A 115,343-nucleotide genomic window follows, 5' to 3' on the forward strand; every position below is an offset into this window, starting at 1 on the left:
GGTCTGCCGCCAGCGCCCCGCCTCCGCCCGCTTGAGCTGCGCGCGCGCCGCCAACGTGCTCCAGATCGCGACGACAAAGACGTTCAGGCATGCGCTCGCCAATGCCGCGCACCAACGCAGATCTACGGCCAAGCCTTCCGCAAAGCTCAACGTGCCGAATACGGCCGCAAATCCGACGGCAACCCAGCCAACCAGCGAGACGCCATGACGTCCGGCCGGCCGCTCATGCGATTCTTCGTTTTCGCGCCCTGCCCGATACGACATCAGGGATCCTTACTAATTCATTACAAAACCAGACGATCTGCTGCGTCGCCGAGAGCAACAGCAAAGATCTGCGAGCGCGCAATTTAGCGTGCCAGGAAATGAAACTCAAGGAGAGTTTGCCGACAGGAATGCCACGCGCATAAGCGTACGGGAAGTCTAACCGTTGTCGCTGTGCTGAAGGGTAACGCCTTCGTGATTCAACACGTACCTGAGCGGCGGCGTCTTGCCCGCGCAAGGAAATCTTGACAGCACGGCAACGGAGAGCTGGTTCATGGCTACGGAGAACAATCGGTTTCAATTAGAAACGTTATGATATAACATTCTCCATCTTCGGGCATTGCACGAGCGCTAGCTCGAAGGCATGGCACAGCAGCGGCAACCCAGCGCTGCGATGATCAGGGCCGCTTCAAAGCGCCCCACCCACCCCTTATCCGGTATCCACGCTGATCGTGTATTTCGCATACCTAACAATTAGCCAACAAGATGAGAAATCGTAATCCTGTCTCCCAGGCCACGCTGCTGTTGTTCGCCTTTGCAGGTCACGCATACGCGGCGTCCGGCGACAGCGCCCCCGGTTCTGCAAGCGCCAGCAGCATCGCGACGACGACGCCAGGCCAGGATGGCGCGGTGTCGATCGCGCTGACGAAGAGTGACGCGCTCGATGTCCAGGTCAACGCCCAGCGCCTGGACCGCGCGCGCAACGGACTGTTGCCCGAAACCGGCAGCAGCGTTTACCGGTTCAGTCAGGCCGATATCGACACCTTGCCTGCTGGCGCGGACACGCCGTTGAACCAGGTATTGCTGCAGGCACCCGGCGTCGCCAGTGACTCATTCGGCCAGTTGCACGTGCGCGGCGACCACGCGAACCTGCAGTACCGGATCAATGGAGTCATCATTCCCGAGCCCATCAGCGGGTTCGGACAGTCGCTGGACAGCCGGATCATCGATCAGATGAACTTCCTCACTGGCGCACTACCCGCCCAGTACGGTTACCGGACCGCGGGTATCGTCGATATCCGCACGAAGTCGGGCGACACCGGCAACGGCGGCTCTATCGATGTTTTCGGCGGCAGCCATCAGACCATCAAGACCAGCGGCGATGTGTTCGGCAACAAGGGGCCGTTCAGCTACTACTTCAGCGGTTCGCTTGGCGAGAACAATCTGGGGATAGAAAGTCCCACCTCAGCCGCAAGTCCGGTGCACGATCACACGCGCCAGGGCGATGCGTTTGGATTGATGTCCTACATCATCAATCCGCTGACGCGGATCAGCCTGATGTTCGGCACGACCAGCAATCAGTTCGAGATTCCCAACACGCCTGGTTTGCCGACCGCATTCACGCTCAACGGCAATACGAATTTCGATTCGAGCCAGCTCAACGAAACGCAGTCGGAGCTCAACCAGTTTGCCGTGGTCGCGCTGCAGGGGACAAACGGCGGAGCGCTCGACTATCAACTTGCGTTGTTCACCCGATACTCGCGTACCCAGTTCAATCCCGATCCGGTCGGGGATCTGATGTTCAATGGTGTGGCGTCGAAAGACTTCCACAGCGACCGGGCGAACGGCGTGCAATTCGACTCGACGTACCGGCTCAACGACAAGCATACGATTCGCGCCGGCATACTCTTCCAGCAGGAACACGCCGTATTCGACAACAACCTCACGGTGTTTCCGGTCGACGATGCGGGCAACCAGTCTTCCGACCAGCCCATCAGTATTCCGGACTCGAGCAGCAAGACGGGCTACCTGTATAGCGCCTACGTTCAGGACGAGTGGAAGGCGACTGACAAGCTGACCGTCAACTACGGTCTACGCTACGACAAGATGAATGAGTACGTCAGCGCGAACCAGCTCAGTCCGCGAATCGGGCTCGTCTACGCGCTGACGCCGTCGACCACCGTGCACGCCGGCTATGCGCGCTACTTCACCCCGCCTGCGTTCGAACTGGTCTCCAATGCGGACATTGCCCGTTTTGCCGGCACCACCGCGCAGACCTCCGGCCGCAACGATCCGGTGCAGCCCGAGCGTAGTCACTATTTCGACCTTGGCGTGACGCAGCGCTTGAGTTCGGCGGTCACCGTCGGGGTCGACGCTTACTACAAGAAATCGTCCAACCTGCTCGACGAAGGCCAGTTCGGTACCGCATTGATTTTCACGCCGTTCAACTATCAGTATGGCCGCGTGTACGGCGTCGAATTCACGGCGAACTACAAACAGGACAACCTTTCCGCCTACGTGAACGTTGCATTCAGCCGCGCTCAAGGCAAGAACATCGCCTCCGCGCAGTTCAATTTCAGTGCCGACAAACTGGCGTTCATCAGCAGCCAATACGTTTTCCTCGACCACGACCAGCGCGTCACCGCTTCGTTCGGTGGCGCCTACGCACTCGGCACGACGACCTTTACCTTCGATGGCATCGTCGGCAGCGGCCTGCGCAGCGGCTTCGCCAATACGGATCGCCTGCCGGTGTACACGCAGGTCAATCTCGGCGTCATCCATCATTTCAATTTCAACGATCCGTTTATCGGCAAATTTGACGCTCGGCTACTGCTCGTCAATGCATTCAATCGCGTGTACGAACTTCGGGACGGCTCCGGCATCGGCGTCGGGGCGCCGCAATACGGCCCCCACTTCGCCGTCTACGCCGGCCTGACCAAAAACTTCTGACGTATGACGGACTGGCGCTGAAATGAAAGACTGGACAGACTTGCTGAACGCAGTACAACTCGGTGGATGGGTCATCTATCCGCTCACGGTGCTGGCCATTGTGTCGATGACGATCGCGATCGACCGCGCCTATGTGTTTCTGCGCTTCACACGGGCGCCTCGAACGCACGCACATCCACGGCCGGCCACTACCGGACCCGATGATGGGTTGAAGCCGTTACCGGTGGAAAATGTATTCAGACGTCTCAGCGCCCCACTCGCGCAGCTGACACGCGCCCCCATCTGGTATCGCGAGGCGAAAACCGAGGCTATCGCCGCGGAGATCGAACGGGATATGAGCAGGGGCTTCTGGGTACTGGAGACCATCGTGACGGCAGCGCCCCTTCTCGGCCTGCTCGGCACGATCGTCGGCATGATGCATTCGTTCCAGTTGTTCGGCGGAAACGGTCTCGTCGATCCGGGCGGCGTCACAGGGGGCGTCGCCCAGTCGCTCGTTGCGACGGCCGTCGGTCTCGTGGTTGCGTTGTTCTCGCTATTCGCCTTCAACTATTTTTCGCGCAGGCTGGAAAGGTTGATGGACGAACTCGAGTCGTTCGCCAACGAACGTATCAGCGAGATCCGCCTCGCTTCGGAAACTCAGGGCGACGGACCGTGAAATTTCGCCGCTCCCGGGCCGCGAAGCGCGGCCGCATCGAAATCATCCCGATGATCGACGTGATGTTCTTTCTTCTGGCAACGTTTATGCTGGCCTCCCTCGCCATGCAGCGGCTCGACGCCGTGAAGGTGAACCTGCCGTCAGGGCGTGCGCAGCAACTGTCGGTAGATGGACCGCCGACCGTGAGCGTCGACCGCCACAACGCGATTTTCGTCAACCGCGAAGCGGTTCGCCCGGACCAGGTCGAAGCCGCCGTCCGGCGCACGCTGCGTCCGGATCACGACGTCGTGATTGCCGCGGATGACGGCAGCGGCCATGGTGTGGTCGTGCAGGCGATGCTGGCGGCCCGCCGTGCGGGCGCCGAACATTTCCTTATCGCAGTCCATCGTGAATAGACACTGGACACGCGTCGCCACAAGCGCCGACAACCGCACACCCAGGATCGCGAGCGCCGTCGTGGTGGCATGCGCAGTGTGGGGCACGGCGCTCGTTCTGCTGGGTCGCGGCCTGCACACAGGCCCGGCACGCCAACGCCCTGCTGAACCGCCGTTGGAGATGAAGTTCGTTGAAATAGCGGAACCTCGCCAACCGCGGCTTGCAACACGGGAGCCTGCGGCACCCGCGGTTCAGGAGCCGCGCAGGATGCCCGCGCAGCCGCACGCCACGGTCAAGGCTGGGCGCATTCAGACGCAACCCACCCGTCAGGCGGCCCCGGCAAAGCCCGAACCGACGCTGGTCAAGCCCAATAGCACGCCTGCCAACCTGGCCGCGCCCACTCAATCCGCAGCAACCGCTGAAACCGCGGCGGCCAACTCACCGCCGCCACTATCTGGGAATCCGGAGCGCAACACCGACGCGCAAAGGCCGTCCACGCCGACATCAGGCTATTCGACAGCACGCGCCATCGCACAACCGCTGCCGACAGTCCCCGACGATCTTCGCGAGCAGGCGTACCAGACCGTCGCGACCGCCAGGTTTGTGATTCATACCGACGGCTCCGCGGCCGTCGAACTCATCCGGCCAACGCAATATCCACGACTCAACCAGATACTCATCGAAACCCTGCGCGGCTGGCGGTTCGTCCCGGCCATGCAGGACGGGCACCCGGTCGAGAGCAGCCTGGAGATCCGCGTCCATTTCAACGTCAGCTAGCGAAGACATGGCAGCTTCGCGCTGACCGGGCCGAGGCCACGCCACGAAGGTTCGTAGTTTTCAGTCAGACGAATACGCACCACACTGCGAAAACTACGTGAGCTTCAATTGTCAGAGGATTTATTCGCTCCTAGAATTGACGCACGCCCTAGCGCTCGATTGCCCGCATCCGGCGCGAGCGCGAGCCAGTTCCGCTCAGGCCCAGGAGGCGCCTGCGGAGCAGGCAAAAAGGAACACGGCGTTCCAGCGGAAAACCATTCAATGAGCGAAACGGGCGAAGAGCAAACCGCTTTATTCACCTTCGGCGACACCCAACTCGATCACGAGGGCGCACGGTCAGCGCCCAACGTAGCACTGACTGCCGGGGGGCAGGGGTTGGCCGGCATCGGCCGCAGCCTGCTCGAAGCACCCGGCAGCGAGACGCGGCAAGCCCTGATGCGCGAAGTGATCCAGCACGCGGGGTTCGAATCGCTCTGTTATTGCCGCATCGTGCGGATCGGCGAATTCGTCAGCCGCGCCGCCTGGTTCGATACGTACTCGCCGCCCGGCTGGGCCGAGCGCTACGGGCGCGAGCAATTCTTCGCGATCGATCCGCGCGTGACCTACGCATGCCGTTTCGAGTGGCCGTTCGCGTGGGACATGGAGTCGATGTTTTCGACGCCGATGGCCGAGCGCTGCGAACCCTTCGCGCGCCGCTTCAGCACCGCCGCGAAGCAGGCGGGCCTGCATAGCGGCGTGAGTTTTGGTCTGGCCACCGGCAACGCGCTCGAGCACTGCATCATTACGCTGTCGAGCGCGCAAACGGGTCGCAGCTGGATTGCCGACACCACGCTCGGCGAAGCGTATGCGATCGGCGTGGGCCTGCATGCGTTCATCGAGGCACGCGCGCGCAATCTGATGCCGTCGCTGACGGCGGCCAGTCTGAACGACGTGCAGCGTTCGATCCTGCGTTTCGTGACCCAGGGTCTGAGCGATCGTGAGATGGCGGAATCCCTGTCGATGTCGGCGCACAACATCGGCTATCACTTGCGGCAACTGAAGAAAATCTATAACGCGCAGAACCGGGTACAACTCGCGTATATCGCGGGCTGCATCCTCGGCGACTGACGCTGTACGCTCGCGGCCCCTGTCACGCAGACGGCCGCACCACTACTTGGCTACGGGAAATCCGGCGGCACGATCCGCCGCGGCCGAGGTGTGTCCTGAACGACAACAGGGGAAGCGAGCGTATGACGTATGGAATGGACGTTTTAAACGAGCCCGCGGGCCTCGCGGTCTGCCGCATGACGATGGCCGGCTACGACAGCAAGCCGTCGCCGGCCACCGCAGCGCCGGCAAGCGAGGCGGCCGATGCAGCGCCAGCCGCCAATACACCGGACATCTGCTACTACGACGAAGCGGAGTTGCTGGGCACGATCCGCCGCGACGAACTGGGCGGCGAGACCCATATCGCCGCCGATCTCGGCGCCGCCCGCAACACCGACGAGCGGATGCGGCTCGTGCGCGGCATGCTGCGCCTCGTCGGCTTCAGCGAACTGGGCTATCTGACGGTGAAGCTCGACGCTCAGGGCAGCCCGGAACGGCTGTACTTCCCGCGCAGCTATCTGTCGGCGAGTCTCGCGCCGCGCTATTTCGAAGCCGGCTATCACCGGCACGATCCGCGCTTCGCCGCGGTGCTGGCGGGCAACACGCCGCACGTCTGGGATCTGCGGCGGCTCGTCGAAACGTGGCGCCGCGCGGGCTCACCGCCAGGCATGCGCGCCATGTTCGACGAAATGCGTGACGGCGGCACCCGCAGCGGCCTGATTTTCGGCCTGCCGATTCCCCATACGCGGCTGCGCTCGATCATCAGCTTCGCTGCGCCGAGCGAGCACGCCGGCTGGATCACCGACAGCGTCGTGGTGCAGTCGCTGACGCTGGGTTTGTCGATTCATCAGCGCTTTTCGGCGTATGTGCGGGCGATCAACCGGCGCGAATCGGCGGCCGAATTGTCGGAACTGCAGATGCGCATTCTCGGCTTTCTGGCGGCCGGCCTGTCCGACAAGGAAATCGCGTTGCGCATGCACACTACCGCGCACAACGTCGACTACCATCTGCGGCGTCTGCGCCAGAAGTGCGGCGTGACCAACCGCACACAGCTGGCGTTTCTCGCGGGGCAGTTGCCGACCTCGTGAAGGTTTGAAGTCGTGAAGCGGCATCGCGGCGGGCTGCGCTCCGCCCGGGTTCGCGGCTGCCTCGTGCGTGACGCGTCGCGCGTCACACCTCACGTGTCGTCGCCTGTCGCCCACTTCAGCAGTTCCGCCACCTCGCGGAAATGCGCGCGGTCGATGAAATGGCCAAGCGCCACCTGCTCGTATAAGGTTTCCGCCAACCCCGCATTCGCCACCGCCGGGCGCAGCAGTTCCTGCGCGATCGCGCGAATTCTCTGCGCGGCTTCGCCCTCGCCGCGCGCCACCACCATCGGCAGCGACGGTGCGCCGGTATAGCGCAGCGCCACCGCGACGCGCGCCGAATACACCACCGCCGACGCGCTGCCCACCACGTCCTGTAGCGAATTGAACTGCAACTCGCGCGCGAGTTGCGTGCGGCGCGAGCCCAGATGCGGATCGCCTTCGGTCTCGCGGTATTCGCGGCGGATTTCGTCGGTGCTCATCCTGAGCTGGCGCATGTGCTGCCAGCGTTGGTGGGCATAGTCGAACGCGGCGAGCGCCGCGTACACCACCGCGGCCCAGCCGAACAGCATCGCCAGCAATTTGCCGGCGACGCCGAGAATCTGCGCGGGCGCGGAAAAGCCGGCCTCGATCGCCGCGCCGAGCGAACCGCGAATCACCGTGTAGATGATCGCGGCAAGCGCCAGCGTCTTGACCGCCTGCTTCGCGAGGTCGATCAGATTGCGCAACGAGAACATCCGCGTGAGGCCTGCAGCCGGATTGAGCCGGTTCAGGTCGGGCCTGATCCGTTCCCACGCCACCAGGCCGCCGACTTGCGCGAGTGCGGCGACCGCCGCCGAAATCCCGGCCACCGCACTCACCGCGAGTATCAGCATTGCCAATGCGCGAATCGCCGCGCTCACCAGCGGCACGAGCAACGCGCCGGAATCGCGCGCGGCAATCAACTGCGCGGCGGCATCGAGCAGCGAGTGGAGCACCCGCAGGCCGATCGGCCCGCCGCCGATCAGGAGCGCCAGCAGCGCGATGAACTGCACGGCCGAGACGAGATCGGCACTTCTGGCAACTTCGCCCTTGCGGCGCGCTTCGCGCAGCTTGCGCGCGGTGGGCTGATGGGATTTTTCGGCCATGGAAGCGTGGCAGTCAGTTCATGCGCGCCGCTACAACGCCGCACGCAATAGCGCAAATAGTGGGCTATCCGGCGCGAGAAACGCCTGCAACGAGCCGTACACGAAGTATAGAAACAGCGCCATCATCAACAGCGCAAGCGAACTCTTGACCGGTTGCGACAGCATGAACACGTTCATCTGCGGCACCGCGCGGCCGATCAGCCCGATGCCGAGTTCCGCGAGCACCAGCACCAGAATCACCGGCGTGGCGAGCTTGACGGTCGCGCGCATCACCGAGTCGGTCGCGCGGATCGCGAACTGATCGAGCACGCGGTGCGCGTTCGGCGTCAGCGAGTCGACCGGCCACAGCCGGTACGATTCGAGGAACAGCGTCAGCATCAGATGCAAACCGCCGCCAGTGACGAACAGCGTGATCGCGAGGAAGTTCAGGAACGCACCGGTCGGACCGCCCTCGCCACCGGAGATCGGGTCGAAGAATGCCGCGTTGCCGGAGCCGGTCTGGAAATCGATCAGATGGCCGACGCTTTCGATCGCCCACAGCATCGCGCTGAACGTGAAACCGAGCAGCACGCCGATCAGCGCCTCCTTTGCGAGGATCAGCATCCACAGCAGCGGCGGAATCGCAGACAGTTCCGGCACGTCGACGACCGGCGACGCGAACAGCGCGATCACCACGATCAGGCCGTTGCGCACGAGTCCGGTGAGCACGCGTTCGCCGAATACCGGCACGATCAGCATCATCGGCAAGAGGCGCGGCATCACGAGCAGCAGCGGATGCAGCGCGGCCTGGATCGCGGCGAAACTGTTATCGCCCATCGTCCAGCAGGCTCTCCGCCGACACGCCATGCCGGCGCAGTGCCGCTTCGTCCGCTTCGTCGTCCTCGCGCGCCTGCTGCGCGAGCCGCGCGCTGCGGCCCGCATCGCTCGCGACACGCTCGAGCTTGTCGAGATTCGCTTGCGCGCGATTGAGCCGCGTCTGCAATTCCGCAAGCCGCCCCTCTTCCTGCCGATGCTGCTCGCCCGCGCGCTCTGCATCTTCATGAGCGAGACCGGCCGCGCGCATCCGCGACAGATCTTCGACTACCGTGTCCTGCAGCCCGCGCGGCGACATGCGCGCCTGACCGGCGTCGCTCGTCACACGCTGCGCGAGCGCATGACGCGCGGCGAGTTCACGCACCACGCGCGCGCGGGCGTCGGCGACCGATTGCGCCGTCTGTTCGGTCACGCGGTGCTGGCGCATCTTGTCGATCGCCGCCTTGCGATGGCGAACCTCGCGCAGACGGCGCAGCGCGTCGAGCGTGGACTTAATGGCGTCGGACGAGGTCATGGAGCGTCGCTAAGGTTTCGTTGAACGGCGCGAGCGCGTCGGCGCGCTGCGAGAAAAAAGCATCGAGCGGCGCCTTGGCGCGCAATGCGGCGTCCGCGAGCGAATCGGTGCCTTCGCGGTATTCGCCGATCTGCACCAGCAACTCGATGTCCTGATACTTCGACAGCAGCTCGCGAACTCGCGCCGCGGCACCCACATGCGATTCGCACGCGACTTGTGACATCACGCGCGACAGGCTCGCGAGCACGTCGATTGCCGGATAGCGGTTGGCGGTAGCGACCTTGCGCGACAGCACGATATGGCCGTCGAGAATCGAGCGGACTTCTTCGGCAATCGGATCGGTTTCCTCGTCGCCTTCCACCAACACCGTGTAGAACGCCGTGATCGAACCGCGTTCGCCCTGCCCGGCGCGTTCGAGCAATTGCGGTAGTACCGAGAAAGTGGATGGCGGAAAGCTGCGCCGCGTCGGCGGCTCGCCGGAGGCGAGGCCAACCTCTCGCTGCGCACGCGCAAAACGCGTCAGCGAATCGACCAGTAACAGCACGCGCTTGCCCTGATCGCGGAAATACTCGGCGATCGCGGTCGCGACATGCGCGGACTTCACGCGCTCCATCGCCGGACGATCCGACGTCGACGCGACGATCACGGCCTTACTGCGCGCCTCCGCCGACAGGCTGTGTTCGAGAAACTCGCGCACTTCCCGGCCGCGCTCGCCGACCAGAGCGATCACGATCACATCGCATTCGGTGCCGCGCGCGATCATGCCGAGCAGCGTGCTCTTGCCGACACCGGACGGCGCGAACACGCCGATGCGTTGACCGACGCCCACCGTCAGCAGCGAATCGATCGCGCGCACGCTGGTGGCGAGCGGCGTGTCGATGTTTTGCCTCAGTAGCGGATTGACCGGCTCGTTGTGCGCCGACACCAGCGTGCCGCCGGCGATCTCGCCGCGGCCGTCGAGCGGCGCACCGAGGCCGTTCAGCACGCGCCCGCGCAAACTCGCGCCGACCGCGAAGCGATGGCCGCGACCCGATGGGATCACTTCAGTCGAGGGCGACAGGCCGTCGGTCGCGCCGAGCGGCGTCAGCAAGGTGGTTTGGCGCGCGAAGCCGACCACTTCGGCAAGCATCGGCGCGGCGCCAGGCGTACGCAGTTCGCAGATTTCGCCGAGCCTGGCATGCACGCCGGATGCGTTCACCAGCAGGCCGACCGCACGGCTGACACGGCCGCGTATGCGCACCGGGTTGAATTGATCGAGGCCGTGCTCGAGTTCGGTGGCAAGCGCGTTGCGGTCGAGGCCCAGCTCATCGCCGAAACCGTCGAGCGCGAGTTTGCCCAACGCGTCGGTGAAACTATCGAGCGACGATGCGCTTTCACCGTCGGCGCTGCCTGCGGGATCGAACTGAGCGTCACTCATGCCGTGCGTTGCCGGATCGCGGCTCGCAAGGCGTCGATCTGTGCATCGAGACCGACATCGAGCGTGCCGGACGGCGTCTCGACGATGCACTGCTCTTCGCTCAAGCGGCTATCGGTGACGATGCGAATCGGCGGCGTTGCAGCAGGCGTGACCGACGCCATCCGCTCCGGCCACACATGCTGCAACGCCGCCGCTACTGCCTCGCGGCAGGCCGGCGCCACCCGTACCACCAGAAACGCCTCCTCACGCACCAGCGCATCGATACGCCGCAAAGCCGTTTCGTACAGCACGCGCGGATCGCTCTCGCCGACTATCGTGCGCACCGCCTTCACGACGATCCCGGCGATCGTCTCGCGCAAGCCGTCGAGCGTACGGGCCGCATCGAGCGCGGCGCCGCAGGCCTGCTGCGCATATTCGCGCTTGCCCTGCTCGACGCCTTGCGCATGACCCTCGCGCAGTTTGCGTTCGTAGCCCTGCTGAGCCTCGTCGAGGATTCGCTGACGTTCGGTCTGCGCGGTCGACAGCAACGACCCCGCATCGAGCAGCGCCGAATACTCGCTCTGCTTGAGCACTTTGCGCTCGGAGAGGATCTGCAGGTTTTCGCTGGTAATCAGAAAAGCCAGTCCCATTGTGCGAGCCTCTCAGGTATCAGGCATAGAAAGATCAGCTCGGCCAGATGCTGCCGATGCACCGCGCTCAGTCCATACGCCGGTTGCTCGCTGACGCCGCGCGCGAACTTCAGGCGCATCCGTTCGACGATCGCGTCGCCCTCCGGCGCGACGAAATCCAGCAGCAGACGCGCGCCACGCTGGCGGATCGCGTCGACCGCGGCGCGCGGCGTCTGGCGAAACGGTTCGAGACTCTCGCCGATCGCCTCGAACGGCGGCGCGCGGTCGAGCACGAAGGGCATTGCGTTGTAGCCGAACGCGTCGACGAGCGCCGTATGCGTGCGCCAGTTCGGCGCGTCCAGCAACCACGCACGATGCAGCATCAAACCGCAGTAGGCGGCCAGCGTCGTCAACGCGCTGCGTTCGATCAGCGCGATGCGCGCCACCAGACTGCCGAAGCCGAATGCATACCGTTCTCCAAGCCCGCTTTGCACCAGCAGATGCCGCGCGAGTACCGCACGGCCACGCACGCCGAAACTCGCGAAATCGCGGTAACGGGTGGGCCAATCCTGCGGCAGCCAGCTTGGATCGATATAACGGTCGGGCCGCAGATTGAACTCGACCGCAAGGCGATGCAGGCGCGCCGCGCGAACCGGGTCTTCGGCTCGCGATGCATCGCGGGCCCCGTCGTGCACCGGTTCGCGCACTGCATCGGTCTCCATCTCACTCGCCTCGCGTCGACGCGCCCGTCGCCAGCGACGAGCGCGCGCCGAGCGCATTGGCGATGCGCGAGCCGAACGCACCGCGTCGCGCGCCGATCAGCGCCACCACGCCGAGCGTAAGCAACAGCAGTAGCGACGCGAGCCACGCGAACGGCGTGCGCAGCATCAACAGGTTCGCCAGCGTGTCGCCGCCCAGGCCCGCCGCGTGTTGGCTCGCCGCGCCATCGGCTTGCAGGAACAACGACACGTTGTCGTACGAAAGCCCTTCGATGCTATGCGCGACGAGGTCTTTGACCATCGGCGCGGTCGCATGCAGATCGATGCCCGGCCGGTACTTGATGTACACCGCCGCCGACGACGGCTTGATCTTGTCCGACAGCGGATCGTTTTCCGGAATGACCACCTGCACGTGCGCGACCACCACGCCGTCGACGTCTTCGAGCGTGCGCGCGAGTTCCTGCTGAACGCCGTAGATATAGCGCACACGTTCTTCGGCTGGCGTCGCGACGAGCCCCTGCTGCTGGAACACCTGGCCGAGACTCGCGAGGTGCTGGCGCGGCAGGCCGTGCGCGCGCAACACCTTCAACGCGTCGCCCATCGAACCGCCGTCCACGTTCACTTGCCACGCCGCCGCGCCGTCGCGGCTCTCGACGTTTTCCTTCGACGCGCCGATGCCCGCATCGGCCAGCACCGAGACGACCTGGTTAGCATCCTTTTCGTCGAGGCCGGACACCAGTTCCTGCTCGCAGCCGGCCAGACACAGCAGCAACACGGCCGCGCCGAGCCATCCGACAATTCTCATCATCGCTTGTTCATCCTGTGCGCGTGGCGGGTGGCGTTTGTTCCGCGCGCCGCCGGCACGCGTTGAGCCCCGCGTCTAGCCTTTATCCGGCGTCAACACCGAGCGCGAGCAGTTGTTCGCCGCCTGCGCGGCCGACAGCGCGAACTGGCAGCCGTTGGCCGTCATCGACAGGTCCCAGTTGTATTCCATCATCCGCGCCATATCCATGCCCCAGTCGCCGGTGGGGCGCAGCGCCTCGTGGCGAATGTTGGCGAGGTCGCTGAAATGCCGCCCAAGGCCGTCGAGGTAATTCACCACGCCGCTATTCGACACCGGCGCCGATGCCGCGGCCGCTTCGACATTGCGCGCGCCGCCCATCTGCGCGGCGAATTCCTGGCCCTGTCCGGCGGGCGGTGGTCCGGCCTGCGGCTGCGCGGACGCGGTCCATTGCGCCTGCTGAGCCGACTCGGCGGCCGACTTCTGCACTACGGCTTCAGCGCCGACCGGCGCTATCACTGATCCAGTCATGATTCAGCTCCGTGCTTGAAAACTGCATTCCAGGTGATGCGGCTACTGCTGCTGTGATGTAAACGGCTGCTGCTCGCGAGGGCGGCTTCGTCACAGCGGGTCTGCGACCCGCGTGAACGAAGCGCCGCCGCAAACAGCCGCCGCTTAGCCCAACCGGCCCGCGCTCGAATTGGCGCCCCCTTCCGCCGAACTCATGTTGTTCAACACGCTGATGGTCTGAGCGTGCGCCTGCCCGACCATCCCGATCGATTGCATCTGCATCTGCTGTTCGAACAGTTTTTCTTCGAACGCCTGCATCTGCGACGTGTTGTCCGGTAAATTCGATGAAGGGTCCGTTCCTGTCTTGGTTGCGCCTACCGTCATGATCAACTCCTTTGACTAACGAAATGCCGCTCGCGCGGCGCCTTGCCCCTTGCACGCCTAACTGCGGCCTGCAAGACACACCTTGAATTCCCCTCCCGCCGCACGGCAAACTTGCACGGCGGGCCTGCAACTACGAACTCGGCATCGCGACGCCCGCCGCAGCCGGCGCCGCCCAAGGCGCGACCGCTGCCGACGCAGCATCCGACGCCACCGCCGGCGCAGCGCCGTGCGGTCCCAGCGCCACCACATAACGCGCGCCGTTGCGCTCGAACGTGACGCTGCCCGAATCGATCGACGCGATCATCAAGCCGCCCGGCAAAGTCGCGCCCTCGAAGAAATGCCGTCCGTCGCGCGTCACCACATAACGCGTGCCGCTGTCATCGCCATACACGCCGGCGATATCCACCGGCACCGCACCGCCGCTCGTCGCGATCACCGGACCGCCCGCGTTGTCGTCGTAGACGACCTTGTCGGTCACCTCGACCGCCGGCTTCGCATCGCGCTTGAAGTTCTGCACACGCTGCCACACCGCCCGCGTCGCGACGCCGCTGATCGTCACGCGGCCACGGCCCGTGTAGGCCACCTTCAACTGCGTGTCGCTCAGCGTCTGCTGCGCGGTCGCCAGCAATTCGTTGACGCTGTACACCTCACCGAGCGTCACGCCGTCGAAGCCGTTGACGATCGTCGCGACTCGCGCGCGGTCGTTAGCGTCGCGCACGTAACCGTCCACCACGATGCCGTTGCCCTGCCCCGGCTCGACCGTCAGCTCGGGAAACTGCCGCAACGCGCCTTCCACATCTCGCATCCGTTCAAAGCGGCTTTGATGCGACCACCAGAACGAACCGCGTGTCGCCACCGCCACATAGCTGCCCGCCGCGATCGCGAACGCGCTCCAGAGCGCCAGCAGCGCGAACATCAGACGGCGGCTGCCGAGCCCGCCGAGCCACGCCGGCAACACCACCGCGAGCCAGCGATGCGAGTCGCCGCCACGCTTTGCGCCGCTCGCACTTGCCGCGCCTGCCGGCACCGCCTGCACCCCCGCCAACCGCTCGATGCCGAACTTCACCTGCGCGACCGTGACCGTGTCGCCGGGCATCAACGCACGGCGCATCTGCGCGAGCGGCGTGCCGTTCAGCAGCACCGGCGCGCCGCCCTGGTTCTGGATCGACACCGCAATCGATCCGACATGCAGACACAGTTGCCGCGCGGCGATCTCACGATCCGGCAGGATCACTTCGCAATCGGCGCCGGTGCCGACCCAGTTCTCACCGAGTTTCAGCCACAGCGTGCGGCCCGACATCGGACCGTTCAAAAAACACAGTTGCCAGCCGGACGCGTCAGGGCCGCTGCTGACCATTGCTGTCTCCCGCACCAGGCGCGGCGGCGGGCTGCGTCGCCGGCGCGGCACTCGCGGCGGCGGCCGAACTCGCCGGAGCGGGCGGCGGCGCGATCGTCTGCGCACGCGCGGTCAGCGAATCGTTCGACGGCGGCACCACCACGTTCTGCATCAGATCCGACGTGACATTCTCGGCGCCGCCCGTCGACGCATATTCAGCCGACGGTGTGACCACACGCGGTGTGATCATGTAGAAGCGCTCCATGTGCTGCCCGTCCTTGTTGGTGTACTTGAACAGGTGACCGATCCACGGAATGTCGGAGAGCAGCGGAATGCCGGTCTTGTCGAAGCTCTGCGCATCGCTGTTGAAGCCCGCGATCAGGAGGCTTTTGCCTTCGTCGATCATGGCCTTGGTGACGATGTTCCGTTGCAGGATCACCGGCACATTCGACACCTGCTGGTTCGTCACCTCGCCGTCCTGAATGTCGAGCGACATCATCACGCGCTGGGTGCCGTCCTCGACGATCAGCGGCGTCACCTTCACGCTCTGTCCGGTCGTGATGCCGTACAGCGACGAATCCTGGAAGCCCTGCACCTGCACGTAGAACTCGGTGAGGTTTTCGAGCACGGCTTCGGTGTTGTCAAGCGTCAGCACTTTCGGTTTCGAATACAGCTTGGCGTCGCCGGTGCGGGCAAGCGCGTTGATCCGCGCGAGCAGATAGTCGCGCAGCGAACCGCCGATCGACGCGGTCAGCGCGAGGCCCACCGGCGTGGTGGTGCCGGTCTGGCCGGCTTCGGTCGTGCCGGCCGCGAAGGTGAGCGGCGGATTCGCGCCGTTGCCGAACTGGAAGTCGCCGTGACTCGTATGCAACCGCCAGTCGACCCCCAACTGATCGAGCGAATGCAAGCTGATATCCATGATCGTCAGATTGATTTCGACGATGCGCGGCTTCACGTCGAGCTGCTGGATCAGCGACGCGTAGCGCCCCATGTGATCGGGCGTGTCGCGAATCAGAACGGCGTTGATCGCCGGATCGGCTTCGATTTGCGGTAATTGGTCGGCGCCGCCGAACGCGTTCAGGTCGCCGCCCGGAGCCTGGCCGCCACCGTAACCGCCGTAACCGCCGCCATAGCCACCGCCGCCGAACGCGACGCCGTTACCGCCCATGCCGGCCAGCGGAATCTCGATGCGCGGCACGTTGATCGTGTCGCCCGAACTCAGCTTGACTTCGCGGGTCGGACCGCCGAGACGCATCGCGCCCGCGCTCGGCGCGTTATTGCTCGCGCCGCGCCGGTACAGTTTGCGCAGAATCGTCGCGACGCCGGGAATCGTCACCTCCTTGCCCGAGCGATTGATCACGAAGTCAGCGGCCCAGTTGTACTTGAGCCGGAACGCGCGGATATCCGCGTGATCGTTGCTCGCCGCGCCATTGCCGACCGAATCGATCGCCTGGCGAACCAGTTCCACATAACGGCGCGGCCCGGACACATAGGCCGTGCTGTCGCGGTCGCTGATCTGCAGCGGATAACGCTTGTCGGCGATCTGCATCGACTGCATTGCCTGGGCGAGATTCGACGCCGAACCGCGCGGAATCGGAAAGACCTGGGTTTGCGCGTCGGCCGCGCGTTCGATGTAGAGAAACGAGCCGTCGTAGTACCACGTCAACCCGTAGGTCGTGCACACGCTATTGAGCGTGCGCGCCGGCGTGTCGTTAAAGCGCCCGCTGATGCTGCCTTCCACCTTGCCGTCGATCACCGCCGTGGTGCCCTGCGAGGCGGCCAGTTCGCGCAGAAAATCGGCCAGCGGCCGACCGTTCGCGACGATTTCAAAACTACGGTTGCGCCACTGCAATTCCGCCGCGTGCGCGCGCGACAGCGGCACCATCACGCAGAGCGCGAACATCAGCAGCAGCGTGCCGCGCATGCGTATCAACAGAACTGGATAAATTATTTTTTTCAAGTGAGAGCCCTGTGGCGAGTTGATCACGACATCCCTGGCAAGACGACAAACACCCGCTCGAGCGCCTGGCGCGCGAAGATCAGCAATTCGCGGCCGGCCCAGCCCGCCAGCACGATCACCGTCACCATCACGACGATCATGCGCACCGACGTGCCGATACTCGAGTCCTGCACCTGGGTGACGGCCTGCGCGATCGCGACGAACAGCGCCGTGCCGGTCGCCACCAGCACCACCGGCAACGACAGCATCAGCACCAGCAGCAACGCCTGGCGCGTGATATCGAGAATCGCGGCTGCGGTCATGCGGTTTCTCCATGATTGGGGCCTAGGTTCGTCACATGCTTCATGCCGGGTTCATGCCGGGTTTTTCACCCAGCCGATCGTATGCAGCCGCACGTCCTCTTCGATCTCCTGATACGACAGCACCGGCACATCGGGCAGCACCGGTTCGAGCACGGACTTCACATAGAAGCGCACCGCCATCGGCACCAGCACGCCGACGCGCCGCTCACGCCCATCGCGCGCGGCGCTGCGCAGCGATTCCATCACCGCGCGAGTCTGTTCGCAGACGTTGTCCTTCACGTCGCGCGCGAGGCCGAGAAACACCCCCTGCGGCGTCTTCGTGATCGCCGCCTGCACGCGGTCCTGCAAGCTCTGCTCGAACAGCACGACATCGAGGCTGCGGCTCACGCCGCAATAGCGATCCGTAATCATCCGCTTGAGATCGACGCGCACCTGCTCGACCAGTGCGATGGTGTCGTCGGGTTCTTTCGGCGCCCACGTAATGAGGCTTTCGAAAATCACCCGCAGATTGCGGATCGGAATGTGTTCGAGCAACAGCCGCCGCAGCACTTCGGTAATCCGCTGCAACGGCACGATGCGCGTGAGTTCGGCGATCAGTTCCGGATGGTCGCGGCGCGCCAGATGCACCAGCGCCTGCGTTTCCTGAATCCCGATCAGCGCGGCAGGGTTCGCGCGCACGATCGCCTCCAGATGCTGCGCGAGCACCTGTTCATGCGTGAGATTCCCGCTGCTGGACGCCTGCGTTGCGCTGCCGCGCGTTTGCGACGCGTGAGCTGCAACCCACACCGGCTGAGTGAAAGGCCCGAACGGCTCACCGGCTTCGCGTTCGAGGTCGGCGGGCAGTGGCGAGGTGCCGTCCCACAACAGCAGCCCTGCTCGCAGATAGCCGGTCGACGCAATCACGTCCTGCAACAGAATCCGATAGCTGTGCTGCGCGAGCGCCGGATCGAAGCGCAGATTCATCCGCGGAAACACCGGGCCGAGATCGACGTCGACGCGCGCTTTCGCGTCGGAGAGCGCCGCCTGCAATTGCACGAGGTTCAGATGCGCGCGCAGATCGCGGGCGAACACCACCGCGAGCAGCGCCGTCATGCCGAGCGGATGCACCTGCGAGCCGCCCGCGCCGATGCCCGCTTCGCCGTCGGCTGGCGCGTCGGCGAGCGTGATCAGATTCAGTGCGGGCACGGTCTTGCGCCGCCGCATCAGGAACACGCCGCCCGCGATCATGCCGCCCGCCAGCAGCAGGAACGACCACTTCGGAAAACCCGTCACCGGCACGAAGGCCAGCATGATCACGCCGGCGATCAGAATCGCGCGCGGATGATTGGCGATCTGCGAGCCGATCTGCTCGCCCAGATGCCGCTCCTGCGCATCGCGCGACGCGACTCGCGTGGTCACCACACCTGCCGCGATCGACACCAGCAGCGACGGAATCTGCGACGCCATGCCGTCGCCGACGGTCAGCACCGCATAACGATGCAAGGCTTGCGACACGCTCATATCGTGCATCAGCGTGCCCACCGCGATGCCCGCCAGAATATTGATGAACGCGATGATGATGCCCGCGATCGCATCGCCCTTGACGAACTTCATCGCGCCGTCCATCGCGCCATGCAGTTGCGATTCCTGTTCGAGCAATTCGCGGCGCCGCTTCGCTTCGTCCGACGTGATAATGCCCGCGCGCAGATCGGCGTCGATACTCATCTGTTTGCCGGGCATTGCATCGAGCGAGAAACGCGCGCCCACTTCGGCGACCCGCTCGGAGCCTTTCGCGATCACGATGAACTGCACGATCGCGATCACCAGAAACACCACGCCGCCGACCACGAAGTTATTACCGACGATTAGACGCCCGAAGGTATCGATGACATGTCCCGCATTTGCCTGCAGCAGAATCAGCTTGCACGACGCGATGTTCAGCGCGAGCCGCAATAGCGTGGTGAACAGCAGCAGTGCGGGAAACGACGAAAAACTCACAGCGGACGGCAGATATGTCGACACCGTCAGGAGCAGAATGCTCAACGCCAGGTTCAACGAAATCAGGCCGTCGAGCACCACCGTCGGCAGCGGCAACACGAATAGCGCGACCACCGCCGCGACGAACAGCGCCAGCAGCAAGTCGTAGTTGCGCGCCAACGAGAAGCGGGCGCCGCTTTCGCGCCACCCACCGCCCAGCGTGCCGTTCCAGAGCTTGTTGACCGTATCGAAAGGCATGAACGTGTGTTCTTCGCACACGCGTGCGGCGTGTTGCGGAACAGCGCTCCATGGAAGCCAATAGTGCAGTCAGTTTAGAGAAACCCGGTCGTGGCGGCGCCTGGAAAACTCGTGGGAATCGGTGGTTTGAGCGAACTCATTTCACGCCGCACTACGGAACGTTGTAGTGTTCCGCGTCTGCGTTCGACATTACATTGGGGTCACACTCTGGACATGGAGGAGAGCTTGAAATCGAGCGAATGCGCCGAAGATAGCTACGTGATGCTGGACGGCAGGCAGCGCTGTATCGCCGACCTCGCCAGCAAGCCGTTGCCGGCGGCGCGCTCGGCAGTCGCCGACGAACTGAGCGGTGCACGCAGCCCGGCGCAACGGCGTCTCCTGATCGGCTCGATGCTCGGCGCGATCGGCTTCGACTGGCTGTGCTACTGGCGGCTTGCGCGAGTCGGCGATCTGATCACGCGCGCGCTGTATGTGCGTGAATACGCCGCGCCCGGCTGGCCCGACCGGTATGTGGCGCAGCGTTATATCGAAGTGGATCCGCGCATCGCCTTCGCCTGCCGCTACGAATGGCCGCTGGTGTGGGACCTCACGTCGCTCGCGCAAGCGCCTTACGGCAATTCCGTGCAAACCGCCGAACCGCGTCTGCGGCATCTGCTCGACGACGCGCACGAGGCCGGTTTGCGCAGCGGCATCACGTTCGGGCTCGCGAGCCCGTCGAGTCCACATCAGAGCGTGATCAATTTCAGTTGCGCCAATCTGTCGAAGCACTGGATCGGCGACCGCGTCATCGGCCAAGCATATGCGTTAGGCCTCGCGCTGCACGAATATCTGTTGAGCCATGCCGCCTCGCTCGACGACGCGCCGCCGCGCAACAAACCGATTTCGCAGGTGCAGCGCCGCATCCTGACCGCACTGACCCAGGGCATGAGCGACAGACAGATCGCCGACCAGTTGCAGATGTCGACGCATAACGTCGACTATCACTTGCGGCTTCTGAAGAAACGCTACGGCGCGCAGAACCGCGTGCATCTCGCGTATCTGGCCGGCCAGCACGACGCGCGATGAACGGTCCCGCGATGATGGGCGAAGCGCAGCCGTTCGATAGCGATGCCGCGCCGTTGTCCGCCTCTCTGCGCGCAAAGACGCCCCATGCTTCATCTGTCAGCGCGCTCGGCGACAGCACGCTGCTGCCGCGGCTCGCGCCCGAGGCCGCACGCGCGTTGCGGCGCGCCTATGCATGGCCGCGTCCGTTCGCACTCGAAGCCGGCGGCACTGGCTACGCATTGCGCTGGGATTTCAACACGCGGCTCGCACAAGGCGCGCCGCGCTGCTACCGCTTTCGTCTCGGCCCGGCGTCCGGCTGGCTGCTGCTAGAACCGCTCGCCGAGCGCGAGCTGATCGGCGACGCCGCCGATCCGGCTGTACCCGACGCGATTCGCTGCGCGCTGGTGGCGGATGCGTTAGCGCCGGTATGCGACGCGCTCGCGCGGTTGACACGGCACGACGCCGTGCTGCTCGCGCCCGAACACGGCGAAGCGCCCAGCGAAACGAACGGTATTGCCGAACTCCGTTTTTCGGTCAGCAAAGTTAGCCCAGTCAGCAAAGACGGTGGCGCCGACTGGCGCACGCACGGCGCGCTGCAATTCGACGACGCCCGTTTTCTCGCGCTCGCCTGCCCTGCCGATCCGCCGCTGCCCTCGCTCGGCGCGCAGGATTTCGACATGCTTACCGTGCCGCTGTCGTTTTGCATCGGGTCGACGCGCCTCACGCAACAGGAACTGGATGGCTTGTGGCAAGGCGACATCATCGCGATCGAGCGCTGGAAATCCGCGGGCACGGGCCTGACTTGCCACGCAAGAACGCGCGGTTCGCCGGGCATCACGCTGAACGCGCGCGTGCTGGGCGCCACCATCACCATTGAACAGATTCAGGGAAACGCCGTGACCTCGCCCACGCCAACACCGGATCAGTACGCGGCGCCGGCCGCCGACGACACCAACGCCGGCGCGCTGCCGCTCGACTCGCTCGAAGTCACGACCAGCTTCGAGCTCGAACGCCTCACGCTGACGCTCGCGCAGCTCAAGGCGTTGCGGCCGGGCTTCGTGCTCGAACTCGATCAGCCGCTGAACCAGGGCGTGATCCGCATCCTCGCGAACGGCACGCTGGTCGGACACGGGCATCTGATCGCGGTCGGCAACAAGCTCGGCGTGCGGGTCGCGGAGCTCGCGCCGGGAACCGCGCAAACGCCACCGCACGCGCACACGACGGACGAACGCCACGATGGGTAATCTGCCGAATCCCGTCGCGATGGTGGCGCTGCTTGCAGCGCTCGGCATCGCCCCGTTCGCGGCGTTGATGGTGACGAGCTACACCAAGCTCGTTGTCGTGTTCGGCCTGTTGCGCAGCGCGCTCGGTATCCAGCAGGTGCCGCCGAATATCGTGCTGAACGGCATCGCGCTGATTCTGTCGGTGTACATCATGGCGCCGGTCGGCATGGATATCGGCGACAACCTGAAGCAGCAGAATTTCTCGGTCGGCAGCCAGATGAACGTGCAGGACGTGCTGCAATTGTTCGACGCTGCCGCGCCGCCGATCAAGACGTTCATGATGCAGCACACGCAGGAGCGAGAACGCAGCTTCTTCGTGCGCTCGGCCACCAGCGTGTGGCCCGCGGCGCGCGCGAAGAATCTGCAACAGGACGACCTGCTGGTGCTGGTACCGAGCTTCACGCTGAGCGAGTTGATGAAGGCGTTCCAGATCGGCTTCGTGCTGTATCTGGTGTTCGTGGTGGTCGATCTGGTGGTAGCCAATGTATTGCTCGCGCTCGGCATGCAGATGATCGCGCCGACCACCATTTCCGTGCCGTTCAAGCTGCTGCTGTTCGTCACGCTCGACGGCTGGTCCGTGCTGATTCACGGCTTGATCCTGTCGTATCGCTGAGGCCGCGATGAGCACCGTGTGCGGGTTCAGGTCGATGGCGGTAATGGCGCTGCTGGCCGCGCTACCGCTCACCGCGGCCGCGCAGCAGAACGGCGCAACGTCGGCGAGCTTCGCCGAGCTCGCACAGACCTGCGCGCCGCACGTCGATACGCAGACGCTGGCGGCGGTGGTGCGCGTCGAGTCGAGTTTCAATCCGGATGCGATCGGCGTGGTCGGCGGCCATCTGAAGCGCCAGCCTCGCAACTACGACGAAGCGGTAGCGACCGCACATGCGCTCGCGGCGCGCGGCTTCGATTTCAGTCTCGGGCTCGGGCAGATCAACGTGCGCAACCTGGCGCGCTTCGGCGAAACCATCGAAACGATTTTCGAACCGTGCCGCAATCTGCGCGCGAGCGGTGTGATCCTGGCGCAGTGCTTCGCACGCTCGGCGGGACAGACGCGCGATGAGCAAGGCGCCCTGCGTGGCGCGTTTTCCTGCTACTACAGCGGCAATTTCTCGACCGGGTATCGGGAAGGTTACGTGGCCCGTGTGATTGCCGGCGCTTATACGAATGCGCGGCAAGCGGCACGCGAGCCGGACGCGGACGCACTCGCTCCACACGCAAGCCTCGCGGAGAAAGGCATGACGTCATCAAGCGCGCCGGTCCGGCAACAATGCCGGACGCCGGACGCCCGGCAATTCATCACGGTGCGTTGCGCCGATAATCCCAGCCGCTGGTGCACGCGCTGCCTGAGCGTGACGACGCTTGCCGCGCACTAAGTCCTCCCGGCGAGACAGGACCCGCGCCCACCACATCCATCAATTCAACCGCAAACGTCCCGCCAGATACGCGAGCTCAGCACGATTGCCGACGCCGTACGTTTTGCGCAGCAGCCGCAAGTGATAGTCGACGTTATGCACGCTCGTATGCAGCCGCAGCGCGATCTGCTTGTCTGACAGACCGGACGCGATACATAGCAGAATCTCCCGCTGCCTTTCCGACACCGCCGTCGCCTCAGACTGCTTCGCAAGCGTGCGCCGGTATCCGGCGGCGAGCTGATGAAGCGATAAGCCGAGCCCGAGCGTCTGGGCGAGGATGCTGCTGTCGATCCATCCCTGTTTCGGGTTCATCGACGTGAAACTGACGATCACCTGGAGATCGGTCGACGGAACCGGCAGGCCGAGCATGATGCCCGAGCGCATGCCGTCGGCGTCCATTTCCTGCAAAAAGCGATTCGCTCGCGGATCGCGTCCGCGGCTGCGGCACGCCTTGTTCAGTTGCGAAAGGTCCCACACGACCGGCGGCGTATGCACCCGGCCGATAGCGAGTCGCGGATCGACTTCGAAGTAGCGTTCGTGGAAATAGTTGCCGCGAAATTGCGCCGGCGCCAGACTCTCCACCATGAACGCGCGGGCCACCCGCTCCTGGACGACCTGCAGCGTCACATAGGCGACCGTATTGAAGCCGATGATACGCAGCAAACCCGCGAACAGCCGCATGCGTTCCGCCGGCGTGGCCGCAGACGCGAGTTCGCGGATCAGATGCGACTGCGCGCCCGAGCGGCGCGCGGCGGAATCGGCCGCGAGATCGCGGTCCTTGTGCCAGATCAGTTCTGGCGGGTCGGCGCCATCCGCGGCCGGAGGACTGCTCGGCGCATCAGGCGACGACACAGAAGGACCATTCATTTAGGTGCTCCAGTTGCGTGGCGGGCGATTGCTCGTTCCAGCATGTGGGCCGGCATGCAACACCCGCCGGGATCGCGCGGAAACGCATTATCTGAACATTTCCGCGATGAAATTAGAACTACGGATGTTCGCTGATACGGACGATTGAAACAGCACCGGCCCGGCGCCCGTCCAGCGCGTGGGGCGGCAGGGCGCCGGTCGAAACGCACAGGCCATGCGCTAGTGTTGCGGCAGCGGCACGTTCACCCTATCGCCCGGCACGATCAGATCCGGATCGCGCCCTTCACCCGGCTTGCGCGGGGTGAACGGGTTGCCGTCGAGCAGCGCCCAGTCGAACTGCGGGTTCGGCGGCTCGAGCTGCGCGAGCGTATCGCCGTTGTCGGCGGCGATGTCCCAGAGCGTATCGCCAGACTTGACCGTCACCACGCGCAGACTTGGCGTGGGCGTCGGCGTTGGAGTAGGCGTGGGTGTTGGCGTCGGCGCAGGGGTCGGGGTCGGACTCGGCGTTGTTCCGGACGGTCCGCTGCCCGGTTTTTTCTTCTTGTCGTCCGACGGCGTGGCCGCGCTCTGGTTCAGGAACAGCGGCGCGGCCGTACCGACCACGCTCGACAGCAACGAACCGATCCCCAACGCGAGCAGCACAGCAGGCTTTTTGCGGAACGTCGAATCCGATGCGGCGCGCGCCGGCAAGCTGGTATCCACATTCGTGAGCTGTACCGGCTTGCTGCGCGCGCTGCTGGTCGGCTTGCCGGCACTGCGCGTCTTTTCCAGCAGGCTGTCGGTCAGATCGCCCGGCCCCTTGCGCGACACGACGTAGGCGTCGCTCGCGAGAAACTTCCCGTTCGATCCGGCCACGGTCAGCGACTCGGCTGTCACTCTTTCACGGGGCAGGAATCCTCCATTGCCGTCGGCTTCATGCCAGTACAGCCCGCCGTCCGCCGAATATTTCGCATACCCGAGGATATCGCCGGTTTCCAGCTTCCCCGCGGTCGATGGGCGGAATACATAGATGTGGTCGCCGCCCCTTGCGACATAACGCGGATAGTTCGCGAGCGCCACATTGAACGCGCTGGTCGCGAGGTCGGTCGCGATCGTCAAAGGCGAACCGCCGTGACTGATGGTCGACACCGCGTCGGTGAGATAGCCGGCCACGAACAGGTTGGTGCTGAGCGGCGACAGCAGTTTAGCCGAGAGCGTCTTGATCCCGGAGGTCGGCTCGTGCGGCACACTGCCCGCCCGGGCGCTGGAGATGTCGAGCGAACCGTCGACGATCGAACTGCCGAACCCGATCGTGTTGAACAACGCGCCCCATTTGCCGAACCCGCCGAGTGTGGCGAACTTGTGCGCCGCGAGCGCCATGCTGCCGCCCCACGTCGCGATCGACACCGTCCGCACCGCGCCGCCGCGGCGCGTCGCCGGATGCAGGCGGCTCGCGTCGGTCGTGGCAATCCCGCTTTCCTGCTTGACGATGTCGAAGTAGTCGTCGAGCGCGGTATTGACGGTATCGCTCGTGACGCCGGTCTGCGCTTCGCTTTTCGCCTGCTGCACGATGCCGAGCAGCGTCGACGTATGCGCCCTGATCCGGCCGATGGTCTGTTCCGGCACCCCGCGCGCGCGCAGCCCCTTGCTCAGGAAGTTGAAGTGCGAGTTGATGATTTCGCAGGCGTCATCCAGCCGGCCGCCGCGGATTTCCTCCAGCACATGCTGCTGGAAATCCTTGCCGAGCTTGAAGGTGTTCATGAAGTAGCGCAGCCCGGACGCCGACGGGCCGAGCGGCTTGACCACGCCCAGGGCGCTGACCGTGTCGAAGGCGAACGCGGTCGCGCCGGCGAGGCCGAACAGCCCCGCGGTGCCCGCCGCGGTCTGCAGGTTCTGCACGGCCGAGCGGTGCGACGCCTGGAACCACGTCACCTTGCCGTTCTTCACCTTGAAGTAGCCCAGCGGCGGCCCCACGCCGTCGGGCGCGTACGCATACAGCCGTTCCTTGTTCGACACCTCGCCGTCCGCCACCATCTGCTTCGCCTGCGGCAAGCGGACTTCGCTGGTGCGGTCGAGCGGGCTTTGCAAACCCTTGCGGACCGAACCGGTCTGCTTCACGAAGCGCAGGCCCTTGAAATCCGTCGACAGGCTCAGATCGGCCGCGCGCGCCGACGATTGGACCCACGTCACCTTGCCGTCCTTACCGGCCTTGAAATAGCCGAGCGGCGCACCGGCGCCGTCGGGCGCATACGCGTAGAGGCGTTCCTTTTTCGGCACTTCGCCGTCCGCGCCCCATTGCTTCGTCTCCTGCAGCGTGATCTCGTTCGCCGGGTCGAGCGGCGCCTTCAGACCTTGTCTGAGCGATCCGTCCTGTTTGACGAAATGCAAGCGGTTGAAGTCATCGGTCAGACCAGAACCTTGCTTGCTAGCCGGCAGCTTGACCGGCGCACGCGGCTTCAACGATTCGGGCTTCGGAAAGAACGCCGCGGTCACCGGCGCATCGCGCCCCTGTCCCGCCGCGCCGCGGCGCAAGCGCTGCGCGGCGAGGACGGCCTGGGTGATCCGGCGCCGGAACACGCCCGCCTCGCCCTCGGGCAAGCCCGTCGCTTTTTTCCAGCCGAAACGCCCGGTCACGACGACCTGAGCCGGCGCCTCCCGATAGGCGGCCGGCAACACCGCGGGCTTGAACGCTTCGCCCTTGTACGGCGCGGCTTTTTCGCGCGCTGCGATCTGCGCCTTGATGTTGGCGATCACGACCTGCGCGGCGCGCTTGCGTTGCGCCACCGTCCCTTCGCCGTGCTCCTTCATCACCGCGAGAATCTTTTGCTCAAGGCCATGATTGTCCATCCGGTCTTTGAGCAGATCGACGCTGCGCCGGTAATGCCAGTCGCTCATCGAACCGTAGGCCGGCGCGGTCTCTTCGCCGTTTTTCAGTTCGTCGAGCGCGGCGGCCACATCGGTCAGGCGCTTGAACGGCGTCTGTTCGCCGTTGCTGTTAAAGCCCATCGCCGAATCGAGATCGAGGAAGAACGCCGCCGGTTCGCCGTCGCCCTGTGTCATCAAGCCGATGTTGCCGAAGGCGTCGCTGCTGTCCGGCATCCCGCCGCGGCCGCCCGCCACCGCCACGTTCTTCAACGCGATATGACCCGCCGCGGTCGCGAATACGCCGTTCGTCGCCGAGCGCCCGGGATCGCCGAGCACCGTTTTCGAGTTCGTGGTGGACACGTCGATCTCGGCATACGGCGTCATGATGCCGTAGTGCAAAACGCCGGTGGCGGGTTCCTTGAACGTGACGAGCCGCATGTCGGTCGCGCTGCCTTCGCCATACATCGCACGCATCAATTGACTGGTGGCGACTGCATTGCGCGAACGCGCTTCGCCGGTGTCGCCTGGGACACTCGCCTTCCACATCTGCTTGATGAGCCACAGGCTGTTGACTGGGCCGAATTTTTCCGTGGTGTCGCGCATCACGCTGCCGGGCCACAGGCCCGCCCGCTTAGTGCGCTCGTCGATGAGACCGTGTTGGTCAACCGCTTTCGTTATCGACGAAGGCTGGCTGACGCGGCCTTCCAGATTGGCGCGCGCCGCCGCCCTCGCAGACGGGGTCTGGTTAGCGCCGATTTTGGCTGTGCCGCTTCTGCGCGCGCCGCCTTTACCGGCGGCGCCGGCAACCGGCCACACCGGACGCCCGCCCACCACGCCGACGGCGCGCAAGCCGTTCTGGTGCACGGCGGCGAACCCTTCGGGCAGGCCTTGCTCGTCGATGTTGACCAGCTTGCAGGTGGTTTGGCCGGTGACTGGATCGCGCTGCGCGACGGCATACATGTCGACGCCCGCGGGTTTGATCTGCTCTCCCTGGGCGGTGGTGAAACGCACTTCGGTGCCGGTCGCATAGCCAAGATCCGACATCCGCGCGACCTGCACCGGCGCGCCGCGCCGGACCGAATCGAGATTCGCTTTGACGCGCGAGAGGAAGCGCTGCAACGTCGACGACGGCCCACTCGCGTCGGGCAGGCTGTTGGCATCGACATACACGTAGTTGGACGGCGCTTCGCTTTGCAGATGATCGAATACGCGCGTGATCTCGCCTTCGCCGAGGTGGACCGGCTCGGCGGCGGGCGTCGGTACAGCGTCGGCGGACGCGGTCTGCGCAGGTTGCGGCTCGTGTCCTCCGTTCGCGGCATTGCCGGCCGTGTCGGCGGCCGTGGTCGGGTTCAGCCCCTGCTCGCGCTGATAGACGTGGATCTCCGGCACGAACGCCTGCTCGGGTGCGTCAGGCAGATGCAGGTACAGACGCGTCGCCACCTGCGGATCGTTTGCCGGCACGACGATGCTCTCGTCGGCGGGGTACTGGAACAATGCGCCGGTGCCGCGCGTGCTGTTCTCGGTCATCGAGGCGATCACCGGCGCCTGCAGTTCGTAGGCGAGTTCGCTTGCCCACGAAAGGCCGCCTGAGGCGAGATAGCAGCCGGTCAGCAACACACCGTCGCCAGGCTTGTATGCGGGATCGTTCATCAATTCGCGCACGAACGTCTTCGGCGAGATCGTCCGGCCGCCTTCGGTCAGCGCGGTGGTGTTGTCTTCGGCGAAATTGCCGGGTTTCGAACCGTGCGACTCGGCGATGCTGAAACCGGACACTTTCAGATACTGCCGCGCCGCCTCGTGGCCGAGCAGATTGACGACCCGCGTGCCTGGCACCGGCCGCAATTCGAGCGCATTGAGCTTGATCGGCTGAGCGCCGCCCGGTGAGAACTTGCCGTTGACGTCGGGCTCGAACTCGAAGCGCGCGAGACGCCGCGCCGGATTGGGATCGGCACGGCGCCAGCCTTGGGCGTCGCCCTCGCCAAGCCGTCCGTAGACCGGCGCCTGAATCAGGTCGGAGAACTGCTGCAGCAGCGCCGCGTCACTGCCGCTGTGCGCGCCGTCCAGCGCGACCGGCGTGCCGGGCGTATAGCTGCGCTGGGTGAGCCCTTCGAGTGCGAATGTCAGGTCCAGCGCGCTCGCGGCCGAGCCGCTGTGCGGATTGACGATCGCGCCATCGCGCGTCGGCACGCCCCATACGTAGACGCTGGCCGGCGCGCGAGCGCTGGTCAGCGGTGCGTCGGCAGAGCCGCCCCACACTTGAGCGACCGGACGCGGCTCGACGCTGCTCCAGTCGACTGGATGATCGCCCTGATCCGCGGAAGCCGCCGAAGACTTTGCTGCCGGCGAAGCCTGCGAATCGCCGGCGGTCAACGCCCTCCGCGGTTCGCCGCGGGTGGCGGGCGCAGCCGGCTTCTCGCCGCTGAAGCGCAGAAAGCCGGCCTCGGGGTCGAGCGCATTCAGATTCAAGCCGGGATTGCGCAGATCGACACTTGAACCGTCGAGCGTCATGAATTCGGCCTTCACGTTGGTCAGGCCTGCAGCTTCGAACTGCGCGGCGGTGGCGTCGATCGCGGCACGCGGATTGGGTTGTTCGAGCAGGCCGCTCGGCAGCTTCAGCGTGACCGAGCCGCCAGGCTGCGTCACGCGCGCGACATCGCCCAGCACGCCGGGCCGCTGTGTCAATGCACCGACAAAACCCGAATCGAGCGCGACCGAGCGATACGTGCCGTCCGCAATCGGTGAAAAGTCGAAGGCGGGATTGTTGAGCGGCAAGTCGGCCACTTGCGGCGTGGGCGGCGGCCTGGTTTGCTGCTTGGTTTGCTGTTCTCTTTGCTGCTGTGTTTGCTGAGCCGAACCGGTGGCTTGCGATTCGGCGTCGACGGTACGAGACGAGGAGCGTGACGACGCATCGGCAGCCGTGTGCGCGCTAGCCGGCATGCTAGCGGGGTCGGCCCGGAACGCCTTCATCAAAAGCTTCGACGAGTCGACCTCGCCGGTCACCGGACTGCTGCCGCGTGCTGTGACGGTGCCGTCGGGTTTGACCAGCAGGATGTCCGGCGGCGCCCATACGGTGACCGGGCGCTGGTTCCGTTGCGCGAGCTGTTCGGCCAGACGCTGCGCGAATGTGCTGGCCGATTTGCCATGCGAGCGCGCCGCCGCGCGGGTCGGGTCCGCGCTCGTCGAACCCGAGTAGCACGAATAAAGCGTCACATCCTGACCGTCCGCGAGCAGCGGTGCGAGGCCCGCGGCGACGTCGTCCACCGTGACCGGCATGCCGTCCGGCCCCTGCATCTCGTTGCCCGATATGCCGTGGCCCAGCACCACGTGATGATCGGGCGGCGCCATCACCCCGCTGGCGCCGCGCGCATGCAATGGGTCGCTCGGCGGCACGAGGGAGGTGTCGACCGGACGCAGAAACTCCGGATGATCGCCGGCGGCAATACCGGTCACGTCGCGGTAACCGGCTTGCCAGATCGGTGCGTTGCCGTGCGGACGCGTCGTGAGGATGCCGGCGCCGTCCGGCATGACGGTGCGATCTGTGTAGTCGATGTTGGTGCGGTGGGTGACCGTACGTCCGCCGCCGTCGAAATAACCGTCGTCCGGCGGGCTCTGGCCGGCGTCCGCTTCGCCGCCGCCGTGGGTTCCGTTGCCGTCCGCCTGCGCGTTCTGCTGCCGCGCGGCCCATTCATCGCGCGTAAAGATGCGGGTGGGTTCGAGCACCGGAGAATCGGACGCGCCCGCGGGTCCGGGCGGCTGCCCGTTCGACGCCGGCGCCTCCCAGACGGCAGGCAATAGACGCGGCGTATGCAGCACACCGTCGTCGATCTGCATCGTCTGCGGTGCTTTCGCGCTGGCGTTGGCTTGCGCGTCGGCTGCGGCATTGCGCGCATCGGCCTGATTGCGCGCGTGCTGGTCCGCTTCGCGCTGCGTATCGGCATGGCCGCGCGCTGCGACAAAACCCACGCCCATCAAACCCGCCGACGATGCGAATTGCGCCCAGTCCTGGCCGCTCGCCGCGCCGTTCGAAGCCAGCAACTGGCGCCCCTGCAAAACCATCGTCCCGAGGTTGGTGGTCAACGCGGTCACGCCGACGCCGCGAAACGCCAGCGCCGCACCGTTGGCGGCGCGCAGCGAAGCGAGCCGCCCCAGCAGATCAACGACCCGCGACAAATGCAGCCGCTCGAACGGACTGAGCCGCGCACTCCAGCGCGCGAGCGCGGCGCTGTCGATCGTCAGGCCGACCGGCGCCTCGGTAGCATGCGAGACGCCTTTGATGAAGCTCAGAGAACGCGCGCGCGCCGCCGGCGAACCGGCGACGAAACGGCTCAACGCGCCCGGCTGGGCCTCGAACTCGCGCACCGCCCGCGCACCGTTATTGGCGGCGCTCGCTTCGGCGGCTTGCGCGGCGGTCGCGTCGTGCGCCACGTTCACAAAACCCGCGGCATCGGCGAATGCCTTGTCGGCCACGCCGGCGCGCGCCATCACCTTGGCGGTGCGGCCCGCCAGTCCGCCGACGCCCGCCATGCCGCCGAACACATTGGCGCCGAGGCTCAGCCAGTTGGCGCCATTGCGCCAGCCGTTATTGGTCGACAGCGCGCGCACCGACTGAATCGTCCCGACGGTCGCGCTCACCGCAAAGTACGCGTCGGCCAGATCCGACAGCACCACGAGCCACAGCGCCGCCGTTTCCGGTTGCACGAGCGTCGTCAGCAGGCCGGCGGCGACCGTGCCGGCAATCTCCAGATCGGTCTTCAGATGGTCCCAGTCGTACCAGTGATCGTCGGGCTTGTAGGTGGTCCAGTAGGACTCGCCGGTCAGCAGCGAGCCGTTGCCGCCGAGCACCCAGTGCGGCTGCGCCATCAGGAGGCCCTTGTCGAGCCCGGTATGCGATTGCCAGTCCGAATAGCCGTGACGCACAGTCGTATCGGCCGGACCGACTTCGATTTCGTTACCCTTCGCGTCGATGCCCTGCATCACCGCGGCCTGGAGCGCCGGGTTGCCCTTGCCTTCGCGGTTGTCCCACCATTGCATCGACAGCGACGTGAGCGCGATGGGCGCGAGTCCGCTCGGCTGGGTGACACCCTCGCCCTTCATCAGACTGTCGGCGATCTGGCCGAGCGTGGTCTTGCGGCCGTTGTGGTCGTACACCACCTCGTTCTGGTCGTATTCGGCGAACTGGCCGAGCGCGAGCGCCTGCTCGTCCTGCAGCGAGACGGGCGTATAAGCCGGACCCTTGCTGCTTTGCGCCGCGCCGACCATGTTGAGCACAGCGTCGTAGCTGGTCACGACCTGCATGCCGTCCTGCGCGCCGAGGCCGGCAACATGGCCGTCCGAGGTCACGACGGTGGTGATGTTCGGGCCGCTCAGCCACGGCGCGCCGGGCTGCAGCTTCAGCTCCGGATGAGCCTTGACGTCGATCGGCGTCACCGGTTTGCCGGCATCCTTGAAACCGGTCTCGCGGGCGATTTCCTTGCCGACCTTGCTGTTCGGATCGTCGTCGAGCATGTCCTGCGCAAGCTGCATCGAACCGTCTTTCTTGTCCTTGACGTCGCCGAGTCCAAAGCCCTGACCTCTGACAAGCGCGACTCTCCCCGTCGCGATCACGGTCTGGTTGTACTGCGACGAAGTATCGGCGGTGCCGAAGCCGCCCTTGCCGAGCGGCTTGCCCATCAGTCCCTCGATGCTTTTGCGCAACGCCGTCATCTGCGGATTGGCCGCGCCGCCGCCCGCCGCATAGATGCGCGACACCGCGTCGAGGTTGTTGGCCCTGGCGGTCCATTGCAGTACGCCGTCCTGCTTGCCGTCGCCGGCGAACTTCGCCTGGTAGAGCGCCGCGGCGAGGTCGGCGCTCGTCGACGCATGCATGAAGTCGGCGATCGTGTTCAGCTTGTCTTCCGGATCGTTCTTGCCGCGCACCAGCGAATCGATCTCCGTGAAGAGCTGCTGGGTCTGCGGATCTTGCACCGCGCCGTCGAGCAGTTGCGGATAAAACACCGTGCCGGCGTAGGCCGCCAGTTGTTTGCCTTCAGCGGCGAAGCGCGCCTTGGCGTCGTCGATGCCGTTGTGGCCGGCAATGCACGGGAGCAGCGCCCCCGCATCGACGGTCGACTGCAGCGCCTCGCTTTGCAGGCCGGTAATCGTCGCGTCGCCCATCACCTGGTCGTACAGCGGATCGCCCGGCTTCATGCCGCCGATCAGCCGGCTCAGTGCCTGGGCGGCAGCCGCATCGCCCGGACCCGCGCCGCCGTTCTGCTGCTGCGCATAGCGCGTCTGCTGAATCACCTGCTGCGCGCTGAGCGCGAGTTGCAACTGGTTGAACGCGTCATTGAGCGCCTTGCTTTCCGGCGAATCCTGGCCGGTGTTTTGCGCTGCCTGGATTTGCGGCGCCAGCACTTGGCCTTCGAGCGCGAACTGCGCTTTCCACATCGTGTCGAAGTAGTTCGGATCCGTTTGCCACGCGCTGTCGCCGGGCTGGCGGCCGGCGGCGGCATTCAGCCCGGCCGTCAGGTCATCGTGATAGGTCTGCAACGCTTTCGCGACGGCTTGCTGCAAAGCCGGGTTCTTCGAGTCTTTGGCAAGGTCGGCCTGTGCCTGCTGGACCTTCTGGTAATCGTCGTTCACCTTGCCGGCGGCGCTCGCCAACGCCTTGTCGTCCGGCTTCGGATCCTGCGTCATCGCCTGGGTGGCTGTGTTGAGCGCATCGGGCTGCAGCACGCCGAGCGCCGCCAGATCCTTCGACGCCGCCTGGATCGGATCCTTGTCCTTGTTGGTGGGGTCCTGGTAGTAGGCCGACAGGTATTTCGGCACGTCCGCGGTGAGCGCCGCTTGCGCGAGCGCGTAATCGTCCTTGGCCTGTCCGCCGAGGTAGGCGCGCGTCGCGACGAGCGCCGCCTTCATGCTCATGCCTTCGCTGAGCAGTTGCGACAGGTAGTCGGACGCCGAGGTCGAACCGGGCGCCGGATCGCCCTTCGCCGGTGGTGCGTCGGCGGCGGCGGCCACCGTGCCGCCCTGCACCGCATCGGTCGCGCCGGTGAGCGTACGGGCATCGAACAATTGCATTTTCGACAGCTCGTCCGACGCCTGCGCGATCGGGTCGATCGTATCGACCTTGGTGCCGGCCTGCAGCTTGGCGGCGTTGGCGGTGAGCCACTGCCGGCCGTCGGCCTGCGCTTTCTGCAGCAGCGCGGCCTGCGCCCAGGTGCTGTCGGTGATTGCCGGATTGTCCTTGCGCGCAGCCGTCAGCGCCTTGTCGAGGCTTGGCTGATCGACTGGCCCGTTGCCGAGCTGAGCGCTCAATGCCTGCTGCGCTTTCGCCAGTTGCTGCGCGTCCTGCGGCGCGGCCTGCACCGGCGCGGGCGTCGGCTTCAGTTCGGTGGGGCCTTCGAGCGTTTTCGCCAGTTCGCTGTTGGGGTCCTGGTCGATGATCGCCTGATAGGGCGCGAGCGACGCGCCGTCGATGCGCGCCAAGCCGAGCGTATCGAAGCGCGTTTGCCCGTACACCACGTCTGCCTGGCGTTCGCGGTCGATCTCGTTCTGTTGCGCGGTCAGCTGCGTTTTCAGCGCCTGCATCACCGGCTGCGCGGCGGCGCTCTTAGGGCCGCCGAGCGCATCGACGATCGTGCCGACCGGACCGTAGTAGTTGTCGCGATCCTTGATGGTCTGGGTGGTCGATGCGAAGTCGAGCGGCGCGCCGTTCTTGATCAGGCCGTCGAGCTTGCCTTGCAGATTCTGCTTGTACAACGCGACGGCGAGTTCCGGCGAGGCCTGTTTGACGCTAGCGAGCAGGTCGGCGATATCCGCGAGATTGCCGGGCGTGCCGACCTGCTGGATGTTGTGCTGCGTGACCGGCGAACCGAGCGTCGCGCTGAGCAGATCCTTGTACAGGAACGTGTTCCGATAGCCGGACAACGTGCTGCCTTCGGCCTTCAGCGTGTCGGTCGCGTTACCGCCCTGCGCGCCTTCGATGTCCTGCAAGGCGGCGGTTTGCAGCGCCTGGGTGCGGGCGTCGCCGGTCACTTCGGTGTACAGCGGATCGTCGGTCTTGAGACCCTGCAAACTTTGCGTCAGCGATTGAACGGCTTTCAGGTTTCCGGCCGGATCGCCGGAACCGCGCGCCGCCTGGGCGGCGTCGAGTATCTCGGTCGCTTTCAACTCGCTGCGCACATCGGCAACTGGCGACGCATCCGCGACGCCCTTCGCCGAATTCGCATCGGTCACCGCCTGTTCCGCCTGCCAGCGCCGGTCGATCTGCAGCAGATCGCCGCGCCAGTCGTTGCCGGTTTCACCGGCAGCCGCGTTCAGTTCGCTGGAGAGCGCCTGGTGGTAGACCTCTTCGTCCTGCGCGATCTGCTGTGCCGACGCATGGCTCGCCTTGTCCTTCTGCAAGGTCGCATAGGCGCTTTGCGCCTGCTGCGCGGTGGCGGGCAGATCGGCGGTCGGTTTGACGTCGACCGTCAGCGCCTTGAGCGCCGCCTGCTGCACCGCGTCCGTGAAAATTTTCAGATCCGCCAGTTGCTGTGCGGCAGTTTTCAGCGGATCGGCGCCGGCCTTGTGATTCGGATCGGCGACGATCTGGTCGCCCTTGATCGCCAGCGCCGCTTCGTCGAGCGCCGTTTCGTCCTCTTCGTTGCCGCCCAGTTGCACGCGCGCCGCGTTGACCGCCTCAGTCAGCGTCATGCCGCCGTCGAGGCCCTTCTGGATCGCCGCACGTGCGTTCGCTGCGGTAACCGGCGGGTTGCTGGTGCTGCTATCGATGACGAGCGGGCTGTCGCTGAGCGATTTGGCCGCGGCATCCAGCGTGGCACTGTCGAACTGGTGCGTAAGACCGATCTGGCTGGCCGCCTCGGTAATCGCATCGACCTTCGGGTCCTGCGCATTCTGTGCCTGCTGATGCGCGGCGTTGTACTGCGCCTGCAGCAGGATCACAGCACGCGCGAGCGCTTCGCGGCTCAGCTGCGCGTCGGCTTGCTCGGCCTTCCTGACGGCGTCCTGCAAAGCAGAAGCATCGCTGGGCGACTTGTCGCCCAACGCTTTTTGCACCGCCTGCTGGGCGGCGGACACGTCGTGAGCCGAAGGCGGGGGTGGTGGTGTCGGCGTTACGCTGCCTCCTCCATCCATTGCCATAAGCATCGTCGTTCTCCCAGTCGGGCGGCCCTGCCGCGTCATACCGGCGCCCACGCAGCAGCCAGCTGCCGGACGGGCGCCTTCAGGAGTCTCAGGCTAGGGGATACGTCAGACGGCGTCCATACAGGAGATTCGTAGTTCCGGCGCCGGAAGGCTGGTGGGCGCTGAAAACGGAACGTGAGGCGGCGCGTAGCGCAGCGGCTGGCGTGACGGGCGGCAGTTGGGGCGGCCGTGACGCTTTACGCAACTACGCGTTCGAATGCGCGGACAGGAAGCGGCACACCGCGCCGTGCATCGATTGCACACCGGGGCTCGATCCAAGCGCGCGCCAGCAGCCATGCACGAGTCCGGTGCCGATCCACCACTCGGCCTGGCCGCCTGCCGCGCTGATGCGCTCGGCGAAGACGCGCGCATCGTCGCGCAACGGATCGTGCTCGGCGCCGATTGCGAGCGTCGGCGGCAGACCGTCGAAGCGGTTTGCGTCGAGTGGGACGGTCCATGCCGGCCGCGGTATGGCGCAGGCGACGTCCGTTAGCTTGCCCCAGTAGAGATCGCGAAACGCGTGGACGTCGGCGAGCGTGAGCATCGGCGCGCGCGCTTCGCTCTCGCGCGCGGGCAGTTGTGGCTCGATGCCGAGCATCGGATAGATCAGTGCGAGCCCTTCTACGCCCTGAATACCGCAGTCGCGCAAGCGCATCGCGACGCTGGCGGCGAGATTGCCGCCGGCGCTATCGCCCGCGAGTTGCAGCGGGCCATCCTGATTCTGTAGCGATGCGAAAGGCAAACGGTGTTCAAGTGCGGCGAGCGTGACTTCCAGACAATCGTCGTGCGCGTCAGGCGCGCGGTGCTCAGGAGCGAGACGGTAATCGACCGCGATCACGTCGAGACCGGTATCCGCTGCGAGACGCGCGGTGACGAGCTGATGACTGTCCAACGATCCAACGACGAAGCCACCACCGTGGAAGTACAAAACGGTGCCGCTGCTGCGTGTGCTTGCCGTGTTCCCCGCGCTCCTCATATTCCGATAAACACGCAGCTTGATCGGATGCCCCGCGCGCGCTTTGAACACGGCGCCTTCGGTGCTCACATCCGGCGGCAACGGCGGCGTGAACGCTGCCGCATAGCTATCGTAAATCGCGCGCTGCTCATGTGGCGGCAATAGCGCGGTATTCGCCGGATAGATCGAAGCAGTCCGTTCGATGAACGCGGCGATGGCCGGCTCAAGCATGCCTGCCCTCGCCCTTCGGCGTTTTGACCGGCAAGCCGATCGCGCGGCCCGCGAAGCTGGCCGGGGGCAGCGAGGCATGCGCGTCGGCCAACGCCCGCACGCGCGCTTCGACGTCCGGGTCGAACGGCGCCGCACGCGGTCCGCTCGTATCCACATGCAGCAGCATCTGCTCGCCGGCGGCTACGGGTTCGGCGCCGTCGTCGGCGAACATTTCGAGGTACAGGTGCAAGCGCTTCGCATCGTGCGCGAGCACTCGCATGTCGACGCGGACCTGCGCGCCCTCCTTGATCTCGTGCAGATAGTTGATATGTGCTTCGAGCGTATAGATCGAGCGGCTGCGCGCTTTGCGCACGGCGTCGGGCAAGCCGATCTGATCGATCAGCAAGTCCGTGGCGAAGCTGAAGATCAGCATGTAGAACGCGTCGCGCAGGTGGCCGTTGTAGTCAACCCATTCGGCGCGCACTGTATCGCGGTAACTGGGCAACGTGAGGCTGGTCGGCATGTGCAATGGTTTCCTTCATCCGTGTAGGCTGCATCGGCCCGCGACGAGGTTCGGCCGATGCAGGGTGCGCTTCTTTGGCAACGCCTTACGCGTTACTCGTCCGGATGCAAACCGTGGCGCGCTTTGGCTTCGCTGATCGCCGTCAGCACGCTCGTGATGCAGTCGTCGCGATAACGCTCGAGTTGCTTGATCGAGCGCGGACCGACCTGTTCGGCGGTGCCGTCCACGACGCGATCGATCAGTTCATCGGTGAGCGTCGGCGCCACCAGTTTAGTCCATGGCAACGCCAATGCCGGGCCGAATTGCTGCATGAAGTGGCGCATACCGGCATCGCCGCCTGCCAGCGTGTACGTCAGGAACGTGCCCATGAACGACCAGCGGATGCCCGCGCCGAAGCGGATCGCGTCGTCGATTTCGCCGGTGCTCGCCACGCCTTCATTGACGAGATGCAAGGCCTCGCGCCACAACGCTTCGAGCAGACGGTCGGCGATAAAGCCGGGCACTTCCTTGCGCACCCGCAGCGGCCGCATCGAAAGCGAACGATAGATGTGCAGCGCGGCGTCGATCGTTTCCGGCGCGGTGCGCTCGCCGCCGAGCACTTCGACCAGCGGCAGCAGATACACCGGATTGAACGGATGCCCGACGATGCAGCGCTGCGGATTGACAGCGCGCGCGTAGAAATCGCTCGGCAACAACCCGGAGGTCGACGACGCAATGATGGCATCGGGCTTCGCCGCGCGGCTGATCTGCTCGTGCAACGCGAGCTTCAATTCTTCGCGTTCCGGCGCGCTCTCCTGAATGAAATCCGCCTGGGCGACACACGCTTCGATCGTGCTGACGAAATGCAGGCGCGCTTGCGAGGCACCCTTTGCAAGTCCCACACGTTCGAGCGCCGGCCACGCATTCGCGACGTTCTCGCGCAATTGCTTCTCCGCGCCGGGCGCCGGGTCCCAGGCGAGCACATCAAGACCATGCGCGAGCGCGCGCGCCACCCAGCCGCTGCCGATCACGCCCGCCCCGATCGCTGCGAATGTTTTGATATCGACGATTACTGCCATTGCTGACGATCCTTTGCCTTAGGGGTTTTCAAACTCAGGTTTTCAGATGCGAAACACGTTGGACATTGCCTCCACTCAGGCGTACTGTTCGGCCGCACGGCGTTCCAGCTGCCGCTCGCCACGTGCGGGCAAGCCGAGTTTCCTGCGCCCTTCCGCGGGTGTCAGTGCGCGTGCGCCGAGCCGCTCGATGATCTCGACCGCGCGCTGCACCAGCGTGCCGTTCGTCGCATGCACGCCTTTGTCTAGCCAGATGTTGTCTTCGAGGCCTACACGCACGTGGCCGCCGAGCAGCATCGCCTGCGCGACCATCGGCATCTGCATGCGGCCGATACCGAAGCCGGCCCACTGTGCGCCGGGCGGCAGGTTGTCGGCCATCGCCTTCATCGTCGTCGTGTCGGCGGGCGCGCCCCACGGAATGCCCAAGCAAATCTGAAACAGCGGCGGCGCATCGAGCAGTCCTTCCTTGAGAAGCTGCTTGGCGAACCACAGGTGTCCCGTGTCGAAGATTTCCAGCTCCGGCTTCACGCCGAGTTCCTGAATCCGCTTCGCGCCGGCGCGCAATTGCGCGGGTGTGGATACATAGATGTAGTCGCCGTCGCCGAAATTGAGCGTGCCGCAATCGAGCGTGCAGATTTCCGGCAGCAGTTCCTCGACATGTGCAAGCCGCGTCAAACCGCCCACCAGATCCGTGTTGGCGCCGAAGCGCATCGGCTCTTCGCCGGGACCGATCTCCAGGTCGCCGCCCATGCCGGCGGTGAGATTGATGATCACGTCGGTGCCCGACGAGCGGATCCGGTCGACCACTTCGCGGTACAAGTTCGGATCGCGGCTGCCGCGCCCGGTCTTCGGGTCGCGTACGTGGCAATGGGCGACCGTGGCGCCGGCTTTGGCCGCTTCAATCGCGGCTTCTGCGATCTGCTTCGGCGTGACGGGAATGGCCGGGTGCTTGCCGACCGTATCGCCTGCGCCGGTAACCGCGCAGGTCACGATGACTTCATGATTCATGCGTGCTAAATCCTGTGAATTGAAAATGCGCGTATCGAAGGTGGCGCGCCTCGGCGGCTCAGTTGCCTTCTCAGTGGCCATTAGTCGCTCAGAGACCGAGATACGCCTTCACGGCGGGCAGGCCGTCCTTGCCGTCATAGGTCTTCACACCGGCAAGCCATGCATCGAGCACTTGCGGGTTTTTCTTCAGATACGCTTTGGCGGCCTCGGCGGGTTTCTCCTTGTTCATCACCGACTGCATCACGACGTTTTCCAGTTGCGTCGTAAAGCGCAGATTGCTCACGAGCTTGCCCGCGTTCGGGCAACGCGTCAGAAAGTCGGGGGACGTCAGCGTATAAACGCGTGCTTCGCCGTCGTTCGGGCCGAACACGCCGTCGCTGCCGGTCAGATATTTCATGTCGATCTGGATGTTCATCGGATGCGGTTCCCAGCCGAGAAACACCACCCACTTCTTCTCGCGGATCGCGCGATCCACCGACACCAGCATGCCGGCTTCACTCGACTCGATCAGCTTGAAACCGCCGAGGCCGAACTGATTGTTGGCGATCATTTTCTGAATCGCCGCATTCGCGCTGCTGCCCGGCTCGATGCCATAGATCTTGCCGTCGAGTTCCGCGCGATGTTTGGCGATGTCGGCGAACGTCTTGAGCCCAGCATCGTATTCATAGGTCGGCACGGCGAAGGTCGCTTTGGCGCCGGTCAGGTTCGGCGGTTGCAGGACCTGAATGGATTTCGAGTCGACGAACGGCGCGATGGCCTTTTCCTGCACGGGCCACCAGTAGCCGAGCGACACGTCGAGTTGTTTGCTCTTCAGGCCCGCGAACGAGATCGGTACCGAAGCGACGGTGGTGACCGGCTGATAGCCGAGCCCTTCGAAGACCGTCGACGCGAGTGCCGTAGTCGACGTGATGTCGGTCCAGCCGATGTCGGCAAAATGCACGGCCCGGCAGGTAGCCGGATCTTGCGCGAACGCCGGCACGGCAGTGACGGCGGCGGCCACGCAAGCAAGGCGGGCAAGATGGGCAAGCAGGACTTTGACGCGTAACTTCATGACGTTCCCCCTTCGGACACGTTTTTGCAGCGTGTTTCGAATCAGGCCGCGGATAGGCGGCCCACCAGACATGCGTGATACGGCTCGAGGTGTTGAATGAATCCAGGAGTGAAGTAAAGGTAATGCCCCATATTTCCGCCGAAGCGTCCGCCAGCGACCCGTTCTTGCCCGCGTGCGACCATGAGGGAAAACCAGCATTGCGCGCGATGCAGCGCAGCATGGCCGCCGCGATGAATTTTGGCGTGCCTTGCCGGCCCGGGCGCGGCTTGTTACGCTCGCCGGAGACCCTGCGTCGGGACGCCCGGCGCCCGGATACCCTGCGTCCGGCAACCCCGCGTCCGGCCTGCGTTTTTCCTCTGTCGAGTTCCCTCACGATGCCCGAAGATATTTCGTTCCTGCTGCTGCCGGGCTTTTCGGCGCTCGGCTTCATGTCGGCGGTCGAGCCTTTGCGGGTCGCGAACCGTTTTCGCGGCGATCTCTACCGCTGGCACATTCTGAGCCTCGACGGCGCGCCTGTGGCGGCCAGCAACGGCATTTCGATGAACGCGGAAGCCGCGATCGGCGATGTCAAAGCGGCGCAGACGCTCTTCGTCGTGGCGGGGTTCGAGCCGCTCGCCTGCTATACGCGCGCGCTGGGCGATTGCCTCAAGCGCCTCGACCGCGCAGGCGCGACGTTAGGCGGCATCGATACGGGCAGCTTTATTCTCGCGGAAGCCGGCCTCTTTGGCGGCTCGGACAGTTTGACCGTGCATTGGGAAGCGCTGTCGGCATTCCGTGAGCGTTACCCAGCGTTGGACGCGAGCCAGGAACTGTTCGAAATCGGCGCGCGGCGCATCACCTGCGCGGGCGGCACCGCGTCGATCGACATGATGCTCGATCTGATCGGCCGCAAGCACGGCGCGGCGCTGGCCTCAGCGGTGTCGGAGCAGTTTGTCGTGAGCCGGATCCGGCAACGCTCGGATCATCAACGGATGGAGATTGCCGCGCGCTACGGCGTGCACAACCGCAAGCTGATTCAGGTGATCAGCGTGATGGAGCAGCATATGGAAGAGCCGCTCGCGCCGGATCGGCTCGCGCAGGAAATCGGTGTGACACGGCGGCAACTGGAGCGGCTGTTCTGCGCGTCGCTGAAGGACTCGCCGACGCATTTCTACCTCCAGTTGCGGCTTGGCCGTGCGCGCGAGCTGCTGCAACAGACCGATATGTCGATCACGTCGATTTGCGTCGCCTGCGGATTCGAGTCGCCATCGCATTTCTCGCGGACTTATCGTGCGCGGTTCGGGACGAGTCCGAGAAGCGACCGGCATGCGATGGGGGGTGGCACGCCGTCAGGTACTGCGGCGCACGCGCCGGCTCCCGCATTATCGGCAAGCTGATCCGAACGAATGCGCGGTTGCGATATCGCATAAACCCACTCACCGCAAGCCGCCCACACTACGCGCGTTGAAACTGGGCAACGTGCTGTTCATCGGGTTGAAGGTGGTTTCCGGTTTTGGGGGCGCGGTCAAGGCACCGTTGTTCGTATAGTTGTTGCGCACCGCGGGCGGCAAATAGAAGAACCGCCAACCGCCATAAGTCTTCTGGTTTTCGAAGTCCTCATAACGCAGCGGAAATCCCGCCAGCTTGATCGGTGCATCGGTAGAACTGCTATAGATGCCGAAGAAGCGATCGCCCTGTCGCATGAAGACCCAGTCGTTCTTCCCCGTGGCCGGATCCGGATAGGCGTGGCGCAGATGATGCAGATGCGTCGGGAAGCGCGTGTCGTCGAGCAGATCGTCGATCGAGGCGGGGAGCACCCGTCCTGCGCGGTAGTAACGAAGAATCGCCAGCCGGTACTGGTCGCCGACGAACAGCAGTTGTCTCTCCTGTTCGCGCTGGCGTTCCAACGACCACACGTCGAGCGCGCCCGCCAGCGCAATCGACATCAGCATCAATGCAATCAGGAGCGCCAGCAGAACAAGTCCGTCCTCGCGTGCGGTGACGGTGCGCCACCGCAGCCGCTGCCTTTGCCGTTGTCCGGCACGCCGCGCCGTGCGCCCACGCGAATGCATCGGCCAGGCCACCTCGTTCATTGCGCGGCTCCCGCCTGATCTTTGGCGCTCCCCTGCGGGCTGCTCGCCGGCGCGATGTCGTATACGCCCGTCTTGTTTTCGTCCGGCGACGCAATCGTCGCCCATTTGTCATCGCCGTTGACAGGGTCGACCGGAATCGCACGCAGATAGTGCTTCGTCACCAGTTCGTCGAGCGTGTCCGGATACTGGCCGTTATCGCCGTAGTACTTGTCGATGGCGTCGCGCATCACCGCGACGTTCTGCTGACGCACCTGTTCCTTGCCGCGGTCGATGCTGTGCATATAACGGGGCAAGGCGATCGTCAGCAGCAGTCCGATGATCGCCATCACGACGACCAGTTCGATCAACGTGAAGCCGCTAGCCTTGCGCGCGTGAACGGATTTCATGATGCACGTCACCACTGTTTGTACGGAATGCCGTTGATGCCGACACGATCGGTTTTCGACGTCACATCGAAAACATCCTTGCCGGCCCGGGAATTGTCGACAGACGCTTCACCGCCCTCGCCCGGGTTCGGCGGCTCGCCGAAGGCACGTACGTTCCACGTGTCTTCCGCCGCGATATCCGCGTCGCCCGTGAAAAACGGATCGCGCGGCACGCGGCGTAGAAACATCAGCAGCCCGCCTTTCGGGTCTTTTGCGTTCTTCACCCCGGTCACCATCACGGTGAGCGATGGTGGATAGCCGGAGGCATCGGCCTCCCTTTCGATCAGACCCGTATCGCTCGCTTCCTTGTAGGCGTCCAGTGCCGTGCGAATCTCACGCAGCGCCGCGCTCAGTTGCTGTTCTTTCTGACGCTGCACGATCAGCTCCGAGAACGGCATGATCGCGAGCGCGAGAATGCCCACGAGCGCCAGCGTAATGACCAGCTCGATCAGCGTGAAGCCACGCTGACCGGCGCGTGCCCGGACGCGCAAGCGGACCGCATCGAGCCGGACATTCATGGCTCAGTACCCGTTCTGAATCGGACGAAGCGGGTTGTCGCTCGGTATATCGCCTGGCGGCATCACGACGTTCGACTGCGGAAATGCGGACGGCGGAGCCGGTGCTTGAGCGGGTGCCGGCGCCGGCGCTTGAGCCTGAGCGGCCGCCGGCGCCGCATTCGCTTCGCCGGCCGGCGCGGCCTCGGCGCCGCTCTGCCCCGCCCCAGGCACCGGCACCGGGGCCGGCGGTGCAGCGGGCGCTGCGGGCACGGTAGCCTGCGGCGAGAACCGGCCGCCGTATGGCACGGGCGGCGGCGTCGTGCGCGGGGCGGGAGGCAACTGCCCAAACGCGCCGGTCGGCGGCGCGGTTGTGCCGGAGCCCGCGGCGCCGGCATGCGGTTCGCGCGGCGCGCCTGTCGTGCCGCCGCCGACGTTGCCCGGTGTCCGCACCGCCGGAGCCGGCAGCTGTGGAGCGCCTTCCGCTCCTACCGGATCGAGCCGCAGCTGGTCGGCGTGCACGTTGACGTCGGTGCCGGACCACAACTCCTGCGTGTCCGCATCGGCGGAAAGCTGCGGACGTATGATGTGCGGCGTAATCTGCAGCACGATTTCCGTCTTCAGGTGATCGCCGTTGTGGTCCGAGAACAGGCGTCCGAGCACGGGTAGTTGCCCGAGACCCGGCACCTTGTCGGCCGTCGTGCGGTCCTGATCCGAAATCAGGCCGCCGAGAATCTGACTCTCGCCGTCTCTTAGCCGCAGACTCGTCGAGGCGCTGCGCGTGCCGATCTGATAAGCGAGCGAAGTGAGACCCGTCTGCGAGTTGCTGCTGGAAATCGTCTTGGTGATGTTGCTGACTTCAAGGTTGAGCTTGATGCCGACATCGCCGTCACGATAGACCTGCGGTTCCACCTCCAGTTTGATGCCGACGTCGAGGTACTGGATCATTTGCGCGTACGATGGTCCGCTCGTGCTCGGTGTGCTCGAACTCGAAATCACCGGCACTTTATCGCCGATCAGTATCCGCGCCTTTTCCTTGTTACGCGCGCGGATGCGCGGGCTCGCCAGCAGGTTCGCGTCGGTATCGGTGAGCTTGAAGTTGGCCGTCGCCGACAGGCCGCTGACATTCAATGCGTTGACAGGCAGGTGGTGCAACGCGCCCCACGTATCCACGGTGGACGGCGTCGCCACCGAGAACGAATTCGGCCACGCGATGCCGAGGTCGGTCAGCCGGTCGTGGGACACTTCCATCACCTGCACTTCGAGCATGACTTCCGGCTCCGGCAGGTCCTGCGCTGCGATCATTTCCTCGGCAACCCGCACCGTGTCCGGCGTGCCACGAATCGTCACGGTGTTCGCACGCTCGTCGACGACCACTTCCTTGATCTTCAGCAGGCTCTTCAACAGCGACTGGACCTGCTTGGCGTCGACGTTCGACAACTGGAACGTGCGCACTTTCAGCTCCTGATATTCGAGCTGCTTGGCGGGGGTGGCCGGGTAGATGAAGAGCGTATTCGCGTTGAGCTGTTTCTTGTCGAGCTGGTTCTGCATCAGGATCATGTCGACCGTGTCCTGCAGCGACGCGTTCGTGACGAAAATCGTCGTCTTCAGGTCGGCGCGGACATCGCGATCGAAGATGACATTCAGGCCCGAGGTGCGCGACAACGCTTCGAAGACCATGCGCACATTCGCATCGCGAAACTGCAGCGTAATCGGCGTGCGCATGATCGAAGACGCGGCGACATTCTCTTCCTTCGCCGAGCGTTGCTGCCGGCGCTTATCTTCGATTTCCTTGAGCATCTGCAGCGCCATCGTGTTGGTCGGGTTCTGGGCGAGCACACGGTGTATGCGTTCCGCTGCCAGCGCGTACGAACCGCGCTGCATCATCCGGTCCGCTTCCTGCAGGGTCGCCAGATCGCGGCGATCCTGGTCGAGCGCGGCGCCGATCTTGCGTCCGCGTTCGCTGGTCGGATCGATCTGACTCGCCGCGTAGAGCTTCTGGACGGCCGCATCGAACTGATAGCTCTTGCGCAACTGGTCCGCTTCATCGAGCAGCGCATCGACCTGATGATTGCGATCGCGCAGATAGTTGATCTGCAGTTCGGCGTTGTTCGGCTCGCTCTGCCGGGTCGGCGGATTAACGCACCCGCCGAAGGCGAGCACGACCGCGATCGCCAGCGCCGAGCGCTTCCTTGTAGCCCAGGTGAAAGCGGGACGATCGTCGCGAGACAGTCTCTCGGGCGACAGGTGTATCGACGAGCCGCCGTCTCCGATGCGGCTTCCACCCCGGTTGTATGCGGCTTTCATTTATTTTCCTTCGCTTGCGTGGATAGCACCTGCCTCTCGTTCAGCGGCAGATAGGTCAGCACCACGTCGTTTTCCGAAATGGACTCGACGCGATACTGTCCATCGACGACCTCACCCGGCGAAACGATCAACAAGCGGTCGCCGCTACTGAGGAACACCTGCGGTTTCGCCGCTTTTGCATCCAGCTCGCCGAGGTAGGTAAAGGGCACGGGCGGCGCGGTGGGCGGCGCTACGGGCTCCGGAACGGGCGGCGCTTCCACGGGCGGCGGTGGCGGCGGCAACCATGACGACACCACAAACGGATTGTTCGCCGACTCCAGAGACAGCCGCGCACGCAGCGCGATGAGCCTGTCGCGCGGCGTCGGCGCCGCCTTGGCGGCCTTGCCCGGCTTAGCGCCACTTGCCGCGCTGGCCGTATTTGCCACATGCGCCGCGCCTTCACGATGCATGGAGACCGCCCGGGCGCGCACGTCATCGTGATGTGCGCCACTGGCCGCGGCGACCACCGCCGGCGTCTGCATCGCGGGCGCCAGCTCGCGAAAGCTCAACCCGGCGGCAACGACTCCGCAGAGGGTGAGCAACACACGCCTGACGAGATCGGGTTTCATGGCCGCGCTGCCCGATAGACGAGTTCGAAGCGCACGCGCGCATCGAGCACGTTGCCGTTCACGGCGGGACGCTCGACATGGATTTCGCGCAACGCCGCGTTCGGCACGTTGTTGAGCACGGATGCGAGAAAACGCCGGATCGAACCGTACTGATCCTTGACGGGCAAGAGCATCTGATAGCGGATGAAATGCGCGCTCGTATCGTTCGTCACGAGATACTCCGCCGAACCGAGCGTCAGATTGCTGTCTCGGGCCTGGGCCAGGATCGTCGCGATATCGTCGGCGCTCTGCGCGAACCCCGGAAACAGTTCGGGCAACGTATCAAGCGCGACCGTTTCCACCGCCGCGGACCGTTCGGCAGTTGCATGACGGGCCTTTGCAGTCTGCGCGAGCGTCGCCGGATCGCCCAGTTCACGCGTCTGTCCTTCCACGCGCGGAATCGCAACCGCGACTACCACGGCCGCGCCCAGCAACAGCGTGCCTAGCAGGCCGGGCAGCCCAAGGGAGCGCTGCAGTTCGAAGCGTAGGGTGAGCAGCCTGTCCTGCAACTGATCGCGGTTCATGATTTTCCCCAGATGGCGGTGATCTGGAAGCGCACCGGCGTGCCGGGCACGTTGGCCTCGATGACGTGATCGTTGAGCACTGCTTCACGCAGCAGCACGCTGGCCTGCAGATACCTGAGATACGCGATCATCGCGTCGAAGTTCTTCGCTTCCGCGGTGATGCGGATCTGGCTTTGCGCAGGGCTCTGATCGATGCCGATAAGTGCGACGTCGTGATCCGGATAGTCCTCGACGATCGACAGCAGGTCTTGCCACGGCACCGTCAATTCGCGCAGGACCGCGAGACTCTGGCTCTGCGCCAGTCTGGTGGCCGGCGTCTGCTGCACCGTGAGCGGGTGCGATTTTGCAAATAGCCGATGGCGTTGCGCTTCCTGTTCCGATTGCACGCGGTCGTTTTCGCCGTATGCGTGCCAGAGGCGTTCGCCGCTCACGAGCAGCAACAGGCTGGCGACGCACAACAGCACGACGCCCGCAGGTGCGGTAAGCGCGCGGTGCCGCCCAAAATCGATGTGAAGGCGGGGTATCATCGCGCGGCCTCCATGAGCCGATGCGCGACCGACGTATCCATCGCCGGTTGCGCGGGCCGCAGCGTCGCAAGGAAGCGCCCTTCGAACGGCGCCGGGTCGATCTCGACGCCGTACAGATGGATCCGGCAATCCTCGCGCTTGCCGCTGGTTCGGCTCGCGAGGCGTTCGAACGCCTGCTCGGCGCGCGCCGCGATTCGTTCTGAATCGCTTGCGTCGCCGGGAAAGAGGCGCTGCGCGTCATAGGCGACCCAGCGGTTGTCTTCGACCAGTACCGCCTGCAGCAACGTATCCGCGACGAACAACAGCATCGCCGCGTCGGCGCCTGCAGCGCCATCGACATGATTGAGCATTTCCGGAAGACCCAGCTTGATGCACCGGATGTCGGCGCACGCCGCCGCGCCCGCGTCATGGATGCCGTCATGCAGCGTGCGGGACATTGCACTGGCAAAGACCGCACGGCCGCCACGCTGCACCGAGAAACGTACCTGCACCGACCCGGCATCGATCCCGTACAGATCGGCGAAATGAGCCAGCACGACTTCTTCGATTTCCCGCGCGCGCAGCGTGCGAAAGTCGCCGCGCAAGATCGCGTGGCTTGCCCAGAAATCGTCCAGCACGATATGTGCGCTGCGCCTTGACGCGCCCTTCTGCCCGGCCGGTGCAGGGTCGGTGGTCAACGCGGTCTTCAGCGCGTCGAGTACGCCCGCTTCGGTGAAACACTGCTCGTCCGCTATGGCAATGCTCGCGGGTTCAGCAGGCGCGGAAGGTTTGCGCAGCAAACGCATCCAGCGAGGCGTCGTCGCGCCCACGACCAGCTCGCGTGTTCCGACGCCGATGGCAATCGAACTAATCGAACCGCCGATGGCTAGCGGACTATTCAACCATGGTGACACGGTTGATCTCCTCAAGTGTCGTTTCGCCCCGCATCACGAGCGCGACGGCGGCCGTGCGAAGCGTCTGCATGCCATACCGGAACGCCGCTGTCTTGATGTGCCCAAGCGGCGCGCGCTCCGACAGAAGTTGCCGCAGCTCGTCGTTCATCCGCAGCGCTTCCGCAATCGCGCGCCGGCCGCGATATCCGCTGCCGCGGCACGCCGCACAACCTGTGCCGCGGCGAAAGCGGTAGCTGCCCGCGGTATCCGGATCGATGCCCGAACGGGCCAGCGTGTCCGCGTCGACCGTGTCGTCCACCACGCAGTCCGCGCAGCACTGCCGCAAGAGGCGCTGCGCGATCACGCCGTTCAATGCGGACACGAAGCTGTACGGATCGACGTCCATATTCGTGAAGCGGCCGATCACGTCGAACACGTTGTTCGCGTGCACCGTCGTGAACACCTGATGGCCGGTCAACGCCGCCTGCACGGCAATCTGTGCCGTCTCCGGATCGCGGATTTCGCCGACCATGATCTTGTCGGGATCGTGCCGCAAGATCGAGCGCAGTCCGCGCGCGAACGTGAGACCTTTCGCTTCGTTGACCGGAATCTGCAGGATGTCGCCGAGTTGATATTCGACCGGGTCCTCGATGGTGACGATCTTTTCGAGGCCGTCGTTGATCTCGGTGAGAATGGCATACAACGTCGTTGTTTTACCGCTGCCCGTTGGCCCCGTCACCAGAAGCATCCCATAGGGCATGGACGCGACCGAGCGCATGAAGCGCGTATCGTCTTGCTGAAAACCGAGCGCCTCGAGCGTCAGCCCGCCTGCGGCCTGCGAAAGCTGGTAGCGGTCGAGGATCCGCAGCACCGCGTCCTCGCCGAACTGGTTCGGCATGATCGAGACGCGGAAGTCGATCTCGCGGCCCGCGTACACCGCCTTGAAGCGGCCGTCCTGCGGCACGCGGCGCTCCGCGATGTCGAGTTCGGAAATGACCTTCACGCGCGACAACACCTGGTCCGCGACGTCGCGGCCTTCGGCACGGCCGACCACAGTCAGCACGCCGTCCACCCGGCACTTGATCATCAGACCGTTCGCGCGGCATTCGAGGTGGATGTCGCTCGCCATCATCTTCAGCGCGTCGTAGATGGTGGAGTTGAGCAGGCGCACCACCGCGCTGTCGTCGCTACTGATGCCTTGCAAGGTCAGCGCGAGCGAGGACGGGTCGGCGGCATGCTGAACCTGATCGTCGAAGGCGAGCGAATCCATGGCCCGCACGTCTTTCTCGCGCACGGCGAGCCACGCGGTAAGATCGCCGACGCTGGCCAGCGCCCAGCTATACGGCACGGTCGGCCGCGAGCGCATGCGGTGTTCGACGCTGCCGCGCGTGCGGACATCGAGCGGATCGGCGATCACGAACAGCAGCGCGCCGTCTTCATCCGGTTGACGAAAACACACGCACAAGCGGGTGGTCGCCTCGACGAACGGAACCACATCGAAATCCGCTTCGAGCCGGTTCAACTCCTGCATGCCGATCGATTTCATGCGGAACTGCTCGGCAAGCTGCACGACCATCTCGTCGGCGCCGAGCGCCGCCTGCGTCATCAATTCCTCCAGCGCGCGAATGCCGGAACCGTGCCGCTCGCCGAGCGCGCGCAGCGCGTCGCGCAGCTCAACGCTGGGGCTTTCCGATGTCGCGCTGATCGTGTCCATGCGTATTCCCCAAGGCCGGCCTACTGGATGCTCGACGCAATTTCGAAGATCGGCATGTACATCAGCACGACAATGCCGCCGATCACTACGCCAATGAAAATCATCATCGCGGGTTCGATCAAACGCGAAATCAGATCGATCGTGCGCGACACCTGCGCCTCCTGAAACGCGGCGATCCTGTCGAGAACAGGACCCAGTCCGCCGGTCTTTTCCGCGACGGTCAGCAGACGATAGGTAATCGCGTTGGCGAGGCCGGTTTGCTGGAACGCGTCGGACATCTTTGCGCCGTTGCGCACCTGCTGCATGGCGGCGGCGACGGCCACCTGGTCGGCCCGGCTCACCAGGCCGCGGGCGAGATCGAAGGCGCGCACGGCGGGGATCCCGCCGTCGACCAGCATGGCGGTCGTGCGGAAGAACTGCGACTGACGAAACACGCGGAAGTGCTGGCCGATTCCAGGCAGCGCGAGCATGCGATCGGCGATCCAGTTGCGCGCCGCTGCCCGGCGCAGAGCAAGAACGGTCGTCACCGCCAGCACGGCGAGGCTGGCGGTGAGTTCCGCCCCATGGGCATGCACCATGCCGCCCCAGGCCATCAGCAGTTGCGATAGCAAGGGCAGCTCACGTCCGCTGTGTTCGAGCAGGGTGGCAAAGCGCGGCACGACGAAACCCAGCAGGAACAGCACGACGGCTGCGCCCACGAGCAGCAGAACGGATGGGTAGATCGCGGCCGACACCACCCGGCCGCGCAGTTCGTGAAGCAATGCGCTATTGCGTGAGTAGCGGGTCAGGCTATCGGCAAGGCCGCCAGTTTGTTCGCTGGCTTTCACGCACGCCACCAGCACCGGAGGAAACACATGGCTCGCGTGTTCGAGCGCCGCGGACAGCGACTGCCCTTCTTCGAGTTGCCGCAGCAGGTCGCGATACACCACGGCCGACGCTTCGCGGCGCTCGTTGCCGCCGAGCGTGCGCAACGCGTCGACGACGCCGACGCCGGCCTCGAGCAACGCGGCAAGCTCGCGCGCGAACAGTTCGACATTAAATCGCGAACCTGGCATCGCGGACCAGCCCGCGCGGCGGCGCGCCCCTCGCGCATCGGCCCGTACCGACACCACACGCAGGCCCCGCGAACGCGCGAGCGCGGTTGCAGCCGCGGACGAATCGCAATCGACGCGAAGCGTCTGCACTGAACCGCTGGTATCGAAGACGCGCAGCAGGTACTTCACGACGATTCTCCTTGCTGACAGCACACTACCAGGCGCACCCAGGCACGCTACCAGGACGCGATGGTCGCGTTCTCGCCGGTGCCGCCGCCCTGACCACTTTTACCGAGCGAGTACAGGTCGTAATCGCCATGCTCACCCGGCGAGCGATACTGGTACGGGCGATCCCACGGATCCGGCGGCACCGCCTTCTGCAGATACGGGCCGCTCCAGTGCGTTGCGTCCTGCGGTTTGACCATGAGCGCCTGGAGACCTTCCTCGGTCGTCGGATACGTGCCCATGTCGAGCCGGTATTGATCGAGCGCCTTGCTCAACGAGTCGATTTGAGCGCGCGCGATCTTGACGTTCGACTTGCCGACCTGATCGAAATAGCGCGGTGCGACGAGACCGGCGAGCAAACCGATGATGACCATGACCACGAGCAGCTCGAGCAGCGTGAAACCGCCGTTGCGTCGCAGCGCCTGTTGAACGCGTGCACGGCACCTCGCGCTCACGCGCACAGCAGGCCCGATCGAGAACAATTCGTTGCGCACGTTTCTCCCCTTCTATCGACTCACCGCTCCGATGCCGCCGAAGCCGTTTCATTCATTCTTGTTCAGGTCGATATCGGCAAGAAGTAGGGAGACCCGTCCAAAGGGATGGGGAAAGACCCTCCAGTTCCGGTGTCGCTCAGAGGAAGCCGTTGAGGTCGTCTGAGTGACTCGGCAGCACGAGCACGCCCATGTCGAGCGCGATGCGCACGAGACCGGTGACATTCTTGACGCCAAGCTTGCGCATCAGACTCGCGCGGTGTTTCTCGACGGTTTTCGGGCTGAGTTTCAGATACTCGCCGACCTGGCGATTGGTGTGGCCTTCCGCGACGAGCCGCAACACGGTACGTTCCCGGCTGGTCAACGTGTTCCAGACCTGCGTGGGTTGCGGAACGCCAGGCAGCAACTCGGGCGACGCGCCGCGGTGTCGGTGAGCGTCGAAAGCCGGGTTGCATTTGCCCTGCATCACAAGACGCATTTCGTTGACGAGTTCTTCGAACGATGCATCCTTGATCACGTAGCCATCCGCGCCTGCCGCCAGCGACGCGCGCACGTGCTCGTCGCTGCAGTGAATCGTGAGCGCAATGATGCGTATCTGCGGCGTTTGCCGTTTGATCACGGCGATGGCCTCGATGCCGTTCATGCACGGCATCGAGAGATCCATCAGTATCAGATCGGGCCGTAGCGTACCGGCGAGGCAGCAGGCCTCGAGTCCATCCGTCGCCTCGCCGGCAACCGTGTAATCGGGCAGGGAGGACACCATCGTGCAGAGGCCGCCGCGCAGAAGATGCTGGTCTTCCGCAATCAATACCCGATACTTCTTCTCCACTTTGTTCGCTCCCGGCCGGAACCCGCGCGACTAGTTCGAGGCGATGACTTCGTGGTAGGCGCTCAACAGTTCAGCCGGCGTCGCGAGACCGTCGATACGCAGCCATGGCTTGCCGGGCGCGGCGCGGAAAAAGGCCACCGCCGTGTGATTCATCTTGTCGCCGCGATAGACGTTGAATGCGCGTTGGGCGGCGATGCTCGCCTCGACCGTGCCGGTGTAGTGCTGCCATTCGGGGCCCGCATCGAACCGGGCGGCGTACGCCCTCAGGCGTGCCGGCGTGTCCTGTTCGGGGTCGATCGAGATCGACACCAGATGGACCTTGTCGCGATCGGCACCCAGCTTGCCCTGCAATTCCTCGAAGGTCTGGCTGACCATCGGGCAAATCGTCGTGCACGTCGTGTAGATGAACGTCAGGATGACCGGGCGGCCGTCGTTCAACTCATCGACCAGAGAGACCGCCTTGCCGTCGTCACGAACCAAGGTGACGGCAGGCAGCGTGTATTCGACCGTCGAGCGCATCGTGCCCGCCGTCATGTCGTGGTGGTGCATGTGCATCGCGGCGGCGGCCTCTTTCGCCGGTGCCTGCTTCATGTCCGTCATGGTGTCGTGAGGTTGCGCCTTCACTGCTGCACTATCGGCCATGCCTTCGGCGGTTGCCACTGTTGCGCCGAGGCTGGTCAGCCCGGTGCCGGCCAGCACGAATGCGCCTATCATCCATGTGCGGTTGATCTTCATCGCGGTCTCCAGATACGGAACAAGGAACGAGGCGCGTCGCCCAATGCGTAGCCGCACGCGCTCCGCCCTGTCTGTTCAGTCTCATGAATCCGCTCTCGCGCGTCATTGGATAAAGCCCCCCAAAGCGCGGTAGGGGATGCCTACCAGAGGAAAAGCCCGCCACTTGCCGCGCGGGGTGTCCCCCCCTTTGCGTTCGGATATGCCCCGTTGGCAGATATGTATGCTGAGGCCTACAATCCGTTAGCAGCTTAAGGTCTCCTTAAGCGAACTCGCTGGGAGACCCCATGGATGCAAGCCAACCCGAGGGACGACAGCTGAAGTTGCGCGACCTCGTCGAGGCGATGCGCAAGCTGGGGATCGCGTCCCGGCTCCACGAACCGCAAGCGGGCAGCGTCACCGACGCACGCGGCGCGGCGCTCGCGATCCTGTCGCCGGATGGCTTGTTCCTGTCCGCAAACCGCAGCGCGGCAGCGCTGCTGGGTTATGCCAGCGGCGAGCTGGTCGGCCGCCGGCTGCTGGATATGGCGCCCGAGAGCGATCGCGCTTCGCTCGCCGCTCATCTGTCCGCGGAGCCCGCTCGCGAGTTTCATTCGTTCAGTACGATGCTGGCCGGCCGCACCGGCCGCCCGGCCCGGCTCATGCTGCATCAACAGCTGATCGCAGCGGATCAGGACGAGGACCGCGCGTGCCTGACGCTCTTCGAAGAACCGCTTGCGCCCGACGCGCCGCTTACGGACGATGCCGAGTCATCCGAGGCAGGGGCACGCAATCGGCTGAAGTATCTGATGATCGGTCAGCACCGTGAGCGTCAACGCCTCGCCGCCGACCTGCACGACGGCCTGGGCCAGGCGCTGACGCTGATCAAGCTGATGGTCGAGGACGCCCGCATGCGTCTGCGCCGCGGACAAGCCGAAGACGCCGCGCAGAAGCTGGACGCCACCGTATTGCAGATACGCGAGACCATCGGCGAAATGCGGCAGATTTGCGGCGAGCTGCGCCCGCTTACCCTCGAACGGCTGGGCCTGCCCGCGGCACTGAGCACACTGTGCCGGGGCGTGGAGCGCGGCGCGGGGCACCTCGTGGTGAGCTTTCACTGCGACGTCGACGACCGGGATGTGCCGGAGCATCTGAAAGCGGACATCTTCAGAGTCGCGCAGGAAGCGCTGAACAATGCCGTCAAGCATGCCGCCGCGAGCGCAATCCGGCTCGCGCTGCAGCGGATCGAGACGGGTCTGTTGCTGACGATTCAGGATAACGGAACCGGCTACGACACGCGTCCGCTCTCTTCGGAAGAAGTGAGTTCAACCGGTCTCGGCCTGACCGGGATGCAACACCGGGTCGAATCGCAGGGCGGTTTTCTCTCGGTTCACTCCTCCGACAACAACGGAACGCTCGTGTCGGCGAGCTGGACACTCTGACGCGCAGCGCCGCGCCTCACCTTGCCGCCGATCCGCTCACCCGGGACACCGGCAATTCCGCGTTACCGCCCGCTTCAGTCGATGGGTCGGTGTGTGCCGCCGGCAAGTGCACTAGCGTATCGTCAGTACCGCGCTCGGCGCATTTGGTCGCGAGAGACGTCAACAGGCCCATGCTGATGGCGACCAGCACGAGCTCCGTCAAATTCTCGATGGCGAGCTTGTGCATGACGCTGGCGCGATACTTCTCGATCGTCTTCGGGCTGAGGTTCAGATACTGGCCGACCTGCCGGTTGGTGCGCCCTTCGGCAATCAGCTTCAGCACGCTGCGCTCGCGCGCCGTCAGGATGTCCCAGGCCTTCTTCGGCGCCACGGCTTCGTGCCCGGTAATGAACGAGTCGACCATGTAGCCGTAGACGTCGGCGCTCAGATGCTTTTTCCCCTGCATCACCGCGCGCATCGCAACGATCAGTTCATCGAACGAAACATCTTTCAGCACATAGCCGTCGACGCCCGCGCGAAGCGCTTCTCGCACGTACTCTTCGTTCTGGTGGACGGTGAGCGCGACGATATGCACGTGCGGCGAGCGGCGCTTGATCGCCGCGCTGGCGTCAATGCCGTTCATGCCGCGCATCGACAGATCCATCAGGATCAGATCGGGGTTGAGCGTCATCGCGAGATGGCAGGCTTCCTTGCCGTCCCTCGCCTCGCCGACCACGTCGTAATCGCCTTGCGCCGAAAGCATGGAACACAATCCGCTGCGCAGCAGATCGTGATCTTCGACAACCAGTACGCGATATTTGATATTCACGATCGCCACTCCTCGTGCGACATGGCCGGTTGAGTACTCAACCGGAAGGCTGCCATTTGGCGGGCCAATATTCTTCTTTCAATTATTTCTTTCTAATGCTTTTCATATTTATTTCTTTAACCTGACATATTCATGTGACAATACTGCTTTAGTCCCCGTGCTGCCTTATTTCGCAAGGTTCGGGCCACCGGCCTGCGGCCCGCATCCAGCGTTGTTGTGCGTCGCAAAAGGTAAAATCAATTAGCAATTTCAGCCCAAAACGTTTCAAAAATGATCATTCCCGGGCTGAATCTGACATTGGTAATAATACGAATGGAGTATGCTTCGCGCGTAAATCGGCCAATAATTAACAGCGCCTGCTATTGACCATCGTTTACACCGGAATTATTTTCTTCCTTTGAAGCGGCTTGCGAACGCCGCATGATCCTGACGTCGTAACGATCCATTACAGACGTAACGTTTCTGCACACAGGGTGAAAGCCCCCCAGGCGGCGCTTTGAAAAGGAGGAGAGTGCCCCATTGCTGACGTCCTTTTACGCGAACCACAATGGCAACGCGGAGGGATTTCGAACATGTGCAGGCGCCCTTCTTTCCTGTCGATGAACACGCTACGAGCCGTCTCGATCGTGCTCGGCGTGACCTCGGCTGGCGTCGTGCATGCGGACATATTCGGCACAGTCGACAGCAAGGGCGCGATCGTCCTGACCAACGCGCCCGGCAAGGTGGGATTGAAGCTCATCGTGGCGGGAGAGCCGCCGGCCGAACCCGACGCGAAACGAACCCACGCCGCGTTCAGCGCCACTATCGATATCGCGCGTTTCGCCGATGTGATCGACGAAGCAAGCCGTACGTTTCACGTTCAGCCCGAACTGCTGCGAGCCGTAATCGACGTCGAGTCCCGCTTCAACCCGAACGCGGTATCGGACAAAGGAGCGCAGGGACTCATGCAGTTGATGCCCGCAACGGCGCGGCGCTTTTCCGACGGCAACATGTTCAATCCGCGCGACAACGTACTGGCGGGCGCGCGCTATCTGCGCTTTCTGCTCGACCTTTTCAAGGAAGACATGGAGCTCGCGCTGGCCGCGTACAACGCAGGAGAGAATGCGGTGATTCGAGCCGGCTACCGTATCCCGTCCCTGCCCGAGACACGCCAATATGTGCCGCGCGTACTCGCCCGCTATCGGCGGCTGCTGACGGCCAGCGGCTAGGTCCTGGTGAGCGAGAGAGTAAGTTAGCGAGTGAGTGAGCCGAGCGGCAAGCGCCGCACGACGCTCTCTATAACTTGCCGTAGCTATGCAGCCCCGACAGGAACATGTTCACGCCGAGGAACGCAAAGGTCGTCACCAGCAGGCCGGTCAGCGCCCACCAGGCCGCCACCGCGCCACGCAGGCCCTTCATCAGGCGCATATGCAGCCACGCCGCGTAGTTCAGCCAGACGATCAGCGCCCACGTTTCCTTCGGGTCCCAGCTCCAGTAGCCGCCCCATGCTTCGGCGGCCCACAGCGCGCCGAGAATCGTCGCGATCGTGAAGAACGCGAAGCCGACGGCGATCGACTTGTACATCACGTCGTCAAGCACGTCGAGCGCCGGCAGGCGATCGGCCAGCACGCCGCGCTCTTTCATCAGATACGCGACGCCGACCATCGCCGACAGCGCGAAACTGCCGTAGCCGATGAAGTTCGCCGGCACGTGGATCTTCATCCACCAGCTTTGCAGCGCCGGCACCAGCGGCTGGATCTGCTGCGCGTCGCGCGCGACCGAGTACCACATCAGGAAGCCGACGGCCGCGCTGATCACCAGCAGCACGAATGCGCCGAGCGCGCGGGTGTTGTAGTGCTGCTCGTAGTACAGGTAGAACAGCGCGGTGATCAGGCTGAACAGCACGAACACTTCATACAGGTTCGAGATCGGAATATGACCGACGTCCGCGCCGATCAGGTACGACTCGTACCAGCGCACCATCAGCCCGACAAAGCCCATCAGCACCGCGGCCCAGGTCATCTTCGAGCCGATTGCGGCGCCGGTCGGCGAGCGCGACAGCAGGCCAATCCAGTAGAACACCGTGGCGAATACGAAGAGCGCGCTCATCCACAGAATCGCGGACTGGCTCGACAGGAAATACTTCAGGAAGAACGCGTTATCCGCGCGCGTCAGATCGCCCTGATAGATCTGGATCGCAAACAGCGACAGCGCCGCGATACCCACCATCAGCGGGCGCACCGGCTTCCAGCGCCAGCCGAGCACGACGAACACCGGCACCGCGCACACCAGCACCAGTTTGTCGTAGTAGTTCATGAACGGGTGATAGCGCGACAGCGCGAACCCCGCGCCCGCGACCATCGCGAGGGCGAACAGCCAGTCGGTCATGCCGAGGCGCTTCAGGAACGGCCGCTCGTCGAACTGCGCCGATGCCTGAGCCGCGGTCATCGCGGCGCCCTTTTGAGGCACGGCCGCTGGGTCCGGCTCACCGGCATCAAGAGACAATCGTGTCAGATTCATGGTCTTCACCGTTGCGCAGAGATTCGCTCCGACGCTTCATTCGCGCCACGCAAACCCGCCGGCCGGCCTCGCGTCTGAATCGCTGCGCCTGCGAGCGCAGCGATACGTAAAGCAAGTTGGCTCATTGATTGGCCTGAGGGCTGGCCGGCGCCTGCGGGTCGGCTGAGGGGCTGGCCGGCGCTTGCGGGTCGGCCTGGAGGCTGGCCGGCGCCTGCGGGTCAGCTGGCGGGCTGGCCGATGCCTCGAGCTCCGGCGGAAACGCCTCCACGAAGGCCGCGACGGCGCGCATATCCTCCTCCGACATATTGGCGCAGACCGCCTTCATGATTGCACCGCGGGGCCTATCTTCGGTGCGCTGGAACACCGTGAGCTGCTTCACGATGTAGTCCGCGTGCTGCCCAGCCAGACCAGGAAACTTGTCCTTCCCCTCACCGTGCTGGCCGTGACAGGAAACGCATGCCGCGACGCCCTTGTCCGGCAGGCCCGATGCAAAAATCGCTTTCCCCCGGTGAATGAGCGCCGTGTCGCCGGGTTCACCCAGAACCGCGTGCTGACTTGAAAAATACGTCGCAAGCTCGTCGATCTGCGCCTCGCTCAAGTGGGTAAAGCCCCACATGAATCGTTTGGCGTTCGGGTCGGATCGGGCATGATTCTTGAAGTCCGTCAATTGATCGACAAGGTATTCCCGTCGTTGCCCCGCCAGCTTGGGAAAGGTCGGCGATACCGACACGCCGTTCGCGCCATGACAGTTCGAGCAAACTTGCAGAGCAATTGTCTTTCCGGAGACAGCCGGATTATCGACTGCCCGGGACCGTTCCAGGTCGTGACAACCCGACCCGACAAGCAACATCCCAAGAGAGATGAACTGCGTCAATTTGTTCATGTAACGAACCTCCAAACTGCTCTTACCGCCCTTTAAGGCCGCGCAACAAAGCGCAGCGCAATCAGTGCGTAGTTCAACGCCCCCCGTTTTCGCCGGTACTGCATGAACGCGGGGCACCTTTCCTTTATTCCAGGCAAACGCGACAAGTTTTAGTCGGAAACGCTGGCGTGGATGTCACCAATACGCCGCCCACAGATAGACAAACAGCGTGTCGTTGTCTCTTGCATTGCGTCCATTACCGTCGTAGTTGTTTGAGGCGCCAAGGAATTTGGTGAAATGCGTGTACTGCACGCCGACGCGGATGTTTTGCACTGGAATCCAGAATATTTCAGGCATCCACCCCTGCGTGTTAGGAGAGAAATTCGCACTGCCTGAGTAAGCCGCGCTGTCGGGGCTGCCCGTCGTATTGAAGAAGGACAGGCTGACACCGTACTTGGACTGATAAACGTACGATGCCTTGAGCCGCAGCGTGTTCAGATTCCCCGCAGTGCTATCGCCCAAAACGAAATTGTTGGGGTCATGAATATTCTCTCGAACATAGCGCGCCTGTGCGGTGATCGTGTGCGGTTCCAGCAGGTACTCGTACTGCGCATCCAAGCCATAATCGCGAAAGCGGGTCACGCCTTGGCCGAATATGGGGAAAGCATTTGGGTCGTTGGGGTAGACGTCAACACTCAACCCGAAGGCGCCCAACATCACGCTATGTGGCCCCCAGTCGCGAGTCAGGGCGATGCGTGCATAGGGGTTGTAGCCGCGCAGATAGGTCTGCGGGTGAGCCGTGTCGCCTGGTTTGTTGCCATGGCTCAGGAATGACCAGATGCCGTCGGCAGTGCTGTACGCCGTCAATTCAGCGTAGACAGTCTTGTTCCAGTACAGATAGCCACCCATGCCCACGACCTGCTGGGCCAGTCCTCCCTCGATGAGCGGCAGGTTCTGGATGCGCGCAACCGGGCTGATCGTCGAGGAAATGTACGGATAGCTCCAGGCAGGTGCACTGTTCCAGACGTCCTGCACGGTCGGATTGTTGTGGAGGGTCAGGCCGAGAATGAAGTCGTCGGAGTCCCCCATGATCCTGTCCACGAAACGGAAGTCGGTGTTGTCCGATGCCCAATGCCCCTGCCACTTGCCGTCGGCGTCCTGGTGATCGTAGTTCGCGTAGGTGAACTGGGTAAATCCGCCGATCTTGTCGGTTATTTTCCCCGCAAGGAAAATACTGGCCGCGTCGAATATCGGCAGGCCATTTTTGGGATTGATGGGCGTCCCGCTGGAGTCGAGGTTGCTCCTTGTCTTGCTCAAATCGGCACTTCCCATCACGGCAATCGGAATCGTGCGTTCGCCGAGGGTATAGCCGTTCAGCTTGAACATTCGCCCATAGGGTGTCAGTTCAGGAAATTGGCCGCCGGCGTGACACGCTACGCAGCTTTGCCCCGTCTGGCGCGCGAATACGGGCAATGCGTGCGCGGTGGAAGTCAGCAACAGACAAAGCGCCGCGAGTGCGGCTACCGAGCCGCGGCGAAGCAGACGATAAAGCGCCTGGTTATCGATACTAGCCTTTGACATGGCTGTCTCCCCTGCGCCGTCTCCCGGCTGCCTAACACCACGAGTGGTAAAGACCTGGAACTACATCAATGGCAGTTCACATTGCTCACTGCACGCCACACTTTCATTGTGCAAACGCGTGATGAAGTCCGACAGGGGTCAACGTCCTACTCTTTGGGTAGGAGGGCGCTCCAGTCCATCGCGTTCGATTGCCGCCCGCGGTTCTCAGGAAACTACGGCACTACCCACGGACCGTCGGCGACGAGCCGCATGCTGTCAGGCTCCGCAAACCGGACGATATAGCCGCCCTTGGACGCGAAGTGCTGCCCCGGCGCCAGCGTCAGGCGCGGATAGTAGCCAGTCAGGATGCGGCGTTCAAGCATGTCCTGGATACGCTCGATCAGATATTCCCTGCCGAATGCATCGACCATATGGCTGAGCGTCTCAGCAAGCAGGCCGCACGCGAGATAGGTGTCCGCCTGGACCTGTGGGGCGACCATCGGAATTTTGCGGATCGAGAACCAGCCGAACGCATAGTCGACACGGACACGCCGACCGTCCGGCAAGTCGAACGGATACGCAAGGCGCGTGACGCCGCGCCAGCTCGCTGACAATGGCGCGTTATCCAGCCCGCCCAGCAGCCCCGACATGAACACCGTGTCCGATGGTGGCAGTGAACGGCCGAGCGCCGCGATGTCGGGCGGACGCAGCCACAGCACGAGCACGTCCTTACGCGAAATGCCATGCATGGCGCGCGCGACGCTGGCGTCTCGTGCAAGAACGCGGTTCGCCACCGCAATGCCGTGCCCCTTCAATGCGGCGGCAAGCGCCTGTGCACCCTGCTCGCCGTTGTCGCCCGTGCGGTAGACCTGCCAGACTCTTGGCATCGCTTGCGGCGGCTTGCTGCCGGCTTCATCGAGAATCCGCCCGGCAAGCAGATCCGCCTCCAGCAGCACGCCCTTCGAGAAATAGACGGAGTAGAAATCGTGGTCGGTTTCGACCGGCACTTCCACATTGGGAAAGAGACAGGGCACGGCCTCCTGCTCGCAGAACTCGTGGACCGGGGTCCAGTTCTTGCCCCCGAGTCCCGACAGCACCGCAAGCACCGGCTGCTCCGCCAGATAGCGCCTCAACTGTTCATGCCAGGTCGCCGGCGGGCCGCTCAGCTCCCACACATGCAGCTCCCAGCGTCGATTGACCATGAACATCATTTTGCGCGACGAGCGCAGTGGCGGCGTCGCGCCAAGCGGAAACACGTTCTTGTCATCGAAGTACTGCTTGAGCACATCGAGCATGCCGCGCCGTTTCACCGGGTCCGCATCGGGTGTAATGATCGTCGCGAAATGCAGCACCGTGTCCGTGACACCCGCCGGCGCGCGTCGATCGAGACGCTTCAGATAGCCGATCAGCGCTGCCATGTCGGTGTCGTTCAGCGTGTACTGCGGCATCAGATTGCTGAGCGGCTTGCCTTCCGAGTCGACCCCGTCGCGTATCGCCCTTGCGATCGTCGCGTCGGTGTAGGGCTCGCGATTGGTGCGCATGCCTGGAATGTAGGGTATGTCGAGATCGTCGGGGCTGTCCGCGCGAGGATGGACCAGATACCGGCCGGTGATCGGCGGGATGCTGGTCGTTCCCTCTCTGGAGCCGAGACCGCTGCGCCGATGGCAATTCATACAGGCCGCTGCGGCGCCGCGCAGGTTCACGCCGCCGTCGTGCATCGCTTCGAGCGGTTCGCCCGAACCCAGCACACCTTTCTGGAAGATCGCTTCCCCCGTGCTCGCTGTCGTGACCGGCGGCGCTGCGGGAGCACAGTTCGCCTTGCCCACCTGTACCATCAGCACGGCGAGCAACACGCATTGAACGAGCGTGCGCGCCGCGCGCGGCCGCGCCCGCGCGATGGCTTCCCGGCTGCCCCAAGCGCAGTCCATGGCTACGGCGTCGGCCGGGTCATCGCGCGAAGCACCGGCGGCGAGGCGCTGGCGTCGACCGACACCGAATTGCGGTGGCCCTGCGAGGCGGGCCTCGTGAACATCGCATCGTCCAGCGGCGGATTGAGCGATAACTTGTCGATCGTCAGCTTGTCTCTCTTGCCGGAAGCCGCGGCGCCGCTTTCGATCGTGAACGGTATCTGCAAACCATCCACGTTCTTGTAGTCGCTGTACTTCACTTCCACTGTGACCGGCCCGTGAGCGCCCCGCGCCTGGCGGTCATACTTCACATCCAGAAAGCTTTGCGCGTCGACCCACACATGACGGGTGACACCGGAAGGCAGCTTCACGCCAAGGCGGTAGGCATCGTGTCCGTCGACCTTATCGGTACCGTCGAGCGTGACATCGACACCCTTCGCCTGATGGTCGATCAGCAAGCCGTCGATGACCTGCTCGTCATGCGCGGACTTCAACTCGTCCATCGTGTACGGCCGAAAATCTCCGTTGCCCATCACGCTCGGGCTCAGCTTCCAGCCCTGCCGGCCGTCGAATACCCGGATCGCCTTCTGGTTGAGCACGGTGATCTCGAAACGTGTCTTGTTCGGGCGCTTCAGCGCGAGCATGAACGGCAGATCCTGCGCCGGGGCGTTCGCACTATCCACGTGCCCGACCCAGACCATCGTCTGAATCTTCCGCCATGCGTCGAGGCCGCCCCTCGCGGCGACGTTCTTCTCGACGATCTGGTCCGCGCTCAGATCGTGCTCCGCCGGTATCTGCTCGCTCGCGTACACCGCCACCGTCAGGCAGCCGACGAGCATCCACAATACGATTCTTGTCATGGCCGTGAACCTCGCACGGATGTTCGGCTAGTGGCTCGGCACCTTGGCCATAGCCAGTTGCGGTTTCGCAAACAGGGTGTCGTCCGTTGGCGGATTCACCTTGACATGCTCGATCGTCAACTTGTGCGGCTGTTTGCCGCCGGTGACAACGGTCTCCAGCGTGTGCGGCACGACGAGCCCACTTTCTTTCCGGTAATCGCGATAGAAGATGGCGACGTCGTGCATCTTGCCGTCGAGCTTGCGCGGTTCGCCGTCGATCTTAAGTTCCAGAAAGCTGCTTGCGTCGATCCAGATGCGGCGTGACACATGGTCTTTTGTCGTCAGCTTCAGGACGTACGCGCGATGCCCTTCCACCTGTTCCATGCCCAGCGCCTCGACCCGCGAGCCCTTGCTCGCATAGTCGATCAGCGGCCCGTCCAGTTCAGCCGACGTCGCAGCCGATTTGGCCTCCGCAGGCGTATAGGGCTCGACTTCATCGCGTCCGAGGAAAGGCCTGACTTTCCAGCCCTGCGCGCCGTCGTAGACCTGATAGGCCGCCTTCTCGTTGAAGCGAACCTCGAATCGACTCTTGTGCGGCCGCTTCAACGTCATCGTGAACGGCAGCTTGGTGTTCTTCGTGCCGCCGGCCTCGATCTGCCCCGTCATCGTCATTGCATTGACCGCGTGCCACGCCTGAAGCCCGCCGCGTGCCGCCACGTTCCGCTCGACGATCTGCGCCGCACTCAGATGACTCGCCGCCGCGGCCTGAGCCGTTCCTGCGGTCGAGGCCGCGAACGCAACCGGGCCGGATGCCAGAACACCCGCCACAGAGGCTGCGGAGAGCGCCATCAAAAGAAACCGGGTCATGAGTCACCTCCCCTATTTATGTAGCAGATCGCTGTTCCGCGATCATTCGACAATCAGTCCGTCGATATGGAGCGAGCCGACGAATACGTCGACGCGGTCCCCCGCCTTGATCGGATTGCCCTTGTTGGAAAACACCATCCAGTATTCCTGACCGACTTCCAGTGGACCGGTCTGGCGCAGTTGGCCGATCTTGTCCATCACCGGAATCTCGAGCAACGCATGGCTCGCTTGCCCGTACAGATAGGCAGTCGCGGTCTTCTCGCCGAGCAGATGCGCCGCCACCGGATCGGTCACGCGGTAGCTGAAGCGAATCAGATTGCCCGACGCCGTGCGGCGCACGCTCAGGTTGTCGATGCCCTTCATCAGCCCGTAGTAGTTCTTCGCGTGCTGCGACATGCTCACGGGCAAATACGGCGAGTGCCTGGGCGTGGACGCCGCCGGTGCGCCCGGCTGGGCCGCGATCGCCTGAACCACGGTCGCGGCCAGACAGACGCTGCTCGCGAACAGCACCGCCGGCGGCATCGAGAGGGATCGAAGTTTCATTGCAGCATCCCCCTCAGCGTAAGAGCGCCGGCAGCGCTTGCGCCGGATTCAGCGGCGGCGTTCCGGGTAGTTGCGGCACCCCGCCGGGCAGCTGCGGCGCTCCGCCGGGCAGGATCCCGCCAAGGTTCGGCGCCAGTCCTGGCAACAGGCCGAACAGACCGCCCGATTGGCTCCCCAATGCGAGCGGATAGATCGGAGCTCCGCCGAACACCGGCAACTCAACCGCACCGATGTCGTATCCGAAGCCTTGCGGCCGCGACGTGCCGAAGATGTCATGATCCGGCGCACCGGCTGACGTACCGTGATCGATTGCCGGCGATCCGGCCTTGATCGAGTAGTTGCCCAGCAGTACGTTGCTGCCCGACTTGCGCGCTTCGTTGAACAGCGACAGCGGACCGTACGACATGTTGATCCACTGATTGCCTTCATCCGGCGTCGCCGACGGCATCAGGGTGAACAGCGGATTCGGAAGAACCGTATCCGAAATGCCCGGGGGCACCGCGATGCCGATCCCGCCCGCTTCCGGCGGCACACGCGAACCATTGCAGTACTGGCGCACCACCGCCGGATTCAACCCGCTGTTGTGCGCCCCCGGGTAGTCGCCGGCATCGGTCAGAATCGAGTACTGCGGGCTCATCGACATACCGGCCTGACGGTTGCTGGCCGAGGTGTCGCCAAACGCGCCGATATCCCAGTAGACCGCATTCGGATCGCAATAGCCCGTCGCCTTGCCGGCCTGATTCAAGGACGGATTCAACGCGACCGCGTTCTGCAGGCCCGCTATGTTCGGATTCGGCCCTCCCACCGTGATATAGAACGTGCGGTTCTGCCAGAACAGATTGTTGGTCAGCACCGGGTTCGAGAACGTCGTGCAGTTGGGCTGACCTGTCGGGCACACCACTCCCGGGTTGGTGAACGCGGCAATGAAGTTCGACGTATGGCGCGCGGTCTCCAGCCCAGCCGGTTGGTATTGCGACGTCGTGATCGGGTTGCAGGTCGTTTCCGCTCCCACCGTCGTGCAGTTCGGCGGCCCGACATTGGCCTGCGTGGCGGCAGACGTGTTGAAGAGCACGCCCGCCGACGCCGTGGCGTCGTTGGAGACAACCGTGTTGTTGACGAAGTTCACCCGCACCGCATCCTGCAGCGAGACGCCGCCTCCCGCCCACCCGGCCACGTTGTCCGCGATGATGTTGTTGATCACGCTAACCTGATACCACGCGTCCCGGTTGCTGGGGCTGCGCTGCACATCGGTGCCGTTGACGTTCTGCAGCCGCAGGCCACCGCCCTTGCCGCTTTCCGCCGTATTGCCGACGATCAGGTTGCCGTCGATCTGGAGGCCAGGGCCCACGCCATCCGAAAGCTGAGGCGCACAATCGATGTCCGTGGTCTGGTTCTCGCAGAAGGTGCCGTCAGGAGGCACGCCCTGGGCGATCACACCGCCCCCATAGGTGGGCAGCGTCGGGTTGTTGCTCTGGTTGAACAGCACCCAGTTGTGCGAGATGTCGCCGTTATAGCTGAAGCCGAAGTGCGCGATACCGCCGCCGTCGCCACTGCTTATGTTGCCGCAGACCCAGTTGTAGTTGAAGTGATAGTAGTCGGCACCTGTGCAGAAGGTCACACCGCCCGCGGACGAAGGCGTGGTCGAGTTGATTTCGTCGCCGTACGAAGCGTTCGACGTGACCGCGTTGTTGTGCACGTTCACATACGCGTTGAACTCGAACGGCTGCTGAGTCACGCCATCCGCGCCAATGGTCCCGTCAGGCGTTTCGACCTGGCCCACCGTGATACCGCCCGTGAGCGTCCCTGCGTTGGCGAAGACACGGTTGTTCGAGACCTCCGTGTAATGGTTCCAGCCGTGCAGGAAGATCCCGCCGCCGCCCTGCGAGCTGTTGGTGAAGGTCATACCGTCGATCCGCGACGGATTGCACAGGAAGTTGCTCGGGTACGTCGTGCAATCCGCGGGGCTGTTCGTGAGCGGCGCGCAGATGCCGTTCGCGGTGCAGTTCGGATCGGCTTGCAGCACGCCGCCCACCAGCACGTCCTTCACGCCTTTGCCGAGAACGGTGATGGCCGCACCTTCATACGCGCCCATCAGCGTCGGTTCGATCAGCAGTTCGGCCAGATTGCCGTTGAGGTTGAAGTCCCAACCGGAGATCGGTTCGAACGGGATCCCGTCGACCTGGCGCTGCATCGCCGTCGAACAGGAATACGTGCCGGTCGGATCGTACGGATTGCTCGCCGAGATCAGGCCGCCGTTCAATGCGTCGCCGAAGAGACAGCCAACCTGCCTGCGCCACGGGTCCATCTTGCCCGACGGATGCGTGTTCGCGTTGACGGTCACTGACGTCGCGCCGACACCTTGCAGCCGGACCGGCTTCCACATGAGCAGCATTTCGTTATAGACACCTGGGCCGACGACGATCATGTCGCCCGGGGTGGCGTTGTCGATCGCGGTCTGGATCGCGTTGTTCGTGGCGTTCTCGCCGTTCACGTAGGTCGGCGCCTTGCCGCCGACCGTGACGGTGACCGTATCGATCGAGCGCTTGCCGTTGGCGGCCGTGATGACGAGTTCACCGCACTTCGCAGGCGACGCGTTGCTTTGCTGGAGCGGGCAGTTCATCTGCGGCCCGATCAACGGAACCGGCGCCTGCGGCAGCACCGTAATCTGCTTATCGGTCCATGAAGTCACCACTGCCGGCACGCCGCCGATCGTGACCGATGACCTGTCATCCCTTTCACCGAAGCCATAGTGGCGCGTGATGAACTTCTCGTTGAACGGCGCCTTGGTCGCGCTCGGTCCCGTGTACGCGTGGTTCGGCACCTGCTGGTTGCCCTGAGCCTTGATCGTCAGCGTGTGGCCGAGGCCGAACTGGCTGATCCACGGTCCCGCGCCGCCGCCGCTCGAGTCGCCGGTGACGCTGGCGATCGCAGGCGTGGCATCCGGGTACGCGCAGTCAGGCTGGTCGTAGCCTTCCGCGAAGGCCGAGACCGGCACCACTGGCGTATCCATATACTGGGTCTGCCCTGGCATGAACGGAATCTCGTAACAGAACTGGCTGTACGCCGGGTTGAACAGGGGATCGCGAATCGTCTGGCCAGGATGCGCCGGGTCGGGCATATCCGGGTCGTTCATGCAGGCGACCATCATCGTCGGCGCATAGCCGGTCGGGTTCGGCGGGTTGACTTGCCAGGTCGAATAGTTCAACCCGTTGAAGATGCCCCACTGATCCGAATACGTGCGAGCGACTTCGTTGCCGGAAAAATCCTTCATCGAGATCGGTACGTTCGGTACCGCGAACTTTTCGCCGAATTGCGGCGAATACGGATCGAACTCCGAAGAGAAGTCATCCAGCATGAAGCCGGTGTAGTGCGCGGCCACGTGCGTCGAACTGAAGATCCAGAACTTCGTCAGCACTGTCGCCTGGTTCGTCAGGTTCACTTCCTTGCGGTCGCACAGGTGCCGCGAGGCGCCCGCGAACGGCGCGACTTCCTGCACTTCCGGGAAAATGCTCATGTAGTCGGGCACGATGCGCAGCGCACCGACGCAAGGCCAGGAGGTTTCGACGCTGCCCGTGTCGCCCTCACCCCGGGAGTACGTGGTGGATCCGAGATTCGTGGTCGGATTCTGCGCATTGTTCCGGTTGTAGGTGGCGTTCATCGCAGCCTGGTCGGGCAGGATGAAGATGGCGCCAATGCCGCCGAACTGCTGTGTCACAGGCGCGATGTAGTTGTCGCCGATCAGGATGTTCTTGTCCTCCTCCTTCACCAGTTCGTAGCCCGGCGGCACGATCACTTCGACCACATACTTGCCGGCAGGCAGCATCTTCGTGCCATCGCCTGAAGGATTCGCCACGCAAACCGTGCAGTTTGTCGCGGTCGGCTTGCCGGTAGTCGGATCCCTGCCCGTCACGCTGGGGAATTTGTACATACCGTCGTACGGCGCCGGCTGCAGCTGGTTGAACGCGTGCATGCCGTCGTAGCACTTGAACTGCGAATGCGCCGGCAACGCACGATGGTGCGGGTCGAGCCACTGGGTAGTGTCCTTCAGCGTGAAGAAGAACGGGTCGTTTGTCTCCTGTCCCGGACAGTTCATGTTCGGGACACCGTCCGAGCGGAAGCCCTGTGCCCAGTCATCCCAGCTGGCGGTCTTGGTCGTGTCCACCAGCTTCAGGCTGGTGGTGCCGTCCTTCGCGGTGCCCTCCTGATACAGATTCACCGTGACGTTCGGCACGTTAGGCGTCCACTTCGTGTGGATCAACAGCGAAGGATCGTCGAACGGCCGCGTCGATGCATAGATGACTTCGCCCCGGATGCCGCCGTTTTCATTCGCGCCGAACGGCGCCTTGCCGAACTCGATAAAAGAGCTCTGCCCCGAGAAGCCCTGCCAACCCATCGTGGTCACCCACGGCGGATCGACTCTGCCGGTCGACGGGTTCGTGCCCGAGCGGTCCTTGCAGTCCGCATCGTTGCAATACACCGCGCCCGGCACGCGCAGGTTCGTCGGCAGATGCGCCGTCGCCGATTCCAGCGTGTTGGCGTAGTTGGCGGCAATGGTCGACGTGCCCCCGCCAGGCGTGCCGTCGGGTGGACCGCCCGCGTCATAGACGACGTGGACGCCCGTCTGCTTGAACCGCGTCTCGTCGGTGTCGACGACGTACCAGTTGAACAACGGGAACACTTCGTTGAACGTCGCGTAGCCGTTCAGGTCGGTGATGTTGAAATTCGAATAGCTGCCGTCGCGGAAGCGGATATTGGTTGAAAGCAGCCCGAGCGGTGGGGAACTCGACGTCGAGACGCCGGAGCCGGTCGTGTCCAGGAAGGTCCGGGTGTAGAGATTCGTGTGCCACTGGAGCACCGAAAGATCCCCGACATCCACGGTCTGGCCGTTCGCCAGCTTGACCGCCGTCGCGAGCCCATCGACGATCTGATCGTTCCATTGATCGAAGATCGTGATTCTGAACGTGCCAGGGGGCAGGCCGCTAAAGCTGAACCTTCCATCGGCATCGCACTTGGTGAACGCAATATCCTCGCTGTCCGGATCGCCGACGCTGACGTAGCACTGGGTGAAACCCAGCGAGGTGCGCGAGCCACTGCCGTAGAGGTTCTCGTTCGGCGGACGGCTGTAGTGCAGGTTCGTTACCCTGCCCTTGATCCCGTTGTTGCACGTCGCAGCTGCGGCACCTGTGCAGAGGAGCGGCAGGCGGGCATTGATGATTTTCGGATTGGCAAAGCCGATCGAGACGTGAAAGCCCGCCGGTCCGAACTCCTGGAAGTATGCCGGGCCGCCGATCTTGACGAACGCGTCGTGGCCCTTCTGTCCGTCCAGCGTGTTCGTCTGCAGCCATTCCTCGCCTCTGCCGATTCTGTCGGCTGCCGGCGTCGCGACGATGCCGTACCGGCCGGGCATCAGGTTGGCAATGATGGCCTGGCCGACGAGCGGCGACAGCGTCTTGCCATCCGACTCGTATTTCGGGCAGGTCGGGATCATGCCGACCATGCCATCACTGCTGATGAGCTGTCCGGTGACCGGGTCGAATGTATCGGCCTGCCGTGATATCGGGCACGCATCGAGCCCCGTCACGGGATCCTTGGTCCCCTGCAACGAATTGGACAGCGGCATGTTGAACATGTCGTAACTCATCTGTCCGGTCGGGTCGCCGGTTTGCCCCGCGTCGTCCCAGAGCTTGATTTCGAACCCGCCGAGTCCCGGCTCGCGGGCTGTACCGAGCACGTCGGTTCCGCCGCTGACGTCCACCTCTCCATTGAGCGGGGCGTCGTCCTCGAAGACGAACACCGAGACCTTCGCTGTCGGGACCGGCGTTTCTGTTACCAGCACTTTGACGTCGGGCCTGCTGGCCTGTCCGGCCGGGACCGGCGGGATCGGCGCGCCGCCCATGGTGTGGCCGCACTTGCCCGTGCCCGGCGCAAAATCCGCGCCGCCGGGACCCGACTTGCAGTCCTTGGCGATATCGAACTGTCTCGTCGGCCCAGTGGGGTTCTTCGGATCGATGGGCACCGGATTGCCCCCGCCATTCCCGAAGGTGTTGCCCGCATCGCCCGGCAAGACCGAAATGTAGTAGTGCTTCGTCGGATCGAGCGCCACATACTTCGGCTCGACCGGCGTCTGTTGCGCAGCAGTCGTGCGGCACACGCCGTTGCCGATGTCGCACACGGCCGGCAGGTGAGAATTGGTCGCCGGGTCGTACACCGTCTGCCCCGACTCGCACGCGACTTTGCCGACACAGCCTGCTGCCACCACCGGCATGTAGCTGGTGTGGAAGTTTGCGCCGAGACTCGGAACCGGCAGCGGCGGGCACGTAGACGGCCGCGTTTTCGCGGTGGTCTGGCAGGCAGGATCGATCTGGAAGGTACGGTCTTCCTCGATGATCCAGCGGTAGTCGGTCAACTGAACCGGCGTCTTGCCCGGCAACGTGCTCGGCGCGTCCAGCACCTTGACGTTGATTCCGCTGCCGCCCTTGAACGTCACCGTCACGGTCGCGGCAGCACTCGACGTGGTCTGCGAATTCACTGCCGTGTAATGGAACGTCACATTAGCCGTCGCGTTGCCGACCGGCGGCGCCGTCGGTACGGCAGTGAACGACCCGTCCGGATTCAGCGTGACGCTGCCGCCGGTGACACCACCCGAAAGCGCCGCGGTAAGAGGCAACCCCTTCGGATCGGTGGCATAGGCCAGCACGCCCGGGGCGCCGACTTGCAGCAGCGACGCGATGTTGCTCGTGTAACTGCCGTTGTGGGCCACCGGCGGGCCGGACAGACAGCCGTTGGCGGCGCTGCACGCCGACAGCGTGACCGTCGCGGATATCGCAGGATTGCCGTTCGCCTGATACACAAAGCTGTCAGCCGTCGTGGTGGCATTCGGCACATAGACGAACGTGCCGTCCGGGTTCAGCGTGAGCGCGCCGCCCGTGGTCGGGGTCTTGACCTCAACGCCATACACGTTGACATCCTTGGCTTTCACGCCCTTGGCAGGGTCCGACACGGTCAACGTGGTGCCCTTGACAAAGAAGTAGCTAGCGCCATTGGCAACCGCATTCTGATTGGCCAGCGACGCCGTCGGCAGCGCGCCGCTATTGACGCTGATGTAGCCCTGCATGCCGCCGTCGCGCTGATTGTTGGTGGACAGACTCAGTTCGCGGTCGAACACCGGGAGCGCCAATGCGCCTGTCGCCGGTGCGTTCAACAACACGTCCTGCGTTTTGCCCGCCGCCAGAAACACTTCCGACTGAATCCGCGCATTGCCGGGCAACACATTGCCGTCCTCTGCAATCAGCGAGAAACCGGAAACAGCAGGCGTGCCGGTTTGCGCGCCCACCACCGACGGAACGTGCATCCGCAGACCCGCGTTCACGAAGCGCACCAGCACCTGGCCCGTAGCCGCAGGCGCGGCGGCGGCAAATGACGAGGCCTTGGCGTTCGTGCGGTCGAAGGCGACACCGTTGATCAGGTAGTAGCGCGGATCGTAGTTCACCGTCGGCGGATAGCAGGTGCCGAACGACGTCGACTTCGAATTGCCGCAGCCGCCGGGCTGACCCGACCACGCCAGGGTTTCGCTGAAGCCCGTCGTCGCCACCGCCGCTGCGACAGCCGTGTTTTGCACGGGATCGATTTCGCTCAGCACGAGCGGCACGTCCGCGTCATAGCAGATATTCGGATAGGCCTGATAGGTCTGCGACGCCACCGGGCAGCTCACGTTGCCGCCGACCGGAGTCTTGACCACCAGTACGCCGTACAACCCCATCGGCCCCTGGATCGACGGATGCGTTCCCGACTCGATCAGATAGGTGCCGGGGCTGAGATTGTTCCAGGTCAGCTTCGTTGTGTTGCCTTTCGGCACCTCGGTCGCAAACGACTGGACGCGGTCTGCTTGCTTGGGCGGCGTAAACCACGCCGAACTGGCGGCGAGTGGGGCAGCAATCGGCCAGGTCGTCGCGGTTTGCGTCGGATGCGGCGGACTCACCGTTCTCACCGGAGCCTCACCCAGGCCCCCGCCAAGCTGACCCACGATCACGAGCGAGGTCGGCACGGCGCCGGGCAAGCTATTGGTGAGATTGATCGTCAGCGATCCTGTCGGCACGGTGATCACCACCGGCGACCAGTTCGCTCCGGCGCCCGGATTCGCCGCCGCACAGGTAGCCGGTGCCACCGCAGCCGGCGTACAAGTGTAGCCCCACATCGGCACAGCCTGCCCGTCGGGCAACGCAGCGGTCGTCGCTTTCGCCGTCAGATTGACGACCTGAGCGAAAGATACGCTACTGGCCGTCAGCAGAATGCACGCCGTGACCCCTGCCTTGAACACGTCGAAGAGGGTCGCCTTAAACTGGGTGGATCTCATCGCGCTTCTCCCCGCCTCTAATTGGATTCGTCAATCAGGAAAACCTGTGGATCGACGAGCATCATCATCATCATTCCGCCAGGGAAGATGTTGTTCGTGGTGATCTCGCGCTCGTTATGCGAGTGCCACATGAAAGCAAAGCCTGCTTCGCTTGACGGCGGATTCACGACCGTCCCGCTCGGCGGCGTCGTTCCCGTGGGCGCCGTGGCGCGTATCGTCGCGTCCGGTCCGAGGTAAGGACTGCCGCCATACCAGAAGCCGTTCGTCAGGACATGCGAGTCAGGCAGCGTGACCGGCCCGCCACTGCCGACGTTGCCGAACGGATGCGCTTCGAGCGCCTTGTTGTGATCGGCGCACCACTCGTAGTAGTTCGGCGCGTGCGGGTCTGCCGTGTAGTAGCCGTTCGCGTCCGGGATGCAGACGACCGGCTTGCCGAAGTAAGCAGCAAATTTCGGATCGGTCTCGGTGTACAGGCTCCCTGGCTTATGCGCGTAGACGTCCCAGTTCAGACCCTTGCCCGTCCAGTAGAAAATCCCGTCCATCGCGAGGCCCGGCGTCGTGGTCGTCGTGAACAGCAAGGGGCCGGCCACCTTGGTCGCGTCCGTCTTGCTCAGCAACATGTTTCCATCCCGCGCCAGCACCCGCACGTGATTGCCGTGCTCGTGGAACGGATGCTGCCAGCGGCCGGTACCGACGATGCGCAACAGCACCAGTTCACCCGGATGCATATGCGGATTGCCGTTGTAGGGCTGGTGCGGATACTGCACCGCGTAGTTCGGATCCATGTCATCAGGCATCGAGCGGCCGTTGACCATGAAATAGGCTGGGTGATACGGCTCCGTCGCGACATCCATGCAGCCGGTTGGCTGCGTGCAAGCGTTCGCAGCCTGCTGTTCCGCCTGCGTATGAATGCTCGGATCCATTTCGGAGAACTGGAACAGATACTCGCGGTCGTAACAGGCCGCGCTGTGGTTGTAGGCCGCGGCGGCGTTGCGGAAGTCCGGCTGACCATCCGGCAGCGTCGCTGCGACCGCGCGGCAGCCTGTCGGCACGGCCACCGCGCCGGGCGCCGAGGTCGGCAAAACGATGATCGCGCCGTACAGGCCCATTTCGACCTGCAGATCGCCCTGCGTGCCGCTGTAGTACGCATGCGTGCCGGGCGTCGCCGCGACGAAGCTATACGTGACCGTGCTGCCGTGGGCGGCTTCGCGCGTCAGCACGCCAGGCACGCCGGTGAGCCCGGTCGTCGGACAGCTTCCATCGGGGTTCAGTGCCGCGGCGCAGACCTGGAATCCGGGAAACAGGATCGACGTGTTGCCCGCCGCGGCCGGCAGGTTATTGGTGAGCGTCACAGTGATGACGTCGCCCTGTTTGACGATCAGTGTCGGACCGGGAATCTGCATGCTCGGACAGGTCGCGCCCGCGATCGTGGACGGCGAAAAGCCGGCCGGCGCGAGGCGGCATCCATAGCCCCAAGAGTAAATGCTCGCACCGTCGGGTTGGGTGATGCGGCTTGCCTCGGCGCTCAGATCGAAGTGCGTCCCTGTGATGCCCGGCGCCGCCGCTTGCGCGTGCATGCAGACGAGCGCGGCGAGCGTCGCGGCGCCGAATCGCGCAAGCCGTCCAAGCTGCGCGAGCGCCGCGCGCCATGTGTGGTGAGTAATGTGGGCCACGGCTCTTCTCCTAGGTGCAGGACTTCGTGGTCGGATCCACCGCATGGCAGATATGGACCTCGGTCATCAAGCCGCCAAAATTCTCCTGGTCATTCGCCAGGTGATCCAGATTCGGCGTGTACAGGTAATAGATCGCGCCCGGCTGATACTTCGTCGTGTCGCTGGCGTCGAGGATCACGTCGATCGATTCGCCGCCGGCCAACGTGATCGAGTTCGTGTTGTAGGTCAGGTCGTTGCCGGACAGGTCGCGCAGCAAGCGGGCGTTGATACCGACCACGTGCATCGGAATGCCAAGCGACGCCAGCGTCTGGTACTCGGTGACATCGAGGTCCGAGATGCGCAGCAGCGCCCTGCCGCCGGCCGGAATGTTGATCAGCGTCGGCAGCGGTTGCGAAAAGCGTGGCACGCTGTCCGACGCCGGTGTCGACAGTGGGTTCGGATTCACAGTGTCCGGATAGCTGCGTCCGTTCAACATGAAGAGCTTGTCCCTCATGTCGGTGAACGGCTCCGGATTGAACGTCATGCCTATGAAGTGAAAGTTCGGATCGAAGCCGTGTATCTGAACCGGGTACTCGACGTCGTAGGCGGTCGAGCCGTCGCCGTCGTTGTATGCATAGAGCGTCGGTGTGCCGCTCATGTTGTTCGCGTGGAGCACGCTGTTGTGCGGCGGCAGCGGCGCCGTACACAGAATGTCGTTGCCGCACGCCGTGCGCAGATCCTGTTGCTGCGCGACCAGCGAGTCGTATAGCGACGCGCCGCCGGGCACGCGGTTCTGGCGCGGCCGCACGTAGATCTGGCCGACCATGCCCATCTGCAGGTGCTCCGGCGGCGTGATGTGGCAGTGCCAGAAGTAGGTGCCCGCATCCGGCGCGAGGTAGTAGTACGTGAAGCTCGCGCCGATGTTGATCGCCACCGACGCGTCCGGCACGCCGTCATAGAACGACGATGCGTTCGGGTAGCCGTGGAAGTGCACCGTGTGCTTCTCGAACAGGTCGGGGCGCATGATCATCCCGACGTTCGTCAGCGTGAGGAAAAACTCGTCGTCCTCGTCGATCGCCATCATCGGCGCCGGCTCATTGCCGTTCATCACGCCGATATCCATGATCGGCCGTGGATCGACGTGACCGGTCAACTGACCTGGAGGCACGGATTCCGGATCGGGGACGAGGCCGACCGCGCCGTTGTAGGTCGGGTCCGTTCTCGGGTCGCCGACGGTGTTGAACACCGAGGCGAACTGTGTGCCGGGAAGCCCTGCCTGGATGTCGGCGAGCCCGGACAACGGACCGAAAGCGAACAGGTAGGTCTGCACGCCGTTAGCCATCGTCGCGTAGCCGTCGCCACCCGAGATCTGCTGGCACTTGATCGCACCATTGATGACGCCGGTCGACACGGAAGTCTGTCCGGTGTAGGACGGCCCGGTGTAGGCGGGCTCCCCTGCGCCGGGCGGCAGCGCCGTCGGGTGCGCCGGCGTGGTCGGCGGGCATTGAACCCGGAACGATTGCGCGAATGAAGGAATGGCGAACAACAGTAGCAGCAGTGCTGCAACACTGCCGAGGAATGTGCGGGTACTGAACATATGACCTCCAACCCAGGGGTCAGCCAGCGCGATACGCGCTGAACGTCATGCTCTACTGCGATCGCGGGCTGGTTACGTCTCTACATCAGCCCGTATCTGGATTCTGAATAAGAGCGACGTAGTCAGGGATGGGTCACCCCCCTACACTTGCGGTAGGGCAAACCCAGCGGCGGTACCCAGATTGGTTTTGCCGGAGACAGCGATCGAACGCCTGGTGCAGTGCAGCGTTCCACATTGCCTGCATGGCGGGTTTTTACCCATGCCGTTCGGCGGGAATCCCCACTTCCCTTCATGTCCATCGAGGCAAAAATGTGGAAACAGTGCCCGGCCGTCGGACACTGGAAAGCGCCAGGGTTACAACGGATTGAGGACACGATGAGGTCCGCACCGTCGCCCCGCCGCTCCTGACATTTCCGGCCTCCCCATTGAATTGCTGAAGGATCACATCATGAACAAGCTGATTGTCACCATTCTCGCGAGTTGCGTAACGCTCGCCACCGCGGGCGCCTTCGCTGCCGATAGTGCGTCCAATGATTCGATGTCAAAAGACGCAATGAGTCAGGAGACCACGGCAACGGAGCACGATGCGGCGAGCGCCGACAGCATGGCCAAAGACGGGATGAAAGAAGAGGCGATGAAGGAAGACGCGATGAAGGAAGACGCGATGAGCCATGACAGCATGGCTAAAGACGAAACCAGGAACGACGAGGTGAAGCAGTAAGGATGCGCGCATCGATCATGTCGCGTACGCCAGGCAGACGCAGTTGCTAAGGCTGACGAGCCGCGGGTCAAACGGACAACCCCAACTCATCATCGTGCCGTGGACACGCGTCGCGTGTCCACGGCATCGCTGCCGGCCTCAGCCTAGCAGGCTATCGGGAGCGACGTACACGTAGTTCAGATCCCTTGCGACCGCTTCGTAGGTCACCTGCCCTTCGCACACGTTCAAACCGGCTTTCAGATGCGCATCATCCTTGAGCGCGCGTTTCCAGCCCTTGTCCGCAAGCGAGATCGCGTGACGAATCGTGGCATTGTTCAGCGCGAAAGTAGAGGTTCTGGGCACTGCGCCAGGCATGTTCGCCACGCAATAGTGGACGACGCCGTCGACCAGATAGGTCGGCTTGGCATGCGTTGTCGGATGCGAAGTTTCGAAGCAGCCGCCCTGATCGATCGCCACGTCGACAACAACCGTGCCCGCCTTCATCCCCGCAATCATGTTCCGCGTGACGAGCTTGGGCGCCGCCGCCCCCGGTATCAGCACGCCGCCGATCACGAGGTCGGCGTCGAGCACGGACTCTTCGATGCTCTGGCTATTGGAGTAGAGGGTCGTGATGCGGTTGCCGAAAACCAGATCCAGTTGACGCAGGCGATCCACGTTGGTGTCGAGGCACGTGACCTTCGCGCCCATTCCCACCGCGATCTGCAGGGCATTGGTTCCGACGACGCCCGCGCCGATGATCACCACATGCGCCGGCGCAACGCCCGGCACGCCGCCGAGCAACAAGCCGATGCCGCCCTTCGATTTTTCCAGGTGCGCCGCTCCGGCCTGGATCGACATGCGGCCCGCCACTTCGCTCATGGGCGCGAGCAGCGGCAGCCCGCCGCCCGGACCGGTGATCGTCTCGTAGGCGATGCAGACCGCGCCGGACTTCACCAATGCGGCGGTCTGCACAGGATCGGGCGCGAGATGCAGGTACGTGTAGAGGATCTGTCCCGCGCGCAACATCGCGCACTCGGCAGGCTGCGGCTCCTTGACCTTGACGATCATGCCGGCCTGCGCAAAGATTTCCGCCGCAGTACTACACAACGTTGCTCCGGCCGCCGCGTAGGCCTCGTCGGATAAACCGATCTCGGCGCCCGCTCCGCACTGCACCATCACCTGATGACCACGGCTGGTCAATTCGCGCACGCTCGCCGGCGTCAAACCCACGCGATATTCGTGGTTCTTGATTTCCTTCGGTACGCCGATCAACATTTGTCACCTCCATATAGTTTGTTGTTATCGCACCGCGGCCGGCTTCATGCTTTGCTTCGCTCTTCGACGCACAGCGCCGGCTTCACTGCGCAAGTCTCCGCGAGCGGTAGTTGGCCGCCCACGAGAAGTCGTTTTTCACCAGCATACTCTGCTAATTGGCCGGAACGAGATTGGTAATCGCCATATCGCTGAATGTCGCCTTGCCGCCCTCGGCGAAAACCGAAACCCGGTTATCGTTAGCGGCCGGAAAGACGAGATCCGTGATGACGGTACGGCCGTGGTCGGCGAATACTTCCACGGAATTCCTGTCGACCACCAGGGTGAGATGCAACTGCCCGTTCACGAGCGGCAGGTTGACGACGTGCTGCTTGCTGAAGGCATTCGAGAAGCCGGTTTCGCCTGACTTCGAACGGTCGAGTGTCAAGGTCTGGCTGGCAGTGTCGTAGAAGACCCGCGTGCCGACATCGCCATTCGCCGAACCTCGCACGATGAGTCCGGCACGCTGGGCCGAATGCGGGCTGATCGTCACGTCGATGTTCTGCACAGTGCCTTGGGTCAGCGGGGCGAGTTCCTCCACACGCGAGGACACACTGAGTTCTCTTATGCGCGTGGCCGACCCTTTGCTGACAAGCGACGCGTATTGCTCCACCGGTTCGAATGTCAACCGCGGCATGCCGTCGACGGTCTTCAGCGCGAGCACGCGCGGAAGCGCCGTTGCGCCCTTCCAGGGCGTGGTCGGTATGCGTTCGGCGTAGTCCCAGTTGCTCATCCAGCCGATCGTGACAGCCTTGCCGCCGGGCGCATTGGCGAACGTTCCGGCCGCATAGTAATCGGCGCCGTGATCGAGCCACTGGTATCGCGCGGGATCCGAACCTGCCGGCGCCACATTCTCCGGCGTGAACGTCCTGCCGTCGAAGTTGCCGACGAAATACATCGCGCCGGACCCGCCCGCAATCGACCACGGATTGACGTTGACGATCATCACCCACTTCTGCTTGTGACTGTCTCCATCGAGAGGCAACGGGAACAGATCGGGCATCTCCCAAAGTGTCCCTTGATGAGGAACGCCGGGAAGACTGAAGTCGCTAAGGAAGTCCCAGTCGATGAGATTGTTCGAGCGGTACATCTTGACCACGTGAGCATCGGCTACAACCGTGGTCATCAGCCAGTACCCACCCGGCGCATACCACGATACCTTAGGATCGCGAAAGTTTTGCGATTCCGGGTTGAGCGTCAGCACCGGATTGTGCGCGTATTTGCGCCACGTCTGGCCGTCGTCCGTGCTGTAGGCGAGCGATTGCGCCTGAGTGCCTGGTTGATGTCCGGAACCGGCCTTATATACGCTGGTGTAGAGCGCGATCAGCGGCGACGAATTCGCCGGGCCCAATCCGGACGTGTTGTGTGCATCCACGACGATGGAACCGGAGAAGATCTCCTCGGTTTCATTGACATGCATGGCGACCGGCTGCTCGCTCCAGTGAAGAAGATCGCGGCTGGTGGCATGTCCCCACGACATGTTGCCCCATGAATTTCCATCCGGATTGTATTGATAGAACAGGTGATAGAGACCCTTGTAGAAGACGAGTCCATTGGGGTCGTTCATCCAGTTGCGTTGCGGCGTGTAGTGCAGCGCCGATCGCCATTGCGAGGTGCCTGCATCGTCTACGCCCAGCGGTGCGGATGGCGCCGCGTTCGCTGTGGCAGAAACGCTCAGCAGTGCAAACAGCCACGCCGTCAAGATGCGCGGTTTGGAAATGAAGGGACGTTGCGGGTCGTACATGGATTGCCTTTTTCCTACCTGCGCTCGCGCGTGAACGGGAATACCGCCACGCCTCGCGAGCGCAGTCAATGAATACTCATCGGGTCGACGAACGATCAGGCGGAGAGCCTGAGAATGACCGTACCCCTGCGTCTGCTGCCCACAGTCAAGCCACGGCGCGAAGTCTCACGCATGGCGCGATTGACGGTATTCACGTGCAAGCCGAGGAAGTCCGCCAGCATCCGTTGCGGAGGCAGGGTATCGCCGGGCTTGAGGTGGCCGGATCCCACTGCGGCTTCAATCGCCTCCACCACCGCGCGATACGCGGGACCGTTGTACAAAGACAAATCTGGAATCCAGGCTTTCATCGCTGCGTTCTCGTTACTGGCGTTTGCCGTTCGGGCACGGCCACGATCGGGCGCTCGTCCAGTGCCGTGCCATGGGCGAACGGGCGACCGGCCGGAGCGGGCAACGAACAGACTTGCCACCCGCCCGGCCTTCGTCAGACTGCTTGACTACACGGGATCCTATTGAGCGCTGTTCCCGCCTGAGTTGCCCGGGCTGGCGTCGGCGTTAGCCGGGATGTCGCCGTAGCCGCCCAGACCGCCCTTGCCGTAGCTGCGGTCGAGCTCGGTCGAATCGCCGTGAATATTGAGCTTCACGGTCGGCGACAAGGTGCCGCCACGGCGCGGACCCACCGCGTCGATGAACGATTCGACGAGGCCGCCCGGCATCACATAATGCGAGTACGACTGGAATGCCCGCGGATTCTGATTCGGGTCCAGTGCGTAAGGCGCACCGATCGGCTGATCGAGATCGGTCGGATTGCCGAGCACCAGGCCGCTGCCCTTGTTCAGCGGCAGGAAGTCGCTGCGAATGCCGTTGCCGACGAAACCGTACACGCCGTCAGGACCGGTGACGCCGGCCGCATAGGTCGGCCGGTGACTGATCGTGAACAGGTAGTACTTGCCGTCCTTGATGTAGATCTGCGGCCGCTCGGTCTGATCGTTGACGCAGTTGGCTGACAGCAGCGGCGGCAGGAACTTCCACTGCGTGAGCTGCTTGTTCGTGGCCACCGCAAGACCGACGTTCGCCTTCTGATAGGTCGCGCCGGAATCCATCACCGCATTGAGGTCTTCCTTGTACGGATCGTTGGCCGCATAACCCAGGTCGGCATCGGTACAGGTGCGGGCGCCACGCGGGCCAGCCGTGTTGCCTTCGAACACCATGAACGTCTTGCCCGGATTCGCCGGGTCGACGAACACGAACGGATCGCGGAACGAGTAGTACACGTTCTGATCGCGCGACTGGTACAGCTTGCCGTCCGGTTGGAGCAGCGCATCGTGCTGGTCGAATCCGTCGAACCACACATGCTTGTCGTCGGCGTGAATATGCCCGTCCGTGCGTGTGATGATCGCGATCGGCGGCGTGATGTCCTGGCCGCCCTCAGCCGTGCGGTTGAACGACAGCGCGGTGTAGTAGAGGCTGACATTGTTGCCGTTCAGCATCCGCGCGGAGCCCGACCATTCAGCGTTCTGCGTCATCGGCGCGGTGCCGAAGACTTTCACGCTCGCGCCGTCCGGGAACAGGTGCCCACCGTAGGTCCAGCCACCGTTCGCCGGACGCAGCGCGGCCGGAATCCCTGCCCGCCGGTAGAAGAAGCCGATGCGAGCATGCACGTGACGGTCGTCGAACGAGTAGCCCGCGTGCGGATCGGCCGTCAGCGAGAAGATGACTTCCCAGCCCTTGAAGCTCAGGTTATTCGCCTTGACGTCGGAAAGCGGCCACGTATCCCACACCCAGACGTTCGAGTTGATCAGCGGGAAGTCCGACGGAATGTCCGGCATGGTCAGCGATGCCGGCAGCGAATTCTTGTCCGCAGCCGTCGCGGTGTGCGATTGCGCCTTGATCTGGCGGACGTCTGCACGCGTCCAGCGCATCGTGAAACTGCTTTCGGGGTCGTAAGCCTGCTGCGAGTGCGGGGTCGGCGCCGGGAACCCAGTAGCCGTTTGAGCCAGTGCGGGCACCGCCGTGACGGCAAGCAGGGAACCGGAAACCAGGCCGGCGCGCAAGCGGGTGCGGGCTGACGCCGCAGGTGAGAGTCGTCGAGATGTCATTTTGGCCGCGTCCTAATGAGTGGGAGAGAACGTGTAATATTTCGCAATATTCACAACAAAACCGGTTTGGATGCTAAGCCAAACCGGTTTGGAAGTCAAACGTTTGCGCGATGCTGTACCATGCGGTGTGTTTTGTCATGAAACGGTGTGCCAAGCCTTGCTGGCAGCCGGAAACGGGGGATTCACGAGGGTGCAACGGTGAAAGTGAATTTAAAAACGCTATCCAGCTCGCTCGGTCTTTCGCGAACGACCGTTAGCCGGGCGCTAAACGGTTACGACGATGTCAGCGAAGCGACCCGCGAACGGGTCAGAAAAGCCGCCGAAGAGCTGGGCTACCACGCGGACCCGACGGCGCGCCGCCTCGCGACCGGCCGTGCGGAGGCCGTCGGCATCATCTATCCGTTCGGGGCGGGCGATCTGGGCGACCCCCGGTTTGGCGAAGTCGTCGCGGGCATGACGGAAGGTCTTGGAGCGAAGGGGCTCGACCTCTTCATCGTCTCGGCGCGACCGAATGCGGAGCTCGAGACGTACCAGCGCCTTGTCGATGGCAAGCTGGTGGACGGCCTGATCGTGGCGCGTACACTGATGGACGATCCACGTATCCGCTTTCTTCAGGAGCAGAATTTCCCGTTTATCGCGTACGGCCGCACCAACAGCCCCGTGCCGTACGGATGGTTCGACTTCGACAATGAAGCGGGCGCCCGTGCGGCGGCTCAACGCCTGATTGATTTCGGGCACCGCAGAATCGCCATGGTGAGCGCGCCGCAGACGATCAGCTTTGCGGCGCAACGGCGCGCGGGGTTTCTGAGCGCATTGCGCGCGGCGAATATCGAGCCGGAGGCATCGCTGATAGTCGAGTGCTCGTTTGACAGGACGGGAGGCTACGAAGCGACACGCGCATTGCTGAACCGCGCCGATCCGCCGTCAGCCGTGCTGATCGACAACAACATTGCGGGCACGGGCGCGTTTCGCGCCATCGCCGACAGCGGCAAAAAGATCGGCACGGACATCTCGTTGATTGTCTACGACGGCGTGCCGGCCGATGTTGCGTTCCCGTACACGGTGACCTCCGTCGTGCAGCCTACCGGGCATGCGTCGGGCAAGACCATCGCCGAGCTGATCGTGGGCGCCATCGCCGACAGGGCGCATTGCGAGCACCGGTTAGCGCAACCCTCTATCGAGCCAGGCGACACAGACGGCCCGCCCCGCTGACAGCGCTCAAAGGTTCTCTTTCGCGACCAGTTGCAACGGCGTTTCAATGAAGCGCGACAACTCGCTCTGCTTTTTCCCTTCGGCGATGGCCTTGAGCGCCACGTCAATGCCGAACACGGCCTGCCTGTCGGCGAACTGGTTCATGGTCGCGAGCACCCGGCCGTCGGCGAGCAGCGGTTTGATAGCGTCGCTATTGTTGTAGCCGGTGACGTACACACCGCCGGCTCGCCCTTCGTCGCGCACCGCCTCGACCGCTCCCATCGCCATATTGTCGTTGCCGCACAATAGCGCGCGGATCCGCGGATGGTCGCTCAACATCCTGGCCGCAGCCGCTTTGCCTTTTTCGTATTCCCAGTCACCGGATCGGATAGCGACGATCTTCATGCGTGCCGCGTTCATCGCATCTTTGCAGCCTGCCGTGCGTTGCTGCGCATTGCGGTCGGCGGAAATGCCTTCGATGATCCCGACTTCGTCGCCCGCTTTAAGTCTGCGCGCCAGATAGTTACCCACCTCCATCGCGCCCTTCCGGTTGTTCGGACCCACGAACGGTACGGAGATGCCCGCGGCATCCTGGGCGGCTTCATCGAGTGAGTTGTCGATGGTGACCATGATGATGCCCGCTTTGATTCCCTTCGCGATGACAGGCGTCAGCGCTTTCGAATCAGTCGGTGCGATAACGATCGCGTTCATCCTGGCGTCAATCATTTCATCGACGATACGGATCTGGGCGGACGTATCGGTTTCCGCTGCCGTTCCCCGAACCGTCAGATCGAACTGCGAAGCGAAGTGCTTCTGGTAGTTCTGCGCGGCGCTCGCCATGGCCACCGCGTACGGGTCAGCGAGAGACTTCAACACGAGTGCGACCATCGGCTTGCCGCCCTGCATCGCATCGGCACGTCCCGCGCCTGTCAGGCCGGCCGCTGCAAGCGCGCCGGCAACGAGCACGCGGCGGCGCATCCTCTGTGTCATTGGCTTTTTCCCCTCCTGGCCCTGGCTGACGGACAGTCGCCGCGCCTTCACATAAAAACTCGTTGTTATTGTACTGACTCGACTGAAGGAGCCATGCGCTACCGCATTCAGATCGAACCCGTCAGCGCCGACAAACCGGAGGCGATCTCATCGAACAACGGCCTGCTGCCCACGTCCTCGCTCATGCAATCCACCTTCAGCTTCTCGAGCTTCGCCACGATGCCCTGCTGTTCCTCCCGCAGATCGCATCGATCGATCAGTTCCTCGAGCAGACAACCAAACGCCCGAACTTCGAGCCGCTGAAGCGCAGGCCCAAGCGCGTGGTCATCAGGCGCATAGAAAGCCGCCGCGCCGAAATCGCCCAGCAATGCACGGCCTCGCCCGCAATGCAGAATATTGTGGGCGTACAGGTCGCCATGCATGACGCCTTGCTGATGCAAATGGCACGCTGCCGAAGCGATGCCATGTGCAATGCGCAACGCAGAAGTCAGATCGAAGCGGGTGTCCGTACCGTAGACGTCGCGCGTGCACGATGCGAGGCTCGGCGGCCCGGCGAGGTTTCTGAATTGCGGATCGATCAGTTCCATCACAAGCCCGTGCGCGCCCGTCGGATGGTCCTTCACTTTGCCCATCACTGGAATCAGATTCGGATGATCGCCCGCACGGATGCAAGCCGCCATCTCGCAGTCTGGCAAACCATCGCTGGTCACCGAGCCTTTGAACAACTTGACTGCAACGGGTTGGCACGCGTTCCCAGTAGTCCGAATTAACTCCGCGCGGTAAATGACGCCGGAAGCACCCTCGCCCAACTGATCCTCGAGTTTCAATGTGTCCCAGCGAATCTCGGCGATCGGCGTGTCGGTCAGCGCTGCGGTCTCCAGCATTTCGCTAAACGGGTTGCCGGCATACGCAAGCCAGGAAAGCCGCGGCAGACGCAACAACCACGCGGGCAGCCCGCTTAGCTGGTTGGCCGCGAGACGCAGGAGTTCGAGCCGCGAGCAGGCGGCCAACGTCTCGGGTAACGTCTGCAAGCGATTACCGGCGAGCATCAGCTTCTGTAGCTGTGTACAGTTGCCGATTTCGGCAGGCAGCGCTTCAATCTCGTTGTCGGTCAGGATCAGCCAACGCAGTTGAGCGGGAAGCGATCTGCCCGACACCTCGCGTATGCGATTTGCCTTGAAGCCGATCATGCTCAATTGCGGGCATTGCCCCAGAACCTCCGGCAGTTCGGTGAACTGGTTGTCAGAGGCGAAGATGATGCGCAGCTTGCTCAGCCGCGGCAAATCCGCGGGCAGCGTCGAGAGCGCATTGCCGGACAGGTCGAGGATTTCCAGCGTGTCGGACAGATCGAAAATCTCGCGTGGAAATTCGCTCAGTCCGCAAGCCAGTTTAAGTCGCCGGGTCCCCGCCAGTTGTCCGGCCCGCAGTTGTTCAAGTGTGTTCGTCACAATCGTAGAGAAGATATCCGGGTTGCCGGTGAGCGTCGTGCCCAAGGTATCGATTCTAATCTGCGGCACGCACAGCCATGGATTGACGGGTATCGCATCCACCCGATCACGCACTGAAGACGGACGCGAGGAATTGAATAGCAAGATCCGAAGCGCCTTCAGACAATCTGTGGTTTAAATTATCGAATATCGGCACTATTTCATCGCGAGTTCACGAACCCGCGTTGGCGGCCCGCCATCTGCGCCGCCAATTAGCTCAGGAGTTAAGCAAAATGACCTACGCGTACAAGGTGATGGACTCTCCCGTCGGCAAGCTGAAGCTCGTTGCACACGGCGACCGGTTGACCGCGATTCTGTGGGAGAACGACAAACCGAACCGGGTGCGTCTGCATGCGATGGTCGAAGCGAATGATCGGCCGATCCTCGTCGAAACCGAGCGGCAGCTGAATGAATATTTCTCCGGCACGCGAAGCCGGTTCGACCTGGCACTCGATTTTGAAGGAACCGGCTTCCAGAAGAAGGTTTGGGAGGCGTTGTTGACGATTCCGTTCGGCGAAACGCGCAGCTATAAGGAGATCGCGGTACAGATCGGCGACGTCAAAGCCGTGCGGGCGGTAGGTGCGGCGAACGGCAAGAATCCACTCTCGATCGTCGCGCCCTGTCATCGCGTGATCGGCGCTTCCGGAGATCTGACGGGCTTCGCCGGTGGATTGGCGAACAAACAATTTCTCCTGTCGCTCGAATCCGGACAGACTTCGCTGGAAATGCATGCTGCCGTTGAAAACGAGGAGGCGCCGGCGCAACCTGCAAGGCAATCGCTACGCTCGGAGACGCAGCCTTCGCTGTTCGGCAGCGGCGGGTAGGCGACGCGTTTGTGGCTAAGGAACGCATGTGTAAGGCATAGTGGACAATGGGCGCATTCGCCGGCCTCGGCATGGGCCTGAACGGTGTGTTCACCGCGTTCGCCGCGCCGGTGCTGTCGCCGCTCGGCGCGCGGCGGCTTTTATACTGGAACTTTCCTTACCCATCGAGAGGAGCTTGCCGCAATGTCTGCTTATGAAGCCAAAGTGCCGCGGGTACTGTTGACGAACGACGACGGTATCGACGCGCCCGGCCTCGCCGTGCTCGAAGCCGTCGCCGCCGAGCTCGCACACGAAGTCTGGGTGGTCGCGCCCGAGCATGATCAGAGCGGCACGTCGCATTCGATCAGCCTGCATTCGCCGCTGCGGGTCAGCCGCCAGGGCGAGCGGCGATTCGGCGTCGTGGGCACGCCCGGCGATTGCGTCGTGATGGGCGTGCGTCATCTGATGCGCGACGCGCCACCGACGCTCGTTCTCTCCGGTGTCAATCGCGGTGGTAATCTCGGCGTGGAGACGATGTTCTCCGGCACGGTGGGTGCGGCAATGACGGGCCTGTTACTGGGCCTGCCGTCGTTCGCCTTGAGCCAGACTTTCAGCGATCGCGACAAAGTGCGCTGGGACACCGCACGTGCGCTCGCACCGGATGTGATCCGTCAGTTGCTCGCGATCGGACATGAAGTTCCGACCTGCCTGAACATCAATTTCCCCGATGTCGACGCGGCGGCTGCCGGCCCGCTCACGCCGACGAAGCAAGGCGTCGGACTCGTCGAAGATATCGAGGTGCTGCCGCAGGTCGATCCGCGTGGCATGGCCTACCATTGGTTGCGTTTCCAACGAGGCGCGCGCACGAACGACCCCGATAGCGAAACGGCTGTGGTGGCCTCGGGCCGCGTCTCGGTGACGCCGCTTTCCTTCGATCGCACGGATGAGCGCACTTTCGCGAAGCTCGCTGCGTCGCTGTTGTGATGGTCGGGTCGAATGCATTCGGCCGGGTTCGCGCCAAAAAATCACCTATGCTTGCTACGAAGCACGATTGCCTGTGATGCGTGATTGCATCGCGATCTGCTTTCACGGCTGGCGGCGAAAGTTGGCGATATGCCGTCCGCTTACGACAAACCGAATTGAACTCGATCCACGGTGGAGTGTGACATGGCGATACTGATTCTGGGATTGTTGATCTTTCTTGGCGTGCATTCGGTGCGCATCTTCGCCGAAGACTGGCGTAGCGCGCAGATCGCACGTATCGGCGAGAAACGCTGGAAGGCAATCTACTCAATCGTTTCTGGCATCGGGCTCGTGGTGATCATCTGGGGCTACGGATTGGCGCGCGCGCATCCCGTGTCAGTGTGGACGCCGCCGACCTGGGCGCGGCACGTTGCAATACCGTTGGTCGCCGTCGCCTTCATCCTGTTCCCTGCTGCGCATGTCCCGAACAACCACTTCAAGACGCTGCTCGGTCATCCGATGGTTCTGAGTGTGCTTCTGTGGGCCTTCGCACATTTGCTGGCAACCGGCACGCTGTCGGCAGTGGTGCTGTTCGGCGCGTTCCTGCTCTGGGCGATCGTCGATTTCCTCTCCGCGCGGCGACGCGACCTGCTAGCGGGGACGACGTATCCGCCGGCAAACGTGGCAGGCGATGGCATCGTTATCGTCTCCGGACTTGTTGTATGGGCGTTGTTTGCGTTCCTGCTTCACGGGTGGTTGTTCGGCGTGCGGCCGATGGGGTAGGCAACGCCACGCTCCCCATGCTCCTTCAGGGCGGATCCGGCAGGGTCATCGTCAGCGCAACGATCTCAGCCTATGTATGGGCGCCGCAGGCGCATGCCGGGGCATGATAGCGGCCGTTGTTTTCGACTACTCCGCCCTGGCCATACATGTTGTGCAGCCGGGCCCAATCGACCAGCGAGTGAAACGGGCCGTTCTCGTTGCGGCCCTTCGGCATGACGTCCAGCAGCCCGTAAATTCCAAGGAACTGCTCGCCGCCGCGGCCGAATGTCGAATAGGTCAGGAATATCTCGCCGGCCGCATTCCTGAAGAAGACGCTGTCGCCGGAGAGATCCTGCAGTCCCGCAGCCCAGTCCGGTGCCAGCTGAAAGTTATAGAGCGCTCTGCCTGAAGCGACCTGCTCGGCTGTGAAGGAAACATTGAAATCGTAGTTGAAGTCACTGCACGAGGAAGACACCCACCGGAAGCGCCATCCCATACGCTCGCGCACTGCCTCTATTTCAGCGATTGGCGCCCGCGCCACGGCGACATAGCTCACGTCATTGTTCTCGAGGTGCGGCAGCAGCGGATCGATGTGGTCCACCTCAAGCGAACACCCGACGCACTGGTGCTCGACGCCGGGGCCCATCATGAAGTGCTTGACGAAGAGCTGGCTGCGTCCGTCGAACAGGTCCGAAAGCGTAACCTGTCCATCGGGTCCATCGAATACGTACTCCTTTTCAATTTTCATCCAGGGCAGTTCGCGCCGCTCGGCGGCCAGCGCGTCCCTGCGATGCGTCAGTTCCTTTTCCTTGGCGAGGAATGCGACCCGCGCCTTCATCCATTCATCAGGCGACACAACACTGTGCGTTTCCATGTTCCAATCCTTTGCAAAGTAAGCGCGGGTTAGGACCAGCCGCGCAGAAACTCATGCGTTCGCGGCCTGTTTCGCCGGGAACGGATCCCGCCATGCGTCGATTTCGCTGAGTTGATCGTGCCAGCGCCGAACCTCCGGGAATTCTTCCACGGGCATCGCCGCCCGTTTCGCGTAGGGAAGGGTCACAGCGACGGAAAAGTCGGCGATCGTGAGGTCATCGCCGACCAGCCACTTGCGGCCCTGGAGGTGCTGATTGAGCACGCCGGCAAACTTTCGAAACATGCCCTGCGCCTCCGCTACCGCTGACGGGTCGGGGTCGCCGAGTCCGATCTGCGGTTTGATAAGGTATTCGAAGTAAAGCGACCCACCGTATCGATAAAAATGCTGGCTATTCCAGCTGAGCCAACGCACGACATCAGTCTGGCGCGCGTCCCCTGGCCAAAGACTGGAACCCGAGCGCTGCGCCAAATGGCAGATGATGGCGTCGGCCTCCCAGATGCTCTTGTCGCCATCCACCAGGCATGGCACCTTGCCGTTGGGGTTGATCGCCAGATAGGCGGGCGCGTTTTGTTCGCCCTTCTTCAGATCGACAAAGGCATACTCCACCGGCACGCCGAGATATTTGGCGACAGCGCATGCTTTCCGGGGAGCGAGGGTTTCAGCGTAATAAAGCTTCATCATCGACCTCGACATGAGTTGCATCTGACTTGAAGATCACGTCTTGCGGCGTGAAAGTTTGGACCGCGAGCGGTATTGCCGGGACGCGCTCTTATGCGGTTGCGTCACCGGTCCCGCTCACTTCGGCAAGGAACGCTTCGAGCCTGTCGAACGCGCCGTTCCAGCCGACGTAGTGGCTGTCGCGCGCGACCTCGTCGAAGAACCGGGCATGAGTGAAATTGAATTCGGTCCCTTCCACGACAGGACGCAGCCTGATCGTCACGAGGGATCTGCGCTCGGGCATGGTGACCCACTCCCAGGTGAAGACGAGCTTCCGGTCCACTTCCACTTCCTTGTACTCCCCGCGGCAATCGTGCGTTTCGCCGTCAAGCGTCTGAAACACGACGCGAAAGCGCCCGCCGACGCGCGGGTCGGCTTCGGCGCTGAGCACCGGCCCATCGTCAGGCCCCCACCACCGCGCCATCAGTTCGGGCTGGGTCCACGCTGCGTAGATCTTCGCCGGCGACGCCTTGATGCGCCGGATAATGGTCAAGCTCGGTTGCTCCTTGATCATTCCTTGTCCTCCTCCACAAAGTCGGTGAGCCGATCGAGGCTGGCGGACCAGAACCGCTCGTAGCGCTTCAGCCAGGCCATCGCTTCTTCCATTGGGCCTGCGATCAATTCCACTGAAACGGTTCGTCCACGCTTGGTGCGCGACACCAGACCCGCGTCGCTCAGCACGTCGAGGTGCTTCATGACCGCAGGGAGTTTGAGCGGCAGCGGACGAGCGATCTCCGTGATCGACAAGCCGGGCTCTTGCTCCAGACGCGCGAGAATCGCCCTACGTGTGGGGTCCACAAGGGCGGAAAAAGTACGATCGAGCTGATTGACAGGAGACTTCACCATATGGTGAACTATAGACGATGATCGCGCGCTGTCAAGGCGTTCGCGAATCAAGTGAAGCCACTGCTTCGCCAGCGTCCGGATGGACAGGTGAGCAGGTTGTCGCGGCCCTCCCCCCGTTCTGGCGGTGACGTGAGGTTCTGATGCCTCCGGAGCGGCGGTGCGTGAACGGAAACGTCTCGCACAACGCTGAGATCGATCTGCCGACAGTTTCTTGGTTTTGAAGTGACCGCATGATGCAAAAAACCGCCATGTCGGCGGTGAGTCGCCAAACTTACGTTTGCAAAAAGGATGAGTGGTGGCGATCGCTTGACCGACATGTTCAGTCAGTCCATGGATCTCGCCATCCGTGATGGCAAGCGGGATGACACGACAAGCGTCGGGTCAGTCGCAAAACGGGTAGCCAGGCGTTCAAGCTCTGTTTAATCAGAGTCGTTAGAATGCCGAAGCATTTGTCAGCGAATCAGGTAACGGGAACCGCGATCATTGGATCGCGGCTAACGCCCCTGACCAGGAACTAGCTGGATTTCCGGCCTCGAAACGTGAAACCCGGCAGCGTCCGTGCGTCAGGACTCCATGCGAGGTGGACGCCCTGTTCAACGGCGGCTTTGAACTGGAGTTCGTTCGTCCACATCGGAATACGCGTTCGATAGAATTCTGCCCACTGGAATTCGGCGAACGGTTCGGGCGTTTTCAGATAGCCGCCGGCATCCCGGACAAATGCCGCCAAGCTCCGGTAGGGGTCGTCCGTTAGCCCTGAGACCTCTTCCGGGATAGCAGATAGTGCCCGCAGGATGCCGCGCTCATCGTAAGGATGAACCCACTGCTTCGCGATGACCGTGTCCCAGAACTTGTTGCCTGGAAGGTCCGACAGGTCTTGCGCCACCGAGGCGAACGCCTTCGTGATCCCTCCATCCCACAGTGCACGAGCCAGATGGTGTTGATCGATGACGTAGTGGCGGTCATTTTTGCCAATCACCGTTGGAATAGGCGCGCCTTTCAGGAACGCTTTCAAAGCCTTTTCATTCATCGCCAGAAGGTGTTTTCTTTTCGCGTCGACCTCGATCATGCCGACCGTCGCTTGCAACGGCCGCAACTGTTCGATATTCACACTCATTGTCTTAGCCATCGCTCAGCCTCCCTGTGTTTCGGGGCATTCTACTGCCATGTTTCCCCCACCGCGACGAAAACAGGAGTCGGTACAGATCAGCACTCACGTCGCTAGCGCGATTTGCCCCGGGCACTCTTTCTGGCGCTCCCGGCGCGAGGCGCATCTTTACTGGCCAAGGCGCCGCCGCCGTTCATCTGCTCCATCCACGACAAGGCGTCGACGTACGACAGGAACTGCTGGAGATAACCTGGCGACAGCTCGCGCATCAGCGAGAGCGATCGGTGCACGAGGCTACTCGAGTTGAGCGGCCCCGCATTCCCAGGCACTTGCTCCAGCGACTGCCGCACCTGCCTCTCCGCCCTGACCTTGGACGAGAGTTCTCTGAAGTAATCGAGCATCTCCAGTTCCGGGTAGGAGGCGGACCGGGGCACGGCCAGGACAACGTTACCCGCTGCGGACCCGCCGCCATCCGCCGGCGCATGGCTGGCGATGTAATCGATCAGTCCGGCAAGCGCTCCGCGAGCGGGCACGCCTCGCGATGCCGCGCTACCGGCATCGCGAGTCTTGAATGCGGCGCGCTCGAGATCGTCGGCATAGGCCTCGATCAGTTTGGACAGCCTGGCATCCAGGATACGTCGCGCCTCGCCGCTGTGGCCGGCCGCCCGCCGGTCCAGCGCCTCGATGAAATGAAAGCGGATGGGATCCAGGCGATCGGCGCCCTGCTCGCGCCATGCGTCGAGCTTCGCTTGGGCGCCGCTTGTCACCGCCGTGCCGCCACTACTCACGGGGCTTCACCGTCGTGGTCGACGGCCTCGGGACAGGTGCTATTTCCACTCGCCGGTTCCTGGCCCGTCCCTCGTCGTTGGCATTCGAGCTGACGGGCTGCCCGGAGCCGAACGCGGCCGCAAACACCGAGGAGGCGGGGACGCCTGCATCGATCAACGCACGGGTCACGGTCAACGCGCGCTGGGCCGACAGCTCCCAGTTGTCGGCAAAGCGATGGTTGCCGTCCCGCACTTGCCGGTCGTCGGTAAAGCCGCTCACCATCAGGATTTCGTCGCGGGCCTTGAGATAGTTGGACAGAGGGCCGGCCAGGCTCTTCAGTAGTTCCCGGCCTTCGGGCTGCAATTGATCGGAGTTCAGCGCGAACAACACGCTGCCGTTGATGCCGATGCGCCCGTTGACCAGCGTCACCCGGCCCGCTGCCAGCGGCCCTGCCAGCGCCTGCTCCAAGGTCTTGCGGCGCTGCGTTTCCATCTGCCGCTGCTTGACCTCTTGCGCAAGCCTTGTCGAGAGTTCCAGCTGCACGCCGATGACGCCCACCAGGATCAGCATGAAGGCGCCCAGCAGCACCGACATCAGGTCGCCGAAGACGGGCCATATCGGCGCAGTCGTTTCCGCGCCACCGTCGATTTCCTCGCTCATGCCGCTTCGGCTCCGACGGACGCCCGCTGGCCGGCGAGCTGTTGCAGGTCTTCGACGATCTGCTTCTGCGACATCATGCTCAGGTCGATGACTTCCCTGGCCTGCGCCACATAATAGGCAAGTTGTTCGTCACTGCGCGCGAGGGACTTGTCCAGCGCGGCTTCGATACGCTGCAGGTGGGCCACCAGCTTGTCGTTCGACTCGCCGAACAACTGGACGGCCACGCCAAATGCTTCACCCAGGCTCGCCACCTCGACCGCGCTGCCGGTGACCTGGGCGGCAACGGCGCCCAGCTTCCCGGTCTCGAGCTCGACCTTGTCGGTGAACTGCGTGCCGACCCGATCCAGAAGATCCGCCGATGTCGCAACCAGCGCGTCAACGGCTGAGCGCTGCTCAGTGGAGGCATGGTTCACGGCATCGAGCAGGGTTTCCAGCGTTGCCAGCAGGCGGCTGCGCTCCTCCAGCATCGCGGTGTCGCGGACCATGCTGTCGGAGAGCTTCTGGCGCAGTTCGGCGACGACTTCGGCCGCGGCCCTGGGGGCCTCCGACGCGGCTTGCACGAGCCGGGAGATCTCGCCGATCGTGTTGCTGGCGTGCGCCTGCGTCTGGGCCGATATATCGCGTGCGGTTTGCGCCAGCGTGTCGCAGATTTCCTGCTGGCGGCTTGCGGTACGCGTGCCCGCCTGCTCCCACTCCTTACTCAACGTAGCGGCCATCGAACCGAGCGTCTCGGTCCAGGCCGCCAGCCGTTGCTGGTCGCGCGAAGCCAATTCCGCCTGCAAGGCCGTATGCGACTGGTCCACGGTGCGTAGCAGCGACGCCGAGTGCTGCTCGAAGGTCGCTGCAGCGGTCGCCAAGGCTTGCTGGTTGTGGCTTGCCAGCTTCTCGCCGAGGTGTTCTTGCCGCGTCAACGCCTGGTTCCACGCCTCCGACACACTGCCTGCCGTGGCTTCCAGGCGCACGGAGACGCCGTCCAGCAGGCCGGCCGAGCGTTGCTCGAAGGTTTCGGTGAATCGATCCAGCGAGGTGCGCAGGTCCTGGACAAGCGCCTCGCCCGATCGCTGGTGCCCCGCCAGTGCCTGGTTCCAGATATCCGCGACGGTCGTCGTCGTCGCCTCGAAACCATTCGACAGGCCGTCCAGGTGCCGCTGCACGGCGTGCGTGACGGTGTCGTACAACGAGGCCGTCTCGCGCGCGAGACCCGCCATCGTGGCCTCCACGACCGGCTGCAGCGCCGCGCCGGCGACGCGGGCACTTTCGGCGACGCTCTCCTTCAACGAATGCTCCACCGAGGAAGCGAGGCGGGTGTAAGCGGCCTCTGTCTTGCCGTGGAAGGCGTCCTGGCTGGCGATCTGCCGCTCGTTCAAGGCCAGGCTCTGTTGTTCGATAGCCGCCATCATCGTCTGCAGCCGGTCGACCAGCGTGGGCATCACGTCGGCCTGCCGCTGCAGAAGCTTGAAGCGTTCCTCGCGCTGATGGGTCTGCGAATAGATGCGCAATGTCGTCGCGATCTTCACATCGAGCATCTGCGCTGCCTGGATCCGCTCGCGCCGGCACAACGCGGAAAGCAGCCCGAGCATGGCGGAGGTGGCCACGCCCGCAATCGAGGTGCCGAACGCAAATCCCAGCCCCTTGATCGGTGCGGCCAGCGAATCCCGGATAGCCTGCAAGTCCGTCGCGCTTTCCAGCGCCATGCCGGTGCCCCGCAAGGTCGCCACCATGCCGAGCAGCGTGCCCAGCATGCCCAGCAACACCAGCAAGCCAACTAGATACGGCGTCAACGCCGGGCCGGCCAAGGCCACGCGCTCACCCTCGATGCGCAGGCGCACCGCATTGCGCAGGCTGGGATGCAATTGGTCGAGCCAGGTGCCCAGGCTGGACGGTGGTTCGGACAGGCCCGTGACGGCCCGCGCCAAGGCGGAAGTGGCCTGGCTGTAGCGTCGCAGCTCGAGCGCGCCCGCCAGGTAGCAGGCGCCAACCAACAGGGTGACGGCCAGCGCCAACGGGTTCGAACCGACGTAGCCGGCGCCGATCCAGCACACGGCGGCCAGACCAACAACAAAAACAACAAGATTCAAAAGATATCTGGACATAGTGTCCCAGTTAGCTGGTGCGAAGGGCCGCGAGCAACCCTTCGACCGGTTGAAAACGAACTTCCAATTCGGCGAGCAACACGCTCTGCATATCCTTGCGGAACACATCCAGCCATGCATTGGGCGTGACCGCGGCGGCGGCCCCTGAGGCTTGAGCGTCGGCCAGCGTCTCCTGCCCGGCCTGGCGCAAACGCTCGAAGTGCCCGCCGAGCAACCCGGGCACGGCGCCCAGCAGACTCTGCTCGCGCGCGCTCAGCGCGCGCTCCATGACGGCATCCACCGCCGCGAGCCGGGCCAGGCCGGGCGTCCTGGTCGCCAGCGTGCCCCGCAGGCGGCCGCGCAGGCTGCCGATGCCCGTCTCCATCGCCTGCTGCATGGATAGATAGCGCTGACGAAAAACCGCGTAATCGACGGCTGCATCCACAGGGGCTTCCTGCAGGGGCGCTTGCGCGGACCCGCGCCGCCTCGCGTTGGCGAACGCGCTATCGCCGACGATGGCATTCGCCAACGAGGTGCGCACACGGGCGCACTCGTTCTCTTCAGCGTGGCCGTTGGCTCGCGCGCCGGAGGCTGCGGCAGGCGGATTGCCGTTCAGCGCCGCGGACAGCGCGATCGCGTCGGTCCAGCCAAGCCATTGGCTCAGCCGGTCCGAGAGCGATTGTCTGGATTCGGGAACATCGATGTCCGTCAGGCGCGCAAGTAAGCGTATGAGCGTCGGGCCGCTGAAAGCTGTGCGCTGTGGGGCTTGCACCATACCACCAGAATCAAAAAAGTCAGCAGTTTACACGCCGGCGGGCCGCGACTGCCGACTCTTGGTGAGTGGGACGGGTGAGCGCGGAATTTCAGCGTGGCCGATAAGACCGGTTGTGTCACCCTGTCCGGTCTTTCCAATGCCGCTGCCGGGCTGAGGAAATACGCATTCACACCGTACATCTTCGGCAACCATTCGTCGCCCGCGGGGCGGGCGGCAACGCACCCGTGACACCTCGACACTAAAAATCCTTGAATATATCTGCATTATCAGATAATGTTGTATCAGAAATATGGCCGGCAATGAACCACGCCGTCCACCCAGCCTAGGTCAGAGGTTCTGCGCGTGCTGCCGTGCAGATTCCCTGCGGGATGGGCTTATTTTTTTGCTTGATTATCTGACTTATCAGATAAATTCGGCTGCCGGCGAGTGGGCAGCCGACCTCTGGATCAACTTACAGGACGCAAGATGAACCCGTCGACACAACCCGGCGCCCCAGCGCCTCTGACCGGTGCCAGGTTCGCACTTGGCACGCTCGCCGTGGCGCTCGCCACTTTCATGAACGTGCTGGATTCGTCCATCGCCAACGTGGCGATTCCGACGATATCGGGCAATCTCGGCGTATCGGTCGACGAAGGCACGTGGGTAATCACGCTGTTCGCCGCGGCCAACGCCGTGTCGATCCCGCTGACCGGCTGGCTCACGCAGCGTGTTGGGCAAGTGAAGCTTTTCGTCTGGGCGATCCTGCTGTTCGTCTTTTCGTCCTGGCTGTGCGGCATGGCCCCCACCCTGCCGGTGATGCTTGCCGCCCGCATCTTGCAGGGCGCGGTGGCCGGCCCGCTCGTGCCACTGTCGCAAGCGCTGCTGCTCGGCTCGTTCCCGAAGGAGAAGAGTTCGAGCGCGCTGTCGCTGTGGGCGATGACGGCAACAGTCGGGCCGATCGCGGGGCCGGCGTTAGGCGGTTGGATTACCGACAGCTACAGCTGGTCGTGGATCTTCTACATCAACATTCCGGTGGGGCTGTTCGCCGCCGGGACGATCTGGGCGATCTACCGCGAGCGCGAAACGCCCGCCCGCAAATTGCCGATCGACAAGGTCGGCCTGATCTCGCTGATCGCGTGGGTCGCGTCGCTGCAGATCATGCTCGACAAGGGCAAGGACCTCGACTGGTTCAATTCCCCGGTGATCTGGGCGTTGAGCGTGTTCGCGCTGATCAGCTTCGTGTTCTTCCTGATCTGGGAGCTGACCGAGGAAAAGCCGATCATCGACCTGCGGCTCTTTGCCGGACGCAATTTCCTGGGCGGCACAGTGGCGATTTCGGTGGCGTATGCGGTGTTCTTTGCGAATCTGGTGATCCTGCCGCAGTGGATTCAGGGATTTCTCGGTTACCGCTCGGTCGACGCGGGGCTCGTGACGGCGCCGCTCGGTATCTTCGCGGTGATCCTCGCGCCGGTGATGGGGAAGATCATGCCGAAGTCGGATATGCGGGTGCTCGCGACGCTGGCCTTCCTCGGCTTTGCCGGCGTGTTCTTCATGCGCTCTCACTACAACACGGGCGTTGATCCGTTCACGCTAGTGCTGCCTACGCTGCTGCAAGGTATTCCCACCGCCCTCTTCTTCACACCGCTCACTGCGATCATCCTGTCGGGGCTGTCACCCGACAAGATTCCCGCAGCCGCCGGCCTGTCCAACTTCGTGCGGGTGTTCGCCGGCGCGGTCGGGACATCGCTGATGAGCACGGGCTGGGACAACCGGACGATCCTGCATCACGCCCAACTGGTCGAACAGACGAGCGTGAACAACCCGAATTTCGTCGACGCCATCGCCTCACTGCAGACGACGCTCAACGCCGCCACGCCAAAAGCGCTGGCGTTTTTCGAAGCGTCGCTGAACCAGCAGGCCACGATGCTCGGCCTGAACGACATCTTCTGGCTGTCGGCGGTGATCTTCATCGTGATCATTCCGCTGATCTGGGTGACGAAGCCCGGCAAGGGCGCGAGCGCGGGCGCAGCAGGCGCCGGCGGCCACTGATTGGTGGACGGGAAAGCAACCCGCCGCGAAGAGCGGGATCCAAAAATCCTCTTGACACTATCTGACTATGCAGCTATTGTCATTATCAACAAACAGGGGAGCGCCATGGACCACTACACGAACGAAAGTTTCATGCTTACGGACAGCGTCGGCCTCACGCTGACCCTGGCGCGCAACATGATTACGGCGGAGATGGACGCGGCCCTCAAGGACCTCGACATCAGCAGCCAGCAGATGGGCATTGTGCTGTCACTCAGTCGCGGCGTCGCGGCAACACCGTTCGAACTGTCGAAGTTGCTCGGCGTCGATTCGGGACTCATGACGCGCATGCTGGACAAGCTGGAAACGAAGGGTTTGCTGGAGCGTTCGCGTAGCGTCGACGATCGCCGCGTGGTCAATCTGACGCTGACGGAAAAGGGTGAAGCACTTGCAACCCGGATTCCGGAAATCGCACCGCAAGTGCTGAACGCGCGCCTGAAGAAGTTCACCAGTGCCGAGTTCGAAGAGCTGCGTCGCCTGCTTCACAAGTTCATCGGCGAATGAGCCGGGTTAAGCAGGTCCGCTTTTTTTGCCCAATTAACTGATAGGTCAGAAAATGAATAAACAGTCTTCTCAAACCGGTGGCGCCTCCCGTGTGACGAAACTGGGCGTATCCGTGATCTTCGCTGCCGTGCTCTCCGCTTGTGCCAACTACGCCGGCATCCACAGCGACAAGCAGATGGCCGAGCCGAAGCAGTTCGAAACCACACAAAGCCTGCCGGCCGAAAGCGGTCACTGGCCGGCTGCGGACTGGGCCGACCAGTTCGGCGACGCGCAGCTGAAGGCACTGCTCGCCGAAGCCCTCAAGGGTAGCCCGACGCTCGCGCAGGCCCGCGCCCGGGTCGCCCAGGCGCAGGCGTTCAGCGAAACCGCGAAGGCCAGCACGCTGCCGCGCGTCGACGCGAACTACTCGCTCACGCGCCAGCAGTACAGCGGCAACGCGCTCGTGCCGCCGCCCTACGCCGGCTCCTGGCAGACCGAGAACAAGGGGCTGTTGAGCGCTTCCTACGACCTCGACCTGTGGGGCAAGAACCGGGAAGCGCTGAAGGCGGCCCTGTCGCAGGTGCAGGCAAGCCAGGCTGACGCCGAAGTCGTCAAGCTCACGCTGAATACGTCGATTGCACGCACCTACAACCAGTTCGCCCGTCTGTATGCCCTGCGCGACATCGCGCAGCAGGAGGTTACGCGCCGCGAACAGATCGACCGCATCACGGCGGGTCGCATCGCGACCGGACTCGATACCGAAGTGGAGCGTAAAACCGCGCAGGCCAATCTCGCCACGAGCCATGCCAATCTCGCGGCGCTCGACGGCAGCATTCTGACCACGCGTTATCAGCTGGCCGCGTTGCTCGGGGCAGGTCCGGATCGCGGTCTGACGATCGCGCGCCCGGCGCTCGGTATCGGCGACGAAGTACGTCTGCCGGACAACCTGCCGGCGGATCTGGTGAGCCGCCGCCCGGATATCGTCGCGGCCCGCTGGCGCGTCGACGCGCTCACGCACGAGGTAAAGGAAGCCAAGGCCGAGTTCTACCCGGACATCAACCTGAGCGTGGCCATGGGTCTCGACGCGTTCGGCTTCGGCCGGTTCCTCACCGCCGCGAGCCGCACGGGTTCGGCAGGCGCCGCGATCCATCTGCCGATCTTCGATGGCGGTGAATTGCGCGCGCAACTGAAAGGCCGTTACGCCGAATTCGACTATGCGGTGGCCGGTTACAACCAGACGCTGATTACCGCGCTGACCGACGTTGCTACGCAGCTTGCGCAGATCCGTTCGAGCGATGCACAACTCGCCGATGCACAGGCCGCGCAAGACGCCGCTCGCAGCGCCGACCAACTGGCGATCACGCAATACAAGGCCGGCCTGACCAACCAGCTGACCGTGCTCAATGCCGACATGAATGCGTTGAACGCCGATCAGGCCGTTGCCGATCTGAAGATGAACCGCCGCGACCAGCAGATCGCACTCGCTTCCGCACTCGGCGGCGGTTATGTCGATACATCGAAAGATGAAACCCGTCGCGCGGACGCTGCCGCGCAATCCAGCCCCGTGGTCGCCGCGCGTTGATACGGCACACGTTCGCACACCCGTCAGGAGAACTGAAATGAGCGATACCGACACGTCCGACCGCAAGACGGCGGACACCGATGCAGTCATCGAGAACACCAGCAGCGCACCGGCCGCACCCGCGGACAACGCGCCAAAAGCGACCCCGCCACGCAAGCGCAAGCTGCTGCTCTCGCTCCTCGGCATAGCCGTAGCGGCAGCGGGCGCGGCGTACAGCGCGTACTACATCACATACGGCCGTTATTACCAGTCGACTGACGACGCCTACGTCAGCGGCAATCTCGTCCAATTGACACCGCAGGTCACCGGCACCGTGGTGGCGGTCAACGCGGACGACACGCAGATCGTCAAGCAAGGCGACCCGGTCGTCACGCTCGACGGCGCCGATGCGAAAGTCGCGTTGATGAACGCCGAGGCGACGCTTGGCCAGACCGTGCGACAAGTCAGCGGCCTTTACGTGAACAACAATTTCTATGCGGCAACGGTGGCCCAACGCGCGGCGGACCTCGCTCGCGCCAACGACGATCTGCACCGGCGTGAGGCCGTCGCCGGCACGGGTGCGGTGTCTGCCGAAGACATTGCTCACGCCCGCGATGCGGTGAACGTCGCCCAGGCCGCGCTCGACGCTGCCCGCCAGCAGGCTGAAGCCAATCACGCACTGACCGACCGCACGACGATCGAACAGCATCCGAATGTGCAGGCCGCTGCGTCGAAGGTCCGCGATGCCTACCTGAACTACGCACGCAACACGTTGCCGGCACCCGTCACCGGTTATGTCGCTCGCCGCTCGGTGCAGGTCGGGCAGCGCGTCGCGCCGGGTACGCCGCTGATGGCGATCGTGCCGCTCGACGGTGTGTGGGTCGATGCGAACTTCAAGGAAGGGCAACTCAGGCATATGCGCATCGGTCAGCCTGTCGTACTGACGGCCGATGTGTACGGCTCCGGCGTCAAATACCACGGCCGGGTAGTGGGTTTCTCAGCGGGCACGGGCAGCGCCTTTGCCGTGTTGCCGGCGCAGAACGCCACGGGCAACTGGATCAAGATCGTCCAGCGTCTGCCGGTACGTATCCAACTCGATCAGCATGAACTCGAAGCGCATCCGTTGCGTATCGGCCTGTCCATGCAAGTCGACACCGATACCCGCGACGATTCCGGCACGCAACTCGGCGCCGCGGTCACGACGGCCTATCACACCGATGTATTTGCGCAGTACGGTGCGCAGGCCGACGCAGAGATCGCGAAGATCATTACCCAGAACGAGGTGGCGTCGCACACGGTTGCCGCAGCGCCGTCAGCGAAGAACGTTGCGACGCGCGCTCAGGCGCGCAACGCGGGTTGACCGCCGGCCAATCAAGCCTCCCGCTACCCGCCACGCCTCGCAAGACGGACGGGTAGCAGGAGCGCAAGTCGGCTCGGCTGAGCGTCTTTTTACTGATCAGGGTTATCGTCCCAGCGTCTCTGACTCTTGTGGTAACTGCTCCAGTTGTTGCCACCTTTGCAGACCAGCTGCGAGCCCTGAGCCTGGCACGAGGCCTCGTAGCCCGGCGAATAGAGCCACTCACCGACCCAGTGCCAATTGACGTGCGAGTCACCTTGCGGTGTATACGGCACAAAGTTGGCAGCGTCGTCCGTGCTGCCGGAGCCGGTGTAGCGGGCCACGGTCGGATACGGAAACACCGGGCGAGTACGTGTGGTCTGACCGCTCGTGTCCACGATCGACGCCACCACCTTGCCGGGCTTCGTGCCGCTCTCGGTCCACGCCATCACCGGCGTCAGGATGTCGAAAACGTTCGGCCCGTTTCCGCCACCGCAGTGCGCGACTCCGGGGAACAGGTAAAGCCTGGCAAACTGTTCGAACCGCTCGTGACCCATGAGCTTTCTCATCTCGTGGTAATACTCAAGCGTCGACTGTGGCGAGATGTGTTGATCCTCCAGGCCGTGCCACAAGATCAGCTTGCCGCCGTGACTGGCGAATTGACGCAGGTCGGGATCGGTTGCCGCGAGATAGTTTGAAGTCTGCACCGTCTTCACGAAGGAATCGATCGTGAACTTCAGGTCGGTAATCGTGGCGGCAGGGTTGGAGCCGTTGAAGTAGTCGAGGTAGCGCAGGAATGGCAAAACGAAGCCGATAGTTCCGCTCGGCCCGGCGTCCGTATCCGGCACGAACAAATTCCAATTCAGCTCTGAACCCCATTCACGCGAGATGGGCTGCTCGAGGTGAGCCCCGTTCGCATCGGTCGCCCCATCGTGTATCTGGCGCACGACAGTTGCCTCCGCCTGCGAGAGACAGGTCGACGCGGCTTGTCCTTTCGCACAAAGCATCGTCATTGGATCGAAGTGGCAGGATTGCGGATCGTCGATCACCCCGTCGGCGACGCCATCGATGTTGTCGCACGCCTTCAATACAGCCGCGTGGATCAGCGGCAGCTTGCTCGCCAGCAGGATGTACTTGCCGGTCGTCGGATCGACGTTCACCGCCGCGGGCCAGGCGTGATGAAACGTATTCTGCACAAGGAGGTCGTTGGCAGGGGCACCCGCAACGATGCCGTCAAAGTCCTCCGGGTAGCGCTGGGCCTCCATCAACGCCTCACGGCCGCCATCGGAACAACCGTCGAAATACGAATACTTCGCCGGCCGGGCGTAAAACTTGTTGATGATCGCCTTGGCCACCTGCGAAGTTGCGTGCTCAGCACGATAGGCGAAATCGATCTTTGCGTTGGGGTCGAGCGCCCATGATCCGTCGTAACCTCCTTCGTGACCCATGTCGGTCGCGGCCACGGCGATCTGTCCGTTGGTGACGGGCACACACGTTGTCGCCATCGGCGCACTGATGGAGAGGTTGCCGCAGAGGCCGCCACAACCGGTCTGCAGATAGCGTTGCGTCCAGCCCTGAGTCGGCAGGCGCAACTCGAACAGCGAGGCGCCGGGACCGATACTGCCCTTCACGTCGCAAACGGGCGTGGGCAGTGTGGTATTCCCCACGCTCGTCCCCGCAGGGAGCAGCGTCGCGGATGTAATGGTGACTGTGCCGTCGGTCACCCCGCTCAAGTCCAGGCTCGCTACGGCCGAGCAGTCCATGGCGGGCATGACCGCCGGGAGGTTTGCCATCCCTGTGGCAGCGCTTGCGCCCAACGGCCAGGCAATCATCACAAGCAGAGCGGCAGCTCCGGCGAGCGCGGTCAACAATCGGCCGGCGGCGCCCCGCTGAAGGAACCTCATATTTCCCAAGACTCGAGTCGCTATCAGCAAACCTCGTGTCACCCATCCTGCGTTCCAGAGTACAGGCATCTTTGTCTCCTGTCGTTATCGTCGATTTGCCGCGGGGCTGGCGCTATCAGTGGCCATTGGCAGCGGCGATTGCATGAAGCACACCGGAAGAAGCGGCCTCGATGTGCGCGTACCAATATATGCGGCGAGCGGACGCGGAAGAAGGAGCGAAAGTGTCGACTGGAGGAAGATGAGAACGGGCAATCCAGATCTCTCAAGATGCCCAAACCGAAAACGAACGAAAATCCGAATTCTTCTGCAATCCGAAATCTCTGGAAAATCAACGAGGTAGACATGCCAGCGGGACGGCGGTCATCGTCCCAACGACGCAAGCTCGGCTGAGCTATCTCAGTCGCCGCTTGTCCGGGCGATAAGAAAAACAGATTGGATTAGTCATCTTTCGCAATAGATGACCGTCCGAGACATTAGCTATTCTAAGCGTGCAATCACTGACGACCGCGACGTGCTGCGTCTTGAGGGGCCGTTGCGGCCCGGTGGCGCAGCTCGCCGGCGCCGTCAACGCAGTGCGCCGCGGCGACTCTCGTGTCACGATCCGGCAATCGCACAGGACGCCGCAGCCTACATCGTCTCGACCGTCACAATATCTATGTCCAGCAACGGGCCGCTTCTGAAAGACCCGCCGCTTCAAAATGCAATTATTTTTCAATGCGGCGACTTCCTTCAGGTTCTCATAAGCTAAATCAATCTAGATTTCGCGCGCAGCCGCCGATGGCCGCTTCACCGTACCTGTGGACTAGCGCCCAATAAGCCACCCGTCTTCAGCCATCCGTGATACGCCGGTAGCGGATCCCGCCCCGACCACCCACGCGCCCACTAGAAATGAACAGCAACGCTTCCCCTTCGCAATCCGATGTGTGGTCCGATTGGCTCCTGCATACCCGGCACGCCGATGATCCAGAGCAAGAACGAGCCCTCCATGCCGAACTCGAACAACACGCCGATCGTGTCCTCGACGGCGCGCGGCTTGCCTCAGGTATGACGCTCGCGGACATCGGCTCCGGCGATGGCCTGATTGCCTTGCGCGCCATCAACCGCATCGGTCCATCGCTGCGCGTGGTCATGGCGGACATTTCGGAACCCCTGCTTCGTCACGCTGAAGCGCTCGCGGTTCAACGTGACGTCCGGGATCAGTGCACCTTCGTTCAATGCTCCGCCGACGCACTCAAAGGCATTGACGATGCCTCAGTCGATGCCGTCACGACTCGGGCTGTACTCGCTTATGTACCCGACAAGATTGCCGCTTTGCGGGAATTCCACCGGATTCTGCGGCCGGGTGGCCGAATCTCGATTGCTGAACCTATTCTTCGCGACGATGCATTCGAGGCGAGCTCTTTAAAGACCTTCGTCGACGCGCTCCCCCCGGAATCGGACGAACCGTTCTTTCGCCTTCTGCATCGCTGGAAAGTGGCGCAATTTCCCGATACAGAGGAAAAGATTTCCGCGAGTCCACTGACCAACTATAGTGAACGCGATCTGGTCCGCTTCGCGCTCGATACAGGATTCGCGGACATTCACATGGAATTCCACATCGACGTACGCCCCTCTGCGGTCACCTCCTGGGAGGTGCTGCTTGGCACTTCGCCCCACCCTTGGGCTCCGTCGCTCGGGGTCATTCTCGCCGAGCAGTTCACGGTGGAAGAACGACAATTCTTCGAACAGGTTTTCCGCGCGCATGTCGAGGGTCGCCAGTTGGTCACGGCTGAGCGCACCGCTTACCTTACCGCAACGAAAACCATGCGGTGAAGCCAGCGGCACCTTCGGCCGCGATCGTCCTGCGAAGTACGAGGGCGCGCCGAACGGTGTGTGATCCCGGTACGCCTATCGGTTGTTCGCCCACTCGCGCACCGCCTGTGCGAACAACCTTAGCGCGGTGGGCGGGTGGCGGTTAGCAGGGTAATAAAGGCACAAGCCAGGAAAAGAAGGACTCCACTCGGGAAGCAAGTGGACCAGCCGACCCGACGCCAGATGCTCTGCCACCTCGTCTTGCGGGACCCATGCGATGCCGATTCCAGCGAGGGCAGCCTCGATCATGAGATTGAGGTTGCCGAGGGTCATCGGTCCGGCCACATCTATGTTGGCGCTCTTGCCGCGGTGTTCGAGATCCCAACGATAAAGGGTCCCGCTCTCGAACCTGAAGCGAATGCAACGATGCTGCGCAAGGTCGTGCGGCGCCTTTGGCGGCTCGTGACACGAGAGATATTCTCGTGACGCGACCGCGGCGAAACGCATGTCAGCTCCAAACCGGACCGCGATCATATCGCGCGGTACGTCGTCAAAGACGCGTATGCCAGCGTCGAAGCCGTCGGCCACGATATCGACCAGCCGCGTGTCCACGACGAATTCGACGTGGATATCCGGATAAGCGGCCAGAAAGTCTGGAAGAACATGGCGGACGAGCGGTCTTGCTGAGGCCTCTGAAGCACTGATCCGGATCGAGCCCGATGGCCGGTCGTGCGCTGACGCCGCCTGATTCACCGCCTCTTCGAGGTCCGCGATTGCCGGCCTCACTCGCCGAAGGAACTGCTCGCCCGCCTCAGTCAGCGCGACGGATCGCGTTGTGCGGTTAAACAGCCGCACCTCCAGCCGCGCCTCCAGACCCCGCATCGAATGGCTCAGCGCCGACGGCGAAACCCCCAGCGTGCGAGCAGCCGCCCGGAAGCTTCGCTGGTCAGCGATAGCGATAAAAGCAGTCAATTCAGATAGGCCGACACGCAACATAGTTGAATTTATCTCAATACCTCGTAGAAGTTTAGCCGGATTGTTGAGCGACGCACAACAGCCTAAGCTCTACAGCATTGAGCATCGACTGGTGCGTATCGGGCGCTACCAGCGGCAGGTGCCACGCGCGTGCGGATTCCAGTTAAAGGCGGTTTTTTTACCGCTTGATAACGGCAACGATCCGCCTGGGACATTTCGAAAGGAGAAAGGGTATGCAAAAGCGCAAACTTGGAAACAGTGGTCTTGAGGTGTCGGCGATTGGCCTGGGTTGTATGGGCTTGAGCTACGGCTATGGCCCGGCCACTGAAAAGTCTGAAGGAATCAAACTGATTCGGACTGCTTTCGAGCGGGGCGTCACGTTCTTCGACTCCGCCGAGGCCTATGGCCCGTTTCTTAACGAGGAGCTGGTCGGCGAGGCCGTGGCGCCATTTCGCGACCAGGTGGTGATCGCCACCAAGTTCGGCTTCAAGGACGGCGACGTGACCCAGGGCCTCGACAGCCGGCCCGAGCGCATCCGTGCCGTAGCCGAAGCATCGCTGAGGCGCCTGAAGACCGATCGCATCGACCTGTTTTATCAGCATCGTGTCGATCCGAATGTGCCGGTCGAGGAAGTGGCCGGCACCGTCAAGGACCTGATCCAGGAGGGCAAGGTCAAGCACTTCGGCATGTCGGAGGCTGGCGCTCAGTCGATCCGTCGCGCCCACGCCGTGCAGCCGGTAGCGGCGCTGCAGAGCGAGTATTCGCTGTGGTGGCGCGAGCCGGAGGAGACGGTGCTGCCGACTCTGGAGGAACTGGGCATCGGCTTCGTGCCGTTCAGTCCGCTAGGCAAGGGCTTTTTGACTGGAGCCATCACCGAGAACACCACGTTCGACAAAACCGACTTCCGCAACATCGTGCCACGCTTCTCCGAGGAAAACCGCAAGGCCAACGCGGGCCTCGTCGAAGTGCTTGGCAAGATCGCCGACGGCCGGGGCACCACGCGGGCGCAGATCGCGATCGGCTGGCTGCTTGCGCAGAAACCGTGGATCGTGCCGATTCCGGGTACCACCAAGTTGCATCGGCTGGAAGAGAACGTCGGTGCGGCTACTGTCGAACTGTCGGCTGAGGATTTGTCCGCCATCGAAGCTGCACTGCGGCAGATCAAAGTGGTAGGCGATCGCTACCCGGCTCATCTTCAGCAGCGCGTCGATCGCTAATTTCCCTGTTTTACCCGTCGCAGCAATCCGCCGGTGTCTGCCTATCCCAGCACCGGCGGGCTGCTTTGCGCACTATTTCCAGTTCCGCCTCCTATGGCCAACGAGGCAACTGCTAATCTGAGCGGCGGCATCGGTCATGTATTGACGACTTCAGAGGCGAGCGCATGTCTTCCGTGTTGGTGTTCAAGCTCATCCTTCTATCACTGATCGCGGTCATCGGGTTAGAGTTGCTCGCCCAGCGTCTGCGCCTGCCTCCAGCCGCCGCGTTGCTCGTCGGCGGAGCGGCAATGGCGTTTGTGCCCGGCCTGCCCCGTGTCGAGTCGCACCGGATTCTGAAACTAGACGCCACTCCCCCCCACCGTCTTGACGCTCTTCCACTGCCCCTGCTGGACCTGAAACAGCGTGTAGGGCGGCTTGATCAGGTCGCCATACGGATCAAACGTGATCTTGCCCGTCACGCCCGTCACGCTGACCTTCGCAAGACTATCGACAATCTTGGCGCGATCGAGTGAATCGGCACCGTGAATCGCCTTGATCATTGCGAGCGCCGCATCATACGCAAACGGCGCATACAGTTCGACATCCTGGTTAAAGCGCGCCTTGTAACGCTTGCCGAACTCCTGCGCGGCAGGCAGTTTATCCAGCGCGGGACCCGGCTCCAGATCCTGCGTACCGTCTCCCGCCGTGCCGGAAATCTGCAGGAAAGCATTGCTCTTCAATGCGCCCGCGCCGAACAACAGTGCCGGCATGCCGAGCGAGCGCATCTGCTTGACGAGCATCGCGCCCTGTTCATCCAGACCGCCAAAGAAAATCAGATCGACGTTCTTGCTTTTGAGCGTCGTCAGAATGGCGCGAAAATCGACCGCTTTATCATTGGTGAATTCGCGATCCACGATGTTGCCGTTCGCTTCCTTGGCGCCTTTTTCGAACGCATCCGCGAGTCCTTGCCCGAATGCCGTACGATCGTCGATGATGCCGATGCGCTTCGCCTTCATCTGCTCGACCACGAAATGTCCCGCGACGACGCCGCCGATACCGTCATGCCCCATCGTGCGAAACACGTTCTTGTAGCCCTGCTTGGTCAGTTGCGGATTGGTCGAACCCGGCGTAATCATCGCGACGTTCGCCTGATGGTAGACCGTCGAGGCCGGAATGCTGCACCCCGAGTTGTAGTGGCCGATCACGCCGACAACGCCGTCATCGACCAGTTTCTGCGCGACCTGAATCGCCACGCGAGGATCCGCCTGGTCATCCTGAACGTCAAGCACGAACTTGACCGGCTTGCCGCCGACCGTGGGATGCCTGGCATTCTCTTCATCGAGCGCCAGTTGCGCGCCATACTGCAAATCTTTGCCGACGCGAGCAACCGGGCCGGTCAACGGTCCAACAAATCCAATCTTGACGACTTCAGGATCGGCGGCCCACGAGAACGGCGTGTGCGTGCCGAGTGCGAAGACGGCCAGACTCAAAAGCCAATGGCGGCGATTCATGATGCGCTCCTTGCGAGATGTCAACGTCGCGCGTTGTGTTGATCGACCGGTCCGATGCGCGACGCGTCGAAACCGTCCTGCGATGCCTGCGGTAAAACGTGACCTTGTGCTGCTACGCCCCCCAGCAAAATCTAAAAACGCGTGGCCGCGTACGGCGCGAGATCGAGCGGCGGCGCGCGCCGCGCGATCAGGTCGGCGACGATACGCCCGCTCACTCCGGCTAACGTCAATCCAAGATGCTGGTGGCCGAATGCGTAAATCACGCGTTCGCTTGCGCGCGAACGTCCGAGCACCGGCACGCCGTCCGGCAAGGTCGGGCGAAAGCCGAGCCAACTGTTATCGGGCGTATCGAGCGCGGGCAATGCGCGCTTCGACGAGAACGTCAGCAGGTCGAGCAACGAGCGATTACGCGTCTCGCTGAAGCCGCCGAGTTCGACCGTCCCCGCGACACGAATACCGTCGCTCATCGGCGTCATGTAAAAGCCACGCTCGGCCCAGCCGACCGGCCGTGAAATCAGTTGCTGCGCACCCGGATAGCGCACGTGATAACCGCGCTCGGTGTCGAGCGGCACCGCATCGCCGCATTGTTTGGCGAACTGCGCGGAACGCGCGCCGGTCGCGATCACGACGTGGCTGAAACGTCGCGCGACACCGTCTACCGTCAGGCTCGCGCCATCGGCAGACGGCTGCACTGCGCTGACGGATGAACGCTCCAGCTGCAGCCCTTGCGCCGCGAGCCGTTCATAAAGCGCCTGCAAAAAGGCATGCGGATCGGAAAAATGCCAACTATCGCGGAACAGCACACCGCGCTCGAAAATGGGCGCCAGCGACGGTTCGAGCGCGCGAATGTCATTGCCGGCAAGCACGTCGAACGCGACGCCGAGTTTCTGGCGCAGATCGAGTGCGGCACGCGCGGCGTCGAACGAAGCGGCATTCGAATACAGATAAAGACACTCGCGCGGCCGTACGAAACGCGCCAGCTCCGCATCCGCCAGCAGCGGCGCGTAACCGTCCTGCGCATGGGCGAGCAGCGCGGCGAGTGCATAGGCGCTCGCTTCGTAACGGCGCGGCAGCGAACTGATCATGAAGCGCATGAGCCACGGCGCCAGATGCGGCAGATACTGCCAGCGCAACCGGAACGGACTGTCGCTCGACAACAGGAAGCGCGGCAAATCGCGGAACACGGACGGGTTGTTCACCGGAATGCACGCGTAGTGCGCGAACGTCCCGGCATTGCCGAACGACGCGCCCTGCCCCACGCCGGACGGATCGAACAGCGTGACGCGATGACCGTCGCGCATCAGCGACGCGGCGCTCGCGAGGCCGATGAATCCCGCTCCGACGATAGCGATGTCCGGCATTACTTCCGCCCTTCCAGCGTTTGTGCGCCGATCCGCGCGAGATATCCGGTGGCGGGGCCGCCGAGTTGCCGGCTGGCCTCGGGTGCGGCGGGCTGTAGAAAGCGCATCGAAAAACTCCTGCTGAGGGATCCTGGGCGCTGCCCGGCAGCGCTTCGAAGGACGCGCCACCGGACAAACTCTGACATCTAGAATCACACAATATTTTTTTGTGTGCAATTAAAACGCGCCTTGTGTGGTCCTGGCACTTTCCCTGGATGGGCATGGGTGCAGTCCTTGCGGTGTGTCGCGGCTTTGCCGCCATCTGCCAGGAACCCCGCCGGCTGAGGCTTGCAGTCAGGCTTGTGTGGTATAGAATCGGCACACATCCGCAAAACTGCGGACAAAGACGATTTTGTATGGAGACATCTGACTTATGGCTTCTGGCAAGGACGCGGCGCAACGCGCCAACGGTGCGCCGGCGCGGGCGAAGCGCTCCACGTATGTCGAGGTGTCCAGTTCGATCGAGAACGAGATTCGCAGCGGCGTTTACCCGCCCGGCAGCCGTCTGCCGCCACAGCGGCAACTCGCGACGGAGCTGGGCATCAACGTATCGACGGTCTCGCGCGCGTACAAGGAATTGCAGTTGCGCGGGCTGGTCATCGGCAGCAAACGGCGCGGCTCGCTCGTCACGGGCGGCGCAATGCCGAGCGTCGAGCCCGCGCATGCGGCGAGCAACGCGGCGATCGATTTGACCGTCAACCGGCCGGCCACCGGCGAATTTCTCACCTGCCTCGCGCGCACGCTCGCGGACTTGCCGCAGGATCCGCGCTTCCCGCAACTGCAGGAATACCAGCCGCCACAGGGGCCATCATGGGCGCGCGCCGCCGGCGCTCGCTGGATCGCCGCGCCGGGCTTTGCGCCGGCGGCCGATCACGTGGTCGTGACAAGCGGTGCGCAGCACGGTTTGTATGCGGTGCTGAACAGCCTGATCGGCACGGACGGCGTGATCCTCGCCGATCGACTCACCTACTACGGGCTGAAAGCACTCGCGCCGGTTTTCCAGTTCGAAATCGTCGGCATTCCGAGCGACCGCGACGGTCTGCTGACCGACGAGGTCGAAGCCGCATGCCGGCGTATGCCGGTGAAAGCCATCTTCACGGTGCCGAATCTGCAGAACCCGACTGTCACGACGATGAGTCTCGAGCGCCGCATGGCGCTCGTCGACATTGCGCGCCGGCATGGCGTGGCGATCATCGAGGACGACGTCTATGGGCCGCTGGTGTCGCAGCGTTTGCCGACGATCGCAAGCCTTTGTCCGGAACTGACGTTTCATATCGGCGCCACCTCGAAGATCCTCGCGCCCGGGTTGCGGCTCGGCTATCTGCTCAGTCCGCCGGACAGTTCCGCGCTCTGCGCGGAGGCCGTGCGCACCACCGCATGGATGCCCGCGCCGATGTCCATGCTGATCGCGTCGATCTGGATCGAGGACGGCACCGCGCGCCACATCATGGACGCGCAGCTTGCCGAAATTCGCGCGCGCCAGGATCTCGCGCGGGAGCTGCTGCCGCAGGAGTTGCTGCAGACCGATCCGGCGTGCATGTTCGTGTGGCTCAAGTTGCCGCCGCCCTGGCGTGCGGATGATTTCGCCGCGAACGCAAAGGCACGCGGCGTGGTGGTGATGCCATCGTCGGCGTTTGCCGTCGACCGGTCCGAAATCGAGCACGGTGTGCGGATCAATCTCGCGTGCGCGACGAGCCGCGATCAACTGGTGAGCGCGCTACGGCTCTTGACGGGGACACTCAAAGACCGCCCGCGAGCGCTGTTCGGGACGATCTGATCCCGGCGACCCGCTAAACCGATATGGCGAAGGGCAACTACATGCCGCCGTTCTCGACGGTGCGGCCTTCCGCACGCCAGCGAAGCATGCCGCCGGCGAGGTTGGCGACGGCCTCGAATCCTGCCTGCCGCAGGATCGCAGTGGCTTGCGCTGAACGTCCGCCGGCCCGGCAGACCGTCACGATCGGGCGCTCCCGCGCAAGCTCGCTGGCCCGCCCGGCCAGCTCGCCAAGTGAAATGAGCCGGGCTTCAGGAATGCGCCCGAGCGGCCCATCGAACTCAGCGGGCTCGCGCACGTCGACGATCTGGACCGAACCGGGATTTTCCTCGAGCCATTGCGGATCGATTTCCCAGATGCCCGCAAAGGTGTACGTCAGCGGCGCCCAATCGGGTTCGGCCATTTGCGTGGGATCGCTCACGGCGACACCGCACTTCAGGTTCGCCGGCACGGCTACGTCGATCTGTCTGGGATGCGGCAAGCGCAGATTCGTCATATAGACGGCGAAATCGTCTTCGCAGAGTTCACCGCCCAGACGCGGATTGAAGTGCCGCTCCTCGCCCGCACTCGTGACGGTCAGACCGCGATAATCGTGGGCCGGATAAAGCAGGCATGTGTCGGGCAGCGTGAAAATCTGCTCGTGGACCGCCCGGAACATCGCGCGCGCGTCGCCGTGCTGAAAATCCGTCCGGCCCGTTCCGCGAATCAACAGACAATCGCCGGTAAACGCCATGCTCTCGTCGTCGAGTACGAGGCTGATGCATCCATTCGTATGACCAGGCGTTGCGCGCACGGTCAGGTACCGTGCGCCGAATCCGCACCTGTCGCCGTGGCTCAGATAGCGGTCCGCGCCCTCTGCGCCGCTCGCGGCCGATATCGCAATCTGGCTGCCCGTGCGGCGCTTGTGCATCCACGCACCGGTCACGTGATCGGCGTGGACGTGGGTGTCGATGGTGTAAAGCAGGCGCAATCGAAGCTCGTCGATCAGTGCCGTATCCCGGCGTGCCTGCTCGAATACCGGATCGATCAGCACGGTTTCTCCCGTTGTGCTATCGGCGAGAAGATACGTGTAGGTGGAAGATTGCTGGTCGAATAATTGCCGGAAAATCAGCACAATTGCACTCCGTCGCCCGCGCCTGCGAGCCCTTTGACGGCGGCGGCAGAACCGGTGCCGCCAAACCGCCCTGCAAGCAGCAGGATTACCAGGATTCGCGGCGCGTGCCGGCCCGAATCAATCGCCCGGCACTCGCCGCCCCGTTCAGCCAGGCCGCTACTGTGGTTGTTGCACGTACCGCAGATACGGCTTCAAGGTTTTGAAACCCTGTGGATATTTCTTCTTTGCGTCATCGTCCGAAACGGATGTCGGAATGATGACGTCTTCGCCCGGTTTCCAGTTTACCGGCGTCGCCACCGTGTGTTTCGCGTTGAGCTGCAGCGAATCGAGCAAACGCAGCACCTCGTCGAAATTGCGGCCCGCGCTCATCGGATACACGAGCATCGCCTTGACCTTCTTGTCGGGTCCGATGAGGAACACGGAGCGCACCGTCGCGTTGTCCACCGCGGTGCGCGCGCCGCCGCTCGCGTTCGGGTGAATCATGTCATAGAGCTTCGCGACATTCAGATCCGCGTCGCCGATCAACGGGTAGTTGATTGCGTGTCCCTGCGTTTCTTCGATGTCCTTCAGCCATTTCTGGTGATCGCTGACGGGATCCACGCTCAGTCCGATAATTTTGGTGTTGCGCTTGTCGAACTCCGGCTTGAGCCCCGCCATGTATCCCAACTCAGTGGTGCAAACGGGCGTGAAGTCCTTTGGATGCGAGAACAGGATCGCCCACTGGTCGCCGATCCATTCGTGAAAACGGATCGTCCCCTCGGTAGTTTCGGCGGTGAAATCGGGAGCGTCTTCTCCTAATCGAATCGACATATTCATCCTCCATGTGACGGGTGCGCCGAGGTACCACCGCCGCTGTCAGAGCGACGGCGCCTGGCTGCCTGGGTTGTAGTCAGATCATTGGTTTGATTCACGATCGACCGCCGGCTGGTCGGACTGTTCATCAGGCAGTCCGCGGGAGAATCATTCGCGAACGCAGCGGATTCAGAGCCCCGTTCCAATCGCCGTGATGCGGGAGGTCGCGTTTATAGCGTAGAACAAAAAAAGACGTTCACTGCGGTTATCCTGCAATGCAGGGCGAACCCGCCAGCCGTTGCGGCGACGGGATACTCGCAGCGGGGCCGATATTACCGAATCAGCGTCAGATCTTCCGTCCTTACATCGCAGACCAGCATGTAACCGGGGGCATGAGTGATGCATATCGGCGGCCGCGCTTTCACCGCCGCTGCCTGAGGTGTGACTCCGCAGCCCCAGAATACGGGGATCTCACCCGCGCGGATTTCAGTCGGCTCGCCCTCATCGGGCACGTCCACATTCGCGATCCCGATCAGCGCCGGATCGCCCATATGGACCGGCGCACCATGCGCGCCCGGCAGCGGCCGGCAAACCTCATAGGCGATTGCCGCCTCGGCCGGCGTATACGGCCGCATCGACACGACCATCGGTCCGCGAAAAGCGCCCACGGATTTCGTCTGAATAGAGGTGCGGTACATCGGAACGACCTTGCCTTCGTCCACGTGCCGCACGCGCAAACCTGCCGATTCCAGAGCGTGCTCGA

92 protein-coding genes (2 of these 92 cut by a window edge) are annotated in these 115,343 nt (G+C 63.5%); 25 read left to right on the top strand and 67 right to left on the bottom strand.

What is annotated here, in order from left to right; all coding sequences use genetic code 11:
- Window positions 1-264, bottom strand: the 5' portion of a protein-coding gene (locus WN982_RS35675; protein WP_341316693.1) for a protease modulator HflK. The gene continues 1,650 nt to the left of window position 1, outside the view; the window shows 264 of its 1,914 coding nt (coding positions 1-264); its start codon is at window positions 262-264; the stop codon falls past the left edge of the window.
- 483 nt (window positions 265-747) lie between these two features.
- On the opposite strand from WN982_RS35675, the gene WN982_RS35680 reads away from it, so the two are divergent.
- From WN982_RS35680 to WN982_RS35705, 6 genes are all read left to right on the top strand, one after another.
- Window positions 748-2,931, top strand: coding sequence for a TonB-dependent receptor (locus WN982_RS35680; RefSeq protein WP_341316694.1), 2,184 nt, complete (start codon window positions 748-750; stop codon window positions 2,929-2,931).
- A 22-nt stretch (window positions 2,932-2,953) separates the two neighbouring features.
- Window positions 2,954-3,586, top strand: coding sequence for a MotA/TolQ/ExbB proton channel family protein (locus WN982_RS35685; protein ID WP_341316695.1), 633 nt, complete (start codon window positions 2,954-2,956; stop codon window positions 3,584-3,586).
- Window positions 3,583-3,981: a biopolymer transporter ExbD gene (locus WN982_RS35690; protein WP_341316696.1), complete on the top strand. Its 399-nt coding sequence runs from the start codon at window positions 3,583-3,585 to the stop codon at window positions 3,979-3,981. The genes WN982_RS35685 and WN982_RS35690 overlap by 4 nt, the downstream gene beginning before the upstream one ends.
- A 247-nt stretch (window positions 3,982-4,228) precedes the next feature.
- The gene (locus WN982_RS35695; protein WP_341316697.1) at window positions 4,229-4,738 is read left to right on the top strand and encodes an energy transducer TonB; all 510 of its coding nucleotides are present in this window, start codon (window positions 4,229-4,231) and stop codon (window positions 4,736-4,738) included.
- A gap of 261 nt (window positions 4,739-4,999) precedes the next feature.
- Window positions 5,000-5,845, top strand: coding sequence for an autoinducer binding domain-containing protein (locus tag WN982_RS35700; RefSeq protein ID WP_341316698.1), 846 nt, complete (start codon window positions 5,000-5,002; stop codon window positions 5,843-5,845).
- A 134-nt stretch (window positions 5,846-5,979) separates the two neighbouring features.
- Window positions 5,980-6,912 carry an autoinducer binding domain-containing protein gene (locus WN982_RS35705; protein ID WP_341316699.1) on the top strand — a complete coding sequence of 311 codons (933 nt, stop codon included), beginning with the start codon at window positions 5,980-5,982 and terminating at the stop codon, window positions 6,910-6,912.
- A gap of 89 nt (window positions 6,913-7,001) precedes the next feature.
- Here the strand turns inward: WN982_RS35705 and WN982_RS35710 are convergent, their stop codons facing one another.
- The 13 genes from WN982_RS35710 to sctV form a co-directional block, all read right to left on the bottom strand.
- Complete coding sequence (locus WN982_RS35710; RefSeq protein ID WP_341316700.1) at window positions 7,002-8,036, bottom strand: EscU/YscU/HrcU family type III secretion system export apparatus switch protein; 1,035 nt, start codon at window positions 8,034-8,036, stop codon at window positions 7,002-7,004.
- 30 nt (window positions 8,037-8,066) lie between these two features.
- Window positions 8,067-8,852, bottom strand: coding sequence for a type III secretion system export apparatus subunit SctT (gene sctT / locus WN982_RS35715; RefSeq protein WP_341316701.1), 786 nt, complete (start codon window positions 8,850-8,852; stop codon window positions 8,067-8,069).
- Window positions 8,842-9,363, bottom strand: a complete 522-nt coding sequence (locus WN982_RS35720; protein ID WP_341316702.1) for a hypothetical protein — start codon at window positions 9,361-9,363, stop codon at window positions 8,842-8,844. The genes sctT and WN982_RS35720 overlap by 11 nt, the downstream gene beginning before the upstream one ends.
- Window positions 9,341-10,780: a FliI/YscN family ATPase gene (locus WN982_RS35725; protein WP_341316703.1), complete on the bottom strand. Its 1,440-nt coding sequence runs from the start codon at window positions 10,778-10,780 to the stop codon at window positions 9,341-9,343. The genes WN982_RS35720 and WN982_RS35725 overlap by 23 nt, the downstream gene beginning before the upstream one ends.
- Window positions 10,777-11,409 carry a type III secretion system stator protein SctL gene (gene sctL, locus WN982_RS35730; RefSeq protein ID WP_341316704.1) on the bottom strand — a complete coding sequence of 211 codons (633 nt, stop codon included), beginning with the start codon at window positions 11,407-11,409 and terminating at the stop codon, window positions 10,777-10,779. Before sctL ends, WN982_RS35725 begins: the two co-directional genes overlap by 4 nt.
- On the bottom strand, window positions 11,391-12,110 hold the full coding sequence (locus WN982_RS35735; protein WP_341316705.1) for a SctK family type III secretion system sorting platform protein: 720 nt from the start codon (window positions 12,108-12,110) through the stop codon (window positions 11,391-11,393). The genes sctL and WN982_RS35735 overlap by 19 nt, the downstream gene beginning before the upstream one ends.
- A 1-nt stretch (window position 12,111) precedes the next feature.
- Window positions 12,112-12,915, bottom strand: coding sequence for a type III secretion inner membrane ring lipoprotein SctJ (sctJ, locus tag WN982_RS35740; RefSeq protein WP_341316706.1), 804 nt, complete (start codon window positions 12,913-12,915; stop codon window positions 12,112-12,114).
- A gap of 72 nt (window positions 12,916-12,987) precedes the next feature.
- A complete protein-coding gene (locus tag WN982_RS35745; RefSeq protein ID WP_341316707.1) occupies window positions 12,988-13,419 on the bottom strand; it encodes a hypothetical protein in 432 nt (143 codons plus the stop codon).
- 144 nt (window positions 13,420-13,563) lie between these two features.
- The gene (locus WN982_RS35750; RefSeq protein ID WP_341316708.1) at window positions 13,564-13,782 is read right to left on the bottom strand and encodes a hypothetical protein; all 219 of its coding nucleotides are present in this window, start codon (window positions 13,780-13,782) and stop codon (window positions 13,564-13,566) included.
- Window positions 13,783-13,912: 130 nt separating this feature from the next.
- Window positions 13,913-15,139 (bottom strand): FHA domain-containing protein, encoded by a 1,227-nt coding sequence (locus WN982_RS35755; protein ID WP_341316709.1) that lies wholly within the window; start codon window positions 15,137-15,139, stop codon window positions 13,913-13,915.
- Window positions 15,120-17,042, bottom strand: coding sequence for a type III secretion system outer membrane ring subunit SctC (sctC, locus tag WN982_RS35760; protein WP_341319530.1), 1,923 nt, complete (start codon window positions 17,040-17,042; stop codon window positions 15,120-15,122). Before sctC ends, WN982_RS35755 begins: the two co-directional genes overlap by 20 nt.
- Before the next feature lie 59 nt (window positions 17,043-17,101).
- Window positions 17,102-17,380 carry a flagellar biosynthetic protein FliQ gene (locus WN982_RS35765; RefSeq protein WP_341316710.1) on the bottom strand — a complete coding sequence of 93 codons (279 nt, stop codon included), beginning with the start codon at window positions 17,378-17,380 and terminating at the stop codon, window positions 17,102-17,104.
- A gap of 51 nt (window positions 17,381-17,431) precedes the next feature.
- Window positions 17,432-19,594: a type III secretion system export apparatus subunit SctV gene (sctV, locus tag WN982_RS35770; RefSeq protein WP_341316711.1), complete on the bottom strand. Its 2,163-nt coding sequence runs from the start codon at window positions 19,592-19,594 to the stop codon at window positions 17,432-17,434.
- Window positions 19,595-19,819: 225 nt separating this feature from the next.
- On the opposite strand from sctV, the gene WN982_RS35775 reads away from it, so the two are divergent.
- From WN982_RS35775 to WN982_RS35790, 4 genes are read left to right on the top strand one after another with little or no spacing between them, the layout of a single operon-like run.
- The gene (locus WN982_RS35775) at window positions 19,820-20,659 is read left to right on the top strand and encodes an autoinducer binding domain-containing protein (RefSeq protein ID WP_341316712.1); all 840 of its coding nucleotides are present in this window, start codon (window positions 19,820-19,822) and stop codon (window positions 20,657-20,659) included.
- On the top strand, window positions 20,656-21,882 hold the full coding sequence (sctQ, locus tag WN982_RS35780; protein ID WP_341316713.1) for a type III secretion system cytoplasmic ring protein SctQ: 1,227 nt from the start codon (window positions 20,656-20,658) through the stop codon (window positions 21,880-21,882). Before WN982_RS35775 ends, sctQ begins: the two co-directional genes overlap by 4 nt.
- Window positions 21,875-22,534: a type III secretion system export apparatus subunit SctR gene (gene sctR, locus WN982_RS35785; protein WP_341316714.1), complete on the top strand. Its 660-nt coding sequence runs from the start codon at window positions 21,875-21,877 to the stop codon at window positions 22,532-22,534. The genes sctQ and sctR overlap by 8 nt, the downstream gene beginning before the upstream one ends.
- Before the next feature lie 43 nt (window positions 22,535-22,577).
- Window positions 22,578-23,294 (top strand): lytic transglycosylase domain-containing protein, encoded by a 717-nt coding sequence (locus WN982_RS35790; RefSeq protein ID WP_341319531.1) that lies wholly within the window; start codon window positions 22,578-22,580, stop codon window positions 23,292-23,294.
- A 39-nt stretch (window positions 23,295-23,333) separates the two neighbouring features.
- Here WN982_RS35790 and WN982_RS35795 read toward each other — a convergent pair whose 3' ends face one another.
- From WN982_RS35795 to WN982_RS35825, 7 genes are all read right to left on the bottom strand, one after another.
- Window positions 23,334-24,200 carry an autoinducer binding domain-containing protein gene (locus tag WN982_RS35795; protein ID WP_341316715.1) on the bottom strand — a complete coding sequence of 289 codons (867 nt, stop codon included), beginning with the start codon at window positions 24,198-24,200 and terminating at the stop codon, window positions 23,334-23,336.
- 219 nt (window positions 24,201-24,419) lie between these two features.
- Complete coding sequence (locus tag WN982_RS35800) at window positions 24,420-36,173, bottom strand: LysM peptidoglycan-binding domain-containing protein (protein WP_341316716.1); 11,754 nt, start codon at window positions 36,171-36,173, stop codon at window positions 24,420-24,422.
- 241 nt (window positions 36,174-36,414) lie between these two features.
- On the bottom strand, window positions 36,415-37,395 hold the full coding sequence (locus WN982_RS35805) for an alpha/beta hydrolase (RefSeq protein WP_341316717.1): 981 nt from the start codon (window positions 37,393-37,395) through the stop codon (window positions 36,415-36,417).
- On the bottom strand, window positions 37,388-37,897 hold the full coding sequence (locus WN982_RS35810; protein WP_341316718.1) for a thioesterase family protein: 510 nt from the start codon (window positions 37,895-37,897) through the stop codon (window positions 37,388-37,390). Before WN982_RS35810 ends, WN982_RS35805 begins: the two co-directional genes overlap by 8 nt.
- Before the next feature lie 92 nt (window positions 37,898-37,989).
- A complete protein-coding gene (locus tag WN982_RS35815; RefSeq protein ID WP_341316719.1) occupies window positions 37,990-38,955 on the bottom strand; it encodes an L-carnitine dehydrogenase in 966 nt (321 codons plus the stop codon).
- A gap of 75 nt (window positions 38,956-39,030) precedes the next feature.
- Entirely contained in the window at window positions 39,031-39,960 is a 930-nt protein-coding gene (locus WN982_RS35820; RefSeq protein WP_341316720.1) for a 3-keto-5-aminohexanoate cleavage protein, read from the bottom strand.
- 88 nt (window positions 39,961-40,048) lie between these two features.
- Window positions 40,049-41,011: a choline ABC transporter substrate-binding protein gene (locus WN982_RS35825; protein WP_341316721.1), complete on the bottom strand. Its 963-nt coding sequence runs from the start codon at window positions 41,009-41,011 to the stop codon at window positions 40,049-40,051.
- A gap of 374 nt (window positions 41,012-41,385) precedes the next feature.
- On the opposite strand from WN982_RS35825, the gene WN982_RS35830 reads away from it, so the two are divergent.
- Window positions 41,386-42,387, top strand: coding sequence for a GlxA family transcriptional regulator (locus tag WN982_RS35830; protein WP_341316722.1), 1,002 nt, complete (start codon window positions 41,386-41,388; stop codon window positions 42,385-42,387).
- Window positions 42,388-42,426: 39 nt separating this feature from the next.
- Here WN982_RS35830 and WN982_RS35835 read toward each other — a convergent pair whose 3' ends face one another.
- From WN982_RS35835 to WN982_RS35895, 13 genes are all read right to left on the bottom strand, one after another.
- Window positions 42,427-42,966: a type II secretion system protein gene (locus WN982_RS35835; RefSeq protein WP_341319532.1), complete on the bottom strand. Its 540-nt coding sequence runs from the start codon at window positions 42,964-42,966 to the stop codon at window positions 42,427-42,429.
- Window positions 42,967-43,079: 113 nt separating this feature from the next.
- Complete coding sequence (locus WN982_RS35840; RefSeq protein WP_341316723.1) at window positions 43,080-43,469, bottom strand: type II secretion system protein; 390 nt, start codon at window positions 43,467-43,469, stop codon at window positions 43,080-43,082.
- Window positions 43,470-43,477: 8 nt separating this feature from the next.
- Window positions 43,478-44,026 carry a type II secretion system protein gene (locus tag WN982_RS35845; protein WP_341316724.1) on the bottom strand — a complete coding sequence of 183 codons (549 nt, stop codon included), beginning with the start codon at window positions 44,024-44,026 and terminating at the stop codon, window positions 43,478-43,480.
- 3 nt (window positions 44,027-44,029) lie between these two features.
- The gene (locus tag WN982_RS35850; protein ID WP_341316725.1) at window positions 44,030-46,309 is read right to left on the bottom strand and encodes a type IV pilus secretin PilQ; all 2,280 of its coding nucleotides are present in this window, start codon (window positions 46,307-46,309) and stop codon (window positions 44,030-44,032) included.
- Window positions 46,306-46,917 (bottom strand): hypothetical protein, encoded by a 612-nt coding sequence (locus WN982_RS35855; protein ID WP_341316726.1) that lies wholly within the window; start codon window positions 46,915-46,917, stop codon window positions 46,306-46,308. The genes WN982_RS35850 and WN982_RS35855 overlap by 4 nt, the downstream gene beginning before the upstream one ends.
- Window positions 46,914-47,480 (bottom strand): hypothetical protein, encoded by a 567-nt coding sequence (locus WN982_RS35860; RefSeq protein ID WP_341316727.1) that lies wholly within the window; start codon window positions 47,478-47,480, stop codon window positions 46,914-46,916. Before WN982_RS35860 ends, WN982_RS35855 begins: the two co-directional genes overlap by 4 nt.
- On the bottom strand, window positions 47,477-48,007 hold the full coding sequence (locus WN982_RS35865) for a PilN domain-containing protein (RefSeq protein ID WP_341316728.1): 531 nt from the start codon (window positions 48,005-48,007) through the stop codon (window positions 47,477-47,479). The genes WN982_RS35860 and WN982_RS35865 overlap by 4 nt, the downstream gene beginning before the upstream one ends.
- Window positions 48,004-48,900 carry a hypothetical protein gene (locus WN982_RS35870; protein WP_341316729.1) on the bottom strand — a complete coding sequence of 299 codons (897 nt, stop codon included), beginning with the start codon at window positions 48,898-48,900 and terminating at the stop codon, window positions 48,004-48,006. Before WN982_RS35870 ends, WN982_RS35865 begins: the two co-directional genes overlap by 4 nt.
- Window positions 48,881-50,593, bottom strand: coding sequence for a GspE/PulE family protein (locus tag WN982_RS35875; RefSeq protein WP_341316730.1), 1,713 nt, complete (start codon window positions 50,591-50,593; stop codon window positions 48,881-48,883). Before WN982_RS35875 ends, WN982_RS35870 begins: the two co-directional genes overlap by 20 nt.
- A 20-nt stretch (window positions 50,594-50,613) precedes the next feature.
- Entirely contained in the window at window positions 50,614-51,816 is a 1,203-nt protein-coding gene (locus WN982_RS35880) for a type II secretion system F family protein (protein WP_341316731.1), read from the bottom strand.
- A 47-nt stretch (window positions 51,817-51,863) separates the two neighbouring features.
- Entirely contained in the window at window positions 51,864-52,313 is a 450-nt protein-coding gene (gene gspG / locus WN982_RS35885; protein ID WP_341319533.1) for a type II secretion system major pseudopilin GspG, read from the bottom strand.
- Between the two features lie 169 nt (window positions 52,314-52,482).
- On the bottom strand, window positions 52,483-53,172 hold the full coding sequence (locus WN982_RS35890) for a response regulator transcription factor (RefSeq protein ID WP_341316732.1): 690 nt from the start codon (window positions 53,170-53,172) through the stop codon (window positions 52,483-52,485).
- A gap of 30 nt (window positions 53,173-53,202) precedes the next feature.
- Entirely contained in the window at window positions 53,203-53,907 is a 705-nt protein-coding gene (locus WN982_RS35895; RefSeq protein WP_341316733.1) for an SCO family protein, read from the bottom strand.
- A 284-nt stretch (window positions 53,908-54,191) separates the two neighbouring features.
- Between WN982_RS35895 and WN982_RS35900 the strand changes: the two genes are divergently transcribed.
- Complete coding sequence (locus tag WN982_RS35900; RefSeq protein ID WP_341316734.1) at window positions 54,192-55,325, top strand: histidine kinase; 1,134 nt, start codon at window positions 54,192-54,194, stop codon at window positions 55,323-55,325.
- Between the two features lie 16 nt (window positions 55,326-55,341).
- Here the strand turns inward: WN982_RS35900 and WN982_RS35905 are convergent, their stop codons facing one another.
- On the bottom strand, window positions 55,342-56,133 hold the full coding sequence (locus WN982_RS35905; RefSeq protein WP_341316735.1) for a response regulator transcription factor: 792 nt from the start codon (window positions 56,131-56,133) through the stop codon (window positions 55,342-55,344).
- A 599-nt stretch (window positions 56,134-56,732) separates the two neighbouring features.
- Between WN982_RS35905 and WN982_RS35910 the strand changes: the two genes are divergently transcribed.
- Window positions 56,733-57,341 (top strand): lytic transglycosylase domain-containing protein, encoded by a 609-nt coding sequence (locus tag WN982_RS35910; protein WP_341319534.1) that lies wholly within the window; start codon window positions 56,733-56,735, stop codon window positions 57,339-57,341.
- Window positions 57,342-57,408: 67 nt separating this feature from the next.
- Here WN982_RS35910 and ccsB read toward each other — a convergent pair whose 3' ends face one another.
- From ccsB to WN982_RS35960, 10 genes are all read right to left on the bottom strand, one after another.
- Window positions 57,409-58,560, bottom strand: a complete 1,152-nt coding sequence (gene ccsB / locus WN982_RS35915) for a c-type cytochrome biogenesis protein CcsB (protein ID WP_341319535.1) — start codon at window positions 58,558-58,560, stop codon at window positions 57,409-57,411.
- Between the two features lie 193 nt (window positions 58,561-58,753).
- Window positions 58,754-59,515: a c-type cytochrome gene (locus tag WN982_RS35920; RefSeq protein ID WP_341316736.1), complete on the bottom strand. Its 762-nt coding sequence runs from the start codon at window positions 59,513-59,515 to the stop codon at window positions 58,754-58,756.
- A 174-nt stretch (window positions 59,516-59,689) separates the two neighbouring features.
- Window positions 59,690-61,075 (bottom strand): cytochrome C, encoded by a 1,386-nt coding sequence (locus WN982_RS35925; protein ID WP_341316737.1) that lies wholly within the window; start codon window positions 61,073-61,075, stop codon window positions 59,690-59,692.
- 212 nt (window positions 61,076-61,287) lie between these two features.
- Window positions 61,288-62,982, bottom strand: coding sequence for a cytochrome C (locus WN982_RS35930; RefSeq protein WP_341316738.1), 1,695 nt, complete (start codon window positions 62,980-62,982; stop codon window positions 61,288-61,290).
- Window positions 62,983-62,984: 2 nt separating this feature from the next.
- A complete protein-coding gene (locus WN982_RS35935; protein ID WP_341316739.1) occupies window positions 62,985-63,821 on the bottom strand; it encodes a hypothetical protein in 837 nt (278 codons plus the stop codon).
- Between the two features lie 27 nt (window positions 63,822-63,848).
- Window positions 63,849-64,667: an outer membrane lipoprotein-sorting protein gene (locus tag WN982_RS35940; RefSeq protein WP_341316740.1), complete on the bottom strand. Its 819-nt coding sequence runs from the start codon at window positions 64,665-64,667 to the stop codon at window positions 63,849-63,851.
- A 42-nt stretch (window positions 64,668-64,709) separates the two neighbouring features.
- Window positions 64,710-65,210: a hypothetical protein gene (locus WN982_RS35945; protein ID WP_341316741.1), complete on the bottom strand. Its 501-nt coding sequence runs from the start codon at window positions 65,208-65,210 to the stop codon at window positions 64,710-64,712.
- A 13-nt stretch (window positions 65,211-65,223) separates the two neighbouring features.
- A complete protein-coding gene (locus tag WN982_RS35950) occupies window positions 65,224-73,563 on the bottom strand; it encodes a choice-of-anchor Q domain-containing protein (protein WP_341316742.1) in 8,340 nt (2,779 codons plus the stop codon).
- A gap of 17 nt (window positions 73,564-73,580) precedes the next feature.
- Window positions 73,581-75,236 (bottom strand): multicopper oxidase family protein, encoded by a 1,656-nt coding sequence (locus WN982_RS35955; RefSeq protein WP_341316743.1) that lies wholly within the window; start codon window positions 75,234-75,236, stop codon window positions 73,581-73,583.
- A gap of 10 nt (window positions 75,237-75,246) precedes the next feature.
- Complete coding sequence (locus WN982_RS35960; protein WP_341316744.1) at window positions 75,247-76,812, bottom strand: multicopper oxidase family protein; 1,566 nt, start codon at window positions 76,810-76,812, stop codon at window positions 75,247-75,249.
- A 448-nt stretch (window positions 76,813-77,260) separates the two neighbouring features.
- On the opposite strand from WN982_RS35960, the gene WN982_RS35965 reads away from it, so the two are divergent.
- Window positions 77,261-77,533 (top strand): pentapeptide MXKDX repeat protein, encoded by a 273-nt coding sequence (locus tag WN982_RS35965; RefSeq protein WP_341316745.1) that lies wholly within the window; start codon window positions 77,261-77,263, stop codon window positions 77,531-77,533.
- Window positions 77,534-77,671: 138 nt separating this feature from the next.
- On the opposite strand, the gene ald is transcribed toward WN982_RS35965, so the two are convergent.
- From ald to WN982_RS35985, 4 genes are all read right to left on the bottom strand, one after another.
- Complete coding sequence (gene ald, locus WN982_RS35970) at window positions 77,672-78,787, bottom strand: alanine dehydrogenase (RefSeq protein WP_341316746.1); 1,116 nt, start codon at window positions 78,785-78,787, stop codon at window positions 77,672-77,674.
- Window positions 78,788-78,938: 151 nt separating this feature from the next.
- Complete coding sequence (locus WN982_RS35975; protein WP_341316747.1) at window positions 78,939-80,567, bottom strand: glycoside hydrolase family 32 protein; 1,629 nt, start codon at window positions 80,565-80,567, stop codon at window positions 78,939-78,941.
- Window positions 80,568-80,662: 95 nt separating this feature from the next.
- The gene (locus WN982_RS35980; RefSeq protein WP_341316748.1) at window positions 80,663-80,914 is read right to left on the bottom strand and encodes a GntR family transcriptional regulator; all 252 of its coding nucleotides are present in this window, start codon (window positions 80,912-80,914) and stop codon (window positions 80,663-80,665) included.
- A 159-nt stretch (window positions 80,915-81,073) separates the two neighbouring features.
- Complete coding sequence (locus WN982_RS35985) at window positions 81,074-82,663, bottom strand: glycoside hydrolase family 68 protein (protein ID WP_341316749.1); 1,590 nt, start codon at window positions 82,661-82,663, stop codon at window positions 81,074-81,076.
- 198 nt (window positions 82,664-82,861) lie between these two features.
- Here WN982_RS35985 and WN982_RS35990 point away from each other — a divergent pair, with 198 nt between their 5' ends.
- Entirely contained in the window at window positions 82,862-83,875 is a 1,014-nt protein-coding gene (locus WN982_RS35990; protein WP_341316750.1) for a substrate-binding domain-containing protein, read from the top strand.
- Between the two features lie 6 nt (window positions 83,876-83,881).
- On the opposite strand, the gene WN982_RS35995 is transcribed toward WN982_RS35990, so the two are convergent.
- Together WN982_RS35995 and WN982_RS36000 are read right to left on the bottom strand one after the other, a co-directional pair.
- On the bottom strand, window positions 83,882-84,844 hold the full coding sequence (locus WN982_RS35995; protein ID WP_341316751.1) for a substrate-binding domain-containing protein: 963 nt from the start codon (window positions 84,842-84,844) through the stop codon (window positions 83,882-83,884).
- Between the two features lie 107 nt (window positions 84,845-84,951).
- The gene (locus WN982_RS36000) at window positions 84,952-86,292 is read right to left on the bottom strand and encodes a leucine-rich repeat-containing protein kinase family protein (protein WP_341319536.1); all 1,341 of its coding nucleotides are present in this window, start codon (window positions 86,290-86,292) and stop codon (window positions 84,952-84,954) included.
- Between the two features lie 272 nt (window positions 86,293-86,564).
- Here WN982_RS36000 and WN982_RS36005 point away from each other — a divergent pair, with 272 nt between their 5' ends.
- The 3 genes from WN982_RS36005 to WN982_RS36015 all read left to right on the top strand — a co-directional run bounded on the left by WN982_RS36005 (window position 86,565) and on the right by WN982_RS36015 (window position 88,880).
- A complete protein-coding gene (locus WN982_RS36005) occupies window positions 86,565-87,155 on the top strand; it encodes a methylated-DNA--[protein]-cysteine S-methyltransferase (RefSeq protein WP_341316752.1) in 591 nt (196 codons plus the stop codon).
- 183 nt (window positions 87,156-87,338) lie between these two features.
- Window positions 87,339-88,118, top strand: a complete 780-nt coding sequence (gene surE, locus WN982_RS36010) for a 5'/3'-nucleotidase SurE (RefSeq protein WP_341316753.1) — start codon at window positions 87,339-87,341, stop codon at window positions 88,116-88,118.
- 183 nt (window positions 88,119-88,301) lie between these two features.
- Window positions 88,302-88,880, top strand: a complete 579-nt coding sequence (locus WN982_RS36015) for an NnrU family protein (protein ID WP_341316754.1) — start codon at window positions 88,302-88,304, stop codon at window positions 88,878-88,880.
- 70 nt (window positions 88,881-88,950) lie between these two features.
- Here WN982_RS36015 and WN982_RS36020 read toward each other — a convergent pair whose 3' ends face one another.
- The 9 genes from WN982_RS36020 to WN982_RS36060 all read right to left on the bottom strand — a co-directional run bounded on the left by WN982_RS36020 (window position 88,951) and on the right by WN982_RS36060 (window position 96,676).
- On the bottom strand, window positions 88,951-89,733 hold the full coding sequence (locus WN982_RS36020; protein WP_341316755.1) for a thioredoxin family protein: 783 nt from the start codon (window positions 89,731-89,733) through the stop codon (window positions 88,951-88,953).
- 51 nt (window positions 89,734-89,784) lie between these two features.
- Window positions 89,785-90,414, bottom strand: a complete 630-nt coding sequence (locus tag WN982_RS36025; protein ID WP_341316756.1) for a glutathione S-transferase family protein — start codon at window positions 90,412-90,414, stop codon at window positions 89,785-89,787.
- Between the two features lie 88 nt (window positions 90,415-90,502).
- Window positions 90,503-90,964, bottom strand: coding sequence for an SRPBCC domain-containing protein (locus WN982_RS36030; RefSeq protein ID WP_341316757.1), 462 nt, complete (start codon window positions 90,962-90,964; stop codon window positions 90,503-90,505).
- Window positions 90,961-91,296, bottom strand: coding sequence for a metalloregulator ArsR/SmtB family transcription factor (locus tag WN982_RS36035; protein WP_341316758.1), 336 nt, complete (start codon window positions 91,294-91,296; stop codon window positions 90,961-90,963). Before WN982_RS36035 ends, WN982_RS36030 begins: the two co-directional genes overlap by 4 nt.
- 514 nt (window positions 91,297-91,810) lie before the next feature.
- Window positions 91,811-92,404: a ParB/Srx family N-terminal domain-containing protein gene (locus WN982_RS36040; protein ID WP_341316759.1), complete on the bottom strand. Its 594-nt coding sequence runs from the start codon at window positions 92,402-92,404 to the stop codon at window positions 91,811-91,813.
- A gap of 110 nt (window positions 92,405-92,514) precedes the next feature.
- Window positions 92,515-93,189, bottom strand: a complete 675-nt coding sequence (locus WN982_RS36045; RefSeq protein ID WP_341316760.1) for a DUF2894 domain-containing protein — start codon at window positions 93,187-93,189, stop codon at window positions 92,515-92,517.
- On the bottom strand, window positions 93,182-93,829 hold the full coding sequence (locus tag WN982_RS36050) for an OmpA family protein (RefSeq protein WP_341316761.1): 648 nt from the start codon (window positions 93,827-93,829) through the stop codon (window positions 93,182-93,184). The genes WN982_RS36045 and WN982_RS36050 overlap by 8 nt, the downstream gene beginning before the upstream one ends.
- The gene (locus tag WN982_RS36055; protein ID WP_341316762.1) at window positions 93,826-95,922 is read right to left on the bottom strand and encodes a DUF802 domain-containing protein; all 2,097 of its coding nucleotides are present in this window, start codon (window positions 95,920-95,922) and stop codon (window positions 93,826-93,828) included. Before WN982_RS36055 ends, WN982_RS36050 begins: the two co-directional genes overlap by 4 nt.
- A gap of 10 nt (window positions 95,923-95,932) precedes the next feature.
- Window positions 95,933-96,676, bottom strand: coding sequence for a DUF3348 domain-containing protein (locus WN982_RS36060; protein ID WP_341316763.1), 744 nt, complete (start codon window positions 96,674-96,676; stop codon window positions 95,933-95,935).
- A 465-nt stretch (window positions 96,677-97,141) separates the two neighbouring features.
- Between WN982_RS36060 and WN982_RS36065 the strand changes: the two genes are divergently transcribed.
- The 4 genes from WN982_RS36065 (at window position 97,142) to WN982_RS36080 (ending at window position 102,147) form a co-directional block, all read left to right on the top strand.
- Complete coding sequence (locus tag WN982_RS36065; protein WP_341316764.1) at window positions 97,142-98,704, top strand: DHA2 family efflux MFS transporter permease subunit; 1,563 nt, start codon at window positions 97,142-97,144, stop codon at window positions 98,702-98,704.
- Between the two features lie 105 nt (window positions 98,705-98,809).
- Window positions 98,810-99,247 (top strand): MarR family transcriptional regulator, encoded by a 438-nt coding sequence (locus WN982_RS36070; RefSeq protein ID WP_341316765.1) that lies wholly within the window; start codon window positions 98,810-98,812, stop codon window positions 99,245-99,247.
- 52 nt (window positions 99,248-99,299) lie between these two features.
- Window positions 99,300-100,808 (top strand): efflux transporter outer membrane subunit, encoded by a 1,509-nt coding sequence (locus tag WN982_RS36075; RefSeq protein WP_341316766.1) that lies wholly within the window; start codon window positions 99,300-99,302, stop codon window positions 100,806-100,808.
- A 37-nt stretch (window positions 100,809-100,845) separates the two neighbouring features.
- On the top strand, window positions 100,846-102,147 hold the full coding sequence (locus WN982_RS36080) for an HlyD family efflux transporter periplasmic adaptor subunit (RefSeq protein ID WP_341316767.1): 1,302 nt from the start codon (window positions 100,846-100,848) through the stop codon (window positions 102,145-102,147).
- 89 nt (window positions 102,148-102,236) lie between these two features.
- Here the strand turns inward: WN982_RS36080 and WN982_RS36085 are convergent, their stop codons facing one another.
- A complete protein-coding gene (locus tag WN982_RS36085) occupies window positions 102,237-104,027 on the bottom strand; it encodes a tannase/feruloyl esterase family alpha/beta hydrolase (RefSeq protein WP_341319537.1) in 1,791 nt (596 codons plus the stop codon).
- An 888-nt stretch (window positions 104,028-104,915) separates the two neighbouring features.
- On the opposite strand from WN982_RS36085, the gene WN982_RS36090 reads away from it, so the two are divergent.
- Complete coding sequence (locus WN982_RS36090) at window positions 104,916-105,839, top strand: class I SAM-dependent methyltransferase (protein ID WP_341316768.1); 924 nt, start codon at window positions 104,916-104,918, stop codon at window positions 105,837-105,839.
- 75 nt (window positions 105,840-105,914) lie between these two features.
- Here the strand turns inward: WN982_RS36090 and WN982_RS36095 are convergent, their stop codons facing one another.
- Window positions 105,915-106,814, bottom strand: a complete 900-nt coding sequence (locus WN982_RS36095; protein ID WP_341316769.1) for a LysR family transcriptional regulator — start codon at window positions 106,812-106,814, stop codon at window positions 105,915-105,917.
- Window positions 106,815-107,026: 212 nt separating this feature from the next.
- Between WN982_RS36095 and WN982_RS36100 the strand changes: the two genes are divergently transcribed.
- The gene (locus tag WN982_RS36100; protein ID WP_341316770.1) at window positions 107,027-108,010 is read left to right on the top strand and encodes an aldo/keto reductase; all 984 of its coding nucleotides are present in this window, start codon (window positions 107,027-107,029) and stop codon (window positions 108,008-108,010) included.
- Between the two features lie 338 nt (window positions 108,011-108,348).
- Here WN982_RS36100 and WN982_RS36105 read toward each other — a convergent pair whose 3' ends face one another.
- A complete protein-coding gene (locus WN982_RS36105) occupies window positions 108,349-109,500 on the bottom strand; it encodes a branched-chain amino acid ABC transporter substrate-binding protein (RefSeq protein ID WP_341316771.1) in 1,152 nt (383 codons plus the stop codon).
- Window positions 109,501-109,631: 131 nt separating this feature from the next.
- Window positions 109,632-110,861, bottom strand: a complete 1,230-nt coding sequence (locus tag WN982_RS36110) for an FAD-dependent oxidoreductase (protein ID WP_341316772.1) — start codon at window positions 110,859-110,861, stop codon at window positions 109,632-109,634.
- A 412-nt stretch (window positions 110,862-111,273) separates the two neighbouring features.
- Here WN982_RS36110 and WN982_RS36115 point away from each other — a divergent pair, with 412 nt between their 5' ends.
- Window positions 111,274-112,677 (top strand): PLP-dependent aminotransferase family protein, encoded by a 1,404-nt coding sequence (locus WN982_RS36115; protein ID WP_341316773.1) that lies wholly within the window; start codon window positions 111,274-111,276, stop codon window positions 112,675-112,677.
- A 37-nt stretch (window positions 112,678-112,714) separates the two neighbouring features.
- Here WN982_RS36115 and WN982_RS36120 read toward each other — a convergent pair whose 3' ends face one another.
- The 3 genes from WN982_RS36120 to WN982_RS36130 all read right to left on the bottom strand — a co-directional run.
- Window positions 112,715-113,785, bottom strand: coding sequence for a rhodanese-like domain-containing protein (locus WN982_RS36120; protein WP_341319538.1), 1,071 nt, complete (start codon window positions 113,783-113,785; stop codon window positions 112,715-112,717).
- Between the two features lie 159 nt (window positions 113,786-113,944).
- Window positions 113,945-114,598 (bottom strand): peroxiredoxin, encoded by a 654-nt coding sequence (locus tag WN982_RS36125; RefSeq protein ID WP_341316774.1) that lies wholly within the window; start codon window positions 114,596-114,598, stop codon window positions 113,945-113,947.
- 314 nt (window positions 114,599-114,912) lie between these two features.
- Window positions 114,913-115,343, bottom strand: partial view of a putative hydro-lyase gene (locus tag WN982_RS36130; protein ID WP_341316775.1) — the 3' portion only. It continues 397 nt past the right edge of the window; 431 of the gene's 828 nt are visible here — the last part of the coding sequence; the start codon falls outside the window, past its right edge; its stop codon occupies window positions 114,913-114,915.

The organism is Paraburkholderia sp. IMGN_8 (genome assembly GCF_038050405.1).
GTDB lineage: Bacteria > Pseudomonadota > Gammaproteobacteria > Burkholderiales > Burkholderiaceae > Paraburkholderia.

Bases quoted from the DNA above. Each gene is read 5' to 3' on its own strand.
- WN982_RS35975 (WP_341316747.1), bottom strand. From the start codon at position 80,567: ATGTACGACCCGCAACGTCCCTTCATTTCCAAACCGCGCATCTTGACG.
- WN982_RS36080 (WP_341316767.1), top strand. From the start codon at position 100,846: ATGAGCGATACCGACACGTCCGACCGCAAGACGGCGGACACCGATGCA.
- WN982_RS36030 (WP_341316757.1), bottom strand. From the start codon at position 90,964: ATGATCAAGGAGCAACCGAGCTTGACCATTATCCGGCGCATCAAGGCG.
- WN982_RS35800 (WP_341316716.1), bottom strand. From the start codon at position 36,173: ATGCTTATGGCAATGGATGGAGGAGGCAGCGTAACGCCGACACCACCA.
- WN982_RS35950 (WP_341316742.1), bottom strand. From the start codon at position 73,563: ATGAGATCCACCCAGTTTAAGGCGACCCTCTTCGACGTGTTCAAGGCA.
- WN982_RS35980 (WP_341316748.1), bottom strand. From the start codon at position 80,914: ATGAAAGCCTGGATTCCAGATTTGTCTTTGTACAACGGTCCCGCGTAT.
- WN982_RS36025 (WP_341316756.1), bottom strand. From the start codon at position 90,414: ATGATGAAGCTTTATTACGCTGAAACCCTCGCTCCCCGGAAAGCATGC.
- WN982_RS35895 (WP_341316733.1), bottom strand. From the start codon at position 53,907: ATGAAGATCAACCGCACATGGATGATAGGCGCATTCGTGCTGGCCGGC.
- WN982_RS35695 (WP_341316697.1), top strand. From the start codon at position 4,229: ATGCCCGCGCAGCCGCACGCCACGGTCAAGGCTGGGCGCATTCAGACG.
- WN982_RS36055 (WP_341316762.1), bottom strand. From the start codon at position 95,922: ATGTCCAGATATCTTTTGAATCTTGTTGTTTTTGTTGTTGGTCTGGCC.
- surE (WP_341316753.1), top strand. From the start codon at position 87,339: ATGTCTGCTTATGAAGCCAAAGTGCCGCGGGTACTGTTGACGAACGAC.
- WN982_RS35995 (WP_341316751.1), bottom strand. From the start codon at position 84,844: ATGACACAGAGGATGCGCCGCCGCGTGCTCGTTGCCGGCGCGCTTGCA.
- WN982_RS35700 (WP_341316698.1), top strand. From the start codon at position 5,000: ATGAGCGAAACGGGCGAAGAGCAAACCGCTTTATTCACCTTCGGCGAC.
- WN982_RS35750 (WP_341316708.1), bottom strand. From the start codon at position 13,782: ATGACGGTAGGCGCAACCAAGACAGGAACGGACCCTTCATCGAATTTA.
- WN982_RS36125 (WP_341316774.1), bottom strand. From the start codon at position 114,598: ATGTCGATTCGATTAGGAGAAGACGCTCCCGATTTCACCGCCGAAACT.
- WN982_RS36065 (WP_341316764.1), top strand. From the start codon at position 97,142: ATGAACCCGTCGACACAACCCGGCGCCCCAGCGCCTCTGACCGGTGCC.
- WN982_RS36105 (WP_341316771.1), bottom strand. From the start codon at position 109,500: ATGAATCGCCGCCATTGGCTTTTGAGTCTGGCCGTCTTCGCACTCGGC.
- WN982_RS35790 (WP_341319531.1), top strand. From the start codon at position 22,578: ATGGCGCTGCTGGCCGCGCTACCGCTCACCGCGGCCGCGCAGCAGAAC.
- WN982_RS35735 (WP_341316705.1), bottom strand. From the start codon at position 12,110: ATGGAGACCGATGCAGTGCGCGAACCGGTGCACGACGGGGCCCGCGAT.
- WN982_RS35705 (WP_341316699.1), top strand. From the start codon at position 5,980: ATGGACGTTTTAAACGAGCCCGCGGGCCTCGCGGTCTGCCGCATGACG.
- WN982_RS35945 (WP_341316741.1), bottom strand. From the start codon at position 65,210: ATGAAACTTCGATCCCTCTCGATGCCGCCGGCGGTGCTGTTCGCGAGC.
- WN982_RS35860 (WP_341316727.1), bottom strand. From the start codon at position 47,480: ATGAACCGCGATCAGTTGCAGGACAGGCTGCTCACCCTACGCTTCGAA.
- WN982_RS35815 (WP_341316719.1), bottom strand. From the start codon at position 38,955: ATGGCAGTAATCGTCGATATCAAAACATTCGCAGCGATCGGGGCGGGC.
- WN982_RS36060 (WP_341316763.1), bottom strand. From the start codon at position 96,676: ATGGTGCAAGCCCCACAGCGCACAGCTTTCAGCGGCCCGACGCTCATA.
- WN982_RS35855 (WP_341316726.1), bottom strand. From the start codon at position 46,917: ATGAAACCCGATCTCGTCAGGCGTGTGTTGCTCACCCTCTGCGGAGTC.
- WN982_RS35755 (WP_341316709.1), bottom strand. From the start codon at position 15,139: ATGGTCAGCAGCGGCCCTGACGCGTCCGGCTGGCAACTGTGTTTTTTG.
- WN982_RS36075 (WP_341316766.1), top strand. From the start codon at position 99,300: ATGAATAAACAGTCTTCTCAAACCGGTGGCGCCTCCCGTGTGACGAAA.
- sctL (WP_341316704.1), bottom strand. From the start codon at position 11,409: ATGGGACTGGCTTTTCTGATTACCAGCGAAAACCTGCAGATCCTCTCC.
- WN982_RS36015 (WP_341316754.1), top strand. From the start codon at position 88,302: ATGGCGATACTGATTCTGGGATTGTTGATCTTTCTTGGCGTGCATTCG.
- WN982_RS36100 (WP_341316770.1), top strand. From the start codon at position 107,027: ATGCAAAAGCGCAAACTTGGAAACAGTGGTCTTGAGGTGTCGGCGATT.
- WN982_RS36090 (WP_341316768.1), top strand. From the start codon at position 104,916: ATGAACAGCAACGCTTCCCCTTCGCAATCCGATGTGTGGTCCGATTGG.
- WN982_RS35825 (WP_341316721.1), bottom strand. From the start codon at position 41,011: ATGAAGTTACGCGTCAAAGTCCTGCTTGCCCATCTTGCCCGCCTTGCT.
- WN982_RS35830 (WP_341316722.1), top strand. From the start codon at position 41,386: ATGCCCGAAGATATTTCGTTCCTGCTGCTGCCGGGCTTTTCGGCGCTC.
- WN982_RS35985 (WP_341316749.1), bottom strand. From the start codon at position 82,663: ATGACATCTCGACGACTCTCACCTGCGGCGTCAGCCCGCACCCGCTTG.
- WN982_RS36020 (WP_341316755.1), bottom strand. From the start codon at position 89,733: ATGGAAACGCACAGTGTTGTGTCGCCTGATGAATGGATGAAGGCGCGG.
- WN982_RS35865 (WP_341316728.1), bottom strand. From the start codon at position 48,007: ATGATACCCCGCCTTCACATCGATTTTGGGCGGCACCGCGCGCTTACC.
- sctC (WP_341319530.1), bottom strand. From the start codon at position 17,042: ATGCGCGGCACGCTGCTGCTGATGTTCGCGCTCTGCGTGATGGTGCCG.
- WN982_RS36070 (WP_341316765.1), top strand. From the start codon at position 98,810: ATGGACCACTACACGAACGAAAGTTTCATGCTTACGGACAGCGTCGGC.
- WN982_RS35680 (WP_341316694.1), top strand. From the start codon at position 748: ATGAGAAATCGTAATCCTGTCTCCCAGGCCACGCTGCTGTTGTTCGCC.
- WN982_RS36005 (WP_341316752.1), top strand. From the start codon at position 86,565: ATGACCTACGCGTACAAGGTGATGGACTCTCCCGTCGGCAAGCTGAAG.
- sctR (WP_341316714.1), top strand. From the start codon at position 21,875: ATGGGTAATCTGCCGAATCCCGTCGCGATGGTGGCGCTGCTTGCAGCG.
- sctT (WP_341316701.1), bottom strand. From the start codon at position 8,852: ATGGGCGATAACAGTTTCGCCGCGATCCAGGCCGCGCTGCATCCGCTG.
- sctV (WP_341316711.1), bottom strand. From the start codon at position 19,594: ATGCCTTTCGATACGGTCAACAAGCTCTGGAACGGCACGCTGGGCGGT.
- WN982_RS36035 (WP_341316758.1), bottom strand. From the start codon at position 91,296: ATGGTGAAGTCTCCTGTCAATCAGCTCGATCGTACTTTTTCCGCCCTT.
- WN982_RS35725 (WP_341316703.1), bottom strand. From the start codon at position 10,780: ATGAGTGACGCTCAGTTCGATCCCGCAGGCAGCGCCGACGGTGAAAGC.
- WN982_RS35765 (WP_341316710.1), bottom strand. From the start codon at position 17,380: ATGACCGCAGCCGCGATTCTCGATATCACGCGCCAGGCGTTGCTGCTG.
- ald (WP_341316746.1), bottom strand. From the start codon at position 78,787: ATGTTGATCGGCGTACCGAAGGAAATCAAGAACCACGAATATCGCGTG.
- WN982_RS35965 (WP_341316745.1), top strand. From the start codon at position 77,261: ATGAACAAGCTGATTGTCACCATTCTCGCGAGTTGCGTAACGCTCGCC.
- WN982_RS35935 (WP_341316739.1), bottom strand. From the start codon at position 63,821: ATGACAAGAATCGTATTGTGGATGCTCGTCGGCTGCCTGACGGTGGCG.
- WN982_RS35710 (WP_341316700.1), bottom strand. From the start codon at position 8,036: ATGGCCGAAAAATCCCATCAGCCCACCGCGCGCAAGCTGCGCGAAGCG.
- WN982_RS35745 (WP_341316707.1), bottom strand. From the start codon at position 13,419: ATGACTGGATCAGTGATAGCGCCGGTCGGCGCTGAAGCCGTAGTGCAG.
- WN982_RS36050 (WP_341316761.1), bottom strand. From the start codon at position 93,829: ATGAGCGAGGAAATCGACGGTGGCGCGGAAACGACTGCGCCGATATGG.
- sctJ (WP_341316706.1), bottom strand. From the start codon at position 12,915: ATGATGAGAATTGTCGGATGGCTCGGCGCGGCCGTGTTGCTGCTGTGT.
- WN982_RS35685 (WP_341316695.1), top strand. From the start codon at position 2,954: ATGAAAGACTGGACAGACTTGCTGAACGCAGTACAACTCGGTGGATGG.
- WN982_RS36110 (WP_341316772.1), bottom strand. From the start codon at position 110,861: ATGCCGGACATCGCTATCGTCGGAGCGGGATTCATCGGCCTCGCGAGC.
- WN982_RS35795 (WP_341316715.1), bottom strand. From the start codon at position 24,200: ATGAATGGTCCTTCTGTGTCGTCGCCTGATGCGCCGAGCAGTCCTCCG.
- WN982_RS35900 (WP_341316734.1), top strand. From the start codon at position 54,192: ATGGATGCAAGCCAACCCGAGGGACGACAGCTGAAGTTGCGCGACCTC.
- WN982_RS36085 (WP_341319537.1), bottom strand. From the start codon at position 104,027: ATGAGGTTCCTTCAGCGGGGCGCCGCCGGCCGATTGTTGACCGCGCTC.
- WN982_RS35910 (WP_341319534.1), top strand. From the start codon at position 56,733: ATGAACACGCTACGAGCCGTCTCGATCGTGCTCGGCGTGACCTCGGCT.
- WN982_RS35805 (WP_341316717.1), bottom strand. From the start codon at position 37,395: ATGCTTGAGCCGGCCATCGCCGCGTTCATCGAACGGACTGCTTCGATC.
- WN982_RS35960 (WP_341316744.1), bottom strand. From the start codon at position 76,812: ATGTTCAGTACCCGCACATTCCTCGGCAGTGTTGCAGCACTGCTGCTA.
- WN982_RS35850 (WP_341316725.1), bottom strand. From the start codon at position 46,309: ATGAAAGCCGCATACAACCGGGGTGGAAGCCGCATCGGAGACGGCGGC.
- WN982_RS35920 (WP_341316736.1), bottom strand. From the start codon at position 59,515: ATGAACAAATTGACGCAGTTCATCTCTCTTGGGATGTTGCTTGTCGGG.
- WN982_RS35820 (WP_341316720.1), bottom strand. From the start codon at position 39,960: ATGAATCATGAAGTCATCGTGACCTGCGCGGTTACCGGCGCAGGCGAT.
- WN982_RS35810 (WP_341316718.1), bottom strand. From the start codon at position 37,897: ATGCCGACCAGCCTCACGTTGCCCAGTTACCGCGATACAGTGCGCGCC.
- ccsB (WP_341319535.1), bottom strand. From the start codon at position 58,560: ATGACCGCGGCTCAGGCATCGGCGCAGTTCGACGAGCGGCCGTTCCTG.
- WN982_RS35840 (WP_341316723.1), bottom strand. From the start codon at position 43,469: ATGAAATCCGTTCACGCGCGCAAGGCTAGCGGCTTCACGTTGATCGAA.
- WN982_RS36095 (WP_341316769.1), bottom strand. From the start codon at position 106,814: ATGTTGCGTGTCGGCCTATCTGAATTGACTGCTTTTATCGCTATCGCT.
- sctQ (WP_341316713.1), top strand. From the start codon at position 20,656: ATGAACGGTCCCGCGATGATGGGCGAAGCGCAGCCGTTCGATAGCGAT.
- WN982_RS35925 (WP_341316737.1), bottom strand. From the start codon at position 61,075: ATGTCAAAGGCTAGTATCGATAACCAGGCGCTTTATCGTCTGCTTCGC.
- WN982_RS35720 (WP_341316702.1), bottom strand. From the start codon at position 9,363: ATGACCTCGTCCGACGCCATTAAGTCCACGCTCGACGCGCTGCGCCGT.
- WN982_RS35875 (WP_341316730.1), bottom strand. From the start codon at position 50,593: ATGGACACGATCAGCGCGACATCGGAAAGCCCCAGCGTTGAGCTGCGC.
- WN982_RS36115 (WP_341316773.1), top strand. From the start codon at position 111,274: ATGGCTTCTGGCAAGGACGCGGCGCAACGCGCCAACGGTGCGCCGGCG.
- WN982_RS35845 (WP_341316724.1), bottom strand. From the start codon at position 44,026: ATGAATGTCCGGCTCGATGCGGTCCGCTTGCGCGTCCGGGCACGCGCC.
- WN982_RS35930 (WP_341316738.1), bottom strand. From the start codon at position 62,982: ATGGACTGCGCTTGGGGCAGCCGGGAAGCCATCGCGCGGGCGCGGCCG.
- WN982_RS35940 (WP_341316740.1), bottom strand. From the start codon at position 64,667: ATGACCCGGTTTCTTTTGATGGCGCTCTCCGCAGCCTCTGTGGCGGGT.